The organism is Ureibacillus xyleni, from assembly GCF_900217795.1.
GTDB classification, from domain to species: domain Bacteria; phylum Bacillota; class Bacilli; order Bacillales_A; family Planococcaceae; genus Ureibacillus; species Ureibacillus xyleni.
In genome coordinates, this window is sequence record NZ_OBMQ01000007.1 from 1 (window position 1) to 96,087 (window position 96,087).

110 protein-coding genes, 3 tRNA genes, 1 rRNA gene and 2 pseudogenes are annotated in these 96,087 nt (G+C 34.0%); 35 read left to right on the forward strand and 81 right to left on the reverse strand.

The window, feature by feature from the left end:
• Positions 1 to 16: 16 nt before the first annotated feature.
• The 5 genes from CRO00_RS11100 to CRO00_RS11120 form a co-directional block, all read right to left on the reverse strand.
• Positions 17 to 91: transfer RNA gene (locus tag CRO00_RS11100), tRNA-Lys, on the reverse strand.
• Between the two features lie 7 nt (positions 92 to 98).
• Positions 99 to 174 (reverse strand) — tRNA-Thr (locus CRO00_RS11105).
• Between the two features lie 6 nt (positions 175 to 180).
• Positions 181 to 256, reverse strand: a tRNA-Val gene (locus CRO00_RS11110).
• 15 nt (positions 257 to 271) lie between these two features.
• Positions 272 to 387: ribosomal RNA gene (gene rrf / locus CRO00_RS11115) — 5S ribosomal RNA — on the reverse strand.
• Positions 388 to 559: 172 nt separating this feature from the next.
• Positions 560 to 1,462, reverse strand: a complete 903-nt coding sequence (locus CRO00_RS11120; protein WP_097073749.1) for a DMT family transporter — start codon at positions 1,460 to 1,462, stop codon at positions 560 to 562.
• Positions 1,463 to 1,580: 118 nt separating this feature from the next.
• Here CRO00_RS11120 and CRO00_RS11125 point away from each other — a divergent pair, with 118 nt between their 5' ends.
• Positions 1,581 to 2,300, forward strand: a complete 720-nt coding sequence (locus CRO00_RS11125; protein WP_097073934.1) for an MgtC/SapB family protein — start codon at positions 1,581 to 1,583, stop codon at positions 2,298 to 2,300.
• A 14-nt stretch (positions 2,301 to 2,314) separates the two neighbouring features.
• A complete protein-coding gene (locus CRO00_RS11130) occupies positions 2,315 to 3,307 on the forward strand; it encodes a cation diffusion facilitator family transporter (RefSeq protein WP_097073750.1) in 993 nt (330 codons plus the stop codon).
• A gap of 46 nt (positions 3,308 to 3,353) precedes the next feature.
• Here CRO00_RS11130 and CRO00_RS11135 read toward each other — a convergent pair whose 3' ends face one another.
• The 3 genes from CRO00_RS11135 to pruA form a co-directional block, all read right to left on the reverse strand.
• Complete coding sequence (locus CRO00_RS11135) at positions 3,354 to 4,517, reverse strand: iron-containing alcohol dehydrogenase (RefSeq protein WP_097073751.1); 1,164 nt, start codon at positions 4,515 to 4,517, stop codon at positions 3,354 to 3,356.
• Positions 4,518 to 4,610: 93 nt separating this feature from the next.
• Positions 4,611 to 5,855, reverse strand: coding sequence for a Glu/Leu/Phe/Val family dehydrogenase (locus CRO00_RS11140; RefSeq protein ID WP_097073752.1), 1,245 nt, complete (start codon positions 5,853 to 5,855; stop codon positions 4,611 to 4,613).
• Between the two features lie 227 nt (positions 5,856 to 6,082).
• Positions 6,083 to 7,630, reverse strand: coding sequence for an L-glutamate gamma-semialdehyde dehydrogenase (pruA, locus tag CRO00_RS11145; RefSeq protein WP_097073753.1), 1,548 nt, complete (start codon positions 7,628 to 7,630; stop codon positions 6,083 to 6,085).
• 170 nt (positions 7,631 to 7,800) lie between these two features.
• Here pruA and CRO00_RS11150 point away from each other — a divergent pair, with 170 nt between their 5' ends.
• Complete coding sequence (locus tag CRO00_RS11150; RefSeq protein ID WP_097073754.1) at positions 7,801 to 9,111, forward strand: AAA-type ATPase lid domain-containing protein; 1,311 nt, start codon at positions 7,801 to 7,803, stop codon at positions 9,109 to 9,111.
• Between the two features lie 55 nt (positions 9,112 to 9,166).
• On the opposite strand, the gene yugI is transcribed toward CRO00_RS11150, so the two are convergent.
• Positions 9,167 to 9,538 carry a S1 domain-containing post-transcriptional regulator GSP13 gene (gene yugI / locus CRO00_RS11155; protein WP_097073755.1) on the reverse strand — a complete coding sequence of 124 codons (372 nt, stop codon included), beginning with the start codon at positions 9,536 to 9,538 and terminating at the stop codon, positions 9,167 to 9,169.
• Positions 9,539 to 9,777: 239 nt separating this feature from the next.
• Here yugI and CRO00_RS11160 point away from each other — a divergent pair, with 239 nt between their 5' ends.
• The gene (locus CRO00_RS11160; protein WP_097073756.1) at positions 9,778 to 9,984 is read left to right on the forward strand and encodes a helix-turn-helix domain-containing protein; all 207 of its coding nucleotides are present in this window, start codon (positions 9,778 to 9,780) and stop codon (positions 9,982 to 9,984) included.
• Between the two features lie 35 nt (positions 9,985 to 10,019).
• Here the strand turns inward: CRO00_RS11160 and CRO00_RS11165 are convergent, their stop codons facing one another.
• The gene (locus CRO00_RS11165; protein ID WP_202615662.1) at positions 10,020 to 10,280 is read right to left on the reverse strand and encodes a DUF1871 family protein; all 261 of its coding nucleotides are present in this window, start codon (positions 10,278 to 10,280) and stop codon (positions 10,020 to 10,022) included.
• A 65-nt stretch (positions 10,281 to 10,345) separates the two neighbouring features.
• On the opposite strand from CRO00_RS11165, the gene CRO00_RS11170 reads away from it, so the two are divergent.
• The 8 genes from CRO00_RS11170 to CRO00_RS11205 all read left to right on the forward strand — a co-directional run bounded on the left by CRO00_RS11170 (position 10,346) and on the right by CRO00_RS11205 (position 19,401).
• Complete coding sequence (locus tag CRO00_RS11170) at positions 10,346 to 11,536, forward strand: MalY/PatB family protein (protein ID WP_419865879.1); 1,191 nt, start codon at positions 10,346 to 10,348, stop codon at positions 11,534 to 11,536.
• A 195-nt stretch (positions 11,537 to 11,731) separates the two neighbouring features.
• A complete protein-coding gene (locus CRO00_RS11175; RefSeq protein WP_237658394.1) occupies positions 11,732 to 13,300 on the forward strand; it encodes an ATP-binding protein in 1,569 nt (522 codons plus the stop codon).
• Positions 13,297 to 13,968, forward strand: a complete 672-nt coding sequence (locus tag CRO00_RS11180; protein ID WP_097073760.1) for a response regulator — start codon at positions 13,297 to 13,299, stop codon at positions 13,966 to 13,968. The genes CRO00_RS11175 and CRO00_RS11180 overlap by 4 nt, the downstream gene beginning before the upstream one ends.
• A gap of 143 nt (positions 13,969 to 14,111) precedes the next feature.
• Positions 14,112 to 15,185, forward strand: coding sequence for a DctP family TRAP transporter solute-binding subunit (locus CRO00_RS11185; RefSeq protein ID WP_097073761.1), 1,074 nt, complete (start codon positions 14,112 to 14,114; stop codon positions 15,183 to 15,185).
• 65 nt (positions 15,186 to 15,250) lie between these two features.
• Positions 15,251 to 16,294 carry a DctP family TRAP transporter solute-binding subunit gene (locus tag CRO00_RS11190; protein ID WP_097073762.1) on the forward strand — a complete coding sequence of 348 codons (1,044 nt, stop codon included), beginning with the start codon at positions 15,251 to 15,253 and terminating at the stop codon, positions 16,292 to 16,294.
• A 133-nt stretch (positions 16,295 to 16,427) separates the two neighbouring features.
• Complete coding sequence (locus CRO00_RS11195) at positions 16,428 to 16,919, forward strand: TRAP transporter small permease (RefSeq protein WP_097073763.1); 492 nt, start codon at positions 16,428 to 16,430, stop codon at positions 16,917 to 16,919.
• Entirely contained in the window at positions 16,900 to 18,171 is a 1,272-nt protein-coding gene (locus CRO00_RS11200; RefSeq protein WP_097073764.1) for a TRAP transporter large permease, read from the forward strand. Before CRO00_RS11195 ends, CRO00_RS11200 begins: the two co-directional genes overlap by 20 nt.
• 21 nt (positions 18,172 to 18,192) lie before the next feature.
• On the forward strand, positions 18,193 to 19,401 hold the full coding sequence (locus tag CRO00_RS11205; protein ID WP_097073765.1) for an MFS transporter: 1,209 nt from the start codon (positions 18,193 to 18,195) through the stop codon (positions 19,399 to 19,401).
• Positions 19,402 to 19,444: 43 nt separating this feature from the next.
• Here CRO00_RS11205 and CRO00_RS11210 read toward each other — a convergent pair whose 3' ends face one another.
• Together CRO00_RS11210 and CRO00_RS11215 are read right to left on the reverse strand one after the other, a co-directional pair.
• Positions 19,445 to 19,663: a hypothetical protein gene (locus CRO00_RS11210; RefSeq protein ID WP_237658395.1), complete on the reverse strand. Its 219-nt coding sequence runs from the start codon at positions 19,661 to 19,663 to the stop codon at positions 19,445 to 19,447.
• A gap of 22 nt (positions 19,664 to 19,685) precedes the next feature.
• A complete protein-coding gene (locus CRO00_RS11215) occupies positions 19,686 to 20,273 on the reverse strand; it encodes a peptidylprolyl isomerase (protein ID WP_097073766.1) in 588 nt (195 codons plus the stop codon).
• Positions 20,274 to 20,464: 191 nt separating this feature from the next.
• On the opposite strand from CRO00_RS11215, the gene CRO00_RS11220 reads away from it, so the two are divergent.
• Together CRO00_RS11220 and CRO00_RS11225 are read left to right on the forward strand one after the other, a co-directional pair.
• Positions 20,465 to 21,682 (forward strand): MFS transporter, encoded by a 1,218-nt coding sequence (locus CRO00_RS11220; protein WP_097073767.1) that lies wholly within the window; start codon positions 20,465 to 20,467, stop codon positions 21,680 to 21,682.
• 104 nt (positions 21,683 to 21,786) lie between these two features.
• On the forward strand, positions 21,787 to 23,637 hold the full coding sequence (locus tag CRO00_RS11225; RefSeq protein ID WP_097073768.1) for a transglycosylase domain-containing protein: 1,851 nt from the start codon (positions 21,787 to 21,789) through the stop codon (positions 23,635 to 23,637).
• A 41-nt stretch (positions 23,638 to 23,678) separates the two neighbouring features.
• Here CRO00_RS11225 and CRO00_RS11230 read toward each other — a convergent pair whose 3' ends face one another.
• Entirely contained in the window at positions 23,679 to 24,242 is a 564-nt protein-coding gene (locus tag CRO00_RS11230; protein WP_097073769.1) for a DUF5366 family protein, read from the reverse strand.
• Positions 24,243 to 24,414: 172 nt separating this feature from the next.
• On the opposite strand from CRO00_RS11230, the gene CRO00_RS11235 reads away from it, so the two are divergent.
• From CRO00_RS11235 to mnhG, 7 genes are read left to right on the forward strand one after another with little or no spacing between them, the layout of a single operon-like run.
• Complete coding sequence (locus CRO00_RS11235; RefSeq protein WP_097073770.1) at positions 24,415 to 26,835, forward strand: Na+/H+ antiporter subunit A; 2,421 nt, start codon at positions 24,415 to 24,417, stop codon at positions 26,833 to 26,835.
• Positions 26,822 to 27,244, forward strand: a complete 423-nt coding sequence (locus CRO00_RS11240; RefSeq protein WP_097073771.1) for a Na(+)/H(+) antiporter subunit B — start codon at positions 26,822 to 26,824, stop codon at positions 27,242 to 27,244. Before CRO00_RS11235 ends, CRO00_RS11240 begins: the two co-directional genes overlap by 14 nt.
• Complete coding sequence (locus CRO00_RS11245) at positions 27,244 to 27,585, forward strand: Na(+)/H(+) antiporter subunit C (protein WP_097073772.1); 342 nt, start codon at positions 27,244 to 27,246, stop codon at positions 27,583 to 27,585. The genes CRO00_RS11240 and CRO00_RS11245 overlap by 1 nt, the downstream gene beginning before the upstream one ends.
• Positions 27,578 to 29,068, forward strand: coding sequence for a Na+/H+ antiporter subunit D (locus CRO00_RS11250; RefSeq protein ID WP_097073773.1), 1,491 nt, complete (start codon positions 27,578 to 27,580; stop codon positions 29,066 to 29,068). The genes CRO00_RS11245 and CRO00_RS11250 overlap by 8 nt, the downstream gene beginning before the upstream one ends.
• Entirely contained in the window at positions 29,069 to 29,548 is a 480-nt protein-coding gene (locus tag CRO00_RS11255; protein ID WP_097073774.1) for a Na+/H+ antiporter subunit E, read from the forward strand.
• Positions 29,545 to 29,826: a Na(+)/H(+) antiporter subunit F1 gene (locus CRO00_RS11260; protein ID WP_097073775.1), complete on the forward strand. Its 282-nt coding sequence runs from the start codon at positions 29,545 to 29,547 to the stop codon at positions 29,824 to 29,826. Before CRO00_RS11255 ends, CRO00_RS11260 begins: the two co-directional genes overlap by 4 nt.
• Positions 29,810 to 30,175 carry a monovalent cation/H(+) antiporter subunit G gene (gene mnhG, locus CRO00_RS11265; protein WP_097073776.1) on the forward strand — a complete coding sequence of 122 codons (366 nt, stop codon included), beginning with the start codon at positions 29,810 to 29,812 and terminating at the stop codon, positions 30,173 to 30,175. Before CRO00_RS11260 ends, mnhG begins: the two co-directional genes overlap by 17 nt.
• 38 nt (positions 30,176 to 30,213) lie before the next feature.
• On the opposite strand, the gene CRO00_RS11270 is transcribed toward mnhG, so the two are convergent.
• Both CRO00_RS11270 and CRO00_RS11275 read right to left on the reverse strand, forming a co-directional pair.
• A complete protein-coding gene (locus tag CRO00_RS11270) occupies positions 30,214 to 30,423 on the reverse strand; it encodes a hypothetical protein (RefSeq protein WP_097073777.1) in 210 nt (69 codons plus the stop codon).
• A gap of 77 nt (positions 30,424 to 30,500) precedes the next feature.
• Positions 30,501 to 32,021: a leucyl aminopeptidase gene (locus tag CRO00_RS11275; RefSeq protein WP_097073778.1), complete on the reverse strand. Its 1,521-nt coding sequence runs from the start codon at positions 32,019 to 32,021 to the stop codon at positions 30,501 to 30,503.
• 133 nt (positions 32,022 to 32,154) lie between these two features.
• Here CRO00_RS11275 and CRO00_RS11280 point away from each other — a divergent pair, with 133 nt between their 5' ends.
• On the forward strand, positions 32,155 to 32,631 hold the full coding sequence (locus CRO00_RS11280; protein ID WP_202615665.1) for a divergent PAP2 family protein: 477 nt from the start codon (positions 32,155 to 32,157) through the stop codon (positions 32,629 to 32,631).
• 78 nt (positions 32,632 to 32,709) lie between these two features.
• Here the strand turns inward: CRO00_RS11280 and CRO00_RS11285 are convergent, their stop codons facing one another.
• Both CRO00_RS11285 and CRO00_RS11290 read right to left on the reverse strand, forming a co-directional pair.
• Positions 32,710 to 33,039, reverse strand: a complete 330-nt coding sequence (locus CRO00_RS11285; RefSeq protein WP_097073780.1) for a YuiB family protein — start codon at positions 33,037 to 33,039, stop codon at positions 32,710 to 32,712.
• 91 nt (positions 33,040 to 33,130) lie between these two features.
• Entirely contained in the window at positions 33,131 to 33,628 is a 498-nt protein-coding gene (locus tag CRO00_RS11290; protein WP_097073781.1) for an NUDIX domain-containing protein, read from the reverse strand.
• 225 nt (positions 33,629 to 33,853) lie between these two features.
• On the opposite strand from CRO00_RS11290, the gene CRO00_RS11295 reads away from it, so the two are divergent.
• Together CRO00_RS11295 and CRO00_RS11300 are read left to right on the forward strand one after the other, a co-directional pair.
• Positions 33,854 to 34,774 carry a class I SAM-dependent methyltransferase gene (locus tag CRO00_RS11295; protein ID WP_097073782.1) on the forward strand — a complete coding sequence of 307 codons (921 nt, stop codon included), beginning with the start codon at positions 33,854 to 33,856 and terminating at the stop codon, positions 34,772 to 34,774.
• A 178-nt stretch (positions 34,775 to 34,952) separates the two neighbouring features.
• Positions 34,953 to 35,513, forward strand: a complete 561-nt coding sequence (locus tag CRO00_RS11300; RefSeq protein ID WP_237658397.1) for a phosphatase PAP2 family protein — start codon at positions 34,953 to 34,955, stop codon at positions 35,511 to 35,513.
• A 42-nt stretch (positions 35,514 to 35,555) separates the two neighbouring features.
• On the opposite strand, the pseudogene CRO00_RS20455 reads toward CRO00_RS11300, so the two are convergent.
• From CRO00_RS20455 to CRO00_RS20155, 36 genes and pseudogenes are all read right to left on the reverse strand, one after another.
• A pseudogene (locus tag CRO00_RS20455) lies at positions 35,556 to 35,651 on the reverse strand (iron-sulfur cluster assembly accessory protein); the annotation flags it as partial.
• A gap of 472 nt (positions 35,652 to 36,123) precedes the next feature.
• Entirely contained in the window at positions 36,124 to 36,798 is a 675-nt protein-coding gene (locus tag CRO00_RS11310) for a hypothetical protein (protein ID WP_097073784.1), read from the reverse strand.
• A gap of 198 nt (positions 36,799 to 36,996) precedes the next feature.
• On the reverse strand, positions 36,997 to 37,122 hold the full coding sequence (locus CRO00_RS20550) for a hypothetical protein (RefSeq protein WP_272914315.1): 126 nt from the start codon (positions 37,120 to 37,122) through the stop codon (positions 36,997 to 36,999).
• A 10-nt stretch (positions 37,123 to 37,132) separates the two neighbouring features.
• Entirely contained in the window at positions 37,133 to 37,306 is a 174-nt protein-coding gene (locus tag CRO00_RS20145; RefSeq protein WP_161946667.1) for a hypothetical protein, read from the reverse strand.
• A 511-nt stretch (positions 37,307 to 37,817) separates the two neighbouring features.
• Positions 37,818 to 38,243, reverse strand: a pseudogene (locus CRO00_RS20635) (M15 family metallopeptidase); the annotation flags it as partial.
• Positions 38,244 to 38,254: 11 nt separating this feature from the next.
• Complete coding sequence (locus tag CRO00_RS11320; RefSeq protein ID WP_097073785.1) at positions 38,255 to 38,440, reverse strand: hypothetical protein; 186 nt, start codon at positions 38,438 to 38,440, stop codon at positions 38,255 to 38,257.
• Positions 38,437 to 38,643, reverse strand: coding sequence for a hemolysin XhlA family protein (locus CRO00_RS11325; protein ID WP_097073786.1), 207 nt, complete (start codon positions 38,641 to 38,643; stop codon positions 38,437 to 38,439). The genes CRO00_RS11320 and CRO00_RS11325 overlap by 4 nt, the downstream gene beginning before the upstream one ends.
• A 185-nt stretch (positions 38,644 to 38,828) precedes the next feature.
• The gene (locus CRO00_RS11330) at positions 38,829 to 39,683 is read right to left on the reverse strand and encodes a LamG domain-containing protein (RefSeq protein ID WP_097073787.1); all 855 of its coding nucleotides are present in this window, start codon (positions 39,681 to 39,683) and stop codon (positions 38,829 to 38,831) included.
• A 93-nt stretch (positions 39,684 to 39,776) separates the two neighbouring features.
• Complete coding sequence (locus tag CRO00_RS11335; RefSeq protein WP_097073788.1) at positions 39,777 to 41,765, reverse strand: hypothetical protein; 1,989 nt, start codon at positions 41,763 to 41,765, stop codon at positions 39,777 to 39,779.
• A gap of 48 nt (positions 41,766 to 41,813) precedes the next feature.
• Positions 41,814 to 42,824 (reverse strand): hypothetical protein, encoded by a 1,011-nt coding sequence (locus tag CRO00_RS11340; RefSeq protein WP_097073789.1) that lies wholly within the window; start codon positions 42,822 to 42,824, stop codon positions 41,814 to 41,816.
• A gap of 1 nt (position 42,825) precedes the next feature.
• Positions 42,826 to 45,348 carry a prophage endopeptidase tail family protein gene (locus CRO00_RS11345; RefSeq protein ID WP_097073790.1) on the reverse strand — a complete coding sequence of 841 codons (2,523 nt, stop codon included), beginning with the start codon at positions 45,346 to 45,348 and terminating at the stop codon, positions 42,826 to 42,828.
• Positions 45,345 to 45,752 carry a distal tail protein Dit gene (locus CRO00_RS11350; protein ID WP_097073791.1) on the reverse strand — a complete coding sequence of 136 codons (408 nt, stop codon included), beginning with the start codon at positions 45,750 to 45,752 and terminating at the stop codon, positions 45,345 to 45,347. The genes CRO00_RS11345 and CRO00_RS11350 overlap by 4 nt, the downstream gene beginning before the upstream one ends.
• Positions 45,746 to 47,863 (reverse strand): phage tail protein, encoded by a 2,118-nt coding sequence (locus CRO00_RS11355; protein ID WP_097073792.1) that lies wholly within the window; start codon positions 47,861 to 47,863, stop codon positions 45,746 to 45,748. The genes CRO00_RS11350 and CRO00_RS11355 overlap by 7 nt, the downstream gene beginning before the upstream one ends.
• A 56-nt stretch (positions 47,864 to 47,919) precedes the next feature.
• On the reverse strand, positions 47,920 to 48,057 hold the full coding sequence (locus tag CRO00_RS20315; RefSeq protein WP_202615669.1) for a hypothetical protein: 138 nt from the start codon (positions 48,055 to 48,057) through the stop codon (positions 47,920 to 47,922).
• Between the two features lie 86 nt (positions 48,058 to 48,143).
• The gene (locus CRO00_RS11365; RefSeq protein WP_097073793.1) at positions 48,144 to 48,497 is read right to left on the reverse strand and encodes a hypothetical protein; all 354 of its coding nucleotides are present in this window, start codon (positions 48,495 to 48,497) and stop codon (positions 48,144 to 48,146) included.
• A 4-nt stretch (positions 48,498 to 48,501) separates the two neighbouring features.
• A complete protein-coding gene (locus CRO00_RS11370; RefSeq protein ID WP_097073794.1) occupies positions 48,502 to 49,065 on the reverse strand; it encodes a major tail protein in 564 nt (187 codons plus the stop codon).
• A complete protein-coding gene (locus CRO00_RS11375; protein ID WP_097073795.1) occupies positions 49,065 to 49,376 on the reverse strand; it encodes a hypothetical protein in 312 nt (103 codons plus the stop codon). Before CRO00_RS11375 ends, CRO00_RS11370 begins: the two co-directional genes overlap by 1 nt.
• Positions 49,373 to 49,735, reverse strand: a complete 363-nt coding sequence (locus tag CRO00_RS11380; RefSeq protein WP_097073796.1) for an HK97 gp10 family phage protein — start codon at positions 49,733 to 49,735, stop codon at positions 49,373 to 49,375. Before CRO00_RS11380 ends, CRO00_RS11375 begins: the two co-directional genes overlap by 4 nt.
• Positions 49,725 to 50,024: a phage head closure protein gene (locus CRO00_RS11385; protein ID WP_097073797.1), complete on the reverse strand. Its 300-nt coding sequence runs from the start codon at positions 50,022 to 50,024 to the stop codon at positions 49,725 to 49,727. The genes CRO00_RS11380 and CRO00_RS11385 overlap by 11 nt, the downstream gene beginning before the upstream one ends.
• Positions 50,017 to 50,289, reverse strand: coding sequence for a head-tail connector protein (locus CRO00_RS11390; protein ID WP_141396965.1), 273 nt, complete (start codon positions 50,287 to 50,289; stop codon positions 50,017 to 50,019). The genes CRO00_RS11385 and CRO00_RS11390 overlap by 8 nt, the downstream gene beginning before the upstream one ends.
• Positions 50,252 to 50,482 carry a hypothetical protein gene (locus tag CRO00_RS11395; protein WP_097073799.1) on the reverse strand — a complete coding sequence of 77 codons (231 nt, stop codon included), beginning with the start codon at positions 50,480 to 50,482 and terminating at the stop codon, positions 50,252 to 50,254. The genes CRO00_RS11390 and CRO00_RS11395 overlap by 38 nt, the downstream gene beginning before the upstream one ends.
• A 13-nt stretch (positions 50,483 to 50,495) precedes the next feature.
• Positions 50,496 to 51,689 carry a phage major capsid protein gene (locus CRO00_RS11400; RefSeq protein WP_097073800.1) on the reverse strand — a complete coding sequence of 398 codons (1,194 nt, stop codon included), beginning with the start codon at positions 51,687 to 51,689 and terminating at the stop codon, positions 50,496 to 50,498.
• A 2-nt stretch (positions 51,690 to 51,691) separates the two neighbouring features.
• The gene (locus tag CRO00_RS11405) at positions 51,692 to 52,390 is read right to left on the reverse strand and encodes a head maturation protease, ClpP-related (protein WP_097073801.1); all 699 of its coding nucleotides are present in this window, start codon (positions 52,388 to 52,390) and stop codon (positions 51,692 to 51,694) included.
• A 14-nt stretch (positions 52,391 to 52,404) separates the two neighbouring features.
• Positions 52,405 to 53,514, reverse strand: a complete 1,110-nt coding sequence (locus tag CRO00_RS11410) for a phage portal protein (RefSeq protein WP_097073938.1) — start codon at positions 53,512 to 53,514, stop codon at positions 52,405 to 52,407.
• An 84-nt stretch (positions 53,515 to 53,598) separates the two neighbouring features.
• Positions 53,599 to 55,257, reverse strand: a complete 1,659-nt coding sequence (locus tag CRO00_RS11415; RefSeq protein ID WP_097073802.1) for a terminase large subunit — start codon at positions 55,255 to 55,257, stop codon at positions 53,599 to 53,601.
• 5 nt (positions 55,258 to 55,262) lie between these two features.
• On the reverse strand, positions 55,263 to 55,640 hold the full coding sequence (locus CRO00_RS11420; RefSeq protein WP_202615663.1) for a hypothetical protein: 378 nt from the start codon (positions 55,638 to 55,640) through the stop codon (positions 55,263 to 55,265).
• 128 nt (positions 55,641 to 55,768) lie between these two features.
• The gene (locus CRO00_RS11425; RefSeq protein WP_097073803.1) at positions 55,769 to 56,077 is read right to left on the reverse strand and encodes an HNH endonuclease; all 309 of its coding nucleotides are present in this window, start codon (positions 56,075 to 56,077) and stop codon (positions 55,769 to 55,771) included.
• Positions 56,078 to 56,140: 63 nt separating this feature from the next.
• A complete protein-coding gene (locus CRO00_RS11430; RefSeq protein ID WP_097073804.1) occupies positions 56,141 to 56,398 on the reverse strand; it encodes a hypothetical protein in 258 nt (85 codons plus the stop codon).
• A gap of 65 nt (positions 56,399 to 56,463) precedes the next feature.
• The gene (locus CRO00_RS20150; RefSeq protein WP_161946668.1) at positions 56,464 to 56,628 is read right to left on the reverse strand and encodes a hypothetical protein; all 165 of its coding nucleotides are present in this window, start codon (positions 56,626 to 56,628) and stop codon (positions 56,464 to 56,466) included.
• Positions 56,629 to 56,737: 109 nt separating this feature from the next.
• Positions 56,738 to 57,277, reverse strand: a complete 540-nt coding sequence (locus tag CRO00_RS11435; protein ID WP_097073805.1) for an HNH endonuclease — start codon at positions 57,275 to 57,277, stop codon at positions 56,738 to 56,740.
• Between the two features lie 33 nt (positions 57,278 to 57,310).
• On the reverse strand, positions 57,311 to 57,499 hold the full coding sequence (locus CRO00_RS11440) for a hypothetical protein (protein ID WP_097073806.1): 189 nt from the start codon (positions 57,497 to 57,499) through the stop codon (positions 57,311 to 57,313).
• 344 nt (positions 57,500 to 57,843) lie between these two features.
• Positions 57,844 to 60,414, reverse strand: coding sequence for an RNA dependent RNA polymerase (locus CRO00_RS11445; RefSeq protein ID WP_097073807.1), 2,571 nt, complete (start codon positions 60,412 to 60,414; stop codon positions 57,844 to 57,846).
• A gap of 328 nt (positions 60,415 to 60,742) precedes the next feature.
• Positions 60,743 to 62,287, reverse strand: coding sequence for a DEAD/DEAH box helicase (locus tag CRO00_RS11450; protein ID WP_097073808.1), 1,545 nt, complete (start codon positions 62,285 to 62,287; stop codon positions 60,743 to 60,745).
• Between the two features lie 126 nt (positions 62,288 to 62,413).
• On the reverse strand, positions 62,414 to 63,013 hold the full coding sequence (locus tag CRO00_RS11455; protein WP_097073809.1) for a hypothetical protein: 600 nt from the start codon (positions 63,011 to 63,013) through the stop codon (positions 62,414 to 62,416).
• A gap of 51 nt (positions 63,014 to 63,064) precedes the next feature.
• Positions 63,065 to 63,526 carry a hypothetical protein gene (locus tag CRO00_RS11460; RefSeq protein WP_097073810.1) on the reverse strand — a complete coding sequence of 154 codons (462 nt, stop codon included), beginning with the start codon at positions 63,524 to 63,526 and terminating at the stop codon, positions 63,065 to 63,067.
• 195 nt (positions 63,527 to 63,721) lie between these two features.
• Complete coding sequence (locus CRO00_RS20155) at positions 63,722 to 63,859, reverse strand: hypothetical protein (protein ID WP_161946669.1); 138 nt, start codon at positions 63,857 to 63,859, stop codon at positions 63,722 to 63,724.
• 153 nt (positions 63,860 to 64,012) lie between these two features.
• Here CRO00_RS20155 and CRO00_RS11465 point away from each other — a divergent pair, with 153 nt between their 5' ends.
• On the forward strand, positions 64,013 to 64,246 hold the full coding sequence (locus CRO00_RS11465; protein WP_097073811.1) for a helix-turn-helix domain-containing protein: 234 nt from the start codon (positions 64,013 to 64,015) through the stop codon (positions 64,244 to 64,246).
• A gap of 37 nt (positions 64,247 to 64,283) precedes the next feature.
• On the opposite strand, the gene CRO00_RS11470 is transcribed toward CRO00_RS11465, so the two are convergent.
• From CRO00_RS11470 to CRO00_RS11480, 3 genes are read right to left on the reverse strand one after another with little or no spacing between them, the layout of a single operon-like run.
• Complete coding sequence (locus CRO00_RS11470; protein WP_097073812.1) at positions 64,284 to 64,877, reverse strand: hypothetical protein; 594 nt, start codon at positions 64,875 to 64,877, stop codon at positions 64,284 to 64,286.
• 15 nt (positions 64,878 to 64,892) lie between these two features.
• Entirely contained in the window at positions 64,893 to 65,495 is a 603-nt protein-coding gene (locus CRO00_RS11475; RefSeq protein WP_237658399.1) for a replication-relaxation family protein, read from the reverse strand.
• The gene (locus CRO00_RS11480; RefSeq protein WP_097073813.1) at positions 65,431 to 66,732 is read right to left on the reverse strand and encodes an FtsK/SpoIIIE domain-containing protein; all 1,302 of its coding nucleotides are present in this window, start codon (positions 66,730 to 66,732) and stop codon (positions 65,431 to 65,433) included. The genes CRO00_RS11475 and CRO00_RS11480 overlap by 65 nt, the downstream gene beginning before the upstream one ends.
• Before the next feature lie 258 nt (positions 66,733 to 66,990).
• Here CRO00_RS11480 and CRO00_RS11485 point away from each other — a divergent pair, with 258 nt between their 5' ends.
• Entirely contained in the window at positions 66,991 to 67,206 is a 216-nt protein-coding gene (locus CRO00_RS11485) for a helix-turn-helix domain-containing protein (protein WP_419865880.1), read from the forward strand.
• Between the two features lie 630 nt (positions 67,207 to 67,836).
• On the opposite strand, the gene CRO00_RS11490 is transcribed toward CRO00_RS11485, so the two are convergent.
• From CRO00_RS11490 to CRO00_RS11500, 3 genes are all read right to left on the reverse strand, one after another.
• Positions 67,837 to 68,025, reverse strand: coding sequence for a hypothetical protein (locus CRO00_RS11490; protein ID WP_097073815.1), 189 nt, complete (start codon positions 68,023 to 68,025; stop codon positions 67,837 to 67,839).
• Positions 68,022 to 69,056 (reverse strand): tyrosine-type recombinase/integrase, encoded by a 1,035-nt coding sequence (locus CRO00_RS11495; RefSeq protein WP_097073816.1) that lies wholly within the window; start codon positions 69,054 to 69,056, stop codon positions 68,022 to 68,024. The genes CRO00_RS11490 and CRO00_RS11495 overlap by 4 nt, the downstream gene beginning before the upstream one ends.
• 148 nt (positions 69,057 to 69,204) lie before the next feature.
• Entirely contained in the window at positions 69,205 to 69,579 is a 375-nt protein-coding gene (locus CRO00_RS11500) for a HesB/IscA family protein (RefSeq protein WP_097073817.1), read from the reverse strand.
• Positions 69,580 to 69,750: 171 nt separating this feature from the next.
• Between CRO00_RS11500 and CRO00_RS11505 the strand changes: the two genes are divergently transcribed.
• On the forward strand, positions 69,751 to 70,455 hold the full coding sequence (locus CRO00_RS11505) for a DUF2225 domain-containing protein (RefSeq protein WP_097073818.1): 705 nt from the start codon (positions 69,751 to 69,753) through the stop codon (positions 70,453 to 70,455).
• A 176-nt stretch (positions 70,456 to 70,631) separates the two neighbouring features.
• Here the strand turns inward: CRO00_RS11505 and CRO00_RS11510 are convergent, their stop codons facing one another.
• Positions 70,632 to 70,868 carry a NifU family protein gene (locus CRO00_RS11510; RefSeq protein WP_036186915.1) on the reverse strand — a complete coding sequence of 79 codons (237 nt, stop codon included), beginning with the start codon at positions 70,866 to 70,868 and terminating at the stop codon, positions 70,632 to 70,634.
• 83 nt (positions 70,869 to 70,951) lie between these two features.
• Here CRO00_RS11510 and CRO00_RS11515 point away from each other — a divergent pair, with 83 nt between their 5' ends.
• The gene (locus tag CRO00_RS11515) at positions 70,952 to 71,281 is read left to right on the forward strand and encodes a YuzD family protein (protein WP_097073819.1); all 330 of its coding nucleotides are present in this window, start codon (positions 70,952 to 70,954) and stop codon (positions 71,279 to 71,281) included.
• A gap of 100 nt (positions 71,282 to 71,381) precedes the next feature.
• Here the strand turns inward: CRO00_RS11515 and CRO00_RS11520 are convergent, their stop codons facing one another.
• On the reverse strand, positions 71,382 to 72,452 hold the full coding sequence (locus CRO00_RS11520; protein WP_097073820.1) for an NAD(P)/FAD-dependent oxidoreductase: 1,071 nt from the start codon (positions 72,450 to 72,452) through the stop codon (positions 71,382 to 71,384).
• 195 nt (positions 72,453 to 72,647) lie between these two features.
• Between CRO00_RS11520 and CRO00_RS11525 the strand changes: the two genes are divergently transcribed.
• On the forward strand, positions 72,648 to 72,884 hold the full coding sequence (locus CRO00_RS11525; RefSeq protein ID WP_097073821.1) for a YuzB family protein: 237 nt from the start codon (positions 72,648 to 72,650) through the stop codon (positions 72,882 to 72,884).
• Positions 72,885 to 72,923: 39 nt separating this feature from the next.
• Here the strand turns inward: CRO00_RS11525 and CRO00_RS11530 are convergent, their stop codons facing one another.
• Positions 72,924 to 73,691, reverse strand: a complete 768-nt coding sequence (locus CRO00_RS11530) for a TIGR01457 family HAD-type hydrolase (RefSeq protein WP_097073822.1) — start codon at positions 73,689 to 73,691, stop codon at positions 72,924 to 72,926.
• Positions 73,691 to 74,140, reverse strand: coding sequence for a DUF86 domain-containing protein (locus CRO00_RS11535; RefSeq protein WP_097073823.1), 450 nt, complete (start codon positions 74,138 to 74,140; stop codon positions 73,691 to 73,693). Before CRO00_RS11535 ends, CRO00_RS11530 begins: the two co-directional genes overlap by 1 nt.
• A gap of 93 nt (positions 74,141 to 74,233) precedes the next feature.
• On the opposite strand from CRO00_RS11535, the gene CRO00_RS11540 reads away from it, so the two are divergent.
• The gene (locus CRO00_RS11540) at positions 74,234 to 74,500 is read left to right on the forward strand and encodes a DUF3055 domain-containing protein (RefSeq protein ID WP_097073824.1); all 267 of its coding nucleotides are present in this window, start codon (positions 74,234 to 74,236) and stop codon (positions 74,498 to 74,500) included.
• A 39-nt stretch (positions 74,501 to 74,539) separates the two neighbouring features.
• Here CRO00_RS11540 and CRO00_RS11545 read toward each other — a convergent pair whose 3' ends face one another.
• The 8 genes from CRO00_RS11545 to CRO00_RS11580 all read right to left on the reverse strand — a co-directional run bounded on the left by CRO00_RS11545 (position 74,540) and on the right by CRO00_RS11580 (position 81,339).
• A complete protein-coding gene (locus tag CRO00_RS11545; protein ID WP_097073825.1) occupies positions 74,540 to 74,878 on the reverse strand; it encodes a YutD family protein in 339 nt (112 codons plus the stop codon).
• A gap of 56 nt (positions 74,879 to 74,934) precedes the next feature.
• The gene (gene lipA, locus CRO00_RS11550; RefSeq protein ID WP_097073826.1) at positions 74,935 to 75,852 is read right to left on the reverse strand and encodes a lipoyl synthase; all 918 of its coding nucleotides are present in this window, start codon (positions 75,850 to 75,852) and stop codon (positions 74,935 to 74,937) included.
• A 141-nt stretch (positions 75,853 to 75,993) separates the two neighbouring features.
• The gene (gene yunB / locus CRO00_RS11555) at positions 75,994 to 76,773 is read right to left on the reverse strand and encodes a sporulation protein YunB (protein WP_202615664.1); all 780 of its coding nucleotides are present in this window, start codon (positions 76,771 to 76,773) and stop codon (positions 75,994 to 75,996) included.
• 41 nt (positions 76,774 to 76,814) lie between these two features.
• A complete protein-coding gene (locus CRO00_RS11560) occupies positions 76,815 to 77,918 on the reverse strand; it encodes an HD-GYP domain-containing protein (protein ID WP_097073827.1) in 1,104 nt (367 codons plus the stop codon).
• Positions 77,919 to 78,001: 83 nt separating this feature from the next.
• Positions 78,002 to 79,363, reverse strand: coding sequence for a bifunctional metallophosphatase/5'-nucleotidase (locus CRO00_RS11565; protein ID WP_097073941.1), 1,362 nt, complete (start codon positions 79,361 to 79,363; stop codon positions 78,002 to 78,004).
• Between the two features lie 14 nt (positions 79,364 to 79,377).
• Positions 79,378 to 80,205, reverse strand: coding sequence for a sulfite exporter TauE/SafE family protein (locus CRO00_RS11570; RefSeq protein WP_097073828.1), 828 nt, complete (start codon positions 80,203 to 80,205; stop codon positions 79,378 to 79,380).
• Complete coding sequence (locus tag CRO00_RS11575) at positions 80,205 to 81,062, reverse strand: DUF72 domain-containing protein (protein ID WP_097073829.1); 858 nt, start codon at positions 81,060 to 81,062, stop codon at positions 80,205 to 80,207. Before CRO00_RS11575 ends, CRO00_RS11570 begins: the two co-directional genes overlap by 1 nt.
• Before the next feature lie 130 nt (positions 81,063 to 81,192).
• Entirely contained in the window at positions 81,193 to 81,339 is a 147-nt protein-coding gene (locus CRO00_RS11580; RefSeq protein ID WP_097073830.1) for a YezD family protein, read from the reverse strand.
• 372 nt (positions 81,340 to 81,711) lie between these two features.
• On the opposite strand from CRO00_RS11580, the gene cysK reads away from it, so the two are divergent.
• Positions 81,712 to 82,638 (forward strand): cysteine synthase A, encoded by a 927-nt coding sequence (gene cysK / locus CRO00_RS11585; RefSeq protein ID WP_097073831.1) that lies wholly within the window; start codon positions 81,712 to 81,714, stop codon positions 82,636 to 82,638.
• 288 nt (positions 82,639 to 82,926) lie between these two features.
• Here the strand turns inward: cysK and CRO00_RS11590 are convergent, their stop codons facing one another.
• The 5 genes from CRO00_RS11590 to CRO00_RS11610 all read right to left on the reverse strand — a co-directional run bounded on the left by CRO00_RS11590 (position 82,927) and on the right by CRO00_RS11610 (position 88,116).
• Complete coding sequence (locus CRO00_RS11590) at positions 82,927 to 84,003, reverse strand: sulfate ABC transporter substrate-binding protein (protein WP_097073832.1); 1,077 nt, start codon at positions 84,001 to 84,003, stop codon at positions 82,927 to 82,929.
• Between the two features lie 291 nt (positions 84,004 to 84,294).
• Complete coding sequence (locus tag CRO00_RS11595) at positions 84,295 to 85,365, reverse strand: sulfate/molybdate ABC transporter ATP-binding protein (protein ID WP_097073833.1); 1,071 nt, start codon at positions 85,363 to 85,365, stop codon at positions 84,295 to 84,297.
• An 11-nt stretch (positions 85,366 to 85,376) separates the two neighbouring features.
• On the reverse strand, positions 85,377 to 86,255 hold the full coding sequence (gene cysW, locus CRO00_RS11600) for a sulfate ABC transporter permease subunit CysW (RefSeq protein WP_097073834.1): 879 nt from the start codon (positions 86,253 to 86,255) through the stop codon (positions 85,377 to 85,379).
• 15 nt (positions 86,256 to 86,270) lie between these two features.
• Positions 86,271 to 87,107, reverse strand: coding sequence for a sulfate ABC transporter permease subunit CysT (gene cysT / locus CRO00_RS11605; protein WP_097073835.1), 837 nt, complete (start codon positions 87,105 to 87,107; stop codon positions 86,271 to 86,273).
• A 28-nt stretch (positions 87,108 to 87,135) separates the two neighbouring features.
• The gene (locus CRO00_RS11610) at positions 87,136 to 88,116 is read right to left on the reverse strand and encodes a sulfate ABC transporter substrate-binding protein (protein WP_202615666.1); all 981 of its coding nucleotides are present in this window, start codon (positions 88,114 to 88,116) and stop codon (positions 87,136 to 87,138) included.
• Between the two features lie 413 nt (positions 88,117 to 88,529).
• Between CRO00_RS11610 and CRO00_RS11615 the strand changes: the two genes are divergently transcribed.
• The 4 genes from CRO00_RS11615 to CRO00_RS11630 all read left to right on the forward strand — a co-directional run bounded on the left by CRO00_RS11615 (position 88,530) and on the right by CRO00_RS11630 (position 91,821).
• On the forward strand, positions 88,530 to 89,231 hold the full coding sequence (locus CRO00_RS11615) for a phosphoadenylyl-sulfate reductase (RefSeq protein ID WP_097073837.1): 702 nt from the start codon (positions 88,530 to 88,532) through the stop codon (positions 89,229 to 89,231).
• Positions 89,232 to 89,273: 42 nt separating this feature from the next.
• Entirely contained in the window at positions 89,274 to 90,413 is a 1,140-nt protein-coding gene (gene sat / locus CRO00_RS11620; RefSeq protein ID WP_097073838.1) for a sulfate adenylyltransferase, read from the forward strand.
• A 16-nt stretch (positions 90,414 to 90,429) separates the two neighbouring features.
• Positions 90,430 to 91,023 (forward strand): adenylyl-sulfate kinase, encoded by a 594-nt coding sequence (gene cysC, locus CRO00_RS11625; protein WP_097073839.1) that lies wholly within the window; start codon positions 90,430 to 90,432, stop codon positions 91,021 to 91,023.
• A gap of 261 nt (positions 91,024 to 91,284) precedes the next feature.
• The gene (locus tag CRO00_RS11630) at positions 91,285 to 91,821 is read left to right on the forward strand and encodes a hypothetical protein (protein WP_097073840.1); all 537 of its coding nucleotides are present in this window, start codon (positions 91,285 to 91,287) and stop codon (positions 91,819 to 91,821) included.
• 54 nt (positions 91,822 to 91,875) lie between these two features.
• On the opposite strand, the gene CRO00_RS11635 is transcribed toward CRO00_RS11630, so the two are convergent.
• The 5 genes from CRO00_RS11635 to CRO00_RS11655 form a co-directional block, all read right to left on the reverse strand.
• Positions 91,876 to 92,439, reverse strand: coding sequence for a hypothetical protein (locus CRO00_RS11635; protein ID WP_237658400.1), 564 nt, complete (start codon positions 92,437 to 92,439; stop codon positions 91,876 to 91,878).
• The gene (locus CRO00_RS11640; RefSeq protein WP_161946670.1) at positions 92,439 to 93,080 is read right to left on the reverse strand and encodes a TetR/AcrR family transcriptional regulator; all 642 of its coding nucleotides are present in this window, start codon (positions 93,078 to 93,080) and stop codon (positions 92,439 to 92,441) included. Before CRO00_RS11640 ends, CRO00_RS11635 begins: the two co-directional genes overlap by 1 nt.
• A 778-nt stretch (positions 93,081 to 93,858) precedes the next feature.
• On the reverse strand, positions 93,859 to 94,023 hold the full coding sequence (locus CRO00_RS20640; RefSeq protein ID WP_097073842.1) for a response regulator: 165 nt from the start codon (positions 94,021 to 94,023) through the stop codon (positions 93,859 to 93,861).
• 207 nt (positions 94,024 to 94,230) lie between these two features.
• A complete protein-coding gene (locus tag CRO00_RS11650; protein ID WP_141396961.1) occupies positions 94,231 to 95,379 on the reverse strand; it encodes an Ig-like domain-containing domain in 1,149 nt (382 codons plus the stop codon).
• A gap of 95 nt (positions 95,380 to 95,474) precedes the next feature.
• Positions 95,475 to 96,087, reverse strand: a 613-nt coding sequence (locus tag CRO00_RS11655) for a cadherin-like beta sandwich domain-containing protein (protein WP_141396962.1), incomplete at its 5' end; no start/stop codon positions are given.

Here is a 96,087-nt window from a genome sequence, read left to right on the forward strand (position 1 = left end):
ACCCGCATATTAAAACTGGTGAGCCATGAAGGACTTGAACCTTCGACCCTCTGATTAAAAGTCAGATGCTCTACCACTGAGCTAATGGCTCTAAAGAATGGTGCCGGCGATAGGAGTCGAACCCACGACCTACTGATTACAAGTCAGTTGCTCTACCAACTGAGCTACACCGGCAAAATATGGTGGAGGATGACGGGCTCGAACCGCCGACCCCCTGCTTGTAAGGCAGGTGCTCTCCCAGCTGAGCTAATCCTCCATTTTTTAAAAACAAGCGAAGCAACGTCCTACTCTCACAGGGGGAAGCCCCCAACTACCATCGGCGCTAAAGAGCTTAACTTCCGTGTTCGATATGGGAACGGGTGTGTCCTCTTTGCCATTATTACTTCACTTAAGTTCGTTTTTTTAAAGCAGCTATTACATAATAACTTCACTTTAAAATTTCGTCAACTATTTTTTAATATTAGTTTTAGTAAAATAACTTATCCTCAACTAAGAACTTAACAATTACACGTTTCGTATGTCGTTAAGGACAAGTAATAATATATATCAGATAACAATATTAATCAAGTACTTTTTTCAAAATTCCTTTTAAAATTTTTATATCTATTATGAACAACATAATTCCAACAATAACTGTTACCCCACCAATAATCTGTGTAGCTATCAGTTTTTCAGAAAAAATAAAATACGCAAGAATTGTAGCTCCGATTGGTTCAAATAAAACGGCTACTGAAATTACGTTTGTACTAACCCATTTGATTGCCCAATTAAATAGAGTATGGCCAAGTAGGTTTGGAATAATAGCTAAAAGTAAGAACCAAATCCAATCCATTGTTGGATATGGTGCAAATGATTTCCCCATTAGTAAAACGTATATGAATAGACAGATTGTACTCATTGAATAAACTACCATTGTGTAGGTAACGAGAGAAATACGTTTACGTACATCTTGTCCAAATAATAAATAACCAGTAATTAATGCACAAGCAATTAACGCTAGAATATCTCCGTAAAGTGCATTACCGCTAACTTTAAAATCTCCCCAACTTATTAAAAAACTTCCGCATACAGCAATTACTCCTGATGCAAATGTTTTCATTGAAATTTTCTCTTTAAAGAACAAGTATGTTCCTACAAAAGCAAATAGAGGTTGTAATGTAACAAGCACAGTTGAACTTGCAACTGATGTGTAATTTAGCGATTCAAACCATAGAATGAAATGAAAAGCTAAAAAGATACCAGCAACAGAAGAAAATAGCCAATCTTTTTTCGATAGAATTTTAATTTCATTAACATATTTCGTAAAAAATAGTGGACTCATAATTAATACAGAAAAAAACATTCTATAAAATGCGATGACACTACTATGCGCTTCCGTTAATTTAACAATGATTGCAGATAAAGAAATTGAGATTACACCTATAAGTATAGGGATATAAGGGTGTATTTTAGGTTTTTCCATTTTTTTATAACCTCATTATATAATTTTTGCTATATTTATAAAACAATAGATTTATTCTTATTTTGTCACAGTAAGCTGTTAAAATTCAATCACTAAGAAAGGGGATACAATATTGGATATTACTATACTTAATGAACCTTTCACATTTGAAGTGGTCATAAAACTTGTTGTTGCTGCAACTTTAAGTTTAATTATCGGAATTGAACGGGAATTAAAAAAGAAACCAGTTGGCTTAAAAACTAGTTTAGTTATTGCAACTTTTAGTTGTTTGCTTACAATTATTTCAATTGAAACCGCATATAGTACTCCTGCGCGTGATGATATTAACATTACAATGGATCCACTTCGACTTGCAGCACAAATTGTAAGTGGTATCGGATTTTTAGGTGCTGGTGTTATTTTACGTAAAGGAAACGATAGCATAACGGGTTTAACAACTGCAGCGATGATTTGGGGCGCGGCTGGAATAGGTATAGCAGTAGGTGCTGGTTTTTATATCGAAGCTTTTGCAACCGTTGTGATTGTTGTAATTGGAATTGAATTGTTTGCGCCATTCTTGTCCAAAATAGGTCCAAAGAGATTACGCATGAAAGAGTTATCTTTAAAGGCTCGTTTATCTGAGGAAGAAAATATTCAAAACCTCCTAACGTTTATGAAAGAAAATGAAATGTACATTGAACATATCCGGATAAAAGATATTCCAGTTTCAACGGAGCAAGTTTTATTTGAAGTTGATATTAAATTTTCCACATTATTTAAAAAAGATACTATTTCAATTTACACTACTTTGCACACACTACCCTATGTACAGAAAATTGAAATTGAAAACTTAGGTTAATTGGAGGAAATCAAATGGGCGAGATATTTAAGCTAATAAAAGGTGGAAACAAGCCTTCTTTAATCGCAGCACTAGTTAACTTGTTTTTAGGGATTATTAAAGGTGTTGCCTATTTCTTTACTGGTAACGTGGCAATGTTCGCGGAGATGATGCACTCCCTTGGTGATTCAGCTAACCAATTTTTCGTCTTTATTGGGTCTGCTTTATCGAAAAAAGCGCCTACCGCAAAATTCCCCAATGGTTTTGGACGTGTTGTAAACCTAGTTTGTTTAGGAGCAGTTTTAATAGTAGCTATCCTTTCCTATGAAACAGTAAAAGAAGGTTGGCACCATTTCATTCACCCAGTTGAAGAATCTGAAGGGGTCCTGATTGCTCTAGGTGTTTTACTAATTGGTATTGTTTTAGAAGGAACAGTTTTGCATAAAGCTGCACAAGAAGTACTACATGAGGTGGGTGTCGAAAATAAAGGTTTTCTTGCATTACCGAAATCAGTAGCATATTTGAATCGTGCAAAACCTGCAACAAAACTCGTTTGGATGGAAGATTTAGTAGCAACTGCTGGTAACGTACTTGCCTTTTTAGCAATTATTATTGCCTATTTTACAGGTTGGTCGGCATTAGAAGGATTAGTTTCAATGATTATCGGAATCATGATGTTTTATGTAGTTGGGCGAGTGTTTCTTGATAATGCTCGCGGTGCAATTGGGGAAACAGATGAAGAAATGCAAGTTCATATAGGTAACTTAGTGATGGAAGATCCACATGTAACAGATATTCGTCGGTTAGAAGTAATAAAAGAAGGAGAATTTCTCCATGTAACAGTTATTGCCGAAACAGATCCTAATCAATCACTCGCTTATTTAGATGACGTTCGTGATCATTTGGTAGAGATGATTATGAGTCAAAAAGGGGTCACAAAAGTTTCATTTTCCTTTGACGAAGAAGATGGTATTACAGAGTGGAAACATCATTTAAAAGAAAAAAAACAGGCAACGAAAAATCAATAAAACCAATAAAAAAAGGTGTCTCAAGCTAAAATGAGACACCTTTTATTTATAGTGACATTTTTAGAATTGCGCGAACGTCTTCCGCTTCCAATTCTTTAAATTTTCCAAAAGGTCCATTCACCATGGATTTTTCCACTAATGTTTCAAGTTGTGAGTCATCAATATCGTAATCGCTTAATCGACTTGGCGCTCCTATAGATGTCCAAAATTCACTTAGGCGGTTAATCCCTTCCAAAGCAACCTCTTCTACCGTTTTTCCTTCTGGGTTTACATTAAACACTCGTGTTGCTAGCCTAACAAAACGTTCAGGATTAACAGATACGTTGTGACGCATCCAATTCGGGAATAGGATAGCTAGTCCCCCTCCATGTGGGATATCGTACACTGCAGATACAGAATGTTCGATATTATGAGTTGCCCAATCCCCACGCGAACCAATTGATAAGAACCCATTCAATCCAATTGTTCCTGCTAGTAAAATTGTTTCACGTAACTCGTAATTTTCAAGGTCTTCAATTAATTTTGGTGCAGTATTGATAACTGTTCGTAAAACACCTTCACACATTTCATCTGTAATTGGCGTATTTGTAGCATCGTGGAAGTATTGTTCAAATACGTGAGACATTATATCCACAATTCCATAAACAGTGTGGTTTTTAGGTACACTAAAAGTATATGTTGGATCTAGTATTGAAAACTTTGGAAAAACAGCTGGATGACCCCAACCATATTTTTCTTTCGTTTCTTCATTGGAAATGACTGAACCTGAATTCATTTCAGATCCTGTTGCGGCTAAGGTTAATATTGTTCCTAAAGGTAATGCATCAATAACATTTGTTTTCTTTAATACAATATTCCATGCATCTTCATCTACCTTTGCACCAGCTGCTATCAATTTTGAGCAATCAATAACAGAACCTCCCCCTACTGCTAGTACTAAATCAATGGCTTCCTTTTTACATATTTCAATACCTTTTCTTGCCGTTTCTACACGTGGATTTGGCTCCACTCCACTTAATTCAAATACGTTCATATTTAGTTTTTTTAGGATTGCCATGACCTCATCATACAAACCGCTTTTTTTTATACTCCCCCCACCATAAACAACTAAAATATTATGGCCATACTGAGGTAATTCTGTTTCGAGCTGACTTATTTGATTTTTTCCAAAATGTAAACGTACTGGATTGTAAAATGAAAAATTATTCACAATTTGACTCTCCTTCTTTTCGTGCGAAATTCTATTGACTAACAAAAAAAGCTATGTAAGGAGTATTCCCTAACATAGCTCATTTTATCGTATTTACACCCAACCACGGAAACGAGACGCTTCAGCAGTACGACGAACACCAACCATATAGGCAGCTAATCGCATATTAATGTTTCGTGTTGTTGCAGTTGTATAAACATTTTCAAAAGCATCAACCATTTTTTTGTGTAATTTTTCAGCAACCTCTTCTGCTGTCCAGTAGTATCCTTGGTTGTTTTGTACCCATTCAAAGTAAGATACCGTTACACCACCCGCAGATGCTAAAACGTCAGGAACAAGTAAAATTCCACGCTCAGATAAAATCTTTGTTGCTTCTGCAGTAGTTGGACCATTTGCTGCTTCCACTACGATATTCGCTTTAATATTATGTGCGTTTTCAGCAGTAATTTGATTTTCAATGGCTGCAGGAACAAGAATATCACAATCTAGTTCAAGCAATTCTTGGTTTGTAATTGTATTTTCAAATAATGTTGTTACTGTACCGAAACTATCACGACGATCTAATAAATAATCAATATCTAACCCATTCGGATCATGTAATGCACCGTATGCATCTGAAATACCGATTACTTTAGCACCTAAATCGCTCATGAATTTTGCTAAGAAACTACCAGCGTTACCAAAACCTTGGATTACAACACGTGCTCCTTGAATATCGATGTTTCGTTTTTTTGCTGCTTCTTGAATGACAATTGTAACACCTTCTGCAGTTGCACGATCACGGCCTTGCGAACCTCCAAGTACGATTGGTTTACCTGTAATGAAACCTGGTGAATTAAATTCATCCATTCGGCTATATTCGTCCATCATCCATGCCATAATTTGCGCGTTTGTAAATACATCTGGAGCAGGAATATCTTTTGTTGGTCCAACGATTTGACTAATCGCACGTACATAACCTCGACTTAATCTTTCAAGTTCACCCATAGACATTTGGCGTGGGTCGCAAATAATGCCGCCTTTACCACCACCATATGGTAAATCAACAATACCGCATTTTAAAGTCATCCACATGGAAAGAGCTTTTACTTCCTCTTCACTTACCATTGGGTGGAAACGAACGCCACCTTTTGTAGGACCAACTGCATCACTATGTTGTGCACGGTATCCTGTAAATACTTTTGTCGTACCATCATCCATTTTTACAGGGATTCGTACGTGCAACATGCGTAGTGGTTCCTTTAATAATTCATACATTGCTTCATCGTAACCAAGTTTATTCAACGCATCTTTGATTACATCTTGTGTAGATGTAAATAGATTTAAATTTTCAGCCATCTATTTCGCCTCTTTAAATTTAATGGTAAATTATTATTCGCAAACATTGTATCATACTTTACTAAATAAATGGTTAATTATGTGTGATGACTTATATGTTTGGAATTCGTCTTGATTAAAAAACATTTACTTAAAAAATAGATTTTATACTAAGTATATTTTTCCTATCTATTTCTGTAAAAAAACAGACGCAGTTACGTCTGCTTTTTTACATTATGGATTAAAAATTACAACATTTCTGATACTGATTTAGCTTGCATATGAAGTGTTAAATAGTCAGGACCACCTGCTTTTGAATCCGTACCTGACATGTTAAATCCTCCAAACGGTTGATAACCAACAGTTGCTCCTGTACAACCACGGTTTAAATATAAGTTCCCAACATGGAATTCTTCACGAGCCTTCTCTAAATGGAAACGATTGTTTGAAAGTACAGCACCCGTTAAACCATATACCGTATTGTTAGCAATTTCAATCGCATCATCAAAACTGTTTGCTTTTGTAAATGCTAACACAGGTCCAAAGATTTCTTCTTGCATAATCCGAGCATTCGGATCAACATCTGCAAATACAGTCGGATTAATAAAGAAGCCTTTTGAATCATCTGCCGTACCACCCGTTATTAGACGCCCTTCACCTTTACCAATTTCAATATATTCTGTAATTTTCTTAAATGCACCAGCATCATTAACAGGGCCCATATAAGTTTCTAAGTTGGCTGGATCTCCAACAATGATTTCATTCGTTAACTCTTCCACACGTTTTAATACCGTTTCGTATGCGTGATCACCTACGATTACTGCTCGAGAACAAGCGGAACATTTTTGACCACTAAAGCCAAACGCACTTGTAACAATAGATTGTGCAGCTAATTCTAAGTCTGCATCTTCATCAACAACGATTGTATCTTTACCGCCCATTTCAGCAATTACACGTTTAATCCAGATTTGCCCTTCGTTTAGTACTGATGCACGTTGGTTAATTCTTAGTCCAACATCACGAGAGCCTGTAAAACTAATGAAACGAGTACGTGGATGGTCAACTAAATAATCGCCCACTTCAGCACCAGATCCTGGAACATAGTTTACTACCCCTGCAGGTAAACCAGCTTGTTCGAGGATTTCCATGAATTTATAGGCAATAACAGGAGTAGTTGATGCCGGCTTTAATAAAACAGTATTTCCAGTCACTACAGCTGCCACAGTAGTACCAACCATTATCGCAAATGGGAAGTTCCATGGTGAAATGACAATACCGACTCCTAAAGGAATGTATGAGTATTTGTTAATTTCACCAGGGTTTTGATTTAAAGGTTTTCCTTCTGCGAGTTCTAACATTTGGCGACCATAGTACTCTAAGAAGTCAATACCTTCCGCAACATCAGCATCCGCCTGAATCCACGGTTTACCAGCTTCTTTCGTCATCCAGGCAGCTAACTCAAATTTTCGGCGACGAGTAATCGCTGCTGCTTTAAATAAAACTTCTGCACGTACGATTGGATTAACTTTTTTCCATTGGTTAAATGTCGAATCCGCCACTTGCATTGCTTTTTCAGCTAAGTCTTGACTCGCTTTTGAGACATAGCCCACTACCTCTTGTTTGTTTGATGGATTATATGACGTAATTTTTTGCTCAGTTGTTATTCTCTCTCCACCTATAATTAATGGATATTCTTGTCCAAGTTCAGTCTCAACTTTTTTCAAGGCATCAGAATAAGATTTTTGATTTGCTTCAATTGTAAAATTAGTTAATGGCTCAGATTTATACGGAATCATGGAATAAAACCTCCTTCATCATTACAATTAGGTTGCGTTTTTTCTATAAAATCATAAGCGCAAAAAATATTTGCACCAATATCCTATTTATATATATAATAATGCAAAATATCGTTGCACAATTCAAGCGATAATTTCCTAAATTGTTCATTTTTTTTGAGGTGAAGCACTTGACAATAGAAAATAATATTTCAAAAAAGTTTTACGACTTCGCAATCGACAATGTATCTGTTGGTATTCATGCGATTGATTTAAATGGGCATACCATTTTATACAATAATAAAATGAAAGAAATAGAAGGCTATAATATAGAAGATATTACGGACCGTTCTATATTAGATATTTTTACCTTCAATCAAAGTGACAGTACATTAATTAGAGTTCTTCAAACGGGTCAAAAAGAGTTGAATGTAAAACAAACTTATTGGAATAAAGATGGACATGAAATTACGACTATCAATGACACCTATCCAATATTTGAAAATGATGAAATAATAGGTGCGATTGAATTTGCTCGTGATATCACGACATTAGAGAAACTTATTTATCAACCTTTAAGACGATATGGTGAGCCTTTAACGTTTGAAATGTTCTCTGTAGCATCTGAACAAATGTATAACGTTATTGAGAATGCTAAAAAGGCTGCTAAAGCACGTATTCCAGTATTACTTATTGGTGAATCGGGTACTGGAAAGCATTTAGTTGCAGAGAGTATCCATCATGAACTTAACCCTACGAATGATGAATTTGTAACATTGTTCAGTAGGAGAAATCCTCAATCCATACTCGATAAATTACACAATTACTTAAAAACAAATAAAGCCTATACTTTTTTCTTTGAACGTATTGAATATTTACCACTATCAATCCAAAAACAACTAATCGATATTTTAAACAAATTACCTATTGGTAAACATTTGGTTATCGGAAGTATTGGAGATGATCCAATCGATTTAATAAGTAGTGGCAAATTATTAAAAGAACTATATTATTATTTTGCTACCTTAACGATATATATACCTGCATTGAGAGCTAGAAAAGAAGATATTTATCCTTTCGTTTCAGATTATTTTAGTCGCCATCGCGAACGGTTTGCTTCCAATATTGAAGGAATGTCTGATGAAGTGATGCAGGTTTTTTTACAATACGATTGGCCAGGAAATTTAAAAGAGCTAGAACTATTATTAGATGAGATATCGTCCATGATTACTAACGAAAAAATCATTACACTAGATATGTTGCCATTACATTTTCGATTTAAAGTTCAACAAGCAGACGAAAACATTCGTAAGGCTGATTTCTTCATAGTTCACTCCAATAAAGAACTCCTTCCACTAGAAGACTATATGCGGGAGGCGGAGAATTATTATATTCAAAATGTGTTAAATATTTTTGAAGGGAATATTACAAAAACAGCTCAAGCTTTGGGGATGAGTAGACAGAATTTACAATACCGTCTTAGAAAGTTAAAAAAAGATTAAAAAAAGTGAAAATAAAAAGATGTACGGCTTTTTGTGCCATACATCTTTTTATTATTTAATGACCCGATTGTTCAATCCAATCTTGTAGTTTGTCTCTCAAAGATTTAAAGCCATTTGCGTCATTTTCGTCTACCCGATCTTGTAAAGTTTTTCTTGGTTGTTCTTTTTTTCTTTGAATTGGTGCTTCTTGCAACGCACGAGTTGATAAACTGATTTTTTCGTTATTTTCATCAACATCTAAAATTTTTACTAAAATTTCGTCCCCTACTTTTAAATGATCAGAAACATCTTTTACAAATCCATATGTGATTTCTGATATATGAACAAGCCCTTGAGTTTGTTCGTCCAAAGCAACAAAGGCCCCGTAAGGTTGAATTCCAGTTACTCTTCCGGTTACAACTTCACCTACTTCATATTTTTTTGCCATAAAGCATTTCCTACTTTCTATATCTACGTAAATGTCATGTTAAATTATAACATATGACAAGTATCTGAACAAAGAATCACCCTTTTATCTATATAAAATGAGCTACTAGTCCGGTTCCAACCTAAAATGACTTATTTCGCTATAAAATTTCAATATTTAGACAAAATATTCGCATTATTCAAACAAGAATAATAATATAATATATACTACAATAAAAAATTGAAAGGAAGTGCTCATAGTTGAAAAAACGATTTCATGAACAATTAAAACTTTTAAGAGAAGAAAAAAATTGGTCATTAGAGGAATTGTCAAAAAAAACTCAAATAGGTATAGAAAAATTAAGCCTTTACGAAAAAGGTGAGCTCATCCCTTCAATCCAAACCATTTTAAAACTATCTACAATATTAGAAGTTCCTGCTTCTAACTTAATGGATGGTATTAAATAAAAGGTATCTCCTTTTATAAGGAAATACCTTTTATTTTATATTATGCACTTTGCCTCAAATTTAATTGCAAGTAATTTATATGAAATTGCAACACATTTTTCAAATGGAATCCATTGTTCAAAAGAGTGCTCATAAACATTTTGGATTACCTTTGCAAGAGTTGACGGATCATTAATTCCCTGAAGTGCAGCTACTACATCGGCTGTTTCTGTCTCATAGCTATCTTCACCTAGTTGGAACGGATCCCACTTTTTTAATAGTGCAGTAGCTTTTTGATTCATTATAATATTTTCCAAAGTTTTCACCCTATTTTTACTATTTGCTATGATATTATATAATACATAATTAAAAAAAGAAATGAGTGATAGATTTGTTTAATTTTGATGAGCTACATAATCGTAAAAATACAAATAGCTTAAAATGGGATCTTTTTAAAGAGCGATATCAAGCCCAATATAAAGTAGAAGATGTATCAGAAATATTACCAATGTGGGTTGCAGATATGGACTTTGCTATTCCACAAGTTATTACTGATGCGATCAAGGAAAGACTTGACCACCCTATTTTTGGTTATTCCTACGTTAGTGATGCTTGTAAAGAAAGTATTACGAGCTGGTTTGAACGACGTCATCATTGGACAATCGATCCTAAAACAATCCTTTTCCACCAAGGTGTAGTTCCTGCACTAGCAACTATTATAGAAACATTTACAGAACCAGGAGATAAAGTGGCCATCTCTACACCAATTTATCCTCCATTCTTTAGTATTCCAAAAGCACAAAACCGTGAAATAGTAGAATGTAAACTTAATACTTCAAACAACGATTTTGTATATGATTTTAATGCTCTAGAAGAACAATTTAAAACTGGTGTAAAAGTTTATATTTTATGTAGTCCTCATAATCCGGGCGGGAAAGTTTGGTTACAAGAAGATTTAGAACAACTTGTACAATTGTGTATTCATTACGATGTGCTGTTAATCTCTGATGAAATTCATGCAGATATCGTTTTTGAAGGAGCAAAACACATTCCTACATTAACAGTGAAAGATGCAGACAAAGCAAAAATTATTACATGTATTGCACCAACAAAAACATTTAATATTGCAGGAATTCATGCTGCAATGATGGTCGTACCAAATGTAGAACTACGAAACAAATTAAACTTAAACAAAGCAGCTCATGGTCGTGATGATTTAAATATTTTAGCTGCTGCTGCTGTGAAAGCTGCCTATGATAAAGGTGAACAATGGGTAGATGCAATGATTCAATACGTATCAAACAATATGGATTATGTTGTGGAACATTTAAACAAAATTCCAGGAATTAAAGTAACAAAACCTCAATCAACTTATCTAATATGGATTGATTACCGCGATACTGGTTTGGAAGAAGAAGAAATGATGCTTCGCTTATTAGAAAAAGGAAAATTAGCCGTTGAACCAGGAACGAAATATACTGAAGCAGGTAGAGGGTTCTTACGTATGAATGTTGCTTGTCCGCTTGATACAGTAAAAGAAGGCGTTGAAGGCTTCAAAAAAGCATTATTGTAAAATACTTATTACTAAAACCAAGTGTTAGTTTTATCACTTGGTTTTTCTTATGTAAGTTATATATTTCCTTTTTTCAGATACTCTTTACTAAAGTCTGTATTATATATAATATAGTACAATAAAAACTTGAATAATATGAATAGTATTGAAAATGAGGTGTGTCCACTTTTGTAATTAATTTTACAACAAGTTATTATGGAAAAATTATCGTTACAATTTAAGATGTTTATTTTTTCTTTCGTTATCGTTTTCTTTTCTATTTTTACAAGCGGCGCAATGATGATTCATAATATTGGAGGGGCTTTTGAAAAGGAATTTGGTTTAAGAGCTATTGCAATTGCAAGAACGGTTGCACAAATGCGAGATGTTCAAGAAACTGTAGGAACGAAACAAGGATTTGAGACAATTCAACCGATAGCTGAGAGAATTCGCCTAGCTACGGATGTCGATTATATCGTTATATTTGATATGAATGGTGTACGATACTCTCACCCCTCTGAAAGTAAAATCGGTACAGTTTCGGAGGATATTGTGAAAAATGTTGCATCTTCACAACATGAGTACATTTCAAAAGCGCTTGGTGTTCAAGGATTTTCAATCAGAGCTTTTATTCCTATTATGAATAGTGATGCAACGAAACAAGTCGGTGTGATAAACGTTGGTATTCTTTCACCAAAGTGGTACATTTTAGTGGAACGATATAAATCTGATATTCTATTTTCGCTTTTTTGGGGAATTGTTATAGGTTTAATTGGCTCCATATTAATTGCTAGACATATTAAAAGACAAACCTTAAATTTAGAGCCTTATCAAATTGCACGGATTGTACAAGAACGATCAGCCATTATGCAAGCGATGGATGTTGGTATACTTGCTACCGATGAAGTTGGTCACATTACTTTTATTAATCGACTTGCAAGGCAATATACACATTATTTCAGCAACGATGGTACTTTAGAAAAAATATTTCAGAATACGTGGCTTGCAGAAGAAAAAATTGCTAATAACGAAAATTATCGTCCCTTACTTTTGTTCGATCAAATGTATTTAGTACGCACATTTCCAATTCGAATCAATGATAAAAATGCAGGTTACTTAATTATGATTACAAATCGACAAGAAGCTCATATCCTTGCCGAGCAATTAACAGGAGTTAAAGCTCTAGTAGATACGCTCCGTGCTCAACATCATGAGTCACTGAACCGACTACATAGTATAGCAGGTTTAATTCAACTTGATCGCAATGAAGATGCCTTAAGTTTAATCATCGATGAAATTACAGACGAGGAAACGATCATTCAAAAGTTACGTGATAAAATCCATGATTATTCAATTCAAGGATTATTCTTAGGTAAACATTCACGGGCAAAAGAACTAGGAGTAGACTTGACCTTAGATGACGATTCTTACCTACTGGATTTTATGACTGGTTTTTCAAGCGGAGATATGATTACAATCATTGGTAATTTAATTGATAATGCGATGGAAGCTTGTTTAACTAAAGAAACACGTGATGTAAATATATTAGTACAAGGAGATCAGCATTTTTTATTTATTGAAATCCAAGATAGTGGGGTTGGTATTGAAGGCAACCCAAATAAAATATTCGACTACGGTTACAGTACAAAACAGCAAGCTGGTCATGGCATTGGTATGGCATTAATAAAACAAATAATCGAGTCAAATAAAGGGAAAATTTCGGTAACGTCGGAGGTTAACATCGGCACAACGATTACGATTCAAGCAGGGGGGGAAATTTTATGACAAAAATTACAGTATTTATCGTAGAAGACGACCCAATGGTTTTAGATGTAAATAAAAACTTTTTAAGCAAACTAACAGGTTTTGAACTTATAGGGGAATCACAATCTGGGGAGAACGCTTTTAAACAAATTAGTAGGAAAAAACCAGATTTAGTATTACTTGATATGTATTTACCTGATATTTCAGGAATTGATTTATTTCTAAAATTAAGAAACGAACGTATCCCCTGTGATGTTATCATGATAACTGCTGCTCGTGATGCAAAAACGGTACAAGAAGTCATACGAATGGGGGCAGTTGATTATTTAGTTAAGCCATTTCGATTTGAACGTTTTGAAAAAGCTTTACAAAATTATTATCAAGTTTCTAAAAAAATCTCTTCTGCAAGCACACTAGCACAGGAAGATATTGACCAATTGCTTGGGAACGAAAATGAGCAAATCACCTCTTTACCAAAAGGGTTAAATGATATCACGATGAAACAAATATTAGACGGACTTGTTGAAGTAGACGGTTCAATTACTTCAGAACAACTTGCACAGAACGTCGGAATGGCACGTGTCACGGTAAGAAAATACTTAGACTTTTTAGCGAATAACGGAAAAGTCCAAATTGATTTAAAATATGGATCAGTTGGACGACCGACAAAATACTACTCAATAAAATAATTCTTCTTAGCTTATAAACACTATCGTTTATAAGCTTTCTTTTTGTTTTATAACAGTTTTATTCTGAGGGTTTTGTTATATACCAAAAATACCAAAATGTCCATTATCACCACAATATTGCGAATTATTTTAATTCATTTACTATGAAGATAAGGATATTTGGTGTAGGGGATGATTTTCTGAAACAATTTTCATTTATTACAACACTCTGTTTCATTTTTTTTCTACCTGTTATAATCCTTGCATCTTGCCAATCTACTGAATATCCAATAGATCATGAACAATTAGGTAAAGATGAACGCATTGTGATACGTTTCTCCCATGTAGTAGGTGAAGATACACCAAAAGGAATGGCTGCTAGAAAATTTGCTGAACTCGTGAAAGAACGAAGTAACGGTTTAATAGAGGTTCAAGTATTTTCAAACGGTACTCTTTATAAAGATGGCGAAGAAATGAATGCGCTTTCCCGTGGTGATATTCAAATGATTGCTCCTGCTATCTCAAAGTTAACTGAAATTGTTCCTGAAATTTCTGTGTTTGACTTACCTTTCGCTTTTTATACATTAGATGAAGTGCATGAATATGTACAAAGTGAAACAGGAAAGAAATTAACAGATAAATTAAAAAATCATAATCTACTAGTTACAGGTTTATGGGATAGCGGTTTTAAACAAATAAGTAATAGCATTCGTCCAATCGAACATTACTCTGATTTAGAAGGTTTACGAATGCGAATTATGCCTAGTGATATTTTAGCTAAGCAGTTTACAACATTAAATGCTGAATCAAAACGTATCGATTTTAATACTGTTTTCAATCAGCTACAAAAAGGCAATGTTGATGGTCAAGAAAACACATTAACAAACATCACTAGCAAAAACTTATATTCCTTACAAAACTATTTGACTATAAGTAATCATGGTTATTTAGGATACTTCCTATTATTCAATTACGAGTTTTGGAATAGCTTATCAAGTGATGTCCAACAACTTTTAACCGAAACATTACAAGAAGTTCAACAATGGGAATGGCAACATACAAAAAAAATGGATCAAGAGAAATTACAAGATATCAAACGTTGCGAATGTATTCAACTTCATTACTTAAGTGAAGAGGATAAATTGGAATGGGAAGAAAAATTAGAACCAGTATATGACTACTATCGAGAACATTATAGTGATCGTTATATTGAGGCACTTCCAAAATTTCAAGACTAGTATTCGGTTATAAAGAGAATCTATCTCTTTTAACAATATAAATTATATTTTAAGGGGGAAAAACCATGAAAAAATGGCTTTTGCTAACTATTATTAGTGCATTCGCATTAGTACTAGCAGCATGTGGCGGTGGAGAAAAAGAAGAAGGTGGTAGCAAATCTTCTGGTGAAGAATACACAGCAGAAAATCCATTAGTTATCAAATTCTCACACGTTACAGCAATCGATAGTGTTAAAGGACAAGCAGCAGATAAATTTGCTGAATTAGTTAATGAAAAAACTGAAGGTAAAGTAAAAGTAGAAGTTTACCCATCTTCTCAATTATACGGTGACAATGACGAACTTGATGCTTTAGTATCTGGAAACGTACATATGATCGCTCCATCAGTAACAAAAATGGTAAAAATCGACCCACGTTGGCAATATGTTGACATGCCTTTCTTATTTAAAGATGACGCGCATGTACAAAAATTCTTTGAGTCAGAAGTTGCTCAAAGCTTAATGAATTCAGATAAATTAGCAGCAAATGACATTAAAGGTATGGCATTCTGGCCAAATGGTTTCAAACATTTCTCAAACAACAAAAAACCATTAGTTAACGTTGAAGATTTCAAAGGATTAAAATTCCGTGCTCAAGCTGGTCAAGTATTAGAAGCACAATTTGAAACTTTAGGTGCTGGTTCAGCAACAATCGCATTTGGTGAAACATATGCAGCTTTACAACAAGGTACTGTGGATGGTGCAGAAAACCCATACAACAACTTTGACACAATGAAATTCTATGAAGTTCAAAAATATTTATCAACATCTGCACACGGTCGTCTTGACTATGCAATCTTTGTAAACAAATCATTCTGGGAATCAATTCCTGCTGATTTATTAACAAAAGTTGAAGAAGCTTTAACAGAAGCAACTACTTTCGCACAACAATTAGCTGCTGATGAAAATGCAAAATCTTTAGAAAACATTAAAGCATCTGGTGTTGTTGAGGTACACGAAATGACACAAGAAGAGCGTGACGCTTTAAAAGAAGCTTTACAACCTGTTTATGAAGAGTTCGGTGAAACAATTACACCTGAATTAATCGAAGGAATTGAAGCTTTACAATAGTTTTACCGTGAGTGCCGAGAAATCGGCACTCCACTTTTTTAATAAAGAAGTAAATAGTGTTACTTGTTCTAGAAACTATTAAATTGCAAAAATGTATACTTTCTTGCTTTAAAGAAAAGGAGTGAAATAAAAAATGCTACAGAAGATTTGGACATACCTAGAAGAAATAGCTTCAGGTGTTATTTTTGCAATCGGTATCTTTTTAATTTTCTATGGGGTTGTTATGCGTTATATCATGAACGATCCACAAGCATGGGTTGAGGAAGTCGCACGTTATTCAATCATCTGGGGTACATTCCTAGGCTTTGGGATGGCGTTAAAACATAATCAGCATATTCAAGTTGATATACTTTTCGACAAGTTGAATAAGCCTATGCAATTTATATTAAATATTGTTGCGACCGTTTTAAGCATATTATTCTGCTTAATTTATACATACTACGGGTTCGTACTTGTGGAAAATCGTTATACTTCTGGAATGGTTTCTCTAGATGTAGGGATCCCTATGTGGGTTGTTTACTTAATCTTACCAATTTCAGGCGTACTATTCTTACTTCGATTCATCGAGAGATTAGTAAACATTCTGCGTAGAAAGGATGAAGAATATGCTAACCCTCTTAATTAGTTTCTTCGTATTAGTATTTTTACGTGTTCCTGTTGCAATAAGCTTAGGATTATCTACAGTATTAGTATTATTCATGTCTGATTTTAATATGAACATGATGCCACAACGTATGTTCACAGCACTAGATTCCTTCCCGATGATGGCAATCCCTGGATTCGTTCTTGCTGGGGTAATCATGGCTCGTGGTGGTATTTCAAAATACTTAATTGAAGCATTACGCTCATGGGTAGGTCACTTACCAGGTGGACTTTCTGTTGTTACAATTTTAGCCTGTGCAATTTTCGCAGCAATCTCCGGTTCATCACCTGCAACGGCTGCAGCTATTGGATCCATTATGATTCCAGCAATGCTTGCGGCAGGTTATGACAAAAAATATTCAATGGGACTAGTTGCAGCTGGTGGTACACTAGGGATTTTAATTCCACCAAGTGTTCCTTTAATTATTTACGGTATTACATCAGAGGAATCAATTGGTAAATTATTTATAGCTGGTGTTATCCCTGGTCTTGGTTTAACAGCTGTTCTAATCATCGCTGCAATTTTCTATGCAAAACGAAATGGCTTCAGAGGCGATGAGAAAGCATCTTGGGGTGAACGTGGCCGTAAATCATTGAAAGCAATTTGGGGTGCATTTTTACCGATTTTAATTTTAGGCTCAATTTATTCTGGTGCTGTTACACCGACAGAATCTGCTGTTGTAGCAGTAGTTTATGGATTAATCGTTTCTGCATTTGTTTATCGTGAATTAAAATTAAAAGATCTTCGTCCAATCTTTGTTGAATCAATTAACGTAACAGCGATGATTTTCTTAATTATCGGTGCAGCATCGCTATTCGGTTTATACTTAACAAATGAACAAGTACCACAAGAAGTTGGGGCATGGATTTCTGAAAGTGGTATGAACAAATGGACATTTATGATTATCGTAAATATCTTGTTCTTCATCTTAGGTATGTTCTTAGAAGCAGTGTCAATCATTCTTATTGTTCTACCAATTCTATTACCAATCTTAGCACACTTTGATATTAACCTATATCACTTCGCTATTATTATGGTAATCAACCTAGAACTTGGTATGATAACACCACCTGTTGGTTTAAACTTATTCGTTGTAAGTGGTATTGCAAAAGAAAAACTTGGGGTTGTTGTAAAAGGGGTAATTCCATTTATCGTTTTAATGATTGCATATTTGGCTATCGTCGTATTATTCCCTCAACTCTCTCTATGGTTACCATTTGGAAGCGGTGAATAACAGCTAAAGTAGGTGTTCTATATGTTCACAAAGGGGTATGAAATAAAAGATAAACAGTTTTGGAGAGTTGTAGTGAGTCTTGGTCTTGCATCGATGTTTACCTTTGCAGCATTTTACTCATTTCAACCACTCCTCCCTGTTTTAACGGAGGAGTATTCCATTACTGTTTCTTATTCCAGTATGTCAATGTCAGTGACAACTGTCTCACTTATTATAGGGCTAATTGTATTAGGATTTCTTTCAGATCGTAATGGACGTGTTTTATTTATAAAACTGTCCATTTTTCTTTCTATTTTACCATTTCTTATCATTCCTTTTATTGATTCCTATTTGCTCATTGTCGTTTTACGGTTTATACAAGGTTTTACACTTGCAGGGGTTCCAGCTGCCGCACTTGCATACATCGGTGAAGAGATTGATTCAAAGTATAGTTCTCTTGCGACAGCATTGTATATTTCAACGAACGCACTTGGTGGAATGATTGGACGGATTGTAGCTGGATTTGTAGCAGAACGTTACAATTGGCAGTTATCTTTAAGTTTTATTGTAATATTTGGTGCAATTGTTCTAATTATAGTGTTACTTGCATTACCAAAGTCGAAAAACTTTAATTCTAAGAATCGAAGTTTTAAAGAAGATTTAATTGGATTTAGTTATCATTTAAGAAATCCTTCGCTTCTTCTCATGTTTGGCCTCGGTATTGTGTTGCAAATCACATTTACAGGGACATGGACTTATTTACCATTCCATTTAACTTCCCCACCCTTCTCTTTATCGCTTGAAGCAGTTTCTCTTATTTACTTTGCTTATGGATTTGGAATTCTTGGAGCTCCTATTGCAAGTTGGTTGAGTAATCGCTTTGCATTGGAAAAAATTCGGGTAGTTGCAATATGTATACTAATCATAGGTGTTGCTTGTACATTACATTCTTCTTTAGTTGTCGTACTAATTGGTTTATGTATTCTTTGTTTTGGTTTTTTTACAGCCCATTCATTAACTGCAGCATCGGTTAGTAGAACGGCAACACACCTAAAGGGAAGCGCATCAAGCCTTTACTTAGTAGCCTATTATATTGGGGTTGCTTCTGGAAGCACATTGATAGGACCTTTATGGGATATGTGGAAGTGGAATGGAATTATCTATTTCACGGTTTCATTGCCGCTTATTTATTTGATCTTTTTGCAATTTACATTAAATTTACTCGACAAAAAAGGAGAGGTCCCATCTTGAAACCTCTCCTTTTTCTAATTATCTAGCATCACCAGCTAAGCAATTATTGTTCTGTATTACTTTGTGCACTTTTTTGTCTTTCGCGTAAAATATGTTCTTCAAGGGCTTTTGTTTTCAGCTCTTGTTTTTTAGAAATACGTTTGATTACCACTAAAGCAACCCCACATAAAGCAATGACAAGTAATAATTCTATAAACGCTGGTATTAATTCTGTTTTATCTTCAGGGAAAGCTACAGGAATTAGCATGAATATATTATGCATTATTCTACACTTCTTTCGAAAGTTATTCGATTACAGTAATCGACTCTATTTTAACATCTTCAAGTGGTTTATCGCGCATATCTTTCTCAACGTTCGCAATTTTGTCAACAATGTCCATACCTTCAACAACATGACCAAATACTGTATGTTTAAAGTCTAACCAAGGAGTACCCCCAACACGAGCATACTCTTCAATGATTTCTTTCGGATATTTAGCTTGCTCCATTTGCTGAATCATATTATTTGGTGTGTGCTGCATTTGAACGATGAAGAATTGTGAGCCATTTGTGTTTGGACCAGCATTCGCCATTGAAAGTGCACCACGTAGGTTAAATAGCTCTTCGTTAAACTCATCTTCAAAAGAATTACCCCAAATGGATTCTCCACCCATACCTGTTCCTGTTGGGTCTCCACCTTGGATCATAAAATCAGAAATAACACGGTGGAAAATAATGCCGTTATAATAACCTGATTTCGCATGACCTAAAAAGTTTTCAACTGTTTTTGGTGCGTGTTTTGGGAACAATTTTATTTTAATTGAACCTAAAGTCGTATTCATTTCGACTAAAACTTCACCTGGATTTAATTCTTTCGTTAATTGTGGAAACATAAGATAAGTCTCTCCTTTAATTTTGCATGGTTTTTTTGAGTATTTTCGTAAATACATCTTTACCTCGTAACAGTGTACCATAGAAGTTAATAATTTTCCTAATAACCAAACACGACTTTTTTCTACTTCTACAAATGGTTATACTTCTTATAACCTAAAATACATCAATGACTAGGAAGAAAGTGAATTTTGTGTCAAATCGTAAACATAATTTTATCATTATTTTAATTTCAAACTTTATCGTTGCAGGTTCTATGACAATGATTATGCCCTTTTTATCCTTATATATTGAAACATTAGGCAACTTTTCTGAAAGCTATGTCCAAAAATGGGCAGGACTAATCTTTGGTGCAACATTTATTACCGCTTTTATTATGTCACCGATTTGGGGACGTGTTGCAGATAAATACGGCTATAAACCAATAATGATTATTAACTGTTTTGGAATTGCCATCAGCATTTTTTTAATGGGTCATGTGCAAAATGTGATACAGTTTTTCTTTCTGCGTTTATTCATGGGGGTCGTTACTGGTTTTATTCCAACATCAATGGCGTTTATCAGTAAACATACAGCTAAAAATGTTGCTGGCAAAACACTTGGTACACTTCAAATGGGTAGTGTTGGTGGTTCTCTCTTTGGACCTATTATTGGAGGTACATTGGCAGATGCTGTCGGATTTAGTTATACATTTATTCTTACAGCATCTACCATAACAATTGCGGCGATTATTATTATTTTTGGTATTCATGAACCAAAAATTCCACGAAAACCGAAAAATGGTATTTATACGAGAAAAAACGTTATTTGGGCTATATTTCACCATCCTTTAATGTTGAATATTATGTTTGTTACATCCTTAATTCAGATTGGAAATTTTAGCATTCAACCATTGTTATCTCTTTATGTTTCCCACTTAACAACTAGCAACCAAGTGGCTTTACTAGCTGGAGTTACTTTTAGTGCTGCTGGCGTTGGGAATCTTTTAATTGGTCGTTTTTTTGGACGATTAGCAGATGCTATAGGGTACGAAAAAGTATTAACTACCCTTTTATTTATTAGTGTTCTTTGCATTATTCCACAAGCATTTGTTACATCCCTTTGGCAATTAATCGGGTTACGTTTTTTATTTGGAATTTTCTCTGGTGGATTAAATCCAATTACAACTGCCTTAATACGTCGTGAAGCACCAATTGAAGTACAAGGTGAGATTATGGGCTATAATCAAAGTTTTCGTTTTTTAGGAAATATTATTGGTCCAGTTTTAGGAGGTTTTATTAGTGCACTTGCTACTATATCTTCCGTTTTCTTTTCAACTGCATTCTTATTTTTAACTGCAGCCGTTGTTGTATTTATCATTCAAAAAGTACCAAAGAAGGATTTTGATGATGTGTTAAAAGAACATGTGTGACTTTCTCCATCTCGAATGAGTTGGAGTTTTTATTACGTTAGACCGCTCCAATCACTCTTAATCTATGTTATTCTTCTAAAAGGTACATTTTTGGAGGAATTAAAATGAAACAAGTAGTAGGTTTTCTACTCATTCTATGTTCTTTTCCCCTTCTATTTTTACTTGGTCGTGAAATATGGGATGAGTTTGATACAGTAAAAGCTCATGAGGAACAAATACAAAATCAAATACAGCTTCCAGAGTTAAAAAGTCAGTTACCTGTTACAATGATTGATCGGAATGGACAACTATTTAGTGAAGAATACGTTGAGTGGAGACAACCAATAAAATTAGAAGACGTACCAGAAGTAGTAAAACAACTTTATATTCTTAGCGAAGACAAAGAGTTCTTTGATCATATTGGATTTAACTTAAGTGCCATTACCCGAGCAATCGTTGTCAATTCCTCTGAGCAGTCAGCAGAACAAGGCGGAAGTACAATTACCCAACAACTTGTTCGTATGCGCTACTTATCAGAAGAAAAAACGTACGAGCGGAAATTAACTGAGATATTTTACTCCTACGAGCTAGAGCAATTGTATGACAAAAAAGAAATTCTTGAGATGTATTTAAACGAGATTTATTTTAGTAACCAAGTTTATGGGATTGGTGCAGCTGCAACGTATTACTTTCAAAAACCATTAGCCCAGCTGACAATTCCACAAATGGCATTTATAGCGGCAATACCAAATAATCCTTCCCTTTACGACCCATTAAAAAACTTTGAAAATACAAAGGCACGACAAGAAAGATTACTAGATATTTTAGCTGAACATGATGTAATTTCCGAAGATGAAGCAGAAGACTTCAAAAAAGAAACAATCACACTAAAATTAAAAAGAAAAATTCAAAAATACCCAACCTACAGTACTTATGTTTTGGAAGAATTAAAATCTCTTGTAACACAGAATGAAGGATTTAAGGAAAAGCTATCCAATGCAACTACTATAGAAGAAAAACAAACTATCCAAGGACAAATCAATCAAAAAATCAACGAACTATTTGAATCGGGAATTACGATTGAAACAGCATTAGATCCTGTAAAGCAGGCAGACGATGAAAAAAAAATTAGCGCTATTCTAGGAGCTGGTTCGTTACAAGCAAGTGCTGTTGTTGTCGATAATAAAACACGTGAAATTATTAGTCTATATGGTGGGAAAAACTATAAAAAATATGACTTCCACCGCGCATTTCAAGGAGTTCGACAGCCCGGCTCTGCTTTTAAACCGTTAATCGTATATGCCCCACTTTTTGAAACAACAAACTACTCACCTGACTCTGGTGTAAGTGGTGGACATTATTGTGTTGGCAATTTTTGTCCTCAAAACTATGGTGGTGGCGTTTATGGAAATGTGTCAATCCGAACAGCATTTAAATATAGCTACAATACTTCTGCTTTGCGTCTGTTCCATCAAATAGGTGTTGATAAAGGATTTGAGTATATTGGAAAATTCAATTTTAATTCAATTGTAGAACAAGATAAAACATATGCCGCTGCTTTAGGAGGACTTACCTATGGGGTAACAACAATGGAAATGGCTGATGCATATACAAGTTTTATCGATGGCACTTATCAACAAGTTCATAGCATTCGCGCTATAAAGGATTTACATGGTAATACCCTCTATAGTTGGCCACAAGAAAGACAAGCAATTTGGTCAGAGCAAACTGTCACAAATATCAGATCTTTACTTCAAGATGTGATTACTGGAGGAACTGGTCGAGGTATTAGGGCAAATTCCTCTTATGTCGGAGCAAAAACTGGTACAACAAACGATTTTAGAGACTTTTGGCTAGCAGGTTTAACTAATGAATATACTTCCGCAGTTTGGATTGGATATGACAAACCGCAATCATTGCAGATGTTAGAAGATGACAAAATACATTTTGCTATTTTTAATACAATCATGAATTAATAACAACGAAAAAGAGGTGCGAGTTATTCGCAACCTCTTTTTTAGTTAGCAAAAGGTAAACTTGCTAACAAACCATTAAATAGTTTTAATACAACATAAACGATAAAAGTAGCAAAAATAGACCAAAATACAACTTCAAATATGATTAAGCCAATAGTCCCTGACATCGTTAAATATTGACTCATTTTATAAATGTTAAAAATGAAATATGTTAATACCGTTAACATAAAAATAATGAGCAAGATGACAAATGATTGTATACCGAATGCTGAAGCTAGTGATCCAAAGAAGAATATGACATACCCACCGCGAGCTACGCTTATTGTTTCCCCTGCGCTATCTTTTGAGAAAAAAAGCATCCCCACTTCATGAATTGTTTCTCCAATTAATTTCAATGCAGAAAATAGCATAAAAAAACAAAGTGTAAATACAATTAATAACAAAACCCGTAATTCTAAATCCGTTAAAAATTCACGCATTCCCGAATAAATTCCTATAGAAGTTAAAAAGTCTAATGAAATGCCTACAGTATACATTCCAAAGGTCAAACTAAATAACAATATTGCAAACAATGGTAAATAACCATATAAGTATGGATTTTTCATGACAATTTCCTCATTTTATTATTATTTCAAAATATTACCTATATATAATTAAAAAACCTAATGAATTAGTCTAAGTGCTTATAAGCCGTGAAAAACATTATTAAAAATGGTATAATATTGATTGTTCTATTTTTATATATCAAAATTTTTTGACAAAAAGGAGGGGGAAATTTTGTTTCAAGTATTATGTATTTTTATTCCAATACTAGCTGCGCTTTTTATGCCTTTCTTCTATAAGAAAGTTCGCTCTATACATACTGGATGGTTCGTTTTGATTGTACCACTTTTTCTAGTAACGTTTTATGCTACGTTTGTACCTTTAATTTCAAAAGGTGAAACAGAAATTGCACAGCTAGATTGGATTCCGTCACTTGGAATATCCTTTGTGTCCTATCTCGATGGTTTAAGTTTATTATTCTCTTTACTTATTTCAGGAATAGGTGCACTTGTAGTATTATATTCGATTTATTATTTAGATCGAACAGTAGAACAATTGCATAACTTTTACATTTACTTATTAATGTTCATGTCTGCAATGCTTGGGGTCGTTCAATCAGATAATATGATAACACTCTATCTATTCTGGGAACTTACGTCAATTTCCTCATTTTTACTAATTGGTTATTGGTTTAATCGTGATAAATCCCGTTTTGGAGCATTAAAGTCAACACTTATTACAGTTGGCGGCGGTATGATGATGCTTGGGGGATTTGTTTTACTATCTATTATGGGGGAAACATTCTCCATTCGAGAATTAATAGAACAAGCACCACAATTAGCAACTAACGATACATTTGTTATCGCACTAATTTTAATTTTACTTGGGGCATTTACTAAATCTGCTCAGTTCCCATTTTATATTTGGTTGCCAGATGCAATGGAAGCACCAACACCTGTAAGTGCTTACTTACACTCTGCAACAATGGTAAAAGCAGGTATTTATTTAGTTGCTCGCTTTACGCCAATTTTTGCACTTTCGGAAGTTTGGGTTTGGTTAGTAGCTGGTATTGGATTACTAACATTGTTCTGGGGTTCATTCTTTGCAGTTAAACAAACTGACTTAAAAGGAATTTTAGCATTTTCAACAGTCAGTCAACTTGGCTTAATTATGTCGTTACTAGGTGTATCGGCAATTGCTTATCACGTAAATGGGGCACAAGATACTGTATTTAAATATGCAGCATTTGCAGCAATTTTCCATTTGATTAACCATGCAACCTTTAAAGGTAGTTTGTTTATGATAGCTGGTATTGTCGATCACGAAACAGGTACCCGTGATATACGTAAACTCGGTGGGCTAATGGGGCTTATGCCTATAAGTTTTACTGTCGCTTTAATTGGTAGTTTTTCTATGGCAGGACTTCCGCCATTTAACGGATTTTTAAGTAAAGAAATGTTTTTAACAGCCATGCTTTCTGTTGCACAGTTTGATCTATTCAACTTTACAACATGGGGTGTGCTATTCCCTATTATCGCTTGGGTTGCAAGTGTATTTACATTTATTTATAGTTTCTACTTTGTTTTTAGAACATTTACCGGAAAAATTAAGCTTGAAGAACTACCTAAAAAGCCACATGAAGCACCAATGGGTATGTTAATTTCACCAGTGATTTTAGCATCATTAGTTGTCGCAATATTCTTTATTCCAAATCTTATTGCCGACACATTTGTTAAGCCTGCTGTTGTAGCGATTCAACCTTTCTTATACACAAATCCTGAACAGGTTGATATTCACGTTGCTGCTTGGCATGGTGGGATAACGCCTGAACTTTTAATGACAATCGGCATTATTATTTTAGGTGCTATATTATTTATGACTCTTGCTAAGTGGCAAAAAGTATATGAGGCATTCCCGGCTAAATTAACTTTAAATAATTTATATGATTTTATTGTCTATGAATTTAGTGATAAGTGGATGAATCGTTTCTCGAAACTTTATATGACAGGTTCGATTCGAGGCTATTTAACTTACATGTTTACTGGCATTGCCATCATTGTCATAGGGACATTATTTATAAAAGATGGATTTAAAGTTTCTTTCATAGGTGCTTCACCAATTCGTCTTTCTCAAGTTCTATTAATTTTAGTTTTAGTAATTGGAACAGTTACGACAGTTTTTGCTAAATCACGAATTACATCAATTATTGCGTTAGGTGCAGTAGGATATACGGTGTCATTATTCTTCGTTATGTTCAATGCACCCGACTTAGCATTAACTCAACTTGTAATTGAAACGATTTCGGTGGCGTTATTCTTATTAGCCTTTTATCATTTACCGAAATTCCAAAAAGTTGAAGAGCGAACTCGATTCCGTTTTGGAAGAGCTTTTGTTTCCATTGCAGTAGGGGTTATGGTAACACTAGTGGCTTTATCCGCGCATTCACAAAAGTATATCGAATCAATCGCACAGTACTATAAAGATACCGTTTATACTTTAGCTGGCGGTGGAAATATCGTAAACGTTATTTTAGTAGACTACCGTGGATTCGATACTTTGTTTGAGATTACTGTACTTGCAATTGCAGGTATGGCGATTTATGGAATGATTAAACTTCGCATGAGCAGGAAGGAGAAAAATTATGAAAACAAATGATGTCATACTACAATTTACAGCAAAGATCGTGTTTTTCATGATTTTCTTCTATGCTGTTCATATTTTCTTTGCAGGACACTATACACCTGGTGGAGGATTTGTTGGTGGGTTAGTTACTGCGAGCGCCATTGTTCTTTTAATCATTGCCTTTGATATTAAGACGGTTCAATCCATCATACCCATCAATTATATTTACTTAGTTGCAGTAGGATTGATTATTGCAGGTGCAACAGCAGCTTTTTCAATGATTATGGGTAAACCGTTCTTTACTCATTACTTTGATTATTTTAATTTACCTATACTAGGTAAAACGTCACTTCACACAGCTGCACTATTTGACTTAGGTGTTTACTTGGTTGTTGTTGGTGTTACGATGACCATTATTCAAACGATTGGGGAGGATGAATAATGGAAATAATTATGGCCTTTGTATGTGGCTTCCTCTTTATGGCAGCTATCTATTTAATACTATCACGTAGCTTGTTACGTATTATTATTGGGACAGGATTACTAAGTCATGGTGCACATTTACTTATCCTAACAATGGGAAGTTTCAAAGGAAGTGCTCCTCCAGTTCTAACTGATGGCGTTACAGATTACGTGGATCCAATTCCACAAGCATTAATTTTGACTGCCATTGTAATTAGTTTCGGTGTTACGGCCTTCTTTTTAGTATTGGCATACCGTGCTTATCAAGAATTAAAAACAGATGATATGACATTAATGAAAGGAAGTGAGGATCATGAATAACTTCCTTTTACTACCGGTTCTTATTCCCTTCTTCTTTGGGATGTTCTTAATTTTCAATCAAAAAAGGCTAGCTTATCAACGTATTACTGTAATGCTAGGACTTATTCTAGCCATCATCAGCGCTACTGCTCTAGTTTTCAAAGTATATCAAGATGGCCCTCAAACCGTTACTTTCGGTAGTTGGCCTGCTCCATTCGGTATTACGATGGTTTCCGATATGGTGTCTGCATTGCTTGTATTAACAACTCTAGTATTGGCTTTCTTTATTGTATGGTACGGATTTGAATCAATCGGTAAAGAACGGGAACGCTTCTTCTATTATCCTGGGGTTATGTTTATCATTACTGGGGTGAATGGAGCATTTACTACAGGGGATATTTTCAACCTTTTTGTATTTTTCGAAGTATTATTAATGGCTTCTTACTTACTTATCGTTCTTGGTGGCGAAAAAGCACAGCTTCGAGAATCAATTAAATATATTTTAGTTAACGTATTGTCTTCTGCCTTCTTTGTTATTACAGTGGCTTTTCTATATTCCGTAGTAGGTACTTTAAGTATGGCAGATATTTCATTAAAGATAGCAGAGATTAATCAACCTGGCATTATTACGGTAATCGCTGTTATGTTCTTGATGGTATTTGGAATGAAAGCAGCAATTTTTCCGCTTTATTTCTGGTTACCAAGCGCATATTCAGCCCCGCCAATCCCAGTACTAGCATTATTTGGTGCTTTACTTACTAAAGTTGGTGTATATGCCATTATGCGTACATATACGTTATTCTTTACTCATGACTTAGCTTATACACATGAACTTCTACTAATATTATCCATCGTTACAATCATCGCAGGATGTATTGGCGCACTTGCTCATTTCGATGTAAAGCAGATTATTATTTATAATATCGTTATCGCTGTTGGAGTTATTTTATTTGGTGTTGCTCAAATGAACCAAATTGGTTTAGAAGGTGCAATGTTCTATCTAGTTCATGACATGATAATAAAAGCAGCCCTCTTTATGTTAGTCGGTATTGTCATTTATGTAACTGGCACTACAAATTTACGAAAAATGGGCGGCTTAATGAAAACGTATCCTGCATTAGGTTGGTTCTATTTAATTGCCGCATTCGGTTTAGCCGGGGTACCTCCTTTAAGTGGATTCGTAGGTAAACTATTAATTGTCCAGGGTGGGTTCCAAGCAGGGAATATCTGGACGAGTATTTTAATATTAGCATCTAGTTTAGTTGTTTTATTATCTGTCATGCGCATCTTTATTTACGCCTTCTGGGGTGAACAAGGGCAAGTTTCTAAACAGGTGAATAAAACAGTTTATCACCGCATGTTTTTCCCTACGATGTTGCTAGTATTGGTTTCAATCTTCTACGGGGTTGGTACAGAATGGATCACTCCTTTAATGGAAGAGGCAGCAAAAATTTTAGTTGAACCATCGATCTACACAGACGCAGTAATGAAAGGAGGAAACTAAATGTCCTTTCAAGTTTTACTAAATGTATTCCTAGCATTTTTATGGATGTTTTTATCCTCTAACTATTCGTTATCCCGATTTATAATCGGATATTTACTCGGTTTGTTATGTATTATTGCAATGAGACGTTTCTTTAAATCTCGACTTTATACGGACCGTGTTTGGGCTGCTATTAAACTCACAATTCTATTTATTAAAGAATTGATTTTGGCAAATATCTCAGTATTAATGCTCGTAATAAAACCGAAACTTGAACTGCAACCTGCTTTTTTCAAATATGATACTGAGCTAACGCAAGATTGGGAAATTACCCTATTATCTAGTTTGATTACATTAACACCAGGTACAGTAGTTGTACACGTTTCAGATGATTCAAAGTCATTATTTATCCATGTGATAGATAGTGATGATATTGATTCTACAATCGATTCAATTAAAACTTCCTTTGAAAAGGCCATCATGGAGGTGAGCCGTACATGACATATTTTCTATGGGTTTCAGTATTGATTGTTGTTTTGTCCATGATTGCACTACTTTACCGCCTAGTGAAAGGGCCTCATCCTTCTGACCGTGTCGTGGCCCTTGATGCGGTTGGGGTTGCTCTTATTTCTCTAGTCGGTCTACTATCAATCGTTGTCGAAACAAGTTTCTTTTTAGAAATCATACTTTTACTGGCGATATTATCATTTATCGGAACAATTGCCTTCTCTAAATTTATAGAGAAAGGAGATATTATTACCCGTGACAATTCTCGCTAATATACTAATCGTATTTTTTATCTCTGTTGGATTATTATTTATTGTTGTAACTGCAATCGGGCTTTTTCGATTACCCGATCTTTACACTCGTGCACATGCCGCTTCTAAAAGTTCAACTTTAGGGGTTATGTTTATTCTACTCGGTGTGTTTTTCCACTTTTGGTTAAAGGAAAATCATTTTAATCCTGGAATTTTATTAGGAGTTCTTTTCTTATTCATTACAGGTCCTGTTGGGGGGCATATTATGAGCCGTTCTTCATACTTAGCAGGAGTCAAACCATGGTCTGGCACAGTAAGAGATGATTTAAAAGAAGAAGTTGAAAGAATGAAAAAAGAACAAGGACTTTAAACGTTAAAAGAAAGCGCGAAATCATCGCGCTTTCTTTTTTAGTAATATCTTCTATAAGGTCCACGTCTGCGAGGATAATGATATCTTGGATAATAATATGGATAAGGTTGATAATAATACGGATAACGATTTGGATAAATAGCGTTTCCTAAAAGACCACCTAAAAATCCTCCAATAAATGGATAACCAAATGCACCGAAACCGCCATATCCACCATACCCACCATATCCTCCATAATAATTAACCATATTTAACCTCCTTTTCTTTTGTAACATATGAAAGAAAAGGAATGATATCTAGGGAAAACGCCCAGTTACAATATCAATTAATGATGGATAGGATTGCTTCCTTCGCCTAATCGTTCGATAAAGGTTGCTAACGTTCTTACCATTACCCCAGTTCCACCTTTTGGACCTAAGTCATGAGCTTGATTTGCATCTGAGGTACCTGCAATATCTAAATGAATCCACGGTCTATTTTCTACAAATTCTCCGACAAAACCTCCAGCAAAAATCATATGTCCATCACTGCCAGGTGAATTATTTAAGTCAGCAACATCTGATTTTCGGATACGTTTTTTGTCTCGTTCAGTTAAAGGCATACCCCATACAAATTCTCCTGTTTCGATACTCGCCTCTATAAAAGCATCAAAAAAGGCTTCATTGTTTGTAAGAGACCCTGTTTTATCAAATCCTAATGCAGTAATAACACCGCCCGTTAAGGTTGCTACATCAATTAAGGAACTTGCCCCTTGTTGTTGAGCATACGTAATTGCATCGGCTAAAACGAGACGTCCTTCTGCATCAGTATTTAATATTTCAACAGTTTTCCCACTATAAGTAGTGATAACATCATCCGGTTTAAATGCTTCACCAGATATCATATTGTCAGTAGAACCGATAACTGCTACCACGTTTTTATTTGGTCGAATTTCTCCAATGATCTTCATTGCACCCAGAACAGCAGCGGCACCACCCATATCGCCTTTCATCCCAACCATACCTGTTTTTGTTTTAATGGAATAACCACCAGTATCGTAAGTGACACCTTTCCCAACTAAACCAATTGCATCTTCCCATTTTTCCGTTGCTTGGTATTTTAATGTAATAAGACGGGGTTCTTCTTTTGAACCCTTATTAACGCTCAAGATTCCTCCCATACCTAGCTCTTCTAACTGTGCTTTATCAAGAATTTCCACTTCAAAATCATATTGCTTTGCTAACTTTTCCGCATAATTAGCAAGATCTGTAGCAGTTAATAAATTTGGTGGTAAATTGACTAAATTACGTGCTTCATTGACTGCATCCGCATAAATTTTTCCTACTTCAAAACTAGCAGCAATTTCGTCAATATCAGCTTCTGTTACAAAGTGAACTGCATCCATATACAAATCAATTTCATTCGATGTTGTTTTGTAATTTGGCACCTGATAAAATCCTAAACTCGCTCCCTCAGCAAACAAATGAGCAATGTCGTTTTCATCAATTGGGCTTGCCGTGAATGACTCAAGCCAAATTGAATATTCACATGCTTTTAAAGTTCGGAGTTCCTTACCGACTAAACCAAAAGTTTCACGTAGTTGATTTTCAGTTAATGTTTTTGTGTCCCCTAAACCAACAAAAAGAACTCTTTTTAGTTGCGTATTTGTACCAATATAGGGGATTTTCGTCATTTTTTTACGGTCTGTATTAATATCTCCTGAGCGAATCCATTCTTCTAAGTTTTCGCCATAAAATGAAACGAACTTGCTCCATCCTTTTATATGGTCACAATTTTTTTGGACCCCTACGATTAGTAGTTCAGTGCTTATTTGATCAAATGATTTCGCTTCTTTCACAATTTTCATGCTATCCCTCCCGTAATTTTTATTATAATCGAATTTATTAATTTTTCGTATTTCTAACACTGTATTCATGGTTTTACTATTTATCGGTTATGCTATACTAGTTATTAGAAAAAGAAAGGTAGGGATGTTTATTTTGGCACTTTTTCAAAATACACCACTCATTTTATCTATCTTCTCTATACTATTTGCACAATTTGTTAAAGTTCCAATTCATTTTTTAGTAACTAAAAAACTAGATTGGTCTTTATTAACCTCAACTGGAGGTATGCCAAGTTCTCACTCAGCAGCTGTGACAAGTTTAGCTACTGCGGTCGGATTTGAAACAGGACTACATTCCCCTACCTTTGCTGTAGCTGCGATGTTTGCCAGTATTGTTATGTATGATGCTAGTGGAGTCCGTTATCAAGCAGGACAGCACGCTGTAATAATAAACCGTATGCGCAACGAACTTACCCTGTTTTTCCGTGAAGTGAAACATTGGCCAGAAAAAGATGAAAATGAAAAAATTCAAGAATTAAAAACATTGCTCGGTCATAAACCAAGCGAAGTATTTACAGGTGCTTTAACGGGTATTCTTATTTCTGTCATTTTTTATACTGTAATTATTTAATTTATATAAGCTAGCGAAAATAAAAAAAGTACAGCGACCTTAAATTCGTTGTACTTTTTCTATATGGTTATTATTTTATTAAAACATTCTATAGCCTGCTTTTCTTAAATAAATCATGACAAATCCAGCTACAATTGCTCCAGCAAAACCACCTGATAAGATTGAAATGTCAACAACTTGTAGAGCCGCAAGCTTTTCTAATAGTGCTGGAAAAGCAGTTCCCGCCTCAAAAATATAGTCTAGGAAGCTGACTTCATCAACAATAAATACCACGACGATTGGGTAAACAATTGCCATTAACCAAGTCATTCGAAGCAACATGTTCAGTAAGAAACCGATTCCAAAAAACATGACAAAGAAAAGTACGATTGATATGATTAATTGCACCAATGAAACTGATCCACTCATTATATGTATAACCTCCATTTTTCCTCTCATTAGTTTACATGATATACTAGGAGGTTTCAAATGACGGAATTAGGAATTCTATACATCGAAATTATCTATGAAAGAAAAGTTTATACGATGAATACTCAAATACATCCCCAGGGTTAATTCCTTCTACTTTGCTAAGTTGATGGTGTAATAATTCTTGGCTCGCCATCTCTTTTAACATGACAGAGATATCACGCTCGGTTACAATTTCTTCTACTGTGATCCACTTTGCATCAAACAATTCAGCTTCTTGTATAATAATTGGTTGATTTTCGTCTGTTTGTTTGCAACAAAAAATCGCCATATTATCACTGATTTCATTGCGAATAACACCTGTCCGTAGACCAATTAAACCTGTTACTTCACAATCAATGCCTGTTTCTTCTTTTACTTCCCGAACAACGGCTTCATCTGCTGTCTCTCCCATATTTACAAACCCTGCCGGCAAGGACCAAACACCTTTTAATCCACCATAAGTCTTATTCACTACTAGCCATTTTCCTTCACTATTCACAACTACTCCTGCAACCCCAAGCCATACTTTTCCACGGTCCTTTTTCATTAAAATCCCCCTTCATTTTGTTACCCAATGATGCATTTCTTTACTGTTATTTTACAATATCACTTCCCATAAATAAAAATGTCTTCCCTACTTTTATTTATTAGATTGGAGTAAAAAATTTGACAAAAAAAGTTATTTATGCTATAATTTACAAATAAATAATTAGGGTATATAATAAGATTCTCCTGGCCAGGGGAATCTTTTTTTCGTTTTAGGGGGATAAAATTGGAAAATAATCAATCGAGTGTAACTTCTTTAATGACCGCTTTTGGTCGAGCATACCACTTTCTAAATGACACACCAAAAATTTTTGAAGATTCGGTTGCAAAAGATTTAATTACTGATTTGGAATACACTGATATTAGCACGAACCTTATTAAAGCTGTACATTTACTAAATAGTGATATAGCATCTAAATACCAGCATCAACCCGAAGAATTGATTAAATGGTTTACCCAAGTGCAACTTTCACCAACGACTTTATCACGCTCTGCCTATTGTGAAAATGTACTTTTACATGAACTTACACTCGGCACAGAACAATATGTCATTCTCGGTGCGGGGTTAGATACCTTCTGCTTTAGACACCCAGAATTGCACGGACAGTTAGAAATATTCGAGGTCGATCATCCTGCCACACAACAGTTTAAAAAAACTCGATTGGAAAATGCAAACTATATGATCCCAAATAATTTACATTTTGTTTCGATGGATTTCACACAAGGCTTTGATATGCAAAGTTTACTGGACAATGGATTTAATAAAGAGAAAAAAACATTCTTTAGCTTACTCGGTGTTTCCTATTATTTAACAAAAGGTGAACTGGCTGAATTGTTTGAAAAATTACTTAGTATAGTGCCACCAGGAAGTTCAATTGTATTTGATTATGGAGATGAAGGTCTTTTTGAGGAAAAAGGATTGTACAATCGTGTCCAAAGCATGGTCCAAATTGCAGCTATGAATGGGGAACCAATGAAATCTTGCTTTGCTTATGATGAAATTGAGAAATTGTTAGAAGACTCAGGGTTACTTATTTACGAACATTTGTCACCAACATCCATTAATAAACAATACTTTCAAAACCGTAAAGACTATTTGACAGCATTCGAAACGATTCATTTTCTTCATGCGGTGAAAAAATATTGATTAAATTGCGGTCTGCTATTGTAGGCCGCATTTCTATATTCGGCTATATAGATACATAATTTTTCCTCTCAAGTCCAATAATAACTTTGAAGAAGGATTTATACTATTTTTTCGAGGGATATATATGAACAAATTGCACTATATATTCGCTATTCTAACATTCTTTGGATTTTGTATTTTGTGGCTTAGCTATGATACATCTTTCATTGAAGCTTTTGATCAAAACGTCTCTAACTTACTGTATGGCCTAGACTTCATAACACTGTTTCATTACTTAGGCGAAACAAAAGTCATTTTCTGTATTTCCTTCATTCTATTAATTTTTATTTGGATTAGAGTAGGGGATTTACAATTAACTCTCTTTGTTTTATTAACAGTCGGGTTTGGATATGGGCTATATCAATTTTTAAAACACCTAATAGAACGACCTCGTCCAGAAATTGCCGATCAATTATCTACCTATAGTTTTCCCTCTGGACATGCTGTTCACGGAATGTTGTATTTACTCACAATAGCTTATGTACTATCAAAAGTCGTTGCGTCAAAAAAAGCTAGTCGCATAGTTTGGAGCATATGCATCATTCTTTTTATTTTAATCGGCACATCACGCATCACAGAAGGGCGACACTATGCATCTGATGTTTTAGCTGGATGGATGCTTGGATATAGCTGGTTTATGATTTGTGTTTGGTGGTACGAACATGGCCATCGTAAAAAAATAAAAAACAAAACGCATTGAGAAGTTTAGAAACTCAATGCGTTTTTTGATTTATACAATCAATTATTCACAAACTTCAGGCGTACCTTCAACTTTAGCCGTTCTAAACGACGTTCCACACCCACATGAAGCAATGGCGTTTGGATTGTCAATGGTAAATTAGAAGAAGTATACTATTAATCCAAAATGTTATTAAATCAACGTTTTCCGCTTAAAAATTGGATTAATAATTGTAAAATGGGTTATAAATACACAACTTAGATGATTAGTAATATCACCAACATTATATAATCCAAACCATCTATAAAGCAACTACTAAATCAAATTAATTTCTATTTAATTCCATACGTTCGATTCTCCATTATTCTCTCAAGTATGCGGTATCTATCTACCTATACCCTAAAACATTATTGAATTAAATGGAATTAAAAACAAATTCATAGAATCCAATTTTAAGGTAATTTTCTTTTGTTCCAACACTTGTATCATAATCTTTTATAACCATTGAAATTAATTAAATTTCAGCAATAAAAAAACACGCTCAAACTGAACGTGAATAATTTTTATCAATATTATTTTATCTCAAGGCATTAAAAAGGACTATTCTAAAATTATTAGATGGTATAAAAATTTATTCAACACTAAAAGTTAATTTAAATTCTTCTGCATCAATATATTGCCATAGACTTCCGTATAGAGTAAATGTATTCGTTGTAGTAGTTAATCCTTTATAAATAACATCACCTGTTACTTCTTGACCTGCTCTTAAATAATCTATATCCCAAAAAGTATCGTCTTGATCTAAAAATTTCAAGGTATTCTTACCATCATAAATCTCCCAAGTACTTGTCATAATATCACCTTTATCTGAAACAGTAGAATTATTTTTTAATGTTATATTTAACTTTATGCCACCGGATGTAGCTTCGTAAGAGTTTATTCTTAAAGACATACCATTTTTAGCAGTATGAGTATATGGTAAATCTGATTTCTTGATTAAATCCTTTTGAGGAGTCTCTTTAGGATTCAACTGTTTTTCTAAATTTTTTATTTTAGTTTTTAGTTCACCTAGCTCTGTTTCCAAACTCTTTATCTTTTTGTCCTTTTCCGTTATTTGAGTTTTAAGTTTTTTTATTTCCCCATCTTTCTTTATATTCGAACCTGATAACTCATTAACCTGTTTCTTCAATTTCTCAATATTACTTGAATTTGACGATGAAGCAGCATTGGTATAATTATTAGTAGCACTAAATACTAATAAAAATGCTGTTAAACTAGTTAAAATAATTTTTACAATTTTATCCAAAACAGTACCCTCCCTCTTTTTATAAATATTACCATTTAAGTTATATTCTTTCAAATGTTTATAATAAAGCTTCTTTCATATGAATTTTTCATAGTATAAAAGTTAAGTAAAATAAAAAGAGTGAGCAAATGCCCACCCTCTATAATTATTATGTTATATGTTTCATTCTGTTAATTCTGCTGAATAAAAAACAGGTAATTATTTAGTCATCAGTTTGTACAGTTTTAATAATTTTTCTTTACTCATTTGTTTAAAGTAATTGTCAAAAAATTCTTCTATTACCTTTCTATGTTCATCTGGTATTATGACTTTAACTGTCCCCATCTACATTACCTCAATCGTTATTTTGTTTTAATCCATTAGTTTTAATATAATGTATAACCATTTCACAATAAATTTCTCTTAGTCTTGATAATTTTTCTTCTTGTTCTTCTTTACTAATTTTAATATAAGTAATTTCTTTTACTTTAATTTCAGCTTTTGCTCTCATTGCATATTGACCTTTCATTAACAGTATAGTTATTTTCGTTAAGTTTTCGGATTAATAATTTTCGAAAATATTCATTCAAATCATATCTACCTAAATAAGCTGTTTTACTCATTCTCTCACCTACAATAATTTACTTTATGATATTGTACACTTTTAACTAATAATTATAAGTAAAGAAGGGTTATGTAAAATTAGGTAAAAAAGTTAAGTAAAAAAGAAAAGGTACGGAACAATCCCGAACCCTTTCATGTATGTATTACTTTATAAACTTATCATAAAATCGTTTAAACATTGTAAATGCTTGTTGACGTGTTAAAGCAGCAGTTGGATTATCACCATTTGTTAATTCATTTTCAATTGCCCATTTAGATGATTCCGTGTGAGATTCACCTACACTAGAAGTTGAATATAAATCGGCTTTATTATTTACATTTGACTTTAGTAGTACAATCTCATTATTTAACTCATTGATTTTAGATAATAACTCCTTATACTGTGACAATGTTAATTCATCTCCATTCACCTTAACCTTATTAAAACTGTCTGTTGCATAACCTTTATAATTATATTGTAAGTGAGGACTGTCTAGGAATGTTTCATCTCTCCACTCACCATCATTATCCCAATCTCCACCCCATGTGAATCCTAAAGACTTTGCATAGTTAATAGCACTCATAACATCTTTACGAATATAAGAATTGATTGACCAAGTTGCTTCCCCTTTTGAGTTTACTGGAACAAAGTCTAATGCTTGACCAACTAAATGATAAGACATCATTGTTTTTGAAGCACCTTTAGCAACATTCTCAGCTTGTTTCTCTTTAGTTCGAATCGTTTCGTATATCAGTATTTGAATCTGGTTATCAATACAATATTGATACCATTTATACGCAGCAATTTTCGTATGGTCTGCCAATTTATTCAAATTATTACGGTTACGATCATCATATATCATTTTGAATGTCATTATTTATCACCTGATTTATCTAGTGCAGTTGATTTGGCAAAATAGAAGGCAATTACAGTTAATATCACATTTTGAATAAAATCTGTGTCTAATACATCTTTGAGTGATAATACAGTAAATAGAAGCACTATAATAAATGCAATAATTTTTCGCACCTCAATAAGTGCTGAGAGTTTAGATTTCATATTGATCCTCCATTCACTAAGACTAATCCTAACAATGCCATCACAATTGCCCCGATTATTAAACGTAATATCCATGTTGTATTATTTTTGATGCTTTCCATATCGTCTTTCATGTCTTTAATTCCTGCCTCTGCAACTGCCATTCGTGTGTTTAAATTTGCTACATCTCCTTCTAACTTTGATATGCGTTGTTTATCGTCCATGCGATTTCACCTCTCAAAAGTTAATATAAAAACCTTCCATAATTAAATACGGAAGGCTATTTTATGTATTATTTAATAATTATGAAAAAGTTTGTGAAATTTGACATGCTCTAAATCCTTTATTATCAATACTTTTAAATTTCATTTCACAATCTATTTTCCATTAAAATTTGTATTTTATTAGACTACAATCTTTTTACTGCAAATCTACCCGTAATATCTTGTTGTGATAACTTTTCTAATTGTTCTTGAGTAACTACATCCACACCTTTATTTAACCAATCTTCATCACTAGGGGATGTACCTACAGGTTTCCATTCGGAAGTTGTTGCGTCAAAGTAGACATATGATGCGTCAGATTTGATAAATATTCTCTTAATTGGTGACAAATCAATTACATCATTGTATATTTCTAGTTCATCAATTTGACCATTGAAGAATGAAGTATTGTCACTTTTTTTACCTAATAGAAGGTTTAGAGAGCCAACACTACTGTCTAAATAGGTTGCAGTAGTTTTATATTCTGCAACACTCATATTATCAACATACAATTTTACTCCATTAACATTAGTAGTTCCATCATAAGTTATCAAAATATCATGCCACTGACCATCACATACATCTGTTATACTAGTTGGTGTATCTGAAAACAGGTAATTTGTTCCATTAGCCATTGTAAACGCTAATTTTCCACTATTGAGAACAACTATTCTTATTCCTGCTTGATTGGTTGCACCATTCTGATTGTTTAAAACATGAGTAGTTGATGACGGTTTACTTTGAGATTTTATTTTAAGTCTAATGCTTTTTTTACCATTTGGTATCACAGCATTATTAAATTGAACAAAATCATCTACACCATCAAAACTTAAAGCATTACCACTAATACCAACTACTCTCGTTGCACCCGTTACTGTTCCTATAGCAGTACCTTTACTATCTAATACATTCCCGCTTACTTCATCAAATTTAAACCAATGCACACCACATTTATCCATATTCTTTTGGGTTTTATATGCTTCAATTACACTTGATGTCATATTTTCACTCCTTCTTACGTCACATCATGATTCTTAAGTGACGTTAATATTGATTACTTACATTCTTTAAAAGATTACTTTTATCGGAAGTTTCTAACTCGCTGCATCTACATAATTGATCGTGTACGTACCACTGTTATTAAATGTAAATGTCATTTCACCTGTTGCTTCGTCATATGTCCAGTTGACATCATTTGCAGATTCATTTTTACCGTACATTGAAACGCTTAATGAAATCTTGTCATTTTTTGCATCGTCTAAATATGTTGGTCTTTCAATGTAATAAGCAAAACGAATAAAATTACTATCATTTCGTGCAATATCTAGTTCTGCACTTGTCAATGTGTCAGTAATGGATTTTGGCATACCTTTACTTGCAAAATCAACTTTATCATTTACGTTCACAACAACCCATGAAGTACCGTCCCATGCCTTAAATGTTATTCCGCTATCAAATGATACTGCTATTAGACTCTTACCATTACCGATAACTTGAGTAATAAATGCAATTAAGTCTAGCCATTCCACACCCATCAAACTAATATCACCATTTGCTATTGATACACCGTTTGTATCTTGTAGACCTTTAATTGTTACTTTTGATCCATCTACATCGATTGTTGCATCAACACCAAACTCTATAAATTTACTAAAATCAATTTCATCACTTTCAAAATAATCTGGCACAACTTCAACTAGAGCGTATTCCCATGTATCTCTAATTCTCATAAATCCGTCATATATAATACTATCGTCTGAATCGAAGTTACTTGCATCAGCATTGTTGTAATCGCATGTGTAATGCACGATTCCTGTTGTATTGCCTGTGTATTGCAGTACACTTGCTGCAACTTCTTCTATTTTTAATGGAGAACTAAGTTGAATTGTATGCGTATATGGTGCAGTGACATTTAGCTTTGACGTGGATTTAACCGATCCGCTAACACTGATATTTGCAATATTAGCAACTTTGTTGATTAACTCTTGTAAAGTATTGTACGAGTAAGCAACGACACCTTTATTAGTTAAATTGTTTGCAAACGTTACTTTAAGTTGCTGTAACTTTGTCGCCATATCGCTAAATGTATCGCTATTATTTAATGGATTTCCAATAGCACTAGCGATACTTTGTTTTCCGCTATTGGCATACGTAAAAAGTTCTGCAAGTGCATCTTCCACAGTTGTAGCAGTAAATAAGTTTCCGCTATCTGTAATTGGTGTCTCAGCAGCATTTTGTTTTTCGTATCGTGATTTTGGTAAAATTCCTGTTGTTTCTGTTTCAAGATTGATTGGATTTGTTGAAAAGTCTCGTACTTCTCCACCTTTAAACTCTCCGGCAAATCCCCACGTAGAACCATTATAAATATAAATTGTGGAAGAACCGTCTTTCGTTTCATCTGCTAACACAATGACCATATCTTGAGCGGACATATCTGTTAAGGTTAATAAATCTGCATGAGTATCAACAGATGTACTAAAGTTACCAATACTTGTTAATGCGTTTAATTGTTGTTGGATATTGCCTGTTACACCTTGTAGCGAGTTTATTTCAATGATTGTTGCAAGCAATCCATCTAGTGTTTTTACAGTTAATTTACCACCGATATTTTTAATCGTGCTGTCATCCACAAAATCAACTAAATATCCACTCGTACCACTAGCCGACATTTTCACTTTTTCATCTGCGGAAGACACTGGGTTGCTTTCTAATGCCACAATCCGTGACGAGTGACTAGCAATTTCCGTTGCGTTTGCATCGATTTGCGACCTTTGTGCAGGCGATACAAATACTTTAGTCGATGTCTCAATCACGCTATTTGCACTAATTGGACCTCCTGTGCCACCGCCATAACTACCATCATCCACAACCCATTTGTTATCAATCGGATTCCATAACTGCGGAATAGGTGAACCAAGCGCATCGCGTAATAGCTTAGTTTGTGCAAAATCTACATCGTTTGCAGTAATAAAACTACCGTCTGTTGTTTGTACTGCGAACATTTGTAAATCTAGGTTGAAATACTGTGGTACGTCACTACCGAGCATATCTCGGATTAATTTTGTTTGTGTAAAATTTGTCATACTCTCACTCCTTTTTGCATAATAAAAACCCTCCACGATTGTGGAAGGTTACTCTACTAATCTCATTTTTCGAAAGTTTAATGGGAATGGGGTGGATTTCATTTTTGCACGTATTACCTTAATGAAATACGGGTATGATTCATTTTCGTCGATTCCCCAAATTGTATTGAAATTCCAATTTTCGAATGTTGCTTGTTGTTTCATTTCGTGTGTGCTTCTAGATTCACCTTTACCATTATCCGTATGTGTAAATCCAACAACTTCCCTGTCATAATAAGAATTAACAACTATTACATCATTACTATTTGTACTAACAGGACCGCTTATCAATCCACCCACCCATAAAGACATCAATTGTTGCTGTTGTTCGTCAGGATTATCCAATTTCCAATTTACTTTACCTGCGTAATAGCAATTAGTAATCGTACCTAATCGAAAATTCCCAATAAAGCCTGCCACAGATAAATTGTATTTCCTAGATAAATCACGTCCGCTTGTAACTTCGCACAATGAATAACAATTTTTAACAGCTTGGGTACGTGCCACACCAATAAAACCACCAACACTGTTAGCTCGATTTCCAATGTTAACAATGCCGGAAGTATAACATGATTCAACTATATCACCGTATAATCGCCCACATAACGCTCCTGCGTATAAATTTACATACGGATGTTGGTCTGGCATGTCAGGCAAATGAATATAAACGTTTTCTAAATAAATATTTTTTAAGAATATCTCCCTATAAACACCAAACTCTCCAACAGCACCAAATAAACCAATAAATAAGTTAGTTAAAGATACCGTTGTATCAAACGGTGGTAATGCAATAATTTTTAAGTTAGTTATCTCATGTCTACCACCATCATATCCACCAAGGAATGGGTTAATATGGTCACCTATCGGAATCCAATTACCATAAGAGATTAAATTTACATCCTTTACTTGTTTATAGTATGCGCTCATGTTATGTCTTACAGCGTTTAGGTCTTGTGCATCCTCCACAAGGTAAGGATTTTCTTTTGTACCATCGCCACCACCAAAATGTCCATTCGCCATACTACGTCACCTCGTTATAGCAAACAACTTGTGCGCTAACCATTGCATTTGGATAACTTGATACATCTCCACTAGCTAACACCCGTATACCTCTAGCTTTCAGCGTTGTTTCATCTCTATACGGTGTTGCAACTAAATCGATGTTTGTCACAGCATCAATACTTGTAATACTTGTTACAATGGATTCTATTTCATCATATCCATCTTCATTTTCAAATTCGAATATGATTTCATAGGCTAACATAGCTGTTGCAAACTCAAGAGAATAACCTTTTTTTGGTTGAGCACCTGTTTTTTTATAAACGAATTCAACTTCTGCTTTCGGATTATCAGCCGTTAAAACAATTTCATAATAATCATCGTAATATTCACCAATAAACTCATACCCATCTATTTTTGGAGCGTAGATATAAGCCGGATTAGTTGTTGGCTTTGTGAATTTATGTTCCTTGATTGTGATAACAACACCGTTTTCATCTTTACATTTAATCGTGATAAGTCCATCGATTTCTACAAATTCGATGTCAACACCATACGCTTCGATAATTGTTGAATCTACTAACGCAGTATTATCAATTAAATCTATAAAAGGTATGGATGTTACAACAATCGTTATTCCTGCATATCCTCCCTCATTATAAGGAACATAACCCCAGTTATCTAAACCGAGTGCATCTTCTTCCTCGTACCAATCGGTATACAAGTTACCTCGATAAAGATACGTATCTAACATAGTTAGATAATAACCGTTAAAATCTTCTTTCAAGTTTGCAAACACATCAAATAGTGCTTTCCCTGTTAAGTGCTTTATCGTTGGCTTTACCGCTATGTTTTGGTCGTTAATGTAATCGATAATCGATTGTTTAGGTACGCTTACATCACCAAGCGATAACACGTCTAAATCACCTAATCGAAATTCTGATAAGTAATCATTTTCTGGAATAGCGGTATTTTTAACCGTTACTAAATACGTATGTGTCGTGTCGCCATCCACAATAGATATTTTAATGGTGCCTGTTGCTTTTTTCGGATACTCCCCATCAATTACCAGTAATCCATCTGCATTAAATTTATCGCTGTTGTACGTAACATCGTCAATGATTGCTGTGATATTGCTTTTGTATTCTTTTTTGACCTTTATTCTTATTCCATTTACTTTGCCGTCAACTTCTAGTGTCGCTCCTGTTTCGGTGTCTAATCCTTCAAGCGATAAACAATCGTTTTCTCCTACCTTTAATTCATCGAGATATGGAATAAACGGTATATCTGATTCAACTTTAAGACCAATCGCAACAAATATCGAATCCTCTGCCCTCACAGGACTATCCGCTAAATAAGACCAATCATAAAAGCTAACTACTAGAGTGACATAATCGTTATTTTTAAGCGGTACTTTTGTTTGTAATTGTGCTGCGGTTAGTTCTTCCGCAGTTGTTGTATAATTACCGTTTCCGTCACTTTTCGAATGAATTAACGTTAATTTTAAATGCGTCCATGATGGTTTTAGTTTCGCTAATATGCCTGTTAATTGCTTGTCTGTACTGTGCGTTGATAATGGCTCAATTTTATCAATTTCACCTTTTAAAAACTTCAATGCTTGTTCCGTTTCATCCGATGCTAATTCTAAACATTCTACATCACCGATTTTAAACGATTCTAAATAACGATTTAATTCGTCTAATTCTTCTTTTTCCTCATCTTCTTTCAAATAATCGGTAATATCACGCGGCACACGACCAATATTGACGTGGACATTTGCTTTTTGAAACGGATCATACTCTATATAAATAATTCGGCTATAAAAATCTAAATCTAGTACATTCGCATAAACGTGTACATCATCCCCGATTTTCGCACCGACAAGATTTTCATATCCTTCCAAATGCGCCAAATCGACTATATCCACTTCATAGCTTGGGATAGGATAACCTTCGTTTTCATCCACAACAGTTAAGTCATATTCTTCACGAATATCGATTAAATTTTCCCCGACTTTAAATTCAACGTTGGTACTCATTCCAAGATTATTACCACGTTTAGCAACTAAACTAATCGTGAATTTATGCCAAATAATTTCAAGACCGAATAAATTTGCTACGTCAATAATTCGTTTGCGAATACTATCGTTTTCTCCTGCTTTATAATACTTAATTTCCGTTTCCGCAATCGTGCCAATCGTAAACCAATCTCCAAGAGGTGCTAACATCGATTCAATCATACCGCGAGCAGTATCTTCAAATTCGGTTAATTCACTGTTATATGCGTTGTTTAATCGGTATGATACATGCTCGCAATTAACTGTGTAATGTCGACTTAAATTCCGAGAGATACGAAATACTTGGAAGTAATCGCCATCTACTTCCACAACATTACCCATTAAATTTTTAGTCGTTGCATCGTAAATCGTGTCAAACTTAAATGTATACCCACCGTTTATTTGCTCCGAAACTAATGGATTTAAAACATTTTCAATTGTTCCTTTTTCATTGAATGAATAGTCTAAGATTTTTAAAGCAATTGTCATGTACCCACCACTTTCATTGTAGGTTTACATAAAAATTCGAGTGTTATTTCGTTACTCCATTTCCTTCTCAATTCATCCACAGTGATTGAAGAAATCGAAATTGCTTCATAATAATAATTCGAATCATCGTCAAAAATGAGTTGTGACCAATTTTCAGTGGTCAACCATGTATCTAATTCTCGACCTACTTCAAATATAGATTTTCCATTCGGTATTTCGATTAAGCACTCGATAGGCAATGTAAATGGTTGTTTCGAATTATCGGACAACAAAATAACATTATCTGAATGTGGAATAGAAACGTATGAGTGCTTTCGTTCTGCTACTAATATTCGATTTGATTTAATTGATTTGATATATTTATTCTTACTATGTACACTGTTAAACGTAAACCCACTCACCATCGACCACCTCCACGATTCTTAGATTGTTGTAAGTTATATAATTCTTTTGCGATTTTCTTAATGTCGGCTTCTTCACGGACTACTAAACTAGCGACATTGATGTTGATGTCTCCACCTAACATTTGTTGCGTTCTGTCGTTCGGATGCACTTTCGCACCTGTTGGCATTTCAACTAATTCGGGACCTTTTTCTCCGACAATTGCCATACCGCCTTTGAAGTAATTCGTACCCTTCGCCAACATCGGAATTTCAGGAATATTAATACCTTTTCCACCAACACTCGGAACCCAATCAGGTACTTTTAATTTATTGATTCCACGAATAAATTGATTAATTAAGCCAATCACACTATTGATAGGTTTCTTGATTACATCCTTCAACCCTGACCAAATTGACGATATTTTATCCTTAATATTTTGAAAGGTTTTAACAATACCATCTCTGAAATTATTGAATTTATTTACTGCTCCATCCACAATATTTGAGATAATATTCGACAAAAATTCTTTGATATTTGAAAACACCTGTGATGTCACTTGCTTAATTTTATCCCAGTTATTAACTACTAATTTAACGAGTACTCCAAAGAGACCTGTTGTAAAGAATGTTAGTAGCTCATCTCCCCATTTACTAAAGAAATCCTTAATACCATTCCACACGTTAAATGTTATATTCTTGACATTTTCATAAGCACTTGATAAAAAATCAGATATAGATGATATTACAGACATAAATACCTGCTTTATGCCTTCCCACAATGATTTGAAAAATTCACTGATAGGCTCCCAATTCTTAAATATTAATGCAGCTAATGCGATAAAACCTACAACTGCTCCAACTGCAATAGCGATTGGGGCTGAAATTGCTCCAAATGCCGTACCTAATAATGGCATAAGTGTCATTATTCCATTTATAACGGGTGCTAATAATGCAATCGCTCCTGCAATCCCTGCAATAGCACCTACTACAATTGTAATCGTTCGTGCGAGTTCGGGATTATTATTCATCCATTCGATTATACTTGCAACAAAACCCATAACTGCGGATGTTACTGGTGCTAATGTTTCGGCAAATTTACCCGTTTGTAATTCTAACTCTGCTTGCGCTAATTGATTTTCATATAAAGCACCATTCATTTCCTTATATGAATCTAGGAATGATTTCGCACCTGTGTTTGACAAGGTTTCTAGTACAAAATCCATTTCTGTACCATTTTTCTTTGCTTTGGCTAACCCATCATTAAAAGTGTCTAAATTCATTCCACTACGTTCTAAATACTCACCAAACGAACCTATAGCTTCACCCGTTGCCAATGTTTCTTGTAACCCATCAGCTAAACCTTCGAGCTTTAACGTATCTGAAAACTGAATAGCAGCACCCGTTAAATGTTCCATTGTTTGTGCTAGTTGCGATTGATCCATATCAACGTTCGCTAAGTTATTAATCGCTTCAACCGCACTATCCATCTCACCAGTAATCGCTACAGATTCTTGTAAAATTTTATCAATCGCACCACTCGAATTATCAAACCCTGTATTCGCTAACACTGCGTTCATTTTGGCTAAATCTCCTGCGGTTTCTTGACCTGCTACCGCCAAACCACCTAATGCAGCTACACCTACTGCGGCACCGCTTGCAATACTGTCTCCGATTTCTTTACCAACTTGTTTTGCTTCTGAACCAAGTGATTTTAATTCAGACTTCATTTTATCGATTCCACTTGTATCTGCTTTTACATCAATTTTTGCTTGTACTGTATCGGCTTGCTTTTTAAATGCTTCTAACTTGCCTTGTGTGATTTCAATTTCACGCTTAAATTCTCGATAAGCAGTAGCATCAATTTCACCATTGGCAAATTGTCGATCCACTTCTGCTTGTGCTTGTTTTAACGCATCTAATCGTGTAGATGTCTGATTAATCGCATCTTGCAATACTTCAAATTTTTGACTAAGTAATGTCGTATTACCTTCATCAAATTTTAACGCCCTATTAATTTGACTGAGTTCTTTTGCGGTATTTGACGATGCTTTATCTACGTCTTTTAGTGCTTTTTGAAATGGCTTAGAGTCACCCTCAATAGTAAGAGTGATACCTTTGATATTTTTTGACAATATATCTCACCAACTTTCTTTAAAAAAATAAAAAGCACCTACTAATTTAGTAAGTGCTAGGATAAAAATGCATCAATATCAGATTGTGTAGCCATTCTTGCTTTCGGTTCTTTTTCTTCATGTAAATCAATATAAGCATCAATATAATCAATGCAATCACCATAAGACATTTCTTCTAAATCGTTTGTTGTCAATTTACACTTGTAACACAGTGCAATAAATTCTTCAGTGGTAGGTAAATCATCCTCTGATAATGGCGTACTTGATATTGATGCACTATTTACTTTTTTTGTGATGAGTCTAACATAACCGTTAATAATTCCAATACCACTGGTAATGTATCTGATAGTGGAATCGACACAAATTGTTCTTCCCATTCCAATGGAGATGGAATTGTTTTATCTGCTGTTTTTGCAAATAGCCATAACAAGTCACTAAAGAGTTCAAAATCAATTTGTGCTATTGTCTCATCATCTGCTTTTAATTCACCGTTCACTATGTATTGATCTAACTTCTTCAATCGAAATATGTCGGCAATAAAGTCTCGTCTAAATTGCATTTTGTATCTACGTAAACAAGATGCATTTACTTTTAAAGATACTTCCTTCCCATCAATAATCACTACTTTTTCCATTTGATTACGCTCCTGCTACTGTTTTTTCATGAATTGTTGTATTCCAAGCATCGTATACAGTTGCATCTACTTCAACACTTGTTTGTGCTTTAATCATGTAATCAGTTGGACGAGGACGAGCATTAAATGTTAATTGACTTGTTTGCGGTTCTACTGTAGCAGATTTTGTTTGTGAAGCAATTGTAGGACGAGTAGCAGTACAGTAATATAAAACTGCTCTACGTGCTTTAACATCACCGTTAATTTCAAATGTTAATGCAAACTTTTTACTTTTTGCTTCAGATGATTCATATAGAACTCCATTTGACAATTCTTCACCTAGTACGTCAACTAGAAACGATTCAGGTAAATCAGCAATTTCTAATTCCCCATCATAACCGTTGTTGATTTCTGCTGACCAGTAGGTAATATCGTCTGCATGAAACTCTGTTAATTCGCCATTAGGTGCAATTGAAATACTAACACCACCTGCTAATGGCTTAGGTGTATCATATGTAATATTTCCTGCCGTTTCTGTAATCACTGCATAGTGTACATTTTTCAATCCATACTTAATTTTATTTGACATTATAAAGTCACCTCATATGTTATTTTGTAAATTTTTTCTTCATTGATAAAAACACTCGAATAATCAAAAGGTAACTCATTGTCTTTCAACAACTGTTTCAATTGATTTTCGAGTGTTATATCTTTCTTTTTTGTATAAAGTTCAATGTCTACATTCGTAAACTCTTGATATGTAGTATTATCTGCATTAAAATTATCGCTTCCTGTGACCAAGTAACAAATGAATGGAGGAGTTTGAGGATCATTAAAATGAGAGTATGTGACAGGAATATTTAATGTTTCTAATGCTTGTGCTAATTCTTGTAATATCATTGTCTGATTACCTCCTCAACCTTCCTTGCAAATTCATCAATCATTTGTTTTTCCACTGGTGCAATATGTGGTTGTCCTTCTACTCGACCTGTACCATTAGCTTTAACGTGAGATTTTTCAAGTAGATGAGTCAATTGATAATCGGTTTTATTATGTACAATCCATTTACCATTCACCTTTTTAGCTCTCCAACCTTTAGCATAAGAGCCTGTCAATTTCGGTGAATTAAGTTTAAGTTTCTTTACTCCATCTTTTGCAACTTGTTCAGCGACCACTTCTATTTCTTCTGCTACTTCTTCCACATATTCCGCTAACTGTTTGTTAATTTCTCTCGCTAAGTCACTGATATTAATTGCCACCGACTCTCACCTCACAATATAATTCAATATTCTCGCCTTTCTCGTAAGTACGATAGATTAAATAAGTTTTATTGTTGTAGATGAGTTCTTTTTCATTGTCATAATCACTAACACGGATTACAAACTGATATTCAGGTTTAATTCCTGTTTGACCTGCGTTAAAAAATTCTGATTGGGCAATACTTTTTTTATTTGCAAATACTTCTCGATTAGATTTCACTTCAATTTCCTGCAATAAATCATCTTTTGTAATGGTCACATTAACTAGCGAAATCACATCTTTAAACATCGTCACTGTAATCACCTGCTAATGATAAGTGATTTTTTAACGAATCATAGGAACGTCCATATTTCTCACTATCCGCATTCTCTAAGCCAAAATGGGATTTACAATATGTAATGACTGCACGTAAAATTAGCGGATCATCATTAGTAAAATTAATGACACCACTTAAAAATAAATCTGCTAATGCACCATCAATTAAATCTTGTATCTCATCATCAAATGCATTATTACTAATCCGTAATGCTTTCTTGACTTTTTGTAGCATTATTATCACTCGCTTTCTTTTTACGTGTAGCTTTCTTTGGTTTTGTTAATGTCTCCACTTCCTCATTTACTTGAATAATTCCAAGTTGTTGCAGTAATATTACTCGTTCATAATCATCACAAATATAAAAAGAATCAGGCATGTAATACACGCCCGACTCCTTATCACAAAAATATTTAATTACTTTATGTTTCATAGGTATCACCTAATTAAACTTGTGGAGCTAAGATTGAGAATGCTTTCTCATGCGTTACATTACCGTCAACAATTGTGTATGCTGAGAATCCTGTTTTACGTGCTTTTAAATCACGCTCAGATTCAACGCCAATTGATTGATTAGTATTTACTGCATAACCTTTTGCATTACCAATGATAATTGTACCGTCTGGAATAGCCGAATCCACTTTAACAGGGAATCCTAACGCACGACCTACTCCACCTGTCACTACGTCACTAATGAATAACGGTCTTCCATTCCCATCTACAACATTACCCAAAACATTCCACACAGTTGAGTTAGATGCATAAATCGCTGTACCTGTAATATGTTTAGCACCAATTTTAGATACCGCATTTGTTAAGTCACTATAAACTAATCCTGCCGTCGCATCGTAAGTAGATTGTTGAGAAGTCACACCTGCTAATGCTGTTAATACTCCTGTCATCTCTTTTACTCCATTACCGCTAATGGATTGTCTTCCAAGTTCTGTACCCACACGCTCAACAATTTCACCTTTTAAGTACTCAAGAAATGCAGGAATTGACATAGCATCTAATTTAAATGATACCTCAATGTACTTAGATACTTCTTTCGCACCTAATTGAACTTCAATAAATGTGTTTACTTCTGTTTCAGTCGCTTCTGATTCTAAATAGCTTTTTGCATCACCTGATACAATTGCTGAATGTTTCGGTAAAGATAGGAAGCCTTTTACTTGTAATTTTTTCGCATCAGCATAGAAAGGTGATTGTGCTTCAATTTCTGTAATGATTTCATTTAAAGTTGTTGTTGGAATTACTACACCTGTATTTGCAGTTGTATGATTATTCATCTCTACAAATACTGCATTTTCTTGAGTTGTTAGTTCTTGCCCCATGAATGTTTTCGCAAATGCATTAACATATAAAGTTTCATTGCTCATTTCTTGTACGTTTTCTAATTTTGTCATAACTGTTAGGTCTCCTTTGTTTTCAATCGATTTATTTTCTAATTCAAATGTTTGAGTTTGTTCTTTTAAAGCATTTAAGTTAGCCATTTCTAATTTAACTGCTTCAAATTGCGCATCTAATGATTCAATTTTTTTCATTTTCGCTTGAGCATCTTCTAATAATCCTGCATTGATTAATTCCTCTGATTCCTGTACTAATGCGTTACGTTGTTCTGTATAATTTTCAAATGTCATGATTATTTAATCTCCTTTAATTTTAATAGTTGTAGTTGTGCCTGTAATTTTGGCAATAAAAAATCCACTTCATTTGATTGAAGTGAATCTACTTTATTTTTATTAAATTGTTCAATTAACTTTTCAGGTAACATTGCTACTTGATATGTACTGGCTACTAACTGTAGATTGGATTGTTGTTTATCACTAAACATAATTTCATCAATAAAACCTAATTCCAATGCCTTTTGTGGACTCAACCAAGTTTCGTTATTCATCATTTTTAATATCTCATCATGTGATAAACCTGTTTTAATAGTGTAGGCATTCGCAATTGTTTCATTCGCATTCTTTAATACTTCTGCTGTATGTTCCATTGTTCGATAATCACCTTGATTTTGAACACTAACATTATGTATCATCATTTGGGCAGTTGGTGACATTAATACTTTATCTCCAGCCATTGCAATAATTGAAGCTGAAGAACCTGCAAATGATGGAATTTTAGTTATCACTTCTCCATTATGTTCTTTAAGTGCTGTGTAAATTTCACTGCCCGAAAAGACGTTTCCACCACCTGAATTAATGACTATCTCTACATCTTCTCCACTATTTAATTGACCAATGACATCATTTGGACAAGTAGATTCTACCTCATAAAAGTCATATGCTTGTTTATGGTCATTACTAATAATTACACCTTTAATATCAATCTTTTTCATTTATTCACCTCCAATCAAGTAGCTTCTTTTGTTTGTTCAGATTGTTTTGCAGTATCTAAACGTAATAAATATTCATCACCATGCTCAACTGGATGCATATTTAAAATCAATCTAACCTCATTCGGATTCATAACTCCACGGTCTAACATTTGAACAAGTTGTAATTTTGTGGACATACTCGCAAATGATAGGTTTGAACCTTCAAATACTACCTTGTTACCAAATGAACGTTCTTTACGTGTAAATAATTTGCGTGTAAATTCATTTGAAAGTTGAATAATAATTGGTTCTACACTTGATTCATAGAAAGAAATCCATTCATTTTCACTATATGATGATTGGATAATCTTTTCGTTCACATTAAAGAATGAGTAAATACGATTTGTTGTCTCTTTCATCTGATCCGCATTTGGCATAAATGATTTCGGTTCAACTCGCTGTGCATCAACCTTGTTATCTACTGAAGCTGCACCTGCTAAATCGCTATCCATATTTAAGAATGAATCAACAAATTCCTTTGTACTTTTCTTCAAGTCTTCAGGTTTTAAGTTGGCATTGTATTTAAGTAGCCATTGGACAACATTACTATTTTTAATAGCCTTGATGATTCCATTATCAATCGTATGTACAACTTCCATCATCGTCTTGAGTGCTTCAAAATTACTATCCCCGAATATTTCATTCTCATTGAAATCTTGTCTCAAATGGATAATATCTTTATAAGCAAAGACAACACGTTTACCATTTTTCAAAGTAAACCTTAAAAATAATTCACCTATTCCATTTCGTAACGCCTCTACATTACTAGCAGTAATCGGATATAAACCAATTGGATAACCGTATTCATCACGATTAATGTAAATAAATGCATTATTATTTAACTCTAAATGGCTTACTGCTTTTTCTAATAATTGTTGCATTGACATTAATTCATTCGGTTCTTCTAATAAAAATTTCATGTACGGTTCAGGATTTACTTTTAGTCCTGTCTTATCTTCTCGGATATGTTTTGCCATTGTTTTAGATACCGCTTTTGCTTTAACACGAATAATGGATCGGATTAAATCACTTTGATAGATGTTTCCATTCCACATAAAAAAGCCATTATTGTCGTCTGTTATCATTTGATACTTTGAGACAGTAACCGCTTTTTGTTCTTCTTTATTTGATTTCCATAAATCGCTGAGTTTCAATTTCTCACCCCTTTCTTATCCAATCATGTTGAGGTAATCATTTTTCTTATCCATTAGAATTGTATAAGCACATAAATGACTAATTGTACCGTCTATTCGTTTACGTGGATCACGTCCTTTTACTGGTGCAATATTTCCATTAGTATCAACTTTGATTTCAGTATTTACAAGACACATCTTTGTTAAATTATTATTGTTATAATTAATCAAATTCGCTCTTAAATCTGCTTCAAAATTTTTCATTGGATCACTTAATGTGATAGCACCTTGTCGCACAGGTATCATTGCATCTCTACCTAGTTCACTTTTGAAATTATCTAGTGTCGAATCATCAACATGCCATCTGTCATATCCACACCATAAAATATAAATTCCATATTGCTCACGAATTTCAACTACCCAATCTAACACATCACGCATATCTATTTTATAATCGCCCGATGTTCTTAATAGTCCTTTGGTATGGAATGTTGAATAAGGCACTCCATCCTCTTTAGACCTTTCGAGTAACGTCATTGAAGGAAGCCAATACATTGAATGACTATAAATTGTATCATCATTTGGTTTCATTAATAATAAAGTTGCGGCTGTTAAATCTGTCGTTTCAGACCTATCGAATCCTAATATGCCATATTTAAAACCCATCTCTTTAATATTAAATGTCGCTTCATTATTAAGTGTTTCCCATGATAACCATGCTGTACTTGCAGATTGTTTAACATTAAAATCCTTCACTAATACAGTAGGTTTAAAGGATGCATCTACTTTCGCCTTTTCAACATATCCACGTAGTTCATCACGCTTCTTAATTACATCTAAAGCGGGATTTGCTTTAATCCAACAATCCTCAATTTCCCATTCATTGACATCATCTAATTCATAGATAAATGCAAGGAAATGTTCATCATTAATCTTTCCATCTAATACATCACACGCATAATCGTATTGAGAATCAAAGATATTATCTCGTACAAATCCATTGGTACTAATTGTTGTAATCAATGGTTGTTCTCGTGCTGATGTAGATTGCTTCATTAAATCGTAAATGTCACGATTTTTAATTGCTGCCAGTTCATCCACGCAAACGTAGTGACTATGAAGACCATCAAGGCTTTGAGTGGCACTTGCTAATGGTTGTAATTTACTAAATGTATTTGCAAAATATAAATCCGTCTTACGTTTCTTTAAATGACTACTTAACAATGGACTTTGCGAAACCATCTTTAACGCTTCTTCAAATCCCTTATAGGCTTGTTGAAGTTTAGTGGCTATAAAATAACACTCTGCTGAACCTTCACCATCTCCAATTAACATGAACAGACTTAATGCACTATTCTCAGTTGTTTTTCCGTTCTTTCTTCCACGCAAATCAAACACTTCGGTATACTTTCTGAATTTCGTTTCTTGATGTACAAATCCGAATGTTGCTTGTAATTTTGCCTTTTGAAATAACATCAATTGCATAGGCATCCCCATACTACTTCCTTGAGCAGTACAACAAAATGTTTCAATAAATTCAATCGGTTTGTTAGCTAACTCTAAATCAAATATGTATGGTTCCTTTGGATTATTAATATCATCTACTAATTTTTTATATTGCTGTTTAATCCTCTTACAAGCATTGATTTCTCCTGATTCAATCTTTTCATAGTATTCTAGTATGTAATTAGTCATCTACATCACTTGTGCTTTTCCAAAAACACTTGTAATGGATCAGGAGTATCATTGCTTTTATTATTAGTAGGTTCTTCCTTTGGGTATAATTCTGACAACTGTTTGTACAATGTGGAATATCGTTGGATTGTAGTGTTATACGTTTTGACAGCAGGATGTTCCCTTAAAATGGAATATGAACCTTGTGGCATTTCGTCTATTACACCTGTTTCATTAATTTCTTGTTTCAATTCATCTAATGTAACTGCCATAAAAGCCAATTCAATTATCAATTTATCTGCAATAGGTTGTTTATTTTTTGGTAAATTATTGTAGGTTCGTTTAAGTTTTGATAGCTCTTTTTTAATCAGTTTTTCTTTCTCTTCCTTTGTGTAAATCGCCATTCATTCCACTTCCTTTCATTTAATATTGGTTAAATAGTGGGGCTTACATTGAAAAAATCAGATGGAGGAAATTTAAGGTATCCCCACCGGTACTTATATCCTTTTAATTCAATTATTCAAAAGGGGGACTATTCACCTAGATAAATCAAGTTTCCATCCTCATCAAACATACATCCTTCAGGAACTCCATCATTCTTTTTAAAATGTTCTTGGTTGTGACACTTAACACAGACAACCTCAAGATTATTCCAATCTAAAGTAACATCTGGATTATTAATATTATCAATGTCAATCCATACTTTGTGATGAACTATTAATCCTGCTTCCCCACACCTCTCACACAACCCATGTTGAGACTTGAAATAAGCATCCCTCGTCTTCTTCCATGCTTTACTCTTATAAAACTTTTTCGCTAACGCTGTATGCTCTAATGTCAAATGGATCACCTACTTTTAAACATAATAAAAAGCCACATTCCAACAAGGAATATAGCTTTAATTTTACTCAACAATATAAGTAATACTTTTTGAACTCGGTAATATATAAGCATCATTATGCCTATCGAAACGGTGAGCATATGCTTCAATTTTATTTAATACTCTTACTTTTTTTAATCCGTTACTTTCACTAAATTGTTGAACGCTATTGGATATGACTAATACATTATTAGTTTCATTTAATAATATTCTTAGTTGTCTTACAGTGTATTCTTCGCCAACCGTTAATTCTGTTATTACTTCATCTTGATAATACATCATATGTACAAACACCTCCTCCCACACTACTAATTATAGTATGAAAAGGAATTATCTACCGTATTATTTTAATCTAATAATTGTTTAATCTCCGCTAACAATTGCTCACTCGACTTATCTTTATGTTTATCAACATCAATACCTTGCTTAATTAAATTCTCTTCAATTTTAGCCAACAATCGTTCTTGTTCCTTAATTAATTCGTCAATCTTATTTAATCTTTTCTGTTCCATAATTAATCCCTCCAATATTAATCAATATAAAAAGAGGACAGCCGATTCTAGCCATCCTCGATATATCCAATATGTAACATTTATAAATAAGTATTAAATATGATATGTATTAATTAGCATCTCGATATTTTAAAATAATCTTTTGTATAGTGCTAAAGTGCGCATTAAATTTTTTTGACATCTCAAGATACCAATCACACACTTCACCAAACTTTAAATCTGCCTGAACGTATTCAGTTAGCAATTGTTCAATTTCTTCTTTTGATAGATAATTTCTATCTTTCCCCATTTTTCTACGTCTTAAATTTTCGGCTCGTGAGACCAATTCGAGATTTGTAAAACGATTGTCAGATTGATCGTTATTTAGATGGTCTATTTCTAATCCTAATTTACCTTTATAATCGAATCCTTCGAGAGCAGCTAACATGATTAAATGATGTACCGACTCACTTTTAAATTCCCCATCATCATTTTTTACTGTTACATGCACATACCCGAATTTATTGGGATTGGCGACCTTCCAATCTTGTTTCTCCTTATCCCAAATACGTCCATTGCGTAAATCGGCAAGATATTTTGAGTAACCTTTGATTTCCTTTAGAGTGTCTAAATCTAATCCACTAATCAATTTTTTGTAAATACTGTTCATAATTTAACTCCTCCAATTTTTAATTTTTTCCTTTTATTTACTTGCTATGTAATCAATAATTTTCGTCAACATCTCTTCACTTATTTCAATCTCTGGCTTGTTAAACCACTGGCTAATCCACGCGGAGCTACAATTGCAAACCGATACAGAAGCTAAATCTTTTTGCTTAATGCGTTTTTTTCTCATCTCCCCTAACAATTGAATTCTTTCTTCGAAATTCATCTCATTTTCACCTCTTTTTCTTTCAATTTCGTTATTGCTATATGATTATTAATTTGGTATAATTTAAAATGGGATATTATAAATAATTTAAGTAAAAAATAATAAAAAATATAAAGTTAATCCTCCATGTTCCTTTAAAAGAGAAATGTCCTGCTACATTGTCGGCAACATAACAGGACTAAAGGAAATAAAAACTATACTATTGGAGGATGGGAATAATGGTAGATTGCTGTCCAATCACCTTCTATTCCCTATAGACTATTCTTATAAAACCTACTAAAACCATTGATTTTAAATGTTTTTAAATGGCTTTTTTCTATAATAAATTCCCTTGTACCGTAACATTATGATACTTTTTTATTGCGCTGTTTGCTTACTCGTAATTTTGCAGCCTCTCTCTCCGCATTTTCTGCACAACTTTTACATCTACGTTGACTATGATGTGTAGGTTCAAACTCTTCTTTACAATCCATACAATCCTTTAAGTTTAATAGATTATATTTTAAATTAGCGTAAATTTTATTACCGAACATATCCCACAGTAGTTGTTTATAAGGTGTCTTTGTAGTGTATAGATGTTTAACTAATACATCAACAACCTCATCAATCTTACCTAGTTTTAATAACTCTTTTTTCGTTGCACGAACGACATAAAGTTGATTTATTTTAACATCATTGCCTTTGAGTTCCTTTTTAATCTCTAGCCCTTTATATTTAGTTAATTCTTCATATGTATCAATAATTAATTGATTGGATTTTCTCTTGCTATTCGTCATCAATAACTTATAATCGAATGACCCACCTTTAAATGATAATTGTTTCACTTTAAAAATATCGAATAAGCGATTAACAGTACGATTGTTACGAGCCAATACCTGCTTTTGCTTCTTATCCTTCGCCTGAATAAAGAATGTTGGTAATTTTCTAGCCTTTAACTTATTTATTTTAACCTGTAAATCTTCAGGAAGCTCTGCCTCCCAAAGTGTTTTGGCATAATCTATATATTGATTATTGATGTAACACAACTGTTTTACTAGCTCTAAATCTTCATCAGTAATTTCATCTTGATTGAATATCTTAGTGATGTTATTACTAATTTCCCCGATATTTTTACTGAATGCTGCCTTTAATGAAGTGTAAATATTATCATTATTAATTTCTTTTGGGTCAGCAACTCCTAATTCATATTGAAGCGGAATCAAACCTTCTGTATGGACTTTAGCATTTTTAACGAACGTTGGATTCTCAACTATTAGTGCTTCATCTCCATCAAAATCACACATAATAATGAATGGAATCATGTCATGTATAGACACATAGCAACCATTAGTAGTGAACCAGTCCTTCGTTTTATCAGTGACAACATTGTCTCTTACCGTATGTTCATTGGCATTTAAGTGCGGTGAACGTAACACATCTAATTTATCCTCACCAGCATTGTAAAGTTTACAGCTCACCTGTTTATCCTCTAATAGTCCAGTAACCTCCAATCCAAATAACCACTGTGCAAATGCATAAACATCAGGTATTAAATATGTACGTTTAGTATTTGGTATTAAAATCTTACCTGCACGTGCATTTTTGACTAGTTCAGCCTTCTGTTTCTTAACCATTTCCTTCACATATTCATCATGGATTAAATCGTTATATAAACTTAATGACTTATGTATTGGTCTTTGATATTCACTCTCTGCATTAACACCAATAAACGAAAGCATATTATCAAGTGTTTCCGTTGCTGTTTCAATCATCTCTTTTGTGTGACTAGTAATTTCCTCTAAATCATTTTGGTCTAAATTGAAAAGTGTCTGCAACATCTGATAATTAATAGCCTTATCATCAAATACATCAACATCCTGATTACAAATTGCAAATTCACATCCATACTTAATGAAATCGTGTTTATACTGTTGCCATGTGATTTTAGGATTGTCTTTATTAGTTAATTGTTTATAAAATTTCATCTGACTAGCGGTAAAAATAATCTCGATACCTTCATCTATAACATTCCATTCTTTACCCCATACATCTTTGACAACTGATTTTGCTTTAGGAAATTTCTTTAGGAACTTATCGAATGGGAATGGCGTTAATAATCCTTTAAACCCTCCTGCACCACGGAATTGAATATTTTTATTTGATACAGAAGGTAACATAATCCCACATCCATCCATAACTGGATTAGTAATATCTTTAGTTGTAGTAATTACCTCATATTTTGAATTAATATAGTCAACCTCTACATCTTTAATCATGAACTCAAAGTCAGGAACAACAATTGCTTTATTAATATCAAACCCTTCCCACTTTACACTGCTACTATTACACAAGGCTTTATAGGCGATCAATTTATTAATACTAATACTTCCAATCATTTTATCAGTTAATCCTGCCGTTAGTTTATTCTCAATTTGCATATATCTAATTTCATTAACAAACACTAACTTTTTAGTTCTAATTTGACCACTTGATGAGAATGCAAACTTGTAGCGCTTACCAAGATAATTAAATCCACGTTTAATAATTTGTTCCATGACTACATCGTGATACACTTCTACTACAATAAAATCTATTGTTGGTTTAATTTCTTCCTCATCATCATCAACTGAGATTGATTGTAATTCTAATGCACGTGTAAATGTTGATTCAAATTGTGCGATTACTTTACTGTCTGTTAGTCGTTCCTGCTTCAATTCTCTAGTATCATCCTTATGTAATGGTAATAAATTTCTTAATACAACAGATAACTCATCAACTTGCTTATTTATTTCTTTATTGCTAATTCCTTTTTTCTTATTAGTCTTAATTTGTTCCTTCAATTCAAATATTTGTTGTTGAATCCCCATTTCCTGCTCATTAAATAAATCACTAGTTGTAATGCTGTATAAGTAAACTTGATTTGTTTGTAAACTCATAATTTAACTCCTCCAATTTTTTATTTTTTCGATTTGATATGTAATAAGGTCAAAACAATTGGTATGCTAATTTCTAAATCAAACATTCCGTTAAGCGGTCAAAAAACGCCCGCTAACTTCATGTAAGTTTAAGAAATCATCATCCCCATCCGTACAAAATTAAAATTTTGTCCGTCTGATACTGTTCTTTTTATATTAATTATTAAATTTTCTCAATATGTAAAATTATGTATAAAATATTAAATTACTAATTATGTAGGATTTTTATTACTTTGGGGAATATTTTAGGAAATTTATAATATAGTTATAATCTTCCACTTTTTTACCCCTAATTGATTACCCAATAAGTTTTATCTCTATTAGGATTCTCAGAACCATCTTCTAATTTCCTTCTTTTATCAACATAACTTGATATTGAATAATTAATGTTATTCTCACTTAAATATGAATTAATAGTTTTTAATCCTTTTTGAATTCTATTCTTATTATCTCTAAGCCCAACTTTTTCAATTAATACTTTCCGTTCATTGCTAAATAAAAACTTCCCAATTAAACCATTAAGATACATTTCTAATTCATTTACTACTTCTACATCTACCACCTTTTCAATTAACTTTGATTCATCAAATGTACAATCTAATTCAAGCCACGATAATTGAACTTTCACATAAGCAAATGAATCATCTTTAAAGGCTTTTACCATTTCAGTAGCAAATCCATAATCTAATTTAAGTCTTCTTAACCCAACAGGATTTTGTTGCCATTCGTTCGTTTCTTCATCAAGGTAAAACAATTCAACTGGGACTTTATTGTGATCTAAATGGTACTTTGATTTAAAATATTTCTTACTATCCCTGTACAGTTCTACTTTTCTTAAATTAGGTATGTAATTAGTATTAATTTTTGTATTAAATACACTTGCTTTAAAAGTTGGTATGTACAATTTAACTTGTCGAGCATCGTGTATGTCGACTCTAATTCTTCCGACTTCTTGAATAAATGTTGTTTTATCATAAGCAAGGACAACTAAATTCTTAACTGAGTCATCATTAATATTTATACCGTTATCAAGGAATTTAGTAGCTATCAAAACCTTTTGAGGGAACTTTTCATCCTCAATTACATCTTCTGTTGATTTTGCATGAACAAATTTAACATCTATACCCGATTCTAATAATTCCTTTTCAAATTTATCGCCCTTTGTTTTACTGGTAACGAATATTAACCACTTATCATCAGATTCATCATTTTTAATAAGTTGTAACATATCACAATCTTTTTTAAAGTAAGATACATCCAAATAACGATAATCTCGACCTGTTTCATACGTATGTAATTGCTTATAGTATTTAGCTTTGTTGATGATTCCTTCAATTTCATCGGGTGTTGCAGTAATAAATACTCGAATGGATTGGGGATATTCTTCTAGTAATAATTTATAAAGCATTAAATGAGTTTTATTATTGAAAGAGCTATCTGTAAGTATGAAATGAGCCTCATCTAGAATTATGTACTTATATAAATCTAGATTTAGTCCTATTTGTTTGGCTAATGCCTGATATGTAGTAACTTTTACTTTACCGAATACAGTTTGCTTATCTAATTCTTGTAAATCTAATTTTTTTATCTGATTTTCTGTCAATTTACCTTCTTTTTTTAGTAGTGACTTTTTTATGTCTCTGGATAATTTACGTCTATTACATAAGTAAATCATGTGCTCATTTGGTTTTAATGAATCTAACAATTGATTTACAACAAATGACGTTTTCCCTGTCCCTGTTTGACTACTAATTAATACAGTGTCCCCTAACCCCCATTTTTCTAAGTATTCATCTTCAATTACATTAGAAATGTATTGTAAATTTAACTTCATACTAACCCCCCAATATTCTCCTTCTCTATTTACCTTGTTTGTGTTATAATTTTTATTGTTGATAAAATGGACAAATACTACTCACTGGCTAGAGTGAGCAGTATAGTAATCTTTAAATTTTAATTATTATCTTTCGTAGTTGATTTTCATAAACCGGTCTAAATCACCGAAAATTTCTTTAATAGTCCCACCATATTGTTGTTGTCTCTGTTTGAGTTCATCAATAAATTTTTCAAATAGGTGATGTAGCTCAAACTCATCGATAAATGTGTTAAGGATATTGACAGCGCACTCTTTATCAAAGCGGTAATCGATAAATCGTTGTTCAGTTTCATCAATACCTGCGTCCAATAATTCCACGAGATTGTATTGGTCATCGTTTAAGTCTGATTGAGACATCATATCAATTAAGTCTCTAATCGTTAAATATAAACCTGTATCATCCTTCTTTTGCATAGTTTCCTTGCTAATTGGTGGTAACATATTATTCTCGTTTATTACAATTACTTTTCCATCTACAGTAAAATCCTGAACAGCCCACACTTCATGCAAATTAATAATATATTTACCTATTTCAACTGCTGATAGTCTATTTTTTTGTGCAACTTTTAGGACACTTGCAATTCCCTCTGCTCGTAATTGTTGATTCGAATAGTACAATTTTGTAATCCCATCCCCTAAGATAATCCCTGCAACAATTTCTGGCTCCATATTTAATTTTGTCATTAATCCACTTCTCCTTTTCTATTCTAGAATTTCCCGATTGTGCAACTACTATTAAACTACTAAGCTGTAACCTAAAACTTCAAACCCGCTTGATTGAATAATGCATGAGTAGACTTTATCTTCGGTACGATCTAAGTAATCAAAGTTGCTAATTACGTTATCGTTTAAATAGTTTCCAGCTAAAACATATGCCTGTTGTTCACTATCAGCTTGAATATCTAGTATTACTGATAAATCTACAATAGCTTGTCCATCTTTATTGATGTACATTTCGCAAGAATCTACGTCTAGAACGTCACCTTTTACTGAAGTCAGATTAAGTATTTGCATTTCATCTACATCTAAAGAGTAAGGTATTGTAAACTCCTTTTGATTTAATGAAGTGATAAAAATTCGCGTAATTGCTTTACCGTTGAATGCTCCTACTGTATCCCCAATTGATGGATACTTTACTGTTGGGAAATTACCTGCTACGTGTAAAGTTAATGCTACTGGTACTTTGTAATTTGTCATAATTAGTTCCTCCAAATCTAGTATTTTTATTTGTATGTCAACTACCATAAGTGGCAGAAGTTACCTCATTATCTGGTGCTTTTATATTGTAACAGAGCAAAATTAGTTTTCACAAAGAAAATTATAGTAATTTTTTTCTATTTTTGTTAATTTTCCAATGAGATTTTGTTTATTTGCATTGCAACCTTTGCCCATTTATTTTGCTACGAGTGGTAATAATGACAACACAGTTACAAATATGGATACAGCATATAAGCCATAAAACCAAATGCGATCAGATATGCTTACATCATCACCTAAGAAGTATTCGTTTATTGCTCGTATCACCTTCATTTCATTTAACTCCTTTGACTACGTTACTATGTCATTATAGTAACATGACTAATTACCGTTGTCAACCACGTTTGTTAGTCAACTTCATTCCGTTGTCAGAATTGATAATTTGACATATAATATTACATAATAAATATTAAAGAAGGTGACACTATGCCTGTACGTGTTAAATCTAATTTAAAAGCGATATTAGATGAACGAAATATTAGCATTCGACAATTAACAGGAATGGCTGGAATATCATTTGAATCTGCTAGAAGATTATATAATGACGATACAAAACAATATCAAAGAGATACGCTCGGAGCAGTATGTAATGCACTAAATATTGAAATTGGAGAACTATTAATACTTGTAAAAGAACCTACTAAATCTGAAGACGAATAAAAAGCGTAACCAATAATGGCTACGCTTTTTATGTTTATTACATTGCTTCCCCAACAGTTTTCAAGATTTCTAAAAACATTGGCGATAATTGAATTAGAATATAACCAAGTCCTGCGTGCATCATCATATCAAATGCCTTTTCTTTATTCCCTATCATTATCAAAAAGAACGCACAAACTACAATAACGCTCGCGATAGGAAATGAGATTGCCACTAGTAGTTCTATGATTGGGTCTAATACAGTTGCCAACGCAGTTAATGATGCATCAGCAATTACTCCAGTAGGTTCAGGTATTATATTGGTTGGTATGGTATTTACAACAAGCGGTGTATAAGTTTCTGTTAGAGCGGATGGTTCTATTAATGGTTGTGCGGATAATGTTTTGAATGGTTCTATTACATTTGAAGCTTCATAAAATGAAGTTGTAGGTAAAGTATCACTTTTAAAATAATTATATGCTGCTAACCCTACAGAAACGGTAGCAGGTGCTGTGGCGGCTATAGCTACCGTTTTTCTTGTGGCATACTTTTTATCTTCTTTCCTCATTTTCTCAAACTCTTTAAATCGTTCGCTATAATCTGTCAATTCACTCGCCTTAACAACCTCTACTTTTTTACGTTTAAAAAACATCCTATCCCCCATCGCTTATTTAATATCGTCAACTGTATATACCTTTACTTTTAATCCCTCACAAACTTGCTCAAGTTGTTTTCTACGCAGTTCTGTTCGAGTCACCCAAATAAGAGTAGGATAATAGCCATATTGTTTTTCAAAACTTTCTATGAGGATTTTATAACGTTTGATTTTGTCTTTATTTTCTTTCATAGTCTGAGTGTTATCTACTTCCAAGTAACATTTAAAACCATTTCGAGTAAATGAAGCATCACATCTTAGAAACATGCGATTATTACTATCTAAGAACTCAACCTCACTCTTCCAATCATTTGGGCAATTATAAAATAACCAAAATTGATTTCGAATAATTGAATGTAAAATATGATTTCCTTTTTTTCGTACTGTTTCCGAGCCTACATAATAACGCCCAAATTTAGATAAATAATAAACAGTGTCATGCCCCTCTTTTGTTGTCATGAGATATTCTGATAAGTTATTTAGAATTCGATTAGTATTACGGACTTTACCCAACTTGAAATATTGCCTTAATTGATCTCGAGTTAAATAATCAAACCTCTCTAAAAGTAGCAAAATCTGTTCGTCCCTGTTCGTTAATTTCTTCTTTGTAATCATCAATTTGCACCCCCTTCTTTATGACGAAAGGAGCTATTGATTCTTTAATCATTCCAGAAGTAACTAATGGTGTTTGAACTATTTCACGTTTATCAGCACTTTGTAAGATAGCACGACCTTTTATTTCAGGTAACATTTCTGCACCCTCACTATCTAATACAACTCTTGAAGCAACTCCTGATTGAACACGAAAACATAACTTTGCATCAGAATTTTGTTTTACTTGCCTTGGAATAACGTCACCTGTAGGATATTGAGTGGCTACCACTAAACGGAAACCTAATCCGGCACCTAGTCTTGCAATTTGAGACATATATTTTTGACATTCATATTTTATATCTTTTTCTGCTTTTACAGATTCACTAGGATTTAATTCTCCAACTTCATCAATTATCACAAAATAGCGTTCTTCAATACCTGCTTCTTGCACGTTCTTCTTTCCTAATTTTTTAAGTTTCATTTGAATACTTCTCATTTTGTCGTAAGCTAATTTAAGTGTTTCTAAGGCTTCTTGTGGTTCATAAGCAATTGAAACTGTTTGTTTGATATTTTCATAATCACATAACTCAACCCCACCCTTTAAATCAATCAGGAACAAATTAACGTAATTAGGTTTACTATTTAACAAACTGATAATAATTGAATTAATAAAATTCGATTTTCCATATCGAGTAGCCCCACCCAATGCAAGATGAGGAATCTTTTCAAAGTCATGAAATTTGAATGTATTATATTTACGTGTTATTCCTACTGGTACTTCCCAATTTTCACCTTTTATAAATAACACTTTAGATGGTAATGGCTTATCATACACACGTATAATTAATAATCCATTATAATCAAGCTCAATCTCCTTCGATTCTGTTAACTTTTTTCTCCACAATTCCTTAAGTTGCAGTATGATATTCCCATCCCAATCTAATGACTTTAAATCCGAAAATCTTATTCGTTTACGTCTATTATTAATACCGTCCTCTAATACATCTAACTTAGTTAAATAATCTTTAAAACTTCTACCCAACGGAATCCGATATTTATATTCCCACCCCCATTCATATTGCTTTTTAGTGATTAATTGAGTTGAAAGAGTATCCTTACCATCCTTAACATTAAGCCCACTTAAAGACATAATACGTTGAATCTTTCCACTATCATTTGTTGCTATTCCCTGTTTTTTTATAAATGCAGTAGCAGCGATACCACCAAAAATGGAAGTTGTTAATATTTCAAAAAGCATAAACCTCCCCTTTCAAAAAATGGTTACGTCACGGTTATCTTACGTAGTAAGAGTTGCTCCAAAATGGCATATTCGTAATAGTTGCTCAGGTATTGCTATTAAAGGATTTTGAGTCTGCCAAGTAGAAATACTAGGGTAGCATTAATGTTGGTATTGTAGTTGGTATTCAACTTGGTATGTTCCGTTTAACAGAATTTATGTAGAATAATACCTCAATATTCCGTTTAACAGAATTTTTTTATTTTGGAGTTGATGGATTTGGAAATTGAAGTTAAATTAAAACAACTTTTAAAACAAAGAAATATGAAACAAATCGAATTAGCAAATTTAACTGGATTAACTCCTCGATCCATTTCTGAATTAGCAAATAATCAAGTGGAGCGTATACCAAGAAAAGCGCTATTGAAAATAGCTGAGGCTTTAAGTATTACAGATATAAGAGAAATAATTGATTTTAAATTAGATGAACAATAACACTTGACAAATCCAACCCCTTACACCAGAATTGGCGTTTGTTCCAGGAAACGAGCGAAAGTAGTTACCTACTATCTAGCAAACTAAAAAATAGAATGTTAGATAATAAGTAACTACACGCCTTACACCGTCATTGTGATGTCCGAGGTTTCTCTCTGCGTCTTGTTTTGTAGGAAACTTTCGTTTCTCACATTCTCATACAATTACAGTCCTGTATGTGTTATCTGCGTAAAGATTGGTTATGTTTGCATAACTGTTTGATAACTTGAATGTGATTACCGTTACCGTAGTAACCCTGTAATCCCCCTAGCCGTTAATGGTCGCTCTCACCAATTCGGACACACTCTAAACAAGCAAAGAGTTTTGCAGTATCCTAGACTTAATTTATGCGGTGGCTAAGTCATAACCTGACCATTTTTATTTCAATTGGTGTTATTGGGCAACCACCAACGAGCAAACATGCCTTCATGCTACCTAAAAAAGACAATAGGAAACTAGACCTTTGCATTTTATCTTTTTTTGAAGTAAAATGAAGGCATGTGAATACACTCTATTTAGTTGTATGTGAATACGCTATTTGAGTGAATGAGAGGGAAAGCATTGCGAGTGCTAACCCTCTTTTTTTGTTGCTTATTTCCAATTAAAATAACGTGGTTCTAACTCATCCTTTTTAGCTTCGATCAAACTATAAACAGATTCTAATTGTTCAGGTGTTAATTCTAATTGGCGTAAATCAATTTTTAATTCGTCTAAAACCATCTTGCAATCCCCAATTGAACCGTATTGAGCAATAGATGGTCTAAAATAATTTGTAATCATTTTCTTAACCCCCTTTTATTTAACAATGAATTAGCCGGAGAATAATTATCGTGTGCTATTCTCATATCATTCGTGTCCATTTGAATATATCTACGCATTGTTCGAATATCTGACCATCCACCAATTTTTTGTAGTGTGAAAGCGTCTGCACCATTCAATACCATGTTTTTAGCCCATGTATGTCTATAAACGTGTGCAGTAACTTTCTTATCTGTGATTCCGGCTTTATCCGCATAAAATTTCAAACGTTTATTAAAATGATTTTGTCCTAATGGCTCTCCCCATTGTGAAAGGAATATTCTATCTGTGCTAAAATGCTTTCTATTTTCTTCTATTAGTTGTAATAATAGTTTTAATGTGTGAGTTGAGAATGGCACTAATCGAACATGGCGATTCTTTGCAACATGACCATGCACCGTAATAAAGCGAGTTTTAAAATCAATGTCACTAATACGTAAACTTAATAGCTCTCCTGCCCTAAGCCCACAATCTAGCAAAATTGTCATACACACATAATCACGAAATCCCACATAGTCACGCAGATTGGGTTGTTTAAATAATTCTTTAATCTCGTCATCTGTAAAGTTATTAGTCAAATCTATATCTTGTTTTAGCAATTTCACGTTGGACAATGGATTGACTTGTATTAAATCCTCTCGTTCCAAATGATTGAATATTGCCTTATACACTCTCAATCGGATATTGATCGTAGTATCAGATAATCCAATTTCATCTTGCTTTTGGATGTATTTATGACCCTCGTATTTTACTGCGTCATATTTACAGTAGTTGATATAATCTCTAAGTATTTGAGTAGTTAATTCATCAACTGTTTTTAATTGGGGATAATTTTGATTTAACCATTTAATAAAATAGCCCCAATCTTTACGATAATCTTTTAAAGTACGCTCTCTTATGCCCTCTGCCATTTTAGCGGATACAGTTAAATTAAGTGCTTCATCAAATGTTAATGATGGATATGTCTTATTATTTGACATTTTAGTGAGTCGTTTCTTTTTATTTAAAGCCATATAAAAAAGACCTCCCCAATTAGTATTTGATACTACTAATCAGAAAGGTCTTGTAATTTACAATCCACAAATACAACTTTTAGGGTTGTGTTCATACATTTTGAGGATTGTATATATGCCTTATTTAGTTGTTATTTATAACCCTACCCTATTCACAAACTTCAGGCGTACCTTCAACTTTAGCCGTTCTAAACGACGTTCCACACCCACATGAAGCAATGGCGTTTGGATTGTCAATGGTAAAGCCGCCACCCATTAACGATTGCTTATAGTCAATTTTCGTTCCCATTAAGATTGGTGCATCTTCACGGGAAACAAGAATTTTTAATCCATGTTGTTCATCAGAGAAATCGTCGTCAGTTTGTGTACGATCGAAATTCATACCGTAAGAAAGACCACTACAACCACCACCATGCACTGCAACCCGTAAAAAAGCACCCTCTTCTTCGTTATGTTGTTGCATTTCTTTCACACGAATAGCTGCAGCTTCTGTTAGTTCAATCACCTTTTTTTCACTTGTCATCCCATTCACCTTCCTTCTATTTATATGATATCAAGGAGAAAACTAAAGGTAAAGTTATCGCGCTTATAGTCTAAATTATCCTTTCTAAAAATTAGGTAATTATAATTATATTTTTTCATATATAATTGTTATAATAGTCTTACAAATATTTACCCAGAGAGGTTCGATTCGATGGAAGTATCCCCTTTTTATGAAAAAAAAATTGAATGTTTATGTTGTAAAAAAACATTTTCTACTTTTAAAATACGTACTAAATCAATAAAAGTTGAACATACAGATACGGATTTTTGTCCAACTTACTCAGATTCTGCTGTTAATGCATTATATTATAATGTATTCGTCTGTGAACATTGTGGTTTTTCCTTTACTGAAGACTTCACAAAATATTTTGCTCCAGGAATTCGCGAATCAATCCATGAAGAAATTTCAAGCAAATGGGTACCACGTAGCTTTTGTGGTGAACGATCCGTCGTTGTAGCAATTGAATCCTATAAATTAGCATATGTTTGCGGAGTATATAAAAAGGAAAAATCTGTTTCTCTTGCAGGGCTTGCATTGCGAATTGCATGGCTTTATCGTTCTTTAAAAAATGAAGAGCAAGAACAGCGCTTTATTAAAATGGCGCGTGATCATTACTTAACTTCCTTCTCTACCGAAGACTATGCAGGAACCCAAATGTCTGGAACTCGTGTCATGTATATGGTGGCGGAACTTTCCAGAAGAATTGGTGATTTAGATAATGCTACCCGTTTCTTCTCAAAAGTAATTGAAAATCAGCGGGTTGGTGGAGAAGCAAAACTTATAGAAATGGCAAAAGAACAATGGCAAATTGTTAAAGAGGAAAGAGAGAAGGCACGGGAAATAGCATCAAATTAAAAATCTAATTTTCAATTGCATTCCAAATTCAATTTCCCCTTTATTTTGTAGATTTAGTTGCAATATTTTTGTCAGCTTTTCACTAGTTTTTTTCATCCACTTCATAGTTATTTGGATTTAATTTTTTAGAAACAAAAAACTAACGTTTAAAACGAATTAAACGTTAGTTTTTTTAATTAGAATACTTGCTCAACTTCTATAATGCCTGGTACTTCTTCTAATAATGCGCGCTCGATTCCAGCTTTTAATGTGATTGTAGAACTTGGGCAGCTTCCACATGCGCCTAATAAACGTAAGCGAACGATACCATCTTCAACATCTACTAACTCACAGTCGCCACCATCGCGAAGTAAGAATGGTCGTAATTTATCTAAAACTTCTTGTACTTGTTGTTTTTGTTCTAATTCTGTCATTTCTCTCGACTCCTTTCATTAAAATCATTATAATGTGAAGAAACGAAAAAATCCATTATTCCGTTATGAAAGGTTGTTAATCTATGAATGAAAATAATACCATAATAGAAGTTTTTGGTGCAGATATTATTTGTGCTAGCTGTGTTAATGCACCATCATCAAAAGATACATACGAATGGTTACAAGCCGCAATCAGCCGTAAATATCCGAACCAACCATTCTCAATTCGATATGTCGATATTGAACAACCACTCGATAACGACCGAGACAAAGAATGGGCAGAGCGAATTCAAAACGATGAATTTTTCTATCCTCTTGTGTTAATTAATAATGAGGTAATAGGTGAAGGATATATTCAAATTCAACCTATATTCTCTACATTAGAAAAATTAGGATTTCAACCGGGTGAATAACACCTAACTTGGTCAATCATTTTCATGGAAAAGCAGCATCAAATTTTTTATGATGCTGCTTTCATATTATGTTGCAAAATATGTTCTTTATAACACACGATTAGGATTCGTTTTGACGTTTATACATCCATAGTAATCCGGACTTCATTAACCGTGCAATACGTCCTGTTACCGTTGTATCAGCTAAATAAACAAATCCTTGTTTTTTACCTAAAGAACCCATAAAGCCTTTTAGTTTAATTTCTGGCATTTTTTCAGGTAATGTTTCATTATTCCAACGATGTTTTAATACTTTTACCACACGTTCAGCTTGTTCTTCGGCTAACTGTGCACTAGCAGGTAAATCAGACGATGCACAATCCCCAATCACATAAACATTTTCGTCAGCAGTAAGTTGGAAGTATTGATTAACAAGAGGACGACCTCTTCTATCTTTTTCTGCATCTAGATCACGAACAATTTTTACAGGTTGAACACCCGCTGTCCAAACGATTGCATCTACATCGATAATATCATCGTGATTATAAAGTTTTGTCGCTTCAACTTTTGTAATATTTGAGTTTGCAATGACTTCTACATCGTGCTTAATGAACCAATCTTTAACGTATTTACTAAGTTTCTCTGGGAAATCTCGTAAAATACGGTCTGAGCGGTCAAACAACTTAATTTTTAAATCTTTACGACTTTCGCGTAGCTCACTTGCAAGTTCAATTCCACTTAATCCAGCACCAACAATCCCAACTGACGATCCTGGTGGTAATCCACAAAGTTTTTCAAAAGTTGTACGTGATTTGGCAATCGTTTGGATACTATAACTATTCTCTTCTGCTCCCGGTACACCGTGATAGTTATCTTCGCAGCCTAAACCTATTACTAAATCATCGTAAGGCACTTCTTGACCATCTTCTAAAATAACTGTTTTCGCTTTAAGATCAACTTTTGTAATTTCGCCATAAACCGTATTCAATCTTGGGTGTTCTGGGAAATTCACTCTAATTTCTTTATCAGTAGATGTACCTGCTGCTAATGCGTAAAATTCTGTTTTTAAACTATGGAAAGGCGTTCGATCCACTAATGTAATAACAGTGTCTTCTGGAAAGTTATTCGGTAATAAACGAAGTAATACTCGCATATTGCCATAACCGCCACCTAGTAATACTAGTTTTCTCATAAAATACTCCCCTACATTCTAATTAACTTTGCCTGTTGCAAAATCGTTCACAATTTATACATAAAGAGTATATCTTATTGTGATACTTTTCACAATATCTTTTCTTACTTTTTGTGAATAATTTCACAAAAATATTCTATTCGTTGACGAAACGAGGAAAAGCTAGTAGCATGTCATTTAGTGAGGTGACCAAGCGTGAATCCATTAGTAGAATTTTGCATTAGTAGTCTAGCAAATGGTGCACAAGAAACTTATGAAATCTTAGAAAAAGATCCGAACATCGATGTTTTAGAATATGGTTGCTTAAGTTACTGTACATTATGTGATCGCTCTTTATACGCTCTTGTAAATGGTGATGTTGTAGAAGCAGACACGCCAGACGAGCTAACAAAAAAGATTTATCAATATATTGAGGATAACCCTCTATTCTAATAAAAATCCGTGCACAATTATATTTTGTGCACGGATTTTTCAGCTTATTTCATCTAAATCTTCAACACAATATGTTGGTTGAAGTGGCTTTTGTAAAACCTGTTCAGTACTCGTTACCCCAGTATTTACATGGATTGTGTCGCATCCAAAATGAATACCGCAAAGAATATCCGTATCATAATTGTCCCCAATCATGACCATTTCATCCTTGTGGTAGCCGTACTCGTCCTGGATAACTTGTAACATAACCGGTGATGGCTTTCCAACGAACACTGGCTCAACTGCAGCGACATTTGCAACTAACCGTACAAACGATCCGTTCCCTGGTAGGAATCCAAGCTCTGAGGGAAACTTTATATCTTCGTTTGTTCCAACTAACTGCGCTCCATTTTGCACAGCAACACATGCTTTTGCCAATTTCATATAATCGATTGTCCGATCAATTCCCATTACAACCACTTCAGGATTTAATTCCTCTTTATCCGTTTCAAACCCCTCTTTTTGCAATGCATGAAATAACCCATCAGATCCAATGACATGAATTTTTGCTTCACGATAGTGTTGATTTACATACTTAGCAGTAGCTAATGCACTGGAGTAAATACGTTCTTCTGGTACATCTAGTCCAAAATTAGCTAATGTCGTTTGTAACTGGACAGGAGTTTTCGAAGAGTTATTCGTTACTAAAAAATAGTCAATCTTATTTTGTTGTAACTTATGAATAAATCGAATGGCCGAATCAATACCTTCAGTTCCTCGATATACTGTCCCGTCTAAATCAAAACAGTATGCACGATATTGCTTCATTATTCGTTCTCCGGTAAAAATGCAGAAACTGGTCCTAACTCATTTTCTAAATAGTTTCTTACAAGGCTTGGGAACTTTTTCATCGTAGAAAGACTATTCGAAAGTACTTGTAACACTTCTTCATTGTTTACTTGGACAAATTCTCTTACTAACATTTTACGTAAACCAACTACTTCTTTCAGAGGGTTTTCCATATTTGCTTCTATCACTTTTTCATCAATTAAAATATCTATAATATCATCATAACTTCCTGGGTCGCGCATGATAAAGCCGTCAATAATTAAGTTCCCTACATCCATCATTGCTTCCATTGCATTATGTCCTATACGTTGTAGGGCTAAAGTTGAAATTTCATCTGCTAACCAGTTATGATTGCCTTCAAAAATTGTTAGTAGTTCTTCTAAGTGATTTAGTGTAACCGTGATTTTATTTCGATCTACAAAATACATGCTTAAGATCCTCCATTCAAATCTAAAAAGGTTGATAGTCGTTTCCTTTCTATAGTAACATATTATGAAGAATTGGAAGGAGTACAAAACAAAATGGAACGTTTTTTCTTATATGATGATATAGAAGATACAAAAACGAGATTCGTAAGCTTTACAGGTAGCAAGTTACGTTATGATTTAGCCATAATGCAATCAACTCGTTTTTTTGGTAAAGTGCTAGTTTTAGATATGCAATTTGGCCGTTTTGCAATTATTGGGCCAGACGACTTAGAAGAGCCGGGTTATTTAGAACATGTATTCAATAAAACTGAAGAAGAAGCAGAGGACTTGAGAGAGTATTTAACGGAGTTGTTAGGGTAAAAAAACACCGCGCATATATTTTATATGCGCGGCGTTTTTTTAATTCTGATCTTGCTCTATTGAACTTTCCTCAGCAGTTGTTACAACTTCAACTTGTTTCGGGGCTTTTCCCGTCTTCTTTAAAATAAAGTAGGCACAGCCAAAATTACAATATTCAAAAAGATAATCTTCAAAAGTACTTATTTTCGTATCGAAAGTTGCTTTTTGATTTTTATCATCGAAAAATCCTTTTAACCGCAGCTGACCGTATCCCCAATCGCCTACGATATAGTCATATTTCGTTAAAATATCTGAGAATCGTGCGATAAATGCATCCTGTTGAAATCCATCCCGGACGTTTTCGACAATTTCATATGCATACCCCTCGGCAATAATCATCGAAAAATTCCCCCTATCTCCATACCATCCTTTTTAAGTCTAAAGGTAGTATGCCATTATTTCATTTCTGCTTCAAGCTGTCTTGTTTTTGTTGCTTCATTTACTTGTTCATCAGCGTGATAGCTACTACGTACAAGCGGTCCTGCTTCACAATGTTTGAACCCTTTTTCCATAGCGATTTTACGTAGTTTGCCGAATTCAAGAGGAGAGTAATATTTTATTACTGGTAGATGTTTTTTCGTTGGCTGTAGATATTGGCCAATCGTCATAATATCTACGTTATTTGCACGTAAATCGTCCATCACTTCTAAGATTTCATCCCATTCTTCACCGAGACCAATCATTAATGATGATTTTGTTGGAATATCAGGTTGCATTTCTTTTGCACGTCTTAAAAATTCCAAAGAACGATCATATTTTGCACGTGCACGAACTCTTGGTGTTAAACGGCGAACTGTTTCGATATTATGGTTTAAAATATCAGGTTTTGCATCCATTAACATTTGTAAGTTTTCCTCTACTCCACCTAAATCTGAAGGTAATACCTCAATTGATGTTTGAGGAGAGCGACGACGAATAGCACTTACCGTCTCAGCTAATACACCTGCTCCACCATCTTTTAAATCATCACGTGCAACCATTGTAATAACGACATGTTTTAAATTCATTATTTCAACAGATTCTGCAACACGTTCTGGTTCAGCTAAATCTAATTCATTTGGTAATCCAGTTTTAACTGCACAGAAACGACAAGCACGTGTACAAACAGCACCAAGAATCATCATTGTTGCTGTTCTTCTCTCGCCCCAACATTCGTGAATATTTGGACATCTTGCTTCCTCACAAACTGTGTGTAAGTTTTTTTCACGCATTAACTTTTTTAAACCTTTGTATTCATCGTTTGTATTTAGTTTTATTTTTAACCATTCGGGTTTTCGTAAAATTTCTTTTTCATTTGTAGGTTTACTAGTCATTCTTTTTCAGCCCCAATCAATTATTTCAAAGAACACATCTATAATGTTTTTCAAAAATAGTACAAAAATTTTAATATACTGATGTCAATGTAACATATTCCTACAAATGAAAACAACTAACTTTCTTTAATTCATAGCTTCTTAATCCATTGGAACTGGCACCTCGATAGAAGGCTGTGCTCCATCTCCTCCGTTTGTATAAATATGCGGTACTTGACCTCGAACTAACCCAATTGCAACAGGAATCGTTTGTTCAACGGATGATTGCTTACTAGCAAAAGGAATAATAATTTGAACGTTAACAGTAAGATGAATGTTAACTTCTACTAATGCATTGTTAATTCCAAATTCTTTGAAAGATGTCGCTACATCACTCGCCACATTCCCAATAATATGGAAACGAATTGGCACTCTAGGACCTAAATTTCCTAGTAAGGGCAAATTCAATGCTTGAGCAATTGGAACGAAGAATACAATTCCATCACCCTTTTGAATTTCGCTTATATCATATTCAACATTTTCTAAGTCCGGTAACTGGGTTAAATCCCCTTGTTCTGCCAGTTGTAAATGTTCTTTAACAAGTGTGACCGTTTCTGCCCGAACTTTATTAATAATTTCCGTATTAAAACGAGTCGTTAACATATAATCCGATTCTGACGGCAAATCTTCAATAATTTCATTTACATCTAAAACGGTAGACGTTCTTGCATTAATGGCTTTACTAACTACGTGTGAGGCAATTTTAAATGTTTGTACTTCTGCATACTGTAAATATGTGGGCATTAAACGTGCATTTAATGTATATAAAAATAAAATAACCGCCACCACAAAACTAAAAATAAATAACGCAAATCGATTGGACCTTCTACGCCGCTTTGTGTGATAAAATTGCATTCTTCTTCTTGGTCGACGAGAAAACAAAACATCTCCCCCTGCTCCAATTTATGAACAGGGGGAGATATCTATTCAATATTCACAATATAATCTGTTTCAACTTTTTCTATCAAAACACTCTTTTCGGCTGCTAAACTTAGCAAGTAAGTTGATTTTAACAGCGTATTATTTTCTTCAAAGATTCGAATATGTGGCAAAGCAGAATTTTCAATGTTTTGTTTTGCAACAACACCACGTCTACCGTCCGACAGTAATACAATTGAACCATTTGGATAATGAACAATACTACGTTTCAATGCATCTACTACTCGCGAGTCAAACATAGTACCTTTACCTGACTCTATTATTTCAATGCCTTGAGATGGTAACATTTTCTTACGGTACACTCGATTTGACGTAACTGCATCGAAAACATCTGCAACCGCAATTATTTTTGCAAATGGGTGAATTTCATAGTCTACCAATCCTCTAGGGTATCCACTTCCATCTAGTCGCTCGTGGTGTTGAAAAGCGCAATGTGCAACAAGTAATGAAACAGTATGTAAATTCCGTAAAATATCAAATCCGTACCGCGCATGTTTTTTCATTGTTTCGTATTCTTCATCAGTTAATCTACCTGGCTTTAATAAAATGTCTGTTGGAATCACCATTTTACCAACATCATGTAATAGTGCTCCAATTCCAATTGTTTTTAAGTCTGCGTAAGAGTAGCCTAACTCTTTTGCAATGGCTAAAGAATAAAGAGTTACTTGGAAAGAATGTTGATAAATATATTCATCGTATATAAGTGTATCTGTTAATATTGTTAAAATCTCTTCATTTTTCGTTACAGAGTTTAACAAATCATCTACAAGTTCCCCTATAACTTTGGATTGTTGATCTAATACTAGTGATGCTGAATAACTATTTAGACCTTTAACTTTATTAAATGATTCAGTAATTTGTTTAACAGCTTTTGTTCTTTTAGCATGCGAAACGGTTTCTTCGATTTCAATTCCACTCGATATTTCATCCTCAATGTACAAATATTGTATACCTAATTGTTTTAGACGTTTTATAATCCCATCTGATACAACGACATTTTTTTGTAAAAGAGGATGCCCAGCTTCATTCCAAATCGTTCTACCGATTACCATACCTGTTGTCAGTACGTTGATGGATATAAGACGCATTGGGTTTTTTCCCTCGATTCTATTTCTGTGAAGTTAATTTAACCAATGCTAAAAATATTATATATTTATTCAATAATTGTCAATTAAAGTTTATTTTTAACAAACTCCGCCAATATATCACGTAAGAACATTGGTAAATAATAATGTTTTTTGGCATATTTAAAATTCGGGAAAAAGTAACCAAAAGTAAACATATCTAGAGTGGCAAGTTTATATTGTTGATTTAAATCGGCTAATTTACCATTTATTAATAATTCTCGATTGTGATTCATTGAAAATTGATATGTGAGCATTTTACCAAAAATCGACCCTCTAAACCCAAGCCCTTTTAACTCTAGCAATGGCCATTCCTCATTTTGCGCTTGCAAGTAAACTTCCTTTAATTCTTTTCCAGATAACTCTATTACACAAACATTAATTGGATGAGGTAAAATTTTATGAATATCGTAGTTTGTAATAAGTCCTTTTTTCAAGTGATCAAGGAAAATTCCCGCATTAAACATTGTACAATCTGCCTGTGTAAAATCTAGAATTGCATCTGAAAATAGCTTTGAGAGTGCTGAATAGTGAAACCATTCTTTATTGTAAAACTGAGTCGTTTCAAAGAGAGGGGTTTGTAATAACTGCTTTCCTTCTTCCGAGAGCTTGGACAAAAAGTTTCCTTCCCCATTTACCTCAGGGAGCAACGCATTTTCGACTACCATTTCGTCCTTCTTTATTAACTTGCGAGTAGTATGATCAAATTGTAATTTTAAGTGCCCAGTGTATAAACCAAATTTTCCGCAACCAGTTAACAACACATTATTGATAACTTTCCCTTCCTCGAATAAATGGTGCGTATGAGAACCAAAAATGACGTCAATGGTTGGACAAAGATTTGCTAACAGCTCATCTTCTGTAATGCCTAAATGCGACATACAGAGGATGATATCGACTTCTTCTTTTAAATGGTTTACTACTTCTATAATTTTTTCTTTTGGATCAACTACATGCCAATTGAGTTCTTTATAAAATGCATCAAAAATGGCTGTTGCTCCAACGACCCCTATTTTCGTACCATACTTAGTTTGTAGAATCGTATATGGCTTTAACCAATTCGGTTCTTCCCCCTCTATTGGCTTAATATTTGCTACTACTACATCAAAATCTGCTTCATTATAAAGGTTATATAAATCGTCAAATGACAAAGTAATGCCTTCATTATTACCGATTGTTACTACATCATATTGTGCTTCGTTTAATAATTTCACATTACCTTTACCGATTGTTGCTTCGGTATAAATGTTTGAACGATCTAGGTGGTCACCAATATCAAAAAGGAAACTCGGCTCTCCTAATTTTGCATATTGTACCCGTTGTTCTTTTATAAAGTGTTGCATTCGCACCCAATACTCAAAATGGCTATGTATATCATTCGTATGAAAAATATGGATGTTCTCAAGCATTTTCACACCATCTCTCAATTATTAAATATTCCTTCTATAATAGACCTTATACCCATTAATAACATAACAACTTGTAAAATAGTGACAACTGTTTTTGAACTCATTTTTTTATTTAAAGCTGCCCCTAATTTTGCACCAACATAAGCACCAATTATTACTGGAATTGTATAACTCCAAGGCACATTTCCTAAAAAAATATGACTTGCAGAATTTACGATAGATGTCAAAAAAACTAAAAACATCGATGTGGCTACAGCGACATGGGGTGGAAATAGAAACAATAATACCATCGCAGGTACAATTAATGACCCTCCCCCTATACCAAACAATCCTGAAATAATGCCTACAAAAAAGGTGAAGATTATTCCAAACCATATTGGATAGCCGTACTCATGTTCAGTACCATTTTTATCTGTAAAATGTCTTTTCATCCCATGATTCACAAACCAATGAATCGGTTTTAACTTATTTCGAACAAGTAACAATGTTGAAATAAAAATTAAGAAAATGCCGAAATATAAGTTAAAAGAAGGTAAATCAAGGCTTTTATTTAAATAAGCACCTAGCATCGTTCCTGGAATACTACCTATAAAAAAGATAAAGCCACTTTTAAAATCGATTTGTTTAGACTTTACATAAGAAAGCGTAGAAGATAATCCGGTGAAGATCATCATCACTACAGATAGCCCTACAACTCTTTGGGGTGTGATATCTGGGAAATATCCTAGTTCTACACCTACAAATAATGTTGCGGGTATTAATATAACGCCGCCTCCAAGACCAACCAAAGCACCAACAATTCCCGCACATAATGCAATGATTGCTAATAATAGTAATTCCATTAAAATTCCCCTTCAAAAAGATCTAATTGCTTTGGAGAAAGGCCTTCAAAATCTAGATCTAAAATTTCTTGTAATGTTTTAGCATTTTTCGCCGCGTGATGTCCAGAGTTGTTATTAAAAAGGACATACACTTCATCACACTGTTGTTCTAATTTTTTCATGTTTGAGGCTAAATCATAAAGTTCTTCATCGTTATAATCGTATAGAAAACGCACTTCTCTCCAATTTTCTGTCGACCCTGAATTTCTCCATCCGAAAACATTTCTTCCATGAATCCGAACGAGTGTCTTGTTTGAAGTTGGAATTGGAACAAAAGGAATTGATCCTACACCTGCCTGTGGTTCGTCGCATACAGAGTGAATAAATTCATTTTCGTTTAAAAAATCCAGTGTTTCTTGTTTCCTCTCCTTGCTATACCATGTTTGGTTACGAAACTCAATAGCAACGGGGAAATCAGCAAATTGCTGTTTTATATAACGTATATATTGTACATTTTTCGTTGTACAATCAAACCAAGGTGGAAATTGTACAAGTATCATCGCAAGTTTATTTGCACTTTGAAACGACTTGGCACATTGACGAAAGGCTTCAAACATCTCACTCCGAGACTCAAAGGGATTTTCATCTCTGAGATGCCCTGTTATTCCTTGGTACGCTTTAACGATAAACTGAAATTGTTCTGGTGTTTCTCTTACCCATTTTTCAATATTCGTTGTGGATGGAATAGCATAAAAGGATGTATCCACTTCAACAATAGGAAAGTGGCTGCTATAATCGTATAGTTTTTCTCTCTTTGATGAATTTGTCCGATAGATTGACGGATGATCGCCCCAACCTGTGAGACCTATTTTTATCATTATCTTCACCTATTTTACCTTATTTTACATTACTTCATATTTATTCTTTCATTCATTTCTTCTAGTATAAACGAAAAAAGAAAAAAGTTCGTTTACGCTAATTGCATAAAACGAACTTTTTCCTATCTTCCTATTTAATTCTAATTTTTTCATTTTTATCAATTTGTACAACATGTTGGTCTTGTATAACAAGAGTGATTGAACCATAACTAATATTTTGAATCATTTTTTCAATATTTTTTAATGCTAATTCAATGTTTTCTTGTCTTTTACTCATGTTTCATTTTCCTTTCTTTATTTGATTTTTACTAAATCCTATTCGACTCATTTTTTATTTAAAACCTCCATTGTAATTATTCGCATAAAAATACTATGTTTTAATAAATAAAAAGAAGACTCAACCTATATACAGTATGGTGCAAGAGTATAGTGGCTGAATCTCTAGTTTTCTAGTGAATTCTTCTGTTATGTTTTTAAGTTTTTTGATTATTCTTTAAATGAATTATACAACAAAACAAATTAGAATACTAGGTATTTATAAAAATTTATTTACTGTTTGATTATCTAAGAAGGCTCCATCCTTTTCCTTTTCAATGGATTACTATACAATACAACCAATAAGAAAACTCAGGTTTAAGGTGTGATAAACATGTCAGCAAAATTATTTCATTCTGTTTTAGAACTTCTAGGTAACACGCCAATCGTTAAGTTAAATCATTTAGTGGATTCCAATTGTGCTGAAGTATTAGTTAAATTAGAATATTTTAATCCAAGCAGAAGTGTGAAAGATCGAGCTGCTTTTTCTTTAATTGAAACTGCTGAACAACAGGGAAAATTGAAAAAGGGCGCAACGATTATTGAACCGACTAGCGGCAACACAGGAATAGGATTAGCTATGAATGCAGCTGTTAAAGGATATAAAGCAATTTTTGTAATGCCGGATAACATGTCAAAAGAACGAATAGCAATTTTAAAAGCTTATGGGGCAAAGGTAGTATTAACTCCTGCAGCAGAAAAAATGCCCGGTGCTGTAAAAAAAGCACTAGAACTTCATCAACAGATTGAAAACAGCTTTGTGCCACAGCAATTTGAAAATTCTGCAAATCCAGCGATACACCGAAAAACAACGGCAAAAGAAATTTTAGAACAAACTCATGGCCAATTAGATGCTTTTGTTGCCACTGCTGGCACAGGTGGAACAATAACTGGCACAGGAGAAGTATTAAAAGAAAAAATCCCAAATCTTGAAATTGTTGTTGTAGAACCAAAAGGATCCCCTGTTCTCTCAGGTGGTGAACCCGGTCCACATAAAATTGTAGGTACTAGCCCTGGGTTTATCCCTCCAATATTAAATCGACAAATATTTGATAAAATCGTGCTCGTAGAAGATGAAGATGCTTGGCAAACTACACGAAACTTAGCAAAAAAAGAAGGTTTACTATTAGGCCCTTCCTCTGGTGCAGCTGTTTGGACTGCCATTCAAGTTGCCAAATCGTTAGGCCCTGGTAAAAGAGTGCTATGTATCGCCCCAGATAATGGTGAACGATATCTTAGTATTGAAGGTTTATTCAGTTAATTCGAAGCAGCTCCCACAATGAAGTAGGGCACTGAAAAAGTCGATTTTAATAAATTTTTATAATAAAAATAAGCTCAGATCTTTTAGGAAGTGGGATTCACGAAGACTCCTACGGGAACAGCTTGAGCTGAAGACCCCGCAGGAGCTTGCGACGAGGAGGCTGAAGCCAAGCCCGTGGAAAGCGAAGTGAATCCCACCTTCTATTTAGAAGCAAATAATTACTATAAATTTTTATCGGTATTTAGTTTTTCAGTGGCTTCCAATGAAGTGGGGGCTCTTTATATATATTTACTGATAAATTTCATCAAATGTTCCACCATCAGCAAAGTGCGTTTTTTGTGCTTCTTGCCAACCACCAAACTCATCAATTGTAATTAAGTTTAAATCTTGGAATTGATCTTTATATTTTTCTAAAATCTCTTCATTACGAGGTCTGTAATAATTTTTTGCTGCAACTTCCTGACCTACATCTGTGTATAAGTATTGTAAATAGCCTTCCGCTACTTCACGAGTTCCTTTTTTATCTACAACCTTATCAACAATTGCAACTGGCGGCTCTGCTAAAATACTTAAAGATGGTGTCACAATCTCGAATTCACCCTTACCTAATTCATTTAAAGAAAGGTATGCTTCATTTTCCCATGCAATTAACACATCCCCGATACCACGTTCAACAAATGTTGTCGTTGAACCACGTGCACCAGAATCTAATACTTCTACATTGCCATATAAGTCTTTCATAAATTGTTTAATCTTTGCTTCGTCACCGTTAAACTGTTTATCTGCAAATGCCCATGCCGCTAAGTAATTCCAGCGAGCTCCACCACTAGTTTTAGGGTTCGGTGTAATTACAGATACACCATCCTTCGTTAAATCATCCCAATCTGTAATTCCTTTTGGGTTACCTTTACGAACTAGAAATACAATGGTTGAAGTATAAGGGGAAGAATTATTTTCAAATTCTGTTTGCCAATCCTCGTTTAATAATGCTCGAGATAATGCAATTTCATCAATATCATAAGCTAATGCTAGTGTTACAACATCTGCTTGTAGTCCATCAATTACTGCCCGACCTTGCTTACCAGAACCACCGTGTGATTGTTGGAAAGTAACGATCTGACCTTTTTCTTCTTTCCAATGCTTAGCAAATGCTTCGTTAAATTCAGCATATAACTCTCGAGTTGGATCGTATGAAACGTTTAATAATTCCACTGGCTTTTTTGATGAAGTGTCGTTTGATGCTTCCCCGGATGTTTCTACTGTTTCTTCATTTACTTCTTCTTTTGTCTCACTACTGCAAGCTGCTAATACCAATAACAGCGCGGCGATTAGAAATGGAAATAAAAATTTTTGAGTGTTCTTCATGTTTCATTTCTCCTTTTAAATTTATTTAATTTATTAATATACTTGGATTTAAAACATTCGTGACCAAAAGTAAAAATGCTCAGATACAATGGGAATCATCGTTATCTGAGCCTCTGGATGACCAGTGAGCAGAGCAGAATATACAAAAAGTCGCTATTTCAAATAAATGAAATAGCGACCTTTAGGGAATCTAATCAGTCTTGTAAGTTCTAAATCTCAAATCCTATTAAATTTGTAAGAATACTATAACATAACTGGTAAATTTGTCAACAGTTACCTTTAAATATTTTTTTAGATTGAGAAGTCTTCCGGAACAAACACTTTTAATTGTTTTGGTCGAATATAGACAACATCACCCTTTTTAATCCCAAGTTCACGGTAATGTTCCTTAGTAACTTCTGCTTCCAAATATTCATCAATGTCTTCACGCTTTAACTCGATTTGAACAATCGGACCTAATAAATGAATGTGTACAATCGTTGCTGCAACAGTATCATTATTGCTGTTCTCTTTCTCAATATGAATATCATGCGGACGCACATACCCAATTGCATCATCATGTGAATCGAGATGAGTTGGGACATTTATTTCAAATTGCCCATGAGTCAGTTTCCCATTATGCAATCTACCTTTAAATAAATTTACATTACCTAAAAAATCATATACAAATGGACTATTAGGTTGTTCATATACTTCTTCAGGAGTTCCGACTTGTTCAATTTTCCCATTATTCATTACGATAATTCGATTCGCCACATCCAGCGCTTCTTCTTGATCATGCGTTACAAAAATACTTGTTACATGAAATTCATTGTGAAGTTTTCGCAGCCATCGACGTAATTCTTTTCTTACCTTTGCATCCAGAGCGCCAAAAGGTTCATCAAGTAATAATACTTTTGGTTCTACTGCAAGAGCACGTGCTAAAGCTACACGTTGACGCTGACCACCCGATAACTGCGAGGGATAGCGATCTGCAAGATTCTCTAGTTTTACTAAAGCTAATAAATCATTCACCTTTTTTGCAATTTCTTCTTTTGACGGTCGTTCTTTTCTCGGACGTACTTTTAATCCATAAGCAACGTTATCAAACACTGTCATATGGCGAAACAATGCGTAATGTTGAAATACAAATCCAATTTTACGCTCTTTTGGACTTACATTTGTAATATTGTGACCATCAAATAAAATGGCCCCTTCATCTAAACCTTCTAACCCAGCTAAAATTCGTAAAAGTGTTGTTTTCCCTGAGCCAGACGGACCTAATAGTGCAATTAACTCACCAGACTCTATATCAATTGAAACATTATTTAATGCTTGAAACGAACCGAACATTTTTGAAACATTTTGAACTTGGATACTCATCACTATACCCCCTAGGATTTTTCTGCTTTCCACTCAATAAAGTTTTTAATAACAATGGTAATAATTGCTAATAAAGACATTAATGAAGCGACCGCAAACGCTGCTGTAAATTGGTATTCGTTATATAAAATTTCGATATGCAATGGCATTGTGTTCGTCATGCCTCGGATATGTCCTGAAACAACCGACACAGCTCCAAACTCCCCAATTGTCCGCGCATTACATAAAATTAGTCCGTATAATAATCCCCATTTAATATTTGGTAAGGTTACTAAGAAAAATGTTTTAAAACCACTTGCACCTAACGAGATTGATGCTTCTTCCTCGGTAATCCCTTGCATTTGCATTAACGGAATTAATTCTCGTGCTACAAAGGGGAACGTTACAAAAAGGGTTGCAATGACGATTCCAGGAATGGCAAATACAATTTGAATATCGTTTTGATACAGCCATTCTCCAAAAAGTCCTTGTGCTCCGAACAAAAGTATAAAAATTAATCCAGCAATAACAGGTGAAATGGCAAAAGGTAAATCAATGAGTGTAATTAATAGATTCTTCCCTTTAAAGGAGAACTTTGTAATTACCCATGCCGCAGCTATCCCAAAAATTGCGTTCAAAGGAACAACAATCAATACTACCGTTAATGTTAATTTAATAGCAGATAGAGCATCTGGATGTGTAATAGATGCGATATATGTCTCCCATCCTTTTTCTAAAGCTGTAACAAAAATTGAAACGAGCGGTAAAATTAAGAATAGCGATAAAAATAGTAGGGATATTGTAATAAAAGTCCATTTAATTAGTGCAGATTCTTGTAGTGCGTATGATTTGGTCGCAGTACGGTTAACTGTCAATGGAGCTTCTGGTTGTGCTTCAAAGGATTTGGTCATAGGCTTCTCCCCTCCTTAAAACTGATTAAATTTTCGATTTGTATACCATTGAATAATATTGATGATTAATAAAAAGATAAATGAAGCAACAAGCATCACAGTGGCAATAGCTGTTGCCCCTGCGTAATCGTATTGTTCAAGTTTTGTCATAATAATTAGTGGTGTAATTTCTGTCTCCATTGGCATATTCCCTGCAATAAATACAACCGAACCATACTCACCAAGGGCCCTTGCAAAAGCTAATGAAAATCCAGTAATAACGGCTGGTATTAGCTCTGGAAAAATTACTTTAAAGAACGTTTGGAGACGGTTTGCCCCGAGACTAGCTGAGGCTTCTTCTATTTCAATCCCTAAGTTTTGTAGAACAGGTTGAACAGTTCTTACAACAAATGGTAGCCCAATAAATGTTAATGCAATGATAATTCCTAATGGTGTATATGCGATTTTAAAATCAAAAAACTGTCCGATCCATCCATTTGGTGCATATAAAGTAGCAAGTGCAATGCCGGCAACTGCAGTCGGGAGCGCAAATGGCAAATCTACAAGCCCATCTACAATTCTCTTACCTGGGAACTGGTAGCGAACTAACACCCACGCAATAATTGTTCCAAAAACAACATTCATTAATCCCGCAGCTAGTGCTGTACTTAAGGTTAACCGATAAGAAGCAACTGCCCGAGGATGTGAAATCGTTTCAAAAAATTCACTCCAACTCATCGAAAACGTGTTAAAAAATATCATAGATAACGGTAATAAAACGATGATACTTAAGTAGAGCATTGTATATCCAAGGGTTAAAGAAAAACCAGGAATGATGGTGTTTCTTTTTCGTTTTTTTAACGTAAGTTCCATATGTACCTCCTATTTAACTTTCTTTCTACTATTGATAGATTTCGTCGAATGTACCCCCATCAGAAAAATGGATTTTTTGGGCTTTTTGCCATCCACCAAAGTTATCAATTGTTACTAATTCTAAAGATTGAAATTGATCTTTAAACTTTTCTATAACTTTTTCACTTCGAGGGCGATAAAAGTTTTTCGCTGCAATTTCTTGACCTTTTTCTGTGTATAAGAATTTTAAATAACCTTCCGCCAACTCTCTAGTTCCCTTTTTATCAACCACTTTGTCAACTACAGCCACTGGTGGTTCTGCCAATATACTAATTGATGGTGTAACAATTTCAAATTCTTCTTTACCCATTTGTTTCAAAGTTAAATAGGCTTCATTTTCCCAAGAGATTAATACATCGCCCATTTCACGTTCTATAAAAGTGGTTGTAGATCCACGAGCACCCGAATCTAAAACTTCTACATTATGAAATAAGTCTTTAATAAATTGTTTAACCTTTGCTTCATCACCGTTAAATGTTTTATCTGCATATGCCCAAGCAGCTAAATAGTTCCAACGAGCTCCTCCACTTGTTTTTGGGTTTGGTGTAATAACTGACACTTCATCCCTAACGAGGTCATCCCAATCTTGAATATTTTTCGGGTTGCCTTTTCGAACTAAAAATACAATTGTAGATGTGTATGGTGATGAATTGTATTCAAATTCTGATTGCCAATCTTCATTCAATAGTTGCCGCGTAGCTGCAATTTGGTCAATATCATAAGCAAGTGCTAAAGTAACAACATCTGCCTGTAGCCCATCAATCACCGCACGACCTTGTTTTCCTGACCCGCCATGTGATCGTTGAAAGTGAACATCTTGACCAGTTTCTTCCTTCCAATACTCCCCAAACTCCTCATTAAACTCTTCATATAATTCACGAGTAGGATCATAGGAAACGTTTAAAATTTCAACTTTTGAAGAATTACTACATGCTCCTAATACGAAAAGAGATATAACTGGGACTAAAATTTTTCCTATTTCCCTCAATTTCAACACTCCTTAAAAAAATAAAAAGGCTGCACGCTTTTCTTTAATATGAAAAGCCTGCAACCTTCAGTTTTTCTGATCGGTTTTTATTATTTTTCCAAGTTTTACAATTTCGATTAACTTGCATATTTCTTAAAAACACATTAATCAAATTTATCCAATAAGTCAACAAGGAATTAATAATTTTTTAAAAATTCCAACTAAAAATAAAATTCCCATTTTTATAATTGACTATTTCTACAAATATAGTATACTTTAAATACAAATGACGAACGAGGCAAATAATGCCAGTTCTTTTTCTTTATTAATCAAATGCTGACTAGGGATCTAGAGGCGTTTTAATGGACCAACTTGCGTTCATTAAAACGCCTTTTTCTTTTTAAAGGAGGAAACGTATGCTAACATTTGCAGCTTGGAACGATTCATTCATTGATTTTGAAGTGGATGACACATATAAAGGAGCGCTCAATGTTTTAAAATGGGCTTACGAGCATTATGGAGATGATGTTGTATATGCATGTAGCTTCGGGATTGAAGGGATAGTGTTAATCGATTTAATTGCTAAAGTGAAGCCTGATGCAAAAATCGTCTTCTTAGATACAGATGTTCATTTTAAGGAAACGTACGAGACGATTGAAAAAGTAAAAGCAAACTATCCGGAGTTAAAGATTGAATTGAAAAAACCAGCTTTAACATTAGAAGAACAAGCTCAACAATACGGCGAAGAATTATGGAAAACAAATCCGAATAAATGCTGTGAAATACGAAAATTAGTACCATTAAAAGAAACTTTAACAGGAGCAAAAGCGTGGATATCTGGATTACGTCGTGACCAGTCTGAAACGAGAGCGAATGTCAATTTTATTAACCAAGATCATAAATTCCAATCTATAAAAATCTGTCCACTTATTCATTGGACATGGAAAGATGTGTGGCGTTATGTAAGTAAACATAATTTAACTTACAATCCACTCCATGACTCAGGCTATCCAAGTATTGGCTGTTCACATTGTACAAAACCAGCTTTTACGATGGAGGATTTACGTTCAGGAAGATGGTCTGGTTCAAATAAAACGGAATGCGGATTACACGATTAGAAAATGTATTTAACAAACTATAAATTTTAGGAGGAATTAACAATGAGTTTACAACCACATGGCGGAAAATTAGTATATTCATATAACCCAGAAGCATCTTATGAAAGTATCGAAAAAGAAATTCAACTTGATGCGATTGCATTAAGCGACCTTGAACTGATTGGAATTGGTGCATATAGCCCACTGGAAGGATTTTTAGCAAAAGAAGATTACGAATCTGTAGTTGAAACAATGCGCCTTTCAAATGGAACAGTTTGGAGTATTCCCATCACATTACCTGTTGCAGATGAGGTAGTAGCTACATTAAACACTGGGGATATCGCAAAACTTACCTATGATAGTGAAGTATATGGTCTAATTACAATTAACGATATTTATACACCAGATAAAAAGGTTGAAGCGAAATTAGTGTATGGGACAGACGATTTAAATCACCCTGGTGTTCAAAAACTTTTAGAACGACCAAACACTTATGTTGGCGGTAACATCACACTATTGAAAAAAGCACCTAAATCCTTCCCTGCTTATACATTTGAACCAAAAGAAACACGAGCATTGTTTGAGGAAAAAGGCTGGAAAACGATAGTTGGATTCCAAACAAGAAATCCAGTACACCGTGCCCATGAATATATCCAAAAAGTCGCATTAGAAATTGTTGATGGTTTGTTCCTAAACCCTCTTGTTGGGGAAACAAAATCTGATGACATCTCAGCTCCTATTCGTATGGAAAGTTATGAAGTACTGCTTGATAAATATTACCCAAAAGAGCGTGTTCAATTAGGTGTGTTCCTAGCTGCAATGCGTTACGCAGGACCAAGAGAAGCAATCTTCCATGCATTAGTTCGTAAAAATTATGGCTGCACTCATTTTATTGTTGGCCGTGACCATGCAGGTGTTGGTGATTACTACGGAACATATGATGCGCAAATAATCTTTGAAAACTTTAGCCCTGAAGAAATCGGCATTACACCTTTAAAATTTGAACATAGTTTCTATTGCACTGCTTGTGAAGGGATGGCAACAACAAAATCTTGCCCGCATGATGCCACTTCTCGCATTATTTTATCAGGAACAAAAGTACGTGAAATGTTACGTAACGGAGAAATTCCACCAAGCACATTTAGCCGCAAAGAAGTAATCGAAGTTTTAATAAAAGGATTACGACAAGAAGTTCATTCATAAGAAGAGGTGTAAAAATATGAGTACAAATATCGTTTGGCATGAAGCTTCCATTGCAAAAGCAGAAAGAAGAGAAAAAAATAACCATCATAGCTTTGTTTTATGGTTTACAGGATTATCAGCGTCTGGTAAATCTTCCATTGCAAATGCAGTAGCAAGAAAATTATTTGAAGATGGAAACCAATCATTTGTTCTAGACGGTGACAATATTCGTCATGGGTTAAACAAAAACTTAGGCTTTGATGAAGAATCCAGAAAAGAAAATATTCGTCGTATCGGTGAAGTATCAAAACTTTTTGTTGAAAGTGGTCAAATCGTATTAACAGCGTTTATTTCGCCTTACAAAGAAGATCGTAATGTCGTTAGAGCACTTGTAGAAGATGGTGAATTTATTGAAATCTTTGTGCAGTGTTCAATTGAAGAATGTGAACGTAGAGATCCAAAAGGCCTTTATACGAAAGCTCGAAATGGAGAAATTCCAAACTTCACAGGTATTAGCGCCCCATATGAAGCTCCAGACAATCCAGAACTTGTAGTGGATAGTGAGAAGTTTTCAGTTGAGGAATGTACAGATCAAATCATTAGTTTTTTAAAAGAAAAAAAATATATATAACAATGGCGCAGTTCAATTTCTAGTGTAGAGATTGAACTGCGTTTATTTGTTAAAAGTGGAAAAACGATTCATACATATGAGGAACATCTTTAAAGGATTCTAGAAATTTTCTCCACATCCTCTACACCACCTCTTAATATAACCCTTTTTATTATGATGGTTAATTTATTTTGAAACATGCATAGTTATTGCAAAAGTTGTTTTTTGTATCAATAAATTTATACTGCACATAATAATTCATAAAAATAAAGGAGAATAACTATGAAGAAAATTATTTTGCTTTCGGCATTTATTTTCTCTCTTGGTCTTGCGGGATGCGGTGAAACAACGGAAGAAAACCTCGGTGGTGAGGTAGAAAATACAGAGAACAATGAAAACACAGGTAATGATACTAGCGGAGATACTGAAGAAGCCGCAACAAATGATGAAAAAGAATTAAACCAAGTAATAGTTGACAATGAAAATTTGACAGCGACACTGGTGAAGATTGTTAAAAAGAATGATGAAGTTTGGGGTAATACTGTTGAAGTAATCTTTGACGTAACAAACAAACGGAAGGATAGTATTGAAGTTCAGGCAAATAGTGTATCAGTTGATGATCGTATGGTAGATGAAACATTGCTCTCAATGAGTCAAGAAGTGGCACCAGGAAAATCAGCAACAGCAACATTAACCATCAGCGAATTTGAAGGATATGATTTCCCTGCTTTTGAAAATAACTTTGAAATGATCTTACACGTATTCTCTTGGGACGATTATGACTACAGTGAAGATCATCCAGTAAAAGTGGAATTCTAATATTAATACTTCCATACCAGATGCAACTTAAGCATCTGGTATATTTTTTTGGTGTTATTTGACCCCTCTTATTTTTTTCATTCCGAATTTTATAGTGACCAAACATATTACAAAGCCTATAATTGCTGGGATTATTATGGATTTGCCTGATTCCCCTGCAAAAATAATACTCCACGCTATTTTTCCTATTGCAATAAAGGCCATAATGGACATCCCAAACCAAATGTTACGATACCAAAAAGCAACAGCTAAGAGAGTTAAAGATACCGGGACAATCAATGTAAGTAAGACTTTTGGAATTCCCCAATCCCCAGTTAAATAATTCAATTCATATTGAAGAAATTCTTGTACTTTTGCATCGACAGTACTCGGTTCCGGAAACCAAAACATCGATGAAAAAATACACAACAATGTAAAGAAGATCCCTGCAAAACTTCTTTTGAAGGCAAAATAACAAAAAGGAATAATAAAAAGTGGTCTAATATACCAAGAAAGTTGATTCTGATGTCTAGCAAATGCCCAATCAAGTAAATCACGATTCAAAACTAACGCAATTAGTAAACCTAAAGAACAAAACGCAAAGAAAACAGCAAGTGCTTTATCATATTTTCGCAACATTAGATTCCCTTCCCTGTGTTTGGTATAGATAATCCTTTTTCTAAAAACAGAATAATTTCTTCTGTTAGAGAAAATAAATGATCGTCAAAATAATCCGAACCAGACTTTTCTATGAAATACTGGACAAATGACACGTTTAAGGATTCGATTAGTAAAATAATTGTTTCATTTCCTAATCTCTTATCAATTTCACCCTTTTCCTTGCACTCATTAATTAATGGATGAAAAAATTCAAAACTTTTATCGTGTCCATCCCCAAGGACCATTTTCTTTAGTTCTTGATCTGAATTTAAAATAAAATTGGTTGCAATTTTCGCCATATCTGGGTGCAAACGATAAAACTGTACTCCTCCAATAAATAAATTTTTCACGATATCAATAAACGTTATGTTACTAGATATTTGGTATGCATTTTTGGTGTATTCGTGTTTTTTGAAGCCAATTTGTTCGATTACATACTTGTATAAATCAAGTTTGTCTTCAAAATATTGATAAAAACTCCCCCTTGGAATTCCTACTCTTTTGATAATGCTTGATATGCTTGCTTTTTCATACCCATGTTCTGCAAATTCGGCAATACTGCCTTCTAAAATGATTGTTCTTTTTTCATTTGGTAGGTTAAAAAAAGTTGTTAATGGCATTTTGATTCCCTCTCTTATAATCGATGTGACACTATTGTCATATGACAACAATGTCATCTTAACATACAAACTTTAACTTGTAAATATTGTAAAGGTGTTACCCATTCCAAAATTACAAAAGTTTAGCATTAAAGAAATTTAAGACTTTCATTAAATTGCAAATTTGTAAAATCAACTATTAACTTAGTCAATGATAAATCCTTCTCTTTACTCCACTTTTCCCAATGCCTGCTATTTTGTCGTGATCCAATCCATCCCCAGTTAACGTAATCCAAATTTGATTATTTCTTTTCAAGCTTTTTGAAAAGAGATTCTTGATTAGAAATCATTTGGAAACCACCTAGTAAAAAAGCAGTGGATAGTTCGATTAGGTTGAACTTTCCACTGCCCAATTTAAATATTGTACTTTTTCAGTGTCCTCGTTTATTTCACTATACTCCTCTATGTCAATTGTGCAGTTTGGTACATTAAGAATATAATTCACTTTGATATTATCGATTGTCATGTTTATTCCAATTTTTAAAATGGTTTTCTTTAGTCGATAGATCGTGGTATAAAGATTTTGTTCAGCCTTTTTTGTACTAATTTGTGGCCATAAATTCTCGATTATTTTCCATTACTCAATGCCGTTCTTATGATGTATGACTAGTAGTGTAAATAACTTTTCCACTTTAACTGTGGTCTATTTAATTTGAATTTCTTTATTGCCAAAAAAATATTAATATGTTCAAGGAGTTCAATTCTTACACTATCTTCATTGACAATACTAGATTTATGCTCATGCATCAACGGCGTAGTGTTTATAAGCGGAAACAAATACGATTTTTAAATTTGTACATTTTTTTAAGAGCTTATACCCGAGTTCAATTCCATTTGTTCCTCGCATCTCAATATCTAGGAAAATTACATCAGGCTTTAATATTGGAATATAAGTTAATGCTATTGTCGATTGATTAAAAACCGGCTATCACTTGAGTTAAGCCTGTATTCTCTAGCTGCATTTTCAAGAAATTCGAAACTAATTTTTCATCACCCACAATACTTACTTTGAGCACTTGTAAGAATACCCCTTTCATTTTTAAATCGGTATTTCAAACTTTACCATTGTCCATAATCCTAGATCACTAGAATGCATTATTATTTAATAACCTTATTCAGAACTTACCGTAAATTTCATCCAAATTTGATTTTTCATCGCAAGATCATTTTCTGACTCTAAATCTTTTATGAATAAATAGTAAGATTCCCCATTGTTATATGGTTTAACTGGAGTAATTTTAATTGATTTTGAATTAATTACTTCGACATTAACTTCAACTTTACTTCCATGTTGATTTGTTACAAAGATATGCTCGTCCGTTAACAATGCCTCTTTTACATTTGCATTAAATGTTAATGTCCACTCTTTATTAGGGGAGACGTTGTTTTTCTCTTGCCATTTTCCTGTTTCGAGTGAGTACGGTATAGTTTTAAATACATATCGCTCTGAAGCTACAAAACGTTTACCAGTAGACGATTCAATGTTTTCACTTAAATATAGATAGTATTTTGTGTCTGGTTTGTAATACGTTTTCGGACTGACTTGAATTGTATTGTTTGTTAGCTGAATATCAATTTCGACTTTTTCTCCGTTCTGATCATACATATATACCGTTTCATTGTTGACTGTCGAGCTTTTCACTGCCTGATTGAACTTAATATTCCATACTTTATCTGCCATTACTGGTAGTTCCATTTCCGATGTACGTCCAGTGAATTGGTCATTAAAGTTTGGTTCCTTCTGATCCCAGCCATTTTCCATATTTAATATGGTGAATGTACTGAATTTACTTATGGTAAACTTTAATCCAAGTTCTCCATTTTTATATGGAACAACCTCACCTTTAATAAATACCTTTTCACCATCACTATGTTCGATATATACCCCTAATTTATTAAAGAATTCTTCACGTTCCTTGGCTTCAGTAGGTATCGTTACACCCTTAAGTGGAAGAATTATGTCTACTGGTTGATTTGGCATATTCGTTTCAATGGTCATTGGTCGACCCACCACATTAATATTCACGCTGCCAGCTACTTTGCGCACGGTTTCTTCTTGTTTTGCACGATCTTCTACCTCGTTTTTCTTTTCTTCCTCTTTTATAGGAATTACTCTGAAGTAAAGATCGTTTTTAATTTGACCAATTGACTCTTTCGGAATAGCAATTCTTGCATTATCCGTATAAATTTCTAGATTGATATCTCCCTCTTGCATTGCCGTGATAGATCCTTTATTAATGGATACGTTTAATTCTGACACTTCGTCTTTTGAATCTGGAATGACGATTCGTGCTGTATCAGAACCTGCCTCTTTTAGTTTTTTAACCGTTTCAGCAGCATTCTCAGGTGTTAATTCTACTTCATCTTTTTGTTTCCATTCGTATCTGTAGTACGCTTGATTGTTGCTGTTGATACGTTAGAGCCTTGTTGATCACCTATTTCAATTGGCGCTGTGATGATTTCTGGTTTTGGCGGTTTAGGTTGTGGAGTTGGTGTATAGCCTCCTCCTCCTCCACTAGAAGAAGCTTGCGCACGGTTTACAGAAATCGTATAGGTCCTTTTCGTTACCCCATCTTCTGCTGTTACTACAATTTGAATTGTATTATTACCAACAATTAATGGTACTGCAGTTATAGATGGTTGATTATTAACCGTTATTGTAGCTTTTCCAGTGTCTTCTACAATTGGCGATATAGTAATACTGCTTATTGCATTTTGTACATTGACTGTGTAAGAGGTTATATCTTTGTCAAAAGGTCGATTTAACGTTCCATTTGATAATGTTAATGCACCTAAATTTGCATTTTGGCTCTTGGCATTGATTGTCACCGTTGCCACTTGGCTCGTTGTAGTTGCTGTTTTATTTCCTGTCGCACTGTTATCTGTATTTGTAATCACTACATAATAATAAGTTGTTCCTGCAGTACCTGTTGGAGCTGTAAATGTTGGACTTGTCGCACCATTGATT

Excerpts from the sequence above, each read along its gene's own strand:
- CRO00_RS11120 (WP_097073749.1), bottom strand. The coding sequence starts at position 1,462 with ATGGAAAAACCTAAAATACACCCTTATATCCCTATACTTATAGGTGTA.
- CRO00_RS11130 (WP_097073750.1), top strand. The coding sequence starts at position 2,315 with ATGGGCGAGATATTTAAGCTAATAAAAGGTGGAAACAAGCCTTCTTTA.
- CRO00_RS11140 (WP_097073752.1), bottom strand. The coding sequence starts at position 5,855 with ATGGCTGAAAATTTAAATCTATTTACATCTACACAAGATGTAATCAAA.
- pruA (WP_097073753.1), bottom strand. The coding sequence starts at position 7,630 with ATGATTCCGTATAAATCTGAGCCATTAACTAATTTTACAATTGAAGCA.
- yugI (WP_097073755.1), bottom strand. The coding sequence starts at position 9,538 with ATGGCAAAAAAATATGAAGTAGGTGAAGTTGTAACCGGAAGAGTAACT.
- CRO00_RS11175 (WP_237658394.1), top strand. The coding sequence starts at position 11,732 with ATGGAAAAATTATCGTTACAATTTAAGATGTTTATTTTTTCTTTCGTT.
- CRO00_RS11180 (WP_097073760.1), top strand. The coding sequence starts at position 13,297 with ATGACAAAAATTACAGTATTTATCGTAGAAGACGACCCAATGGTTTTA.
- CRO00_RS11185 (WP_097073761.1), top strand. The coding sequence starts at position 14,112 with ATGAAGATAAGGATATTTGGTGTAGGGGATGATTTTCTGAAACAATTT.
- CRO00_RS11190 (WP_097073762.1), top strand. The coding sequence starts at position 15,251 with ATGAAAAAATGGCTTTTGCTAACTATTATTAGTGCATTCGCATTAGTA.
- CRO00_RS11195 (WP_097073763.1), top strand. The coding sequence starts at position 16,428 with ATGCTACAGAAGATTTGGACATACCTAGAAGAAATAGCTTCAGGTGTT.
- CRO00_RS11200 (WP_097073764.1), top strand. The coding sequence starts at position 16,900 with ATGCTAACCCTCTTAATTAGTTTCTTCGTATTAGTATTTTTACGTGTT.
- CRO00_RS11205 (WP_097073765.1), top strand. The coding sequence starts at position 18,193 with ATGTTCACAAAGGGGTATGAAATAAAAGATAAACAGTTTTGGAGAGTT.
- CRO00_RS11210 (WP_237658395.1), bottom strand. The coding sequence starts at position 19,663 with ATGCATAATATATTCATGCTAATTCCTGTAGCTTTCCCTGAAGATAAA.
- CRO00_RS11215 (WP_097073766.1), bottom strand. The coding sequence starts at position 20,273 with ATGTTTCCACAATTAACGAAAGAATTAAATCCAGGTGAAGTTTTAGTC.
- CRO00_RS11225 (WP_097073768.1), top strand. The coding sequence starts at position 21,787 with ATGAAACAAGTAGTAGGTTTTCTACTCATTCTATGTTCTTTTCCCCTT.
- CRO00_RS11230 (WP_097073769.1), bottom strand. The coding sequence starts at position 24,242 with ATGAAAAATCCATACTTATATGGTTATTTACCATTGTTTGCAATATTG.
- CRO00_RS11240 (WP_097073771.1), top strand. The coding sequence starts at position 26,822 with ATGAAAACAAATGATGTCATACTACAATTTACAGCAAAGATCGTGTTT.
- CRO00_RS11245 (WP_097073772.1), top strand. The coding sequence starts at position 27,244 with ATGGAAATAATTATGGCCTTTGTATGTGGCTTCCTCTTTATGGCAGCT.
- CRO00_RS11250 (WP_097073773.1), top strand. The coding sequence starts at position 27,578 with ATGAATAACTTCCTTTTACTACCGGTTCTTATTCCCTTCTTCTTTGGG.
- CRO00_RS11255 (WP_097073774.1), top strand. The coding sequence starts at position 29,069 with ATGTCCTTTCAAGTTTTACTAAATGTATTCCTAGCATTTTTATGGATG.
- CRO00_RS11260 (WP_097073775.1), top strand. The coding sequence starts at position 29,545 with ATGACATATTTTCTATGGGTTTCAGTATTGATTGTTGTTTTGTCCATG.
- CRO00_RS11270 (WP_097073777.1), bottom strand. The coding sequence starts at position 30,423 with ATGGTTAATTATTATGGAGGATATGGTGGGTATGGTGGATATGGCGGT.
- CRO00_RS11275 (WP_097073778.1), bottom strand. The coding sequence starts at position 32,021 with ATGAAAATTGTGAAAGAAGCGAAATCATTTGATCAAATAAGCACTGAA.
- CRO00_RS11285 (WP_097073780.1), bottom strand. The coding sequence starts at position 33,039 with ATGAGTGGATCAGTTTCATTGGTGCAATTAATCATATCAATCGTACTT.
- CRO00_RS11290 (WP_097073781.1), bottom strand. The coding sequence starts at position 33,628 with ATGAAAAAGGACCGTGGAAAAGTATGGCTTGGGGTTGCAGGAGTAGTT.
- CRO00_RS20550 (WP_272914315.1), bottom strand. The coding sequence starts at position 37,122 with ATGGGGACAGTTAAAGTCATAATACCAGATGAACATAGAAAGGTAATA.
- CRO00_RS20145 (WP_161946667.1), bottom strand. The coding sequence starts at position 37,306 with ATGAAAGGTCAATATGCAATGAGAGCAAAAGCTGAAATTAAAGTAAAA.
- CRO00_RS11320 (WP_097073785.1), bottom strand. The coding sequence starts at position 38,440 with ATGAAATCTAAACTCTCAGCACTTATTGAGGTGCGAAAAATTATTGCA.
- CRO00_RS11325 (WP_097073786.1), bottom strand. The coding sequence starts at position 38,643 with ATGGACGATAAACAACGCATATCAAAGTTAGAAGGAGATGTAGCAAAT.
- CRO00_RS11330 (WP_097073787.1), bottom strand. The coding sequence starts at position 39,683 with ATGACATCAAGTGTAATTGAAGCATATAAAACCCAAAAGAATATGGAT.
- CRO00_RS11335 (WP_097073788.1), bottom strand. The coding sequence starts at position 41,765 with ATGACAAATTTTACACAAACAAAATTAATCCGAGATATGCTCGGTAGT.
- CRO00_RS11340 (WP_097073789.1), bottom strand. The coding sequence starts at position 42,824 with ATGGCGAATGGACATTTTGGTGGTGGCGATGGTACAAAAGAAAATCCT.
- CRO00_RS11345 (WP_097073790.1), bottom strand. The coding sequence starts at position 45,348 with ATGACAATTGCTTTAAAAATCTTAGACTATTCATTCAATGAAAAAGGA.
- CRO00_RS11350 (WP_097073791.1), bottom strand. The coding sequence starts at position 45,752 with ATGGTGAGTGGGTTTACGTTTAACAGTGTACATAGTAAGAATAAATAT.
- CRO00_RS11365 (WP_097073793.1), bottom strand. The coding sequence starts at position 48,497 with ATGGAAAAAGTAGTGATTATTGATGGGAAGGAAGTATCTTTAAAAGTA.
- CRO00_RS11370 (WP_097073794.1), bottom strand. The coding sequence starts at position 49,065 with ATGTCAAATAAAATTAAGTATGGATTGAAAAATGTACACTATGCAGTG.
- CRO00_RS11375 (WP_097073795.1), bottom strand. The coding sequence starts at position 49,376 with ATGATATTACAAGAATTAGCACAAGCATTAGAAACATTAAATATTCCT.
- CRO00_RS11385 (WP_097073797.1), bottom strand. The coding sequence starts at position 50,024 with ATGTTTAAAGATGTGATTTCGCTAGTTAATGTGACCATTACAAAAGAT.
- CRO00_RS11395 (WP_097073799.1), bottom strand. The coding sequence starts at position 50,482 with ATGAAACATAAAGTAATTAAATATTTTTGTGATAAGGAGTCGGGCGTG.
- CRO00_RS11400 (WP_097073800.1), bottom strand. The coding sequence starts at position 51,689 with ATGACATTTGAAAATTATACAGAACAACGTAACGCATTAGTACAGGAA.
- CRO00_RS11405 (WP_097073801.1), bottom strand. The coding sequence starts at position 52,390 with ATGAAAAAGATTGATATTAAAGGTGTAATTATTAGTAATGACCATAAA.
- CRO00_RS11410 (WP_097073938.1), bottom strand. The coding sequence starts at position 53,514 with ATGATAACAGACGACAATAATGGCTTTTTTATGTGGAATGGAAACATC.
- CRO00_RS11415 (WP_097073802.1), bottom strand. The coding sequence starts at position 55,257 with ATGACTAATTACATACTAGAATACTATGAAAAGATTGAATCAGGAGAA.
- CRO00_RS11420 (WP_202615663.1), bottom strand. The coding sequence starts at position 55,640 with ATGGCGATTTACACAAAGGAAGAGAAAGAAAAACTGATTAAAAAAGAG.
- CRO00_RS11430 (WP_097073804.1), bottom strand. The coding sequence starts at position 56,398 with ATGATGTATTATCAAGATGAAGTAATAACAGAATTAACGGTTGGCGAA.
- CRO00_RS20150 (WP_161946668.1), bottom strand. The coding sequence starts at position 56,628 with ATGGAACAGAAAAGATTAAATAAGATTGACGAATTAATTAAGGAACAA.
- CRO00_RS11435 (WP_097073805.1), bottom strand. The coding sequence starts at position 57,277 with ATGAACAGTATTTACAAAAAATTGATTAGTGGATTAGATTTAGACACT.
- CRO00_RS11440 (WP_097073806.1), bottom strand. The coding sequence starts at position 57,499 with ATGAATTTCGAAGAAAGAATTCAATTGTTAGGGGAGATGAGAAAAAAA.
- CRO00_RS11445 (WP_097073807.1), bottom strand. The coding sequence starts at position 60,414 with ATGAGTTTACAAACAAATCAAGTTTACTTATACAGCATTACAACTAGT.
- CRO00_RS11450 (WP_097073808.1), bottom strand. The coding sequence starts at position 62,287 with ATGAAGTTAAATTTACAATACATTTCTAATGTAATTGAAGATGAATAC.
- CRO00_RS11455 (WP_097073809.1), bottom strand. The coding sequence starts at position 63,013 with ATGACAAAATTAAATATGGAGCCAGAAATTGTTGCAGGGATTATCTTA.
- CRO00_RS11460 (WP_097073810.1), bottom strand. The coding sequence starts at position 63,526 with ATGACAAATTACAAAGTACCAGTAGCATTAACTTTACACGTAGCAGGT.
- CRO00_RS20155 (WP_161946669.1), bottom strand. The coding sequence starts at position 63,859 with ATGAAGGTGATACGAGCAATAAACGAATACTTCTTAGGTGATGATGTA.
- CRO00_RS11465 (WP_097073811.1), top strand. The coding sequence starts at position 64,013 with ATGCCTGTACGTGTTAAATCTAATTTAAAAGCGATATTAGATGAACGA.
- CRO00_RS11470 (WP_097073812.1), bottom strand. The coding sequence starts at position 64,877 with ATGTTTTTTAAACGTAAAAAAGTAGAGGTTGTTAAGGCGAGTGAATTG.
- CRO00_RS11475 (WP_237658399.1), bottom strand. The coding sequence starts at position 65,495 with ATGATTACAAAGAAGAAATTAACGAACAGGGACGAACAGATTTTGCTA.
- CRO00_RS11480 (WP_097073813.1), bottom strand. The coding sequence starts at position 66,732 with ATGCTTTTTGAAATATTAACAACTTCCATTTTTGGTGGTATCGCTGCT.
- CRO00_RS11490 (WP_097073815.1), bottom strand. The coding sequence starts at position 68,025 with ATGATTACAAATTATTTTAGACCATCTATTGCTCAATACGGTTCAATT.
- CRO00_RS11495 (WP_097073816.1), bottom strand. The coding sequence starts at position 69,056 with ATGGCTTTAAATAAAAAGAAACGACTCACTAAAATGTCAAATAATAAG.
- CRO00_RS11500 (WP_097073817.1), bottom strand. The coding sequence starts at position 69,579 with ATGACAAGTGAAAAAAAGGTGATTGAACTAACAGAAGCTGCAGCTATT.
- CRO00_RS11505 (WP_097073818.1), top strand. The coding sequence starts at position 69,751 with ATGGAAGTATCCCCTTTTTATGAAAAAAAAATTGAATGTTTATGTTGT.
- CRO00_RS11510 (WP_036186915.1), bottom strand. The coding sequence starts at position 70,868 with ATGACAGAATTAGAACAAAAACAACAAGTACAAGAAGTTTTAGATAAA.
- CRO00_RS11515 (WP_097073819.1), top strand. The coding sequence starts at position 70,952 with ATGAATGAAAATAATACCATAATAGAAGTTTTTGGTGCAGATATTATT.
- CRO00_RS11520 (WP_097073820.1), bottom strand. The coding sequence starts at position 72,452 with ATGAGAAAACTAGTATTACTAGGTGGCGGTTATGGCAATATGCGAGTA.
- CRO00_RS11530 (WP_097073822.1), bottom strand. The coding sequence starts at position 73,691 with ATGAAGCAATATCGTGCATACTGTTTTGATTTAGACGGGACAGTATAT.
- CRO00_RS11535 (WP_097073823.1), bottom strand. The coding sequence starts at position 74,140 with ATGTATTTTGTAGATCGAAATAAAATCACGGTTACACTAAATCACTTA.
- CRO00_RS11540 (WP_097073824.1), top strand. The coding sequence starts at position 74,234 with ATGGAACGTTTTTTCTTATATGATGATATAGAAGATACAAAAACGAGA.
- CRO00_RS11545 (WP_097073825.1), bottom strand. The coding sequence starts at position 74,878 with ATGATTATTGCCGAGGGGTATGCATATGAAATTGTCGAAAACGTCCGG.
- lipA (WP_097073826.1), bottom strand. The coding sequence starts at position 75,852 with ATGACTAGTAAACCTACAAATGAAAAAGAAATTTTACGAAAACCCGAA.
- CRO00_RS11560 (WP_097073827.1), bottom strand. The coding sequence starts at position 77,918 with ATGCGTCTTATATCCATCAACGTACTGACAACAGGTATGGTAATCGGT.
- CRO00_RS11565 (WP_097073941.1), bottom strand. The coding sequence starts at position 79,363 with ATGCTTGAGAACATCCATATTTTTCATACGAATGATATACATAGCCAT.
- CRO00_RS11570 (WP_097073828.1), bottom strand. The coding sequence starts at position 80,205 with ATGGAATTACTATTATTAGCAATCATTGCATTATGTGCGGGAATTGTT.
- CRO00_RS11575 (WP_097073829.1), bottom strand. The coding sequence starts at position 81,062 with ATGATAAAAATAGGTCTCACAGGTTGGGGCGATCATCCGTCAATCTAT.
- CRO00_RS11580 (WP_097073830.1), bottom strand. The coding sequence starts at position 81,339 with ATGAGTAAAAGACAAGAAAACATTGAATTAGCATTAAAAAATATTGAA.
- cysK (WP_097073831.1), top strand. The coding sequence starts at position 81,712 with ATGTCAGCAAAATTATTTCATTCTGTTTTAGAACTTCTAGGTAACACG.
- CRO00_RS11590 (WP_097073832.1), bottom strand. The coding sequence starts at position 84,003 with ATGAAGAACACTCAAAAATTTTTATTTCCATTTCTAATCGCCGCGCTG.
- CRO00_RS11595 (WP_097073833.1), bottom strand. The coding sequence starts at position 85,365 with ATGAGTATCCAAGTTCAAAATGTTTCAAAAATGTTCGGTTCGTTTCAA.
- cysW (WP_097073834.1), bottom strand. The coding sequence starts at position 86,255 with ATGACCAAATCCTTTGAAGCACAACCAGAAGCTCCATTGACAGTTAAC.
- cysT (WP_097073835.1), bottom strand. The coding sequence starts at position 87,107 with ATGGAACTTACGTTAAAAAAACGAAAAAGAAACACCATCATTCCTGGT.
- CRO00_RS11615 (WP_097073837.1), top strand. The coding sequence starts at position 88,530 with ATGCTAACATTTGCAGCTTGGAACGATTCATTCATTGATTTTGAAGTG.
- sat (WP_097073838.1), top strand. The coding sequence starts at position 89,274 with ATGAGTTTACAACCACATGGCGGAAAATTAGTATATTCATATAACCCA.
- cysC (WP_097073839.1), top strand. The coding sequence starts at position 90,430 with ATGAGTACAAATATCGTTTGGCATGAAGCTTCCATTGCAAAAGCAGAA.
- CRO00_RS11630 (WP_097073840.1), top strand. The coding sequence starts at position 91,285 with ATGAAGAAAATTATTTTGCTTTCGGCATTTATTTTCTCTCTTGGTCTT.
- CRO00_RS11635 (WP_237658400.1), bottom strand. The coding sequence starts at position 92,439 with ATGTTGCGAAAATATGATAAAGCACTTGCTGTTTTCTTTGCGTTTTGT.
- CRO00_RS11640 (WP_161946670.1), bottom strand. The coding sequence starts at position 93,080 with ATGCCATTAACAACTTTTTTTAACCTACCAAATGAAAAAAGAACAATC.